This window comes from Pseudoxanthomonas sp. PXM03, from assembly GCF_014852005.1.
Lineage (GTDB): Bacteria > Pseudomonadota > Gammaproteobacteria > Xanthomonadales > Xanthomonadaceae > Pseudoxanthomonas_A.
In genome coordinates this window covers 1,074,054-1,189,396 of sequence record NZ_JACVAU010000001.1, presented here as the reverse complement: position 1 = coordinate 1,189,396, position 115,343 = coordinate 1,074,054, and the positions used below count along the sequence as shown (strand labels likewise).

At 67.3% G+C, this 115,343-nt stretch carries 100 protein-coding genes, 1 tRNA gene and 2 pseudogenes (2 of these 103 cut by a window edge); 62 read left to right on the top strand and 41 right to left on the bottom strand.

Going from position 1 to position 115,343, the window contains the following annotated elements:
• Nucleotides 1-432, bottom strand: partial view of an FKBP-type peptidyl-prolyl cis-trans isomerase N-terminal domain-containing protein gene (locus IB223_RS05435; RefSeq protein ID WP_142123851.1) — the 5' portion only. The gene continues 270 nt to the left of window position 1, outside the view; 432 of the gene's 702 nt are visible here — the first part of the coding sequence; it begins with the start codon at nt 430-432; its stop codon lies beyond the left edge, outside the window.
• A 162-nt stretch (nt 433-594) separates the two neighbouring features.
• Here IB223_RS05435 and IB223_RS05430 point away from each other — a divergent pair, with 162 nt between their 5' ends.
• From IB223_RS05430 to nth, 3 genes are read left to right on the top strand one after another with little or no spacing between them, the layout of a single operon-like run.
• Entirely contained in the window at nt 595-1,377 is a 783-nt protein-coding gene (locus IB223_RS05430; RefSeq protein ID WP_192200619.1) for an enoyl-CoA hydratase-related protein, read from the top strand.
• 16 nt (nt 1,378-1,393) lie between these two features.
• Nucleotides 1,394-1,777 carry a hypothetical protein gene (locus IB223_RS05425; protein ID WP_192200618.1) on the top strand — a complete coding sequence of 128 codons (384 nt, stop codon included), beginning with the start codon at nt 1,394-1,396 and terminating at the stop codon, nt 1,775-1,777.
• Nucleotides 1,774-2,442: an endonuclease III gene (gene nth / locus IB223_RS05420; protein ID WP_192200617.1), complete on the top strand. Its 669-nt coding sequence runs from the start codon at nt 1,774-1,776 to the stop codon at nt 2,440-2,442. The genes IB223_RS05425 and nth overlap by 4 nt, the downstream gene beginning before the upstream one ends.
• 178 nt (nt 2,443-2,620) lie before the next feature.
• Here the strand turns inward: nth and IB223_RS05415 are convergent, their stop codons facing one another.
• Nucleotides 2,621-3,919, bottom strand: coding sequence for a porin (locus IB223_RS05415; protein ID WP_192200616.1), 1,299 nt, complete (start codon nt 3,917-3,919; stop codon nt 2,621-2,623).
• 454 nt (nt 3,920-4,373) lie between these two features.
• Here IB223_RS05415 and pstS (IB223_RS05410) point away from each other — a divergent pair, with 454 nt between their 5' ends.
• From pstS (IB223_RS05410) to rnt, 10 genes are all read left to right on the top strand, one after another.
• A complete protein-coding gene (pstS, locus tag IB223_RS05410; protein ID WP_192200615.1) occupies nt 4,374-5,387 on the top strand; it encodes a phosphate ABC transporter substrate-binding protein PstS in 1,014 nt (337 codons plus the stop codon).
• A gap of 212 nt (nt 5,388-5,599) precedes the next feature.
• Entirely contained in the window at nt 5,600-6,694 is a 1,095-nt protein-coding gene (gene pstS / locus IB223_RS05405; protein ID WP_192200614.1) for a phosphate ABC transporter substrate-binding protein PstS, read from the top strand.
• Nucleotides 6,695-6,805: 111 nt separating this feature from the next.
• A complete protein-coding gene (pstC, locus tag IB223_RS05400; protein WP_192200613.1) occupies nt 6,806-7,777 on the top strand; it encodes a phosphate ABC transporter permease subunit PstC in 972 nt (323 codons plus the stop codon).
• Nucleotides 7,777-8,628 carry a phosphate ABC transporter permease PstA gene (gene pstA, locus IB223_RS05395; protein ID WP_192200612.1) on the top strand — a complete coding sequence of 284 codons (852 nt, stop codon included), beginning with the start codon at nt 7,777-7,779 and terminating at the stop codon, nt 8,626-8,628. The genes pstC and pstA overlap by 1 nt, the downstream gene beginning before the upstream one ends.
• Nucleotides 8,621-9,439, top strand: coding sequence for a phosphate ABC transporter ATP-binding protein PstB (pstB, locus tag IB223_RS05390; protein ID WP_192200611.1), 819 nt, complete (start codon nt 8,621-8,623; stop codon nt 9,437-9,439). The genes pstA and pstB overlap by 8 nt, the downstream gene beginning before the upstream one ends.
• Nucleotides 9,440-9,447: 8 nt before the next feature.
• Nucleotides 9,448-10,158 carry a phosphate signaling complex protein PhoU gene (gene phoU, locus IB223_RS05385; protein ID WP_192200610.1) on the top strand — a complete coding sequence of 237 codons (711 nt, stop codon included), beginning with the start codon at nt 9,448-9,450 and terminating at the stop codon, nt 10,156-10,158.
• A gap of 148 nt (nt 10,159-10,306) precedes the next feature.
• The gene (locus tag IB223_RS05380) at nt 10,307-10,717 is read left to right on the top strand and encodes an EF-hand domain-containing protein (RefSeq protein ID WP_192200609.1); all 411 of its coding nucleotides are present in this window, start codon (nt 10,307-10,309) and stop codon (nt 10,715-10,717) included.
• A 60-nt stretch (nt 10,718-10,777) separates the two neighbouring features.
• Complete coding sequence (locus IB223_RS05375) at nt 10,778-11,629, top strand: DUF692 domain-containing protein (RefSeq protein ID WP_192200608.1); 852 nt, start codon at nt 10,778-10,780, stop codon at nt 11,627-11,629.
• Nucleotides 11,622-12,371, top strand: a complete 750-nt coding sequence (locus tag IB223_RS05370; protein WP_192200607.1) for a putative DNA-binding domain-containing protein — start codon at nt 11,622-11,624, stop codon at nt 12,369-12,371. The genes IB223_RS05375 and IB223_RS05370 overlap by 8 nt, the downstream gene beginning before the upstream one ends.
• Before the next feature lie 211 nt (nt 12,372-12,582).
• Nucleotides 12,583-13,212: a ribonuclease T gene (rnt, locus tag IB223_RS05365; protein ID WP_225590812.1), complete on the top strand. Its 630-nt coding sequence runs from the start codon at nt 12,583-12,585 to the stop codon at nt 13,210-13,212.
• Between the two features lie 10 nt (nt 13,213-13,222).
• Here rnt and rhtA read toward each other — a convergent pair whose 3' ends face one another.
• A complete protein-coding gene (rhtA, locus tag IB223_RS05360) occupies nt 13,223-14,110 on the bottom strand; it encodes a threonine/homoserine exporter RhtA (RefSeq protein ID WP_192200606.1) in 888 nt (295 codons plus the stop codon).
• A gap of 115 nt (nt 14,111-14,225) precedes the next feature.
• Here rhtA and IB223_RS05355 point away from each other — a divergent pair, with 115 nt between their 5' ends.
• Nucleotides 14,226-14,765 (top strand): XRE family transcriptional regulator, encoded by a 540-nt coding sequence (locus IB223_RS05355; RefSeq protein WP_225590811.1) that lies wholly within the window; start codon nt 14,226-14,228, stop codon nt 14,763-14,765.
• 12 nt (nt 14,766-14,777) lie between these two features.
• Here IB223_RS05355 and IB223_RS05350 read toward each other — a convergent pair whose 3' ends face one another.
• The 4 genes from IB223_RS05350 to rnr form a co-directional block, all read right to left on the bottom strand.
• Complete coding sequence (locus IB223_RS05350) at nt 14,778-15,968, bottom strand: P1 family peptidase (RefSeq protein ID WP_192200604.1); 1,191 nt, start codon at nt 15,966-15,968, stop codon at nt 14,778-14,780.
• A 10-nt stretch (nt 15,969-15,978) separates the two neighbouring features.
• Nucleotides 15,979-16,722, bottom strand: coding sequence for a 23S rRNA (guanosine(2251)-2'-O)-methyltransferase RlmB (rlmB, locus tag IB223_RS05345; protein ID WP_192200603.1), 744 nt, complete (start codon nt 16,720-16,722; stop codon nt 15,979-15,981).
• A gap of 51 nt (nt 16,723-16,773) precedes the next feature.
• The gene (locus tag IB223_RS05340; RefSeq protein WP_192200602.1) at nt 16,774-17,247 is read right to left on the bottom strand and encodes a GFA family protein; all 474 of its coding nucleotides are present in this window, start codon (nt 17,245-17,247) and stop codon (nt 16,774-16,776) included.
• A 233-nt stretch (nt 17,248-17,480) separates the two neighbouring features.
• Entirely contained in the window at nt 17,481-19,829 is a 2,349-nt protein-coding gene (gene rnr / locus IB223_RS05335; protein ID WP_343227169.1) for a ribonuclease R, read from the bottom strand.
• 240 nt (nt 19,830-20,069) lie between these two features.
• On the opposite strand from rnr, the gene IB223_RS05330 reads away from it, so the two are divergent.
• The 4 genes from IB223_RS05330 (at nt 20,070) to IB223_RS05315 (ending at nt 25,248) form a co-directional block, all read left to right on the top strand.
• Nucleotides 20,070-20,154, top strand: a tRNA-Leu gene (locus tag IB223_RS05330).
• A gap of 153 nt (nt 20,155-20,307) precedes the next feature.
• Nucleotides 20,308-22,128, top strand: a complete 1,821-nt coding sequence (locus IB223_RS05325) for an SLC13 family permease (protein ID WP_192200600.1) — start codon at nt 20,308-20,310, stop codon at nt 22,126-22,128.
• Between the two features lie 58 nt (nt 22,129-22,186).
• Complete coding sequence (gene parC, locus IB223_RS05320) at nt 22,187-24,430, top strand: DNA topoisomerase IV subunit A (RefSeq protein WP_192200599.1); 2,244 nt, start codon at nt 22,187-22,189, stop codon at nt 24,428-24,430.
• A gap of 161 nt (nt 24,431-24,591) precedes the next feature.
• On the top strand, nt 24,592-25,248 hold the full coding sequence (locus IB223_RS05315; RefSeq protein ID WP_192200598.1) for a thiopurine S-methyltransferase: 657 nt from the start codon (nt 24,592-24,594) through the stop codon (nt 25,246-25,248).
• A 9-nt stretch (nt 25,249-25,257) separates the two neighbouring features.
• Here the strand turns inward: IB223_RS05315 and bfr are convergent, their stop codons facing one another.
• Entirely contained in the window at nt 25,258-25,743 is a 486-nt protein-coding gene (bfr, locus tag IB223_RS05310) for a bacterioferritin (RefSeq protein WP_192200597.1), read from the bottom strand.
• A 162-nt stretch (nt 25,744-25,905) separates the two neighbouring features.
• Here bfr and IB223_RS05305 point away from each other — a divergent pair, with 162 nt between their 5' ends.
• A complete protein-coding gene (locus tag IB223_RS05305) occupies nt 25,906-28,320 on the top strand; it encodes a penicillin acylase family protein (RefSeq protein WP_192200596.1) in 2,415 nt (804 codons plus the stop codon).
• On the opposite strand, the gene IB223_RS05300 is transcribed toward IB223_RS05305, so the two are convergent.
• The 7 genes and pseudogenes from IB223_RS05300 to map all read right to left on the bottom strand — a co-directional run bounded on the left by IB223_RS05300 (nt 28,308) and on the right by map (nt 36,430).
• Nucleotides 28,308-28,676 carry a nuclear transport factor 2 family protein gene (locus IB223_RS05300; protein WP_192200595.1) on the bottom strand — a complete coding sequence of 123 codons (369 nt, stop codon included), beginning with the start codon at nt 28,674-28,676 and terminating at the stop codon, nt 28,308-28,310. The genes IB223_RS05305 and IB223_RS05300 overlap by 13 nt on opposite strands.
• 2 nt (nt 28,677-28,678) lie before the next feature.
• The gene (gene asnB, locus IB223_RS05295) at nt 28,679-30,376 is read right to left on the bottom strand and encodes an asparagine synthase B (RefSeq protein ID WP_192200594.1); all 1,698 of its coding nucleotides are present in this window, start codon (nt 30,374-30,376) and stop codon (nt 28,679-28,681) included.
• A 259-nt stretch (nt 30,377-30,635) separates the two neighbouring features.
• Nucleotides 30,636-31,778: a succinyl-diaminopimelate desuccinylase gene (dapE, locus tag IB223_RS05290; RefSeq protein WP_192200593.1), complete on the bottom strand. Its 1,143-nt coding sequence runs from the start codon at nt 31,776-31,778 to the stop codon at nt 30,636-30,638.
• Complete coding sequence (locus IB223_RS05285; RefSeq protein ID WP_192200592.1) at nt 31,775-32,137, bottom strand: arsenate reductase; 363 nt, start codon at nt 32,135-32,137, stop codon at nt 31,775-31,777. The genes dapE and IB223_RS05285 overlap by 4 nt, the downstream gene beginning before the upstream one ends.
• A 3-nt stretch (nt 32,138-32,140) precedes the next feature.
• A pseudogene (gene dapD / locus IB223_RS05280) lies at nt 32,141-32,968 on the bottom strand (2,3,4,5-tetrahydropyridine-2,6-dicarboxylate N-succinyltransferase); the annotation flags it as partial.
• A gap of 46 nt (nt 32,969-33,014) precedes the next feature.
• Nucleotides 33,015-35,609 (bottom strand): [protein-PII] uridylyltransferase, encoded by a 2,595-nt coding sequence (gene glnD / locus IB223_RS05275; RefSeq protein WP_343227168.1) that lies wholly within the window; start codon nt 35,607-35,609, stop codon nt 33,015-33,017.
• A gap of 44 nt (nt 35,610-35,653) precedes the next feature.
• A complete protein-coding gene (gene map / locus IB223_RS05270; RefSeq protein WP_192200590.1) occupies nt 35,654-36,430 on the bottom strand; it encodes a type I methionyl aminopeptidase in 777 nt (258 codons plus the stop codon).
• Between the two features lie 321 nt (nt 36,431-36,751).
• On the opposite strand from map, the gene rpsB reads away from it, so the two are divergent.
• From rpsB to IB223_RS05255, 3 genes are all read left to right on the top strand, one after another.
• Nucleotides 36,752-37,555 carry a 30S ribosomal protein S2 gene (gene rpsB, locus IB223_RS05265; RefSeq protein WP_192200589.1) on the top strand — a complete coding sequence of 268 codons (804 nt, stop codon included), beginning with the start codon at nt 36,752-36,754 and terminating at the stop codon, nt 37,553-37,555.
• 195 nt (nt 37,556-37,750) lie between these two features.
• Entirely contained in the window at nt 37,751-38,629 is an 879-nt protein-coding gene (gene tsf, locus IB223_RS05260; protein WP_192200588.1) for a translation elongation factor Ts, read from the top strand.
• Between the two features lie 219 nt (nt 38,630-38,848).
• Entirely contained in the window at nt 38,849-40,342 is a 1,494-nt protein-coding gene (locus IB223_RS05255) for a GGDEF domain-containing protein (protein ID WP_192200587.1), read from the top strand.
• 12 nt (nt 40,343-40,354) lie between these two features.
• On the opposite strand, the gene IB223_RS05250 is transcribed toward IB223_RS05255, so the two are convergent.
• Complete coding sequence (locus tag IB223_RS05250; RefSeq protein WP_192200586.1) at nt 40,355-41,050, bottom strand: AIM24 family protein; 696 nt, start codon at nt 41,048-41,050, stop codon at nt 40,355-40,357.
• A 65-nt stretch (nt 41,051-41,115) separates the two neighbouring features.
• On the opposite strand from IB223_RS05250, the gene IB223_RS05245 reads away from it, so the two are divergent.
• The 17 genes and pseudogenes from IB223_RS05245 (at nt 41,116) to IB223_RS05165 (ending at nt 60,507) form a co-directional block, all read left to right on the top strand.
• A complete protein-coding gene (locus tag IB223_RS05245) occupies nt 41,116-41,472 on the top strand; it encodes a cupin domain-containing protein (protein ID WP_192200585.1) in 357 nt (118 codons plus the stop codon).
• 52 nt (nt 41,473-41,524) lie between these two features.
• The gene (gene pyrH / locus IB223_RS05240) at nt 41,525-42,250 is read left to right on the top strand and encodes a UMP kinase (RefSeq protein WP_192200584.1); all 726 of its coding nucleotides are present in this window, start codon (nt 41,525-41,527) and stop codon (nt 42,248-42,250) included.
• Nucleotides 42,251-42,478: 228 nt separating this feature from the next.
• Nucleotides 42,479-43,408 (top strand): cation diffusion facilitator family transporter, encoded by a 930-nt coding sequence (locus IB223_RS05235; protein ID WP_192200583.1) that lies wholly within the window; start codon nt 42,479-42,481, stop codon nt 43,406-43,408.
• Nucleotides 43,409-43,485: 77 nt separating this feature from the next.
• Nucleotides 43,486-44,043 (top strand): ribosome recycling factor, encoded by a 558-nt coding sequence (gene frr, locus IB223_RS05230; protein ID WP_142123811.1) that lies wholly within the window; start codon nt 43,486-43,488, stop codon nt 44,041-44,043.
• 8 nt (nt 44,044-44,051) lie between these two features.
• Entirely contained in the window at nt 44,052-44,810 is a 759-nt protein-coding gene (gene uppS / locus IB223_RS05225; RefSeq protein WP_192200582.1) for a polyprenyl diphosphate synthase, read from the top strand.
• Complete coding sequence (locus IB223_RS05220) at nt 44,807-45,667, top strand: phosphatidate cytidylyltransferase (RefSeq protein WP_192200581.1); 861 nt, start codon at nt 44,807-44,809, stop codon at nt 45,665-45,667. The genes uppS and IB223_RS05220 overlap by 4 nt, the downstream gene beginning before the upstream one ends.
• A gap of 2 nt (nt 45,668-45,669) precedes the next feature.
• Nucleotides 45,670-46,857, top strand: a complete 1,188-nt coding sequence (dxr, locus tag IB223_RS05215; protein WP_192200580.1) for a 1-deoxy-D-xylulose-5-phosphate reductoisomerase — start codon at nt 45,670-45,672, stop codon at nt 46,855-46,857.
• Between the two features lie 13 nt (nt 46,858-46,870).
• The gene (gene rseP, locus IB223_RS05210; protein ID WP_192200579.1) at nt 46,871-48,235 is read left to right on the top strand and encodes an RIP metalloprotease RseP; all 1,365 of its coding nucleotides are present in this window, start codon (nt 46,871-46,873) and stop codon (nt 48,233-48,235) included.
• Between the two features lie 122 nt (nt 48,236-48,357).
• On the top strand, nt 48,358-50,838 hold the full coding sequence (gene bamA / locus IB223_RS05205) for an outer membrane protein assembly factor BamA (protein ID WP_192200578.1): 2,481 nt from the start codon (nt 48,358-48,360) through the stop codon (nt 50,836-50,838).
• A gap of 112 nt (nt 50,839-50,950) precedes the next feature.
• Complete coding sequence (gene lpxD, locus IB223_RS05200) at nt 50,951-51,970, top strand: UDP-3-O-(3-hydroxymyristoyl)glucosamine N-acyltransferase (protein ID WP_192200577.1); 1,020 nt, start codon at nt 50,951-50,953, stop codon at nt 51,968-51,970.
• Nucleotides 51,970-52,425, top strand: coding sequence for a 3-hydroxyacyl-ACP dehydratase FabZ (gene fabZ / locus IB223_RS05195; RefSeq protein WP_142123804.1), 456 nt, complete (start codon nt 51,970-51,972; stop codon nt 52,423-52,425). The genes lpxD and fabZ overlap by 1 nt, the downstream gene beginning before the upstream one ends.
• Before the next feature lies 1 nt (nt 52,426).
• Nucleotides 52,427-53,215, top strand: coding sequence for an acyl-ACP--UDP-N-acetylglucosamine O-acyltransferase (gene lpxA / locus IB223_RS05190; protein WP_192200576.1), 789 nt, complete (start codon nt 52,427-52,429; stop codon nt 53,213-53,215).
• Nucleotides 53,216-53,232: 17 nt separating this feature from the next.
• Nucleotides 53,233-54,396 (top strand): annotated as a pseudogene (gene lpxB, locus IB223_RS05185) (lipid-A-disaccharide synthase); the annotation flags it as partial.
• A gap of 135 nt (nt 54,397-54,531) precedes the next feature.
• Nucleotides 54,532-55,137, top strand: a complete 606-nt coding sequence (gene rnhB / locus IB223_RS05180; RefSeq protein WP_192200574.1) for a ribonuclease HII — start codon at nt 54,532-54,534, stop codon at nt 55,135-55,137.
• Nucleotides 55,138-55,280: 143 nt separating this feature from the next.
• Nucleotides 55,281-55,691 (top strand): hypothetical protein, encoded by a 411-nt coding sequence (locus IB223_RS05175; RefSeq protein ID WP_192200573.1) that lies wholly within the window; start codon nt 55,281-55,283, stop codon nt 55,689-55,691.
• Nucleotides 55,692-55,875: 184 nt separating this feature from the next.
• Nucleotides 55,876-59,451 (top strand): DNA polymerase III subunit alpha, encoded by a 3,576-nt coding sequence (gene dnaE / locus IB223_RS05170; protein WP_192200572.1) that lies wholly within the window; start codon nt 55,876-55,878, stop codon nt 59,449-59,451.
• 96 nt (nt 59,452-59,547) lie between these two features.
• Entirely contained in the window at nt 59,548-60,507 is a 960-nt protein-coding gene (locus IB223_RS05165; protein WP_192200571.1) for an acetyl-CoA carboxylase carboxyltransferase subunit alpha, read from the top strand.
• Nucleotides 60,508-60,574: 67 nt separating this feature from the next.
• On the opposite strand, the gene IB223_RS05160 is transcribed toward IB223_RS05165, so the two are convergent.
• Nucleotides 60,575-63,397 (bottom strand): di-heme oxidoredictase family protein, encoded by a 2,823-nt coding sequence (locus IB223_RS05160; protein WP_192200570.1) that lies wholly within the window; start codon nt 63,395-63,397, stop codon nt 60,575-60,577.
• Nucleotides 63,398-63,660: 263 nt separating this feature from the next.
• On the opposite strand from IB223_RS05160, the gene IB223_RS05155 reads away from it, so the two are divergent.
• Nucleotides 63,661-64,410 (top strand): tetratricopeptide repeat protein, encoded by a 750-nt coding sequence (locus tag IB223_RS05155; protein WP_192200569.1) that lies wholly within the window; start codon nt 63,661-63,663, stop codon nt 64,408-64,410.
• 115 nt (nt 64,411-64,525) lie between these two features.
• Entirely contained in the window at nt 64,526-64,714 is a 189-nt protein-coding gene (locus tag IB223_RS05150) for a hypothetical protein (protein WP_142123795.1), read from the top strand.
• A 15-nt stretch (nt 64,715-64,729) separates the two neighbouring features.
• Here the strand turns inward: IB223_RS05150 and IB223_RS05145 are convergent, their stop codons facing one another.
• Entirely contained in the window at nt 64,730-65,674 is a 945-nt protein-coding gene (locus IB223_RS05145; RefSeq protein ID WP_192200568.1) for a GAF domain-containing protein, read from the bottom strand.
• A 129-nt stretch (nt 65,675-65,803) separates the two neighbouring features.
• Here IB223_RS05145 and tilS point away from each other — a divergent pair, with 129 nt between their 5' ends.
• The 3 genes from tilS to IB223_RS05130 are packed head-to-tail and all read left to right on the top strand — an operon-like array spanning nt 65,804 to nt 68,278.
• Complete coding sequence (gene tilS, locus IB223_RS05140) at nt 65,804-67,102, top strand: tRNA lysidine(34) synthetase TilS (RefSeq protein ID WP_192200567.1); 1,299 nt, start codon at nt 65,804-65,806, stop codon at nt 67,100-67,102.
• A 47-nt stretch (nt 67,103-67,149) separates the two neighbouring features.
• Nucleotides 67,150-67,410 carry an exodeoxyribonuclease VII small subunit gene (locus IB223_RS05135; RefSeq protein WP_192200566.1) on the top strand — a complete coding sequence of 87 codons (261 nt, stop codon included), beginning with the start codon at nt 67,150-67,152 and terminating at the stop codon, nt 67,408-67,410.
• On the top strand, nt 67,400-68,278 hold the full coding sequence (locus tag IB223_RS05130) for a farnesyl diphosphate synthase (RefSeq protein ID WP_192200565.1): 879 nt from the start codon (nt 67,400-67,402) through the stop codon (nt 68,276-68,278). Before IB223_RS05135 ends, IB223_RS05130 begins: the two co-directional genes overlap by 11 nt.
• A gap of 73 nt (nt 68,279-68,351) precedes the next feature.
• Here the strand turns inward: IB223_RS05130 and IB223_RS05125 are convergent, their stop codons facing one another.
• On the bottom strand, nt 68,352-68,732 hold the full coding sequence (locus tag IB223_RS05125) for a DUF4870 domain-containing protein (RefSeq protein WP_192200564.1): 381 nt from the start codon (nt 68,730-68,732) through the stop codon (nt 68,352-68,354).
• Nucleotides 68,733-68,851: 119 nt separating this feature from the next.
• Nucleotides 68,852-70,225, bottom strand: a complete 1,374-nt coding sequence (gene pmbA, locus IB223_RS05120) for a metalloprotease PmbA (protein ID WP_192200563.1) — start codon at nt 70,223-70,225, stop codon at nt 68,852-68,854.
• 98 nt (nt 70,226-70,323) lie between these two features.
• On the opposite strand from pmbA, the gene yjgA reads away from it, so the two are divergent.
• Entirely contained in the window at nt 70,324-70,881 is a 558-nt protein-coding gene (gene yjgA, locus IB223_RS05115) for a ribosome biogenesis factor YjgA (RefSeq protein WP_192200562.1), read from the top strand.
• A 139-nt stretch (nt 70,882-71,020) separates the two neighbouring features.
• Here yjgA and tldD read toward each other — a convergent pair whose 3' ends face one another.
• From tldD to IB223_RS05095, 4 genes are all read right to left on the bottom strand, one after another.
• Complete coding sequence (gene tldD / locus IB223_RS05110; RefSeq protein ID WP_192200561.1) at nt 71,021-72,469, bottom strand: metalloprotease TldD; 1,449 nt, start codon at nt 72,467-72,469, stop codon at nt 71,021-71,023.
• Between the two features lie 60 nt (nt 72,470-72,529).
• Nucleotides 72,530-76,363 (bottom strand): YhdP family protein, encoded by a 3,834-nt coding sequence (locus tag IB223_RS05105; RefSeq protein ID WP_192200560.1) that lies wholly within the window; start codon nt 76,361-76,363, stop codon nt 72,530-72,532.
• A gap of 108 nt (nt 76,364-76,471) precedes the next feature.
• Entirely contained in the window at nt 76,472-77,959 is a 1,488-nt protein-coding gene (gene rng / locus IB223_RS05100) for a ribonuclease G (protein ID WP_192200559.1), read from the bottom strand.
• A 12-nt stretch (nt 77,960-77,971) separates the two neighbouring features.
• Nucleotides 77,972-78,568: a Maf family protein gene (locus tag IB223_RS05095; protein WP_192200558.1), complete on the bottom strand. Its 597-nt coding sequence runs from the start codon at nt 78,566-78,568 to the stop codon at nt 77,972-77,974.
• A 161-nt stretch (nt 78,569-78,729) separates the two neighbouring features.
• On the opposite strand from IB223_RS05095, the gene IB223_RS05090 reads away from it, so the two are divergent.
• Entirely contained in the window at nt 78,730-79,473 is a 744-nt protein-coding gene (locus IB223_RS05090; RefSeq protein ID WP_192200557.1) for an SIMPL domain-containing protein, read from the top strand.
• Between the two features lie 205 nt (nt 79,474-79,678).
• Nucleotides 79,679-80,347 (top strand): energy transducer TonB, encoded by a 669-nt coding sequence (locus tag IB223_RS05085; protein WP_192200556.1) that lies wholly within the window; start codon nt 79,679-79,681, stop codon nt 80,345-80,347.
• 197 nt (nt 80,348-80,544) lie between these two features.
• Here the strand turns inward: IB223_RS05085 and rlmH are convergent, their stop codons facing one another.
• Nucleotides 80,545-81,015, bottom strand: a complete 471-nt coding sequence (gene rlmH / locus IB223_RS05080) for a 23S rRNA (pseudouridine(1915)-N(3))-methyltransferase RlmH (RefSeq protein ID WP_192200555.1) — start codon at nt 81,013-81,015, stop codon at nt 80,545-80,547.
• A 120-nt stretch (nt 81,016-81,135) separates the two neighbouring features.
• Between rlmH and IB223_RS05075 the strand changes: the two genes are divergently transcribed.
• A complete protein-coding gene (locus IB223_RS05075) occupies nt 81,136-82,671 on the top strand; it encodes an alkaline phosphatase PhoX (RefSeq protein ID WP_192200554.1) in 1,536 nt (511 codons plus the stop codon).
• 65 nt (nt 82,672-82,736) lie between these two features.
• Here IB223_RS05075 and rsfS read toward each other — a convergent pair whose 3' ends face one another.
• The 5 genes from rsfS to leuS form a co-directional block, all read right to left on the bottom strand.
• Entirely contained in the window at nt 82,737-83,153 is a 417-nt protein-coding gene (rsfS, locus tag IB223_RS05070; RefSeq protein WP_093490425.1) for a ribosome silencing factor, read from the bottom strand.
• Nucleotides 83,154-83,184: 31 nt separating this feature from the next.
• Nucleotides 83,185-83,901 carry a nicotinate-nucleotide adenylyltransferase gene (gene nadD / locus IB223_RS05065; protein WP_192200553.1) on the bottom strand — a complete coding sequence of 239 codons (717 nt, stop codon included), beginning with the start codon at nt 83,899-83,901 and terminating at the stop codon, nt 83,185-83,187.
• 41 nt (nt 83,902-83,942) lie between these two features.
• Nucleotides 83,943-84,977 carry a DNA polymerase III subunit delta gene (gene holA, locus IB223_RS05060; RefSeq protein ID WP_192200552.1) on the bottom strand — a complete coding sequence of 345 codons (1,035 nt, stop codon included), beginning with the start codon at nt 84,975-84,977 and terminating at the stop codon, nt 83,943-83,945.
• Nucleotides 84,977-85,522: an LPS assembly lipoprotein LptE gene (lptE, locus tag IB223_RS05055; protein ID WP_192200551.1), complete on the bottom strand. Its 546-nt coding sequence runs from the start codon at nt 85,520-85,522 to the stop codon at nt 84,977-84,979. The genes holA and lptE overlap by 1 nt, the downstream gene beginning before the upstream one ends.
• 112 nt (nt 85,523-85,634) lie before the next feature.
• A complete protein-coding gene (gene leuS / locus IB223_RS05050) occupies nt 85,635-88,268 on the bottom strand; it encodes a leucine--tRNA ligase (RefSeq protein ID WP_192200550.1) in 2,634 nt (877 codons plus the stop codon).
• A 106-nt stretch (nt 88,269-88,374) separates the two neighbouring features.
• On the opposite strand from leuS, the gene IB223_RS05045 reads away from it, so the two are divergent.
• Nucleotides 88,375-89,694, top strand: a complete 1,320-nt coding sequence (locus IB223_RS05045; RefSeq protein ID WP_192200549.1) for an amidohydrolase family protein — start codon at nt 88,375-88,377, stop codon at nt 89,692-89,694.
• A 76-nt stretch (nt 89,695-89,770) separates the two neighbouring features.
• Here the strand turns inward: IB223_RS05045 and IB223_RS05040 are convergent, their stop codons facing one another.
• The 4 genes from IB223_RS05040 to IB223_RS05025 form a co-directional block, all read right to left on the bottom strand.
• The gene (locus IB223_RS05040; protein ID WP_192200548.1) at nt 89,771-90,370 is read right to left on the bottom strand and encodes a DUF998 domain-containing protein; all 600 of its coding nucleotides are present in this window, start codon (nt 90,368-90,370) and stop codon (nt 89,771-89,773) included.
• 80 nt (nt 90,371-90,450) lie between these two features.
• Nucleotides 90,451-91,041 carry a DUF4410 domain-containing protein gene (locus IB223_RS05035; RefSeq protein ID WP_192200547.1) on the bottom strand — a complete coding sequence of 197 codons (591 nt, stop codon included), beginning with the start codon at nt 91,039-91,041 and terminating at the stop codon, nt 90,451-90,453.
• A gap of 73 nt (nt 91,042-91,114) precedes the next feature.
• Nucleotides 91,115-91,333: a helix-turn-helix transcriptional regulator gene (locus IB223_RS05030; protein WP_142123772.1), complete on the bottom strand. Its 219-nt coding sequence runs from the start codon at nt 91,331-91,333 to the stop codon at nt 91,115-91,117.
• Nucleotides 91,334-91,385: 52 nt separating this feature from the next.
• Nucleotides 91,386-92,027 carry a hypothetical protein gene (locus tag IB223_RS05025; RefSeq protein WP_192200546.1) on the bottom strand — a complete coding sequence of 214 codons (642 nt, stop codon included), beginning with the start codon at nt 92,025-92,027 and terminating at the stop codon, nt 91,386-91,388.
• 141 nt (nt 92,028-92,168) lie between these two features.
• Here IB223_RS05025 and trxA point away from each other — a divergent pair, with 141 nt between their 5' ends.
• The 7 genes from trxA to IB223_RS04990 all read left to right on the top strand — a co-directional run bounded on the left by trxA (nt 92,169) and on the right by IB223_RS04990 (nt 99,661).
• Nucleotides 92,169-93,023, top strand: a complete 855-nt coding sequence (gene trxA, locus IB223_RS05020) for a thioredoxin (RefSeq protein WP_192200545.1) — start codon at nt 92,169-92,171, stop codon at nt 93,021-93,023.
• Nucleotides 93,024-93,068: 45 nt separating this feature from the next.
• Nucleotides 93,069-93,533 (top strand): DUF4442 domain-containing protein, encoded by a 465-nt coding sequence (locus IB223_RS05015; protein WP_192200544.1) that lies wholly within the window; start codon nt 93,069-93,071, stop codon nt 93,531-93,533.
• Between the two features lie 72 nt (nt 93,534-93,605).
• Nucleotides 93,606-94,277, top strand: coding sequence for a DUF502 domain-containing protein (locus IB223_RS05010; protein WP_192200543.1), 672 nt, complete (start codon nt 93,606-93,608; stop codon nt 94,275-94,277).
• 3 nt (nt 94,278-94,280) lie between these two features.
• Nucleotides 94,281-95,057 (top strand): queuosine precursor transporter, encoded by a 777-nt coding sequence (locus tag IB223_RS05005; protein WP_192200542.1) that lies wholly within the window; start codon nt 94,281-94,283, stop codon nt 95,055-95,057.
• Nucleotides 95,058-95,122: 65 nt separating this feature from the next.
• The gene (locus IB223_RS05000; protein WP_192201257.1) at nt 95,123-96,157 is read left to right on the top strand and encodes a serine hydrolase domain-containing protein; all 1,035 of its coding nucleotides are present in this window, start codon (nt 95,123-95,125) and stop codon (nt 96,155-96,157) included.
• A gap of 139 nt (nt 96,158-96,296) precedes the next feature.
• Entirely contained in the window at nt 96,297-97,955 is a 1,659-nt protein-coding gene (locus tag IB223_RS04995; RefSeq protein ID WP_192200541.1) for a FecR domain-containing protein, read from the top strand.
• Nucleotides 97,952-99,661: a CHASE2 domain-containing protein gene (locus tag IB223_RS04990; protein ID WP_192200540.1), complete on the top strand. Its 1,710-nt coding sequence runs from the start codon at nt 97,952-97,954 to the stop codon at nt 99,659-99,661. The genes IB223_RS04995 and IB223_RS04990 overlap by 4 nt, the downstream gene beginning before the upstream one ends.
• 39 nt (nt 99,662-99,700) lie before the next feature.
• Here IB223_RS04990 and IB223_RS04985 read toward each other — a convergent pair whose 3' ends face one another.
• Nucleotides 99,701-101,074 (bottom strand): MBL fold metallo-hydrolase, encoded by a 1,374-nt coding sequence (locus IB223_RS04985; RefSeq protein WP_192200539.1) that lies wholly within the window; start codon nt 101,072-101,074, stop codon nt 99,701-99,703.
• Between the two features lie 185 nt (nt 101,075-101,259).
• Between IB223_RS04985 and IB223_RS04980 the strand changes: the two genes are divergently transcribed.
• From IB223_RS04980 to IB223_RS04970, 3 genes are all read left to right on the top strand, one after another.
• Entirely contained in the window at nt 101,260-103,341 is a 2,082-nt protein-coding gene (locus tag IB223_RS04980) for a M13-type metalloendopeptidase (protein WP_192201256.1), read from the top strand.
• Nucleotides 103,342-103,526: 185 nt separating this feature from the next.
• The gene (locus IB223_RS04975) at nt 103,527-104,783 is read left to right on the top strand and encodes an aminopeptidase (protein ID WP_192200538.1); all 1,257 of its coding nucleotides are present in this window, start codon (nt 103,527-103,529) and stop codon (nt 104,781-104,783) included.
• 169 nt (nt 104,784-104,952) lie between these two features.
• Nucleotides 104,953-106,971, top strand: coding sequence for a M13 family metallopeptidase (locus tag IB223_RS04970; protein WP_192200537.1), 2,019 nt, complete (start codon nt 104,953-104,955; stop codon nt 106,969-106,971).
• A gap of 69 nt (nt 106,972-107,040) precedes the next feature.
• Here IB223_RS04970 and IB223_RS04965 read toward each other — a convergent pair whose 3' ends face one another.
• Together IB223_RS04965 and IB223_RS04960 are read right to left on the bottom strand one after the other, a co-directional pair.
• Nucleotides 107,041-107,685: a rhomboid family intramembrane serine protease gene (locus tag IB223_RS04965; protein WP_192200536.1), complete on the bottom strand. Its 645-nt coding sequence runs from the start codon at nt 107,683-107,685 to the stop codon at nt 107,041-107,043.
• A 44-nt stretch (nt 107,686-107,729) separates the two neighbouring features.
• Nucleotides 107,730-108,068, bottom strand: a complete 339-nt coding sequence (locus tag IB223_RS04960) for an MGMT family protein (protein ID WP_192200535.1) — start codon at nt 108,066-108,068, stop codon at nt 107,730-107,732.
• A 41-nt stretch (nt 108,069-108,109) separates the two neighbouring features.
• Here IB223_RS04960 and IB223_RS04955 point away from each other — a divergent pair, with 41 nt between their 5' ends.
• A complete protein-coding gene (locus tag IB223_RS04955) occupies nt 108,110-108,520 on the top strand; it encodes a hypothetical protein (RefSeq protein WP_192200534.1) in 411 nt (136 codons plus the stop codon).
• Nucleotides 108,521-108,595: 75 nt separating this feature from the next.
• Here the strand turns inward: IB223_RS04955 and IB223_RS04950 are convergent, their stop codons facing one another.
• Nucleotides 108,596-109,717, bottom strand: coding sequence for an inorganic phosphate transporter (locus tag IB223_RS04950; protein ID WP_192200533.1), 1,122 nt, complete (start codon nt 109,715-109,717; stop codon nt 108,596-108,598).
• A gap of 12 nt (nt 109,718-109,729) precedes the next feature.
• On the bottom strand, nt 109,730-110,356 hold the full coding sequence (locus tag IB223_RS04945) for a DUF47 family protein (RefSeq protein ID WP_056878267.1): 627 nt from the start codon (nt 110,354-110,356) through the stop codon (nt 109,730-109,732).
• A 281-nt stretch (nt 110,357-110,637) separates the two neighbouring features.
• Between IB223_RS04945 and IB223_RS04940 the strand changes: the two genes are divergently transcribed.
• Nucleotides 110,638-111,975, top strand: a complete 1,338-nt coding sequence (locus IB223_RS04940; protein ID WP_192200532.1) for a hemolysin family protein — start codon at nt 110,638-110,640, stop codon at nt 111,973-111,975.
• Nucleotides 111,953-112,600: an exopolysaccharide biosynthesis protein gene (locus tag IB223_RS04935; RefSeq protein WP_225590809.1), complete on the top strand. Its 648-nt coding sequence runs from the start codon at nt 111,953-111,955 to the stop codon at nt 112,598-112,600. Before IB223_RS04940 ends, IB223_RS04935 begins: the two co-directional genes overlap by 23 nt.
• Nucleotides 112,601-112,755: 155 nt before the next feature.
• Here IB223_RS04935 and IB223_RS04930 read toward each other — a convergent pair whose 3' ends face one another.
• Entirely contained in the window at nt 112,756-114,876 is a 2,121-nt protein-coding gene (locus IB223_RS04930) for a GGDEF domain-containing phosphodiesterase (protein ID WP_192200531.1), read from the bottom strand.
• Nucleotides 114,873-115,343, bottom strand: the 3' portion of a protein-coding gene (locus tag IB223_RS04925) for a phosphate/phosphite/phosphonate ABC transporter substrate-binding protein (RefSeq protein ID WP_192201254.1). 411 nt of this gene lie beyond the right edge of the window; only the last 471 of its 882 coding nucleotides appear in the window; its start codon lies off the right edge, out of view; its stop codon occupies nt 114,873-114,875. The genes IB223_RS04930 and IB223_RS04925 overlap by 4 nt, the downstream gene beginning before the upstream one ends.

The window sequence follows — 115,343 nt, the reverse complement described above, 5'->3', positions numbered from 1 at the left end:
CGGCTTGGCACCGTTGCCGTTCTCCAGCACCTTGTAGGGGACACCGCTGGCCAGCGACTTCACGCCCGGCTGGCCCTTGAACGTACCGATGAACTGGTCGCTCTTGGTCTTGTTCTCGGCCGCCACCTTGTCGTATTCGGCCTTGGCCTGCTGCGCGCGTGTCTGCTCGCGCTTCTGGAAGGCTTCCAGGGCGGGCTTGAGCTGCTCGGACGTCAGCGCCGGCTTCTGCTTGGCGTAGGCGTCCTGCAGGCCCTTCACCACCGAATTGATGTCCAGCTGTTCGCCACGTGCGGTCAGCTCGGCCAGATTGTTGCCATAGTCGTAACCGAAGTAGTAGCTCAACTTGCCCTTCTCGGACGAGACGTCCTGGGCCAGGGCGCTACCGGCCATGGCGAATGCCGCAACTGCGACCACTAACGAACGCACCTTCATCAACACACTCTCCGGATTGGGCGGCGGCATACCGCCTGGAAATGGACGCGCTAGGATAGCCGCCGGGGCGCTTAACCGCCACTGACGACAGGCTGGTCTGACCGGGCCTTCATGGCAGAGTTCCCGCTTCACTCAAATTTTACAATTCACCGCAGAAAACCCATGCCCGACAGTCTCGTCCTCGTTACCGATGCGGAAGGTGTCCGCCGCATCACCGTGAACCGTCCCGACAAGCTGAATGCCCTCAATGCCGCCACGCTCGATGCGCTGCAGGCGGCGTTCGACGCAGCAGCTGCCGATGCGGCCGTCAGAGTCGTCGTGCTGACCGGCGCCGGCCCCAAGGCGTTCGTCGCCGGCGCCGACATCGCCGAAATGGCAGACCTGCGCGCCACGGAGGGTCGCGATTTCTCCCTGCGCGGCCAGAAACTGATGCGCAGCATCGAGACGCTGCCCAAGCCGGTCATCGCGATGGTGAACGGCTTCGCCCTGGGCGGCGGGCTGGAACTGGCCATGGCCTGCCATCTCCGCATTGCGGCGGATACGGCCAAGGTAGGCCAACCCGAGATCAACCTCGGACTGATCCCGGGCTTCGGTGGAAGCCAGCGGTTGCTGCGCCTGGCCGGGCGTTCGGCCACGCTGGAACTCTGCCTGCTCGGTGCCCCGGTTACGGCCGAGCGTGCACTGCAGCTGGGCATCGTCACCCGCGTGGTGCCGGTGGCGGAGCTGGAGGCCGAGACGGCGAAGGTCGCGGCGCAACTGGCCGCGTCCGCGCCGCTTGCACTGCGCGCAACGCTCGATGCCGTGAATGTCGGCGGCGAGTGCGGCATCGAAGAAGGGCTGCAGTACGAAACCGCGCAGTTCGGCCTGATGTTCGCCACCGATGACATGCGCGAAGGCACGCGTGCCTTCATCGAACGCCGCAAGCCGGCCTTCACCGGGCGCTGAGCGGCGGGGCATCGCGATGACTCCCTGTCCCTGCCCTGCGTGCGACCTCGCGCGGTCGCTGCATGCCCTGCTCATGGCAGACGATGTCGATGGCGCGATCGAGGCGGGCCTCATGACGTTCACTGCCTGCGGATGCATGGGTGACGATGCAGGAACGATCGCGCCCGTGATGCAGGCGCAGGTGCGGCTGCGTACCGCGTGGGACGCCCGCCGCCGCTACCGGTTGCGGCAGGTGCGCCTGGCCCGGCGCGCGCAGGAACGCGAAGCCCGACGCCTGGCGGCCGTCCCTGCCAGCACGGACACCGCGTCCTCCGTCCCGGAGCGCCCTGCGTTGCCTGCCAGCGCTGCGGCAATCCTGGCACGTGCCAAGGCCAAGGCAGCCGACAGGTCGAAGCGATGACGCGTGCGCCCCGGCGCAGTCCCACGCTCACGCGCGCGGAAGTCGTGGAGCTCTTCTCGCGCTTGCGCGAGCTCAACCCGACGCCGACCACCGAGCTGGAATACAGCACGCCGTTCGAATTGCTGGTCGCAGTGACATTGTCCGCGCAGGCGACCGACGTGGGCGTCAACAAGGCGACGCGGCGCCTGTTCCCCGTGGCCAACACGCCCGCGACCTTGCTGGCGCTGGGCGAGGACGGGCTGAAGAAGTACATCTCGACCATCGGCCTGTTCAACGCGAAGGCGAAGAACATCATCGCCACCTGCCGCATCCTGCTCGACGAACACGGCGGCGAAGTGCCACGTTCGCGCGAGGCACTCGAAGCCTTGCCCGGCGTGGGCCGCAAGACCGCCAACGTGGTGCTGAATACGGCATTCGGCGAGCCCACCATGGCGGTGGACACGCACATCTTCCGCGTCGCCAACCGGACCGGGCTTGCACCGGGCAAGGACGTGCGGGCGGTGGAGGACAGGCTGGTGAAGGTGGTGCCGGCGGAGTTCATGCAGGACGCGCATCACTGGCTGATCCTGCATGGCCGCTACGTCTGCAAGGCGCGCAAACCGGATTGCCCGCAATGCGTGATCCGCGACCTCTGCCGGTTCAAGGACAAGACGCTGCCCGGGTGAGCGACGACAGGCATGTCCGCCGCGGGCCTCGATGGCAACTTCTGTGGGAGCGACGCAAGTCGCGATGGACTCGCCGGTAAAACCTCATCGCGACTTGCGTCGCTCCCACAGTGACCCTCCACATAAAAAAAGCCCCGGGACATGCCCGGGGCCTTTCATTTCCATTCCGGCGTGACGCTTACCAGCTGAACTGCGTGCGCAGCGCGTACTGGGCGGTCTCGTCGCCGGTGACTTCGTTGTCGCCCTGCGTGTAGTTGAACATGAAGCGCAGGTTCGGGTTGACGTAGTAGTTCATGCCGAGGATCCAGCTGGTGACCTCGCGGTTCAGCGTTTCGTTCTCTGCATAGTCATAGCGCGCGGTCAGTTCCCACAGGCCCTTGTCGACGTACTTCGGCGATGCGAACACACCCGTCGCCGCCTTGTAGCCCTTGTGGCCGCCGTTGAGCATGAAGCTGCCCTGCACGTAGTAGCTGGTCACGTCCTGGTCGCGGCCGAGCGGCTGGCCGAAGGTGGCATCGGCGTACTCGGCCTGGAAGAACGCGGGACCAAACGAGCCGGCGGCTTCCAGTGCGTAGGCGGTCACCTGGTTGCGGCTCGCACCGGTGGTGGTGGCGATGGCCTGCGACGGGCCACGGCGGCCGGCGTAGTTGAACGTGGCGGCCAGGTTGTCCGAGCCGTTGTTGGCGTTCTCGTAGCTGTACCACGCACCGAAGTGCAGGGTGTTGTTGTCGTTGTTGATCGGCGCGAACGTCACGCGGCCGGCCGAGCCGACGCCTTCGTTGCGTGCACCCGCAGCGCCGCGCAGATTGAACACGCTGACGCCGGCGGTGTAGTTCTCGCCCGCACGCAGGTAGCCCACGCCCTGCTGGAACTGACGGTTGCCGAACAGACCGGTGGCCGAGGCAAACGGACGCTCCATCATCAGCAGTTCGTTGGAGCTGGTCAGTTCTTCCATCGCGCGGTACGGCTTGAAGTGACCGATGGTGAACTTTCCCCCCAGCGCGGACTTGGCGATATAGGCATCACGCAGGCCGTCCAGGTTGGTGCCGGCGCCGAAGTCCTGCTCCAGCTTGTATTCCCAGCCATAGGCCTTGCCGCCCAGGGTCAGGCGCGCGCGACGGAACTCGGTGGTCCCCGTGGTGCTGGCGAGATCGCGATCGAAGGCATAGGTATCGAAGTGGATACGGCCACCCACGGTGGCTTCGAACTTGCCGTCGGCCGAGGTGACCTTGATGCCGCCCTTGGTGTCGATCTTCGGCGAGCCGGTGTTGAGCTTGTCCAGCTGCGCCGCCGTGTCCAGGTTCACGTCCGACTGCGCGTCGGTGCGTTCTTCCAGTTCCAGCAGTTTGGTCTGCATGGCTTCCAGCTGCGCCTTCAGTTCGGCGATCTGCTGGTCACGGTTGTCGGCAGCGGCGGCCGAAAAGCTGGTGCTGCCCATGGCAACGGCAAGCGCGGCAGCCAGGATGGAATAACGCATGGGTGACTCTCCGAGTGGAAGTAGGAGTAAGGACGCTGGCTTCGTGGACGCCGTGCTTCACTTCCGAGTTCACCTTCGGAAATCATTAAGCGCCCGTCAAAGATGCGCTAAAGGATGGGAGTGAAATCTTGCAGTCACATGTGAGTTTCATGACCGTCGTGTGACAGCGAGACTGCGACCACGTCCGCCAGCGGCTCCGCGGTGGTCGGCCGCATATATAGAAAGGAAGTGGATGGCAGGATGGATCGCGTCCGGTGGCCGATCCCCTCCCCCCCACCACTCCGCTCGCCCACAGTCACAGGGGAGGTTGCGTGTGGCGACCACGCATCGGCCGCCCGGATTCCGTCACGCGACTGTCGCAATCACGACACGGGGCTGTCACACAAACGTCGTGGAATGGCCACCCAACGGGCACGCCTGTGCCTTTCACCCTGCCTTCTCCCAGGAGACTTCCGTGTTGAACTCGATCAAATCCCGCGTGGCGCTGCTGGCGCTGGCGTCTGCTTTCTCCGCGCAGGCGTTCGCTGCCGACGTGACCGGCGCCGGTGCATCGTTCGTGTATCCGGTGATGACCAAGTGGTCTGCCGACTACGCCAAGGCTTCCAACAACCGCGTGAATTACCAGTCCATCGGTTCGGGTGGCGGCATCGCGCAGATCAAGGCCGGCACGGTGGATTTCGGTTCTTCCGATGCCCCGCTGAAGCCCGAAGAGCTGGCCAAGTACGGCCTGGCCCAGTTCCCGTCGGTGATCGGCGGCGTGGTGCCGGTATTGAACGTGGCCGGCCTGAAGCCGGGCCAGCTGAAGCTGGATGGCCCCACGCTGGCCAACATCTTCCTGGGCACCATCAAGACATGGAACGATCCCGCCATCGCCGCACTGAACCCTGGCCTGACGCTGCCGGCGCAGCGCATCACGGTGGTCCGTCGTTCGGACGGTTCGGGCACCACCTTCAACTTCGTCAACTACCTGTCCAAGGTCAGCCCGGAGTGGAAGACCAAGGTGGGTGAAGGCACCTCCGTGCAGTGGCCGACCGGCGTGGGCGGCAAAGGCAACGAAGGCGTCGCGGCCTACGTGAAGCAGATCAAGGGCGGCATCGGCTACGTCGAACTGTCGTACGCGCTGCAGAACAAGATGGCCTACGCCAGCCTGAAGAACGCCTCCGGCAACTACGTGCAGCCCAGCGAGGAATCCTTCGCCGCCGCCGCCGCCAGCGCCGAGTGGGGCAAGTCGAAGGACTTCTACCTGGTCATGACCAATGCCCCGGGCGCGAACTCCTGGCCGATCACCGCCACCAACTTCATCCTGATGTACAAGGCGCCGAAGAAGGGCAACAAGGACGCCCGCGACTTCTTCCGCTGGGTCTACGCCAACGGCGACGCCCAGGCCAAGTCGCTGGACTACGTGCCGCTGCCGCCGGCCCTGGTGCAGCAGATCGAGACGTACTGGAAGGCCAACCTGAAGTACTGATCGCACCCGCCGGCACGGTCTCTCCGCGTGCCGGCCCGATGCGGCGTTCCTCCCGCGCCTGCATCACCCGGGCGGGCCTTCGGGCCCGCCTTTTTTGTGACGCACGAACAGACACGTCCTGTCGCATGACAGTGCGAGACCGCCATGTCATCACGCTGTAACAAAAACATCATTTCATAGCGTGGATCACAAACGACACGTCCGGAGATCCCATGCACGTCCGTAACGCTCGCCTGGCCACGCTGGCCCTGGCAACCGCCTTGTTCGTCGCCGGTTGCGGCGGCAAGACCGACGCACCCGCCGCGACGGCAGGCAATGAGGCCACCCCGGCAGCGACCGAAGGCGCGCAGAAGATCTCCGCCGAGATCACCGGGGCCGGCGCCTCGTTCATCTACCCGCTGATGGCCCGCTGGTCGACCGACTACAACAAGGCCACCGGCGCCAAGATCAATTACCAGTCCATCGGTTCGGGCGGCGGCATCGCGCAGATCAAGGCCGCGACCGTCGATTTCGGTTCGTCGGACAAGCCGCTGTCGTCCGAAGAACTGGCGCAGGCCGGCCTGGGCCAGTTTCCGTCGGTCATCGGCGGCGTGGTGCCCGTCATCAACGTGGAAGGCCTGCAGCCCGGGCAGCTGAAGCTCAGCGGCACCGTGCTGGCCGACATCTTCCTGCACAAGATCACCACCTGGAACGACCCGGCGATCGTTGCGCTGAATCCGGGCGTGACGCTGCCGGCCGGCAAGATCAATACCGTGCACCGCTCGGATGGTTCGGGCACCACCTTCAACTTCGTCAACTACCTGTCCAAGGTCAGCGGTGAGTGGAAGACGAAGGTCGGCGAAGGTACCAGCGTCAGCTGGCCCGGCGGCGTCGGCGGCAAGGGCAACGAAGGCGTGGCGGCGTACGTGCGCCAGCTGAAGGGCTCCATCGGCTACGTCGAACTGGCGTATGCCGAGCAGAACAACATGTCGTACGCGTCGCTGCAGAATGCGGCCGGCCAGTTCGTGCAGCCCACGGCGGAGAGCTTCGCCGCGGCGGCGGCCAGCGCCGACTGGGCGAATGCCAAGGACTTCAACCTGGTCATCACGAATGCGCCCGGCGAACAGGCGTGGCCGATCACGGCGACCAACTTCATCCTGGTCTACAAGCAGCCGAAGGATGCCGCGAAGGCCAGGCACACCCTGGACTTCTTCAAGTGGGCCTACGAGCAGGGCCAGGCGCAGGCGAACGAACTGGACTACGTGCCGCTGCCGCCCGAGCTGGTGGGACAGATCGAGAAGTACTGGGCTGCCGAAATCAAGCTCTGAAGGGAACGCACCGGGCCGCCCCATGAGCGGCCCGGTGTCATCACGCGGTAACCGCGACAACGTGCACTTGAACACTTCGCACCAGCCCCTCCCCCCTATCTCCCGGGTTGCATGAACGCCACCGCTCTCCCCGCTTCCCTGTCGGATGTGCGTACCACGCGCGACGCGCGTGCCGACAAGCTGTTCCGCTGGACCATGACCGGCGCCGGCATGTTCGTCCTGATCTCGCTGATCGCCGCCGCATTGTCGATGCTGTGGGGCGGTCGCGAAGCCCTCCAGACCTTCGGCCTGGGCTTCTTCACCAGCACCGAATGGAATGTCGGCACGCGCGAATTCGGTGCCTTGGTGCCGGTGTTCGGCACGCTGGTCAGCGCCGGCGTTGCCATGCTGATCGCGGTGCCGGTGAGTTTCGGCATCGCGGTGTTCCTGACCGAAGTGGCGCCTGCATGGATGCGCGGACCGGTCGGGATGGCGATCGAGCTGCTGGCCGGCATTCCTTCGATCATCTACGGCATGTGGGGCCTGTTCGTGCTCGCACCGCAGCTGAGCGAACACGTCTACCCGTGGATCAACGACAACCTGGGGCAGCTGCCGCTGATCGGCGCGGTGCTGTCCGGTCCGCCGCTCGGCATCGGCATGCTGACCGCCGGGCTGGTGCTGGCCATCATGGTGATCCCGTTCGTGTCGTCGGTCATGCGCGAGGTCTTCCTGACCGTGCCGGGCCGGCTGAAGGAATCCGCCTACGCGCTGGGTTCCACCAAGTGGGAAGTAGTGTGGGACGTGGTGCTGCCGTACACGCGCTCGGCGGTGATCGGCGGCGTGTTCCTCGGGCTGGGCCGGGCACTCGGCGAAACCATGGCGGTGACGTTCGTGATCGGCAACGCCTACACGATCAGCGCCGCGCTGCTGGAACCGGGCACGTCCATTGCCTCCACCATCGCCAACGAATTCGCCGAAGCCACCGACCCGCTGCACAAGGGCTCGCTGCTGCTGCTGGGCTTCACTCTGTTCCTGCTGACCTTCATCGTGCTGGCCATCGCCCGCCTGATGCTGCGCCAGCTGGCCAAGCGGGAGGGCAACTGATGTCCGCGTCCCTGTACACCTTCCGCAAGGTCAAGAACGGCGTCGCGCTGACGCTGTCCATCGCGGCCGCAATCTTCGGCCTCATGTGGCTGGTCTGGATCCTCTGGACCACGATCACCAAGGGCATGAGCAGCCTCAATCTGGACCTGTTCACACAGATGACCCCGCCGCCGAACGAACCCGGCGGCCTGGCGAACGCGTTGTTTGGCAGCGTGGTGATGAGCCTGCTGGCCATCCTGCTGGGCACGCCCATCGGCGTGGCGGCCGGCACCTACTTGGCCGAGTACGCCAACAAGCACTGGCTGGGCGAAACGGTCCGCTTCGTCAACGACATCCTGCTGTCGGCACCCTCCATCGTGCTGGGTCTCTTCATCTACACCGTGATGGTGGCCCAGATGGGCCACTACTCGGCGTGGGCCGGTGCGGTCGCTCTGGCATTCATCGCCCTCCCCGTCATCGTGCGCACCACCGACGAGATGCTGCGGCTGGTGCCGCAGCAGATGCGCGAAGCGGCGCTGTCGCTGGGCGTGCCGCAGTGGAAGGTGACCACACAGGTGCTGATGCGTTCTGCATTGCCGGGCATCGTCACCGGCGTGCTGCTGGCATTGGCCCGCATCAGCGGCGAAACCGCACCGCTGCTGTTCACCGCCTTCAACAACCAGTTCTGGAGCACCGACCTCAACCAGTCGATGGCCAACCTGCCCATGGTGATCTTCCAGTACGCCATGAGCCCCTACGACTCGTGGAACTCGCTGGCCTGGGCCGGTGCGTTCCTGGTGACTGCCCTGGTCCTCCTGCTCAGCCTGGCTGCGCGAACCATCCTTCTTCGAAACAAGGTGACCCATGAATGACGCGGCCCGCATTTCGGTCGTTGCCACCCAGCGCCACGACGAGCACAGCGCGCAGGCCAAGGTGAAGCTGGCCGCCAAGGATCTGGACTTCTACTACGGCGACTACCACGCCCTGAAGAACATCAACCTGGAAATCCCCGAGAAGCGCGTGACGGCGTTGATCGGCCCATCCGGTTGCGGCAAGTCCACGCTGCTGCGCGTGTTCAACCGCATCTATTCGCTCTATCCCAAGCTGCGCGCCACCGGCGTGGTGTCGCTGGACGGGGAGAACATCCTGGACGCCAAGTATCCGATGAACCGCCTGCGCAGCAAGGTGGGCATGGTGTTCCAGAAGCCCGTTCCGTTCCCGATGACGATCTACGAGAACGTCGCCTACGGCATCCGCCACCATGAGCGCCTGGGCAAGGCCGAGATGGACGTGCGCGTCGAACAGGCGCTGCGCCAGGCCGCCCTATGGGAAGAAGCCAAGGACAAGCTGAAGCAGAGCGCGCTGGGCCTGTCCGGCGGCCAGCAGCAGCGCCTGTGCATCGCGCGCGCCGTGGCGCTGCGTCCGGACGTGATCCTGCTCGATGAGCCGACCTCGGCGCTGGATCCCATCTCGACCAGCAAGATCGAACAGCTGATCGAGGAACTGAAGCACCAGTACACCATCGCCATCGTGACGCACAACATGCAGCAGGCCGCGCGCGTGTCCGACTACACGGCCTTCATGTACCTGGGCGAGCTGGTGGAGCACGACGTCACGTCGACGATCTTCTCCAACCCCGGCAAGCAGCAGACGGAAGACTACATCACCGGCCGTTTCGGCTGAGGACGCCCATGAACACCCAACCGAACGACCATATCGTGAAGAGCTACGACGAAGAACAGCGCCGCATCGTGGCCGAGATCGTGCGCATGGGCGAGACTGCCGTCGCCCAGCTGGAGGCCGCGCTGGACGTGGTCGAACGCCGCGACGACAAGGCCGCCCAGCGCATCATCGCCAACGACGAAGCCATCGACGCCATCGAGCACCAGGTCAGCCACGACGTGATGCACCTCGCCCTGCGCGGGCCGATGGCGCGCGACCTGCGCGAGATCCTCGCCGGCCTGCGCATCCCGGCCGACATCGAGCGCATCGGCGACTACGCGGCCAACGTGGCCAAGCGCTCGATCGCCCTCAACGTGTCGCCACCGATGCCGCAGATCACCGGCCTGCGCGCGCTCGGCAAGCTGGCGGCCCGCCAGGTGCGCGACGTGCTCGTCGCCTACCAGAATGGCGATGCCGAACAGGCCGTCCAGGTCCGCGCGCGCGACGCCGAACTGGACGCGCACTACACCGCGCTGTTCCGCGAGTTGCTGACCTATATGATGGAAGACCCGCGCAACATCACCCCGTGCACGCACCTGCTGTTCATGGCCAAGAACCTGGAGCGGATCGGCGACCACGCCACCAACATCGCCGAGAACGTCTGGTTCCTGGTGCATGGCGAGCAGCCGCTGCCCCCGCGCGACAAGCGCGACGAGACCAGCACCACCGGCGTCATCTGAGGCTTTCGCCGCACCGCAGCACCCGGAACGCCCTGCCATTGCGGGGCGTTTCCGTTCCAGCCCCCGCCCACACGAACCGCTAACGTCCCGCGGCTACAATCCCGCCACGTTGATGCGGATACCCCGCACATTCCCGGGAGAGACCACGATGTCCAAGAACACCACCAAGCCCGCCGCCGTCGCCATTGCCCTGGCGGGCGGCATCCTGCTGGCCGGTTCGAGCTTCGCGATGGAACCGCTGGCGCAGGGTTACCTGCTGGCCGCACCCGAGGCCGCCAAGGCGGGCGAAGGCAAGTGCGGTGAGGGCAAATGCGGCGAAGGCAAGTGCGGCATGGCCAAGGCCGACACCGACAAGGACGGCAAGGTCTCGCAGGCCGAATTCGCCGCCGCGCATCCCGACAAGGCCGGAAAGTTCGCCGACATCGACACCAACAAGGACGGCTTCATCGACGCGGCCGAGCACAAGGCGCACGCGGGTGCCAAGGGCGCCGAGGGCAAGTGCGGTGAAGGCAAGTGTGGCGAAGGCAAGTGCGGTGCCGACAAGAAGACCGAAGGCTGATCCGTCCGCACTGAACGACGGTCCCGTCTTCTCCGGAAGGCGGGACGTCGCCGTGTCGCAATGAACCGCGCCCCGCCCGTCCCTTCCGCCGGCCTCGGCCTGCGTCGCGCACTGCTGGACGAACTGCTGGCAGCGCCGGCGGACGCGTTCGACTTCCTCGAATGCGCGCCGGACAACTGGATCGGCGTGGGCGGCCGCTACGGTGAAGCGCTGCAGACATTGTCCTCGCGCCATGCACTGACCTGCCACGGCCTCTCGCTGTCGCTCGGCGGCGTTGCGCCACTGGACGATACCTTCCTCGCCCGCACGCGCCGCTTCCTCGACCAGCACGGCGTGGCGCTGTACAGCGAACACCTGAGCTACTGCACCGACGACGGCCACCTGTACGACCTGATGCCGATTCCCTTCACCGAGGAAGCGGTGCAGCATGTCGCGGCACACATCCGCCAGGCACAGGACGCCCTCGGCCGGCGCATCGCGGTGGAGAATGTCTCCTACTACGCCGCGCCCTACCAGGCGATGGACGAAGCCGACTTCATCATCGCGGTGCTGTCCGAAGCGGACTGCGATCTGCTGCTGGACGTCAACAACATCTACGTCAATGCGATCAACCATGGCTACGACGCGCGCAGTTTCCTGGCGCGCATGCCGTCGGCGCGGATCGCCTCGTACCACATCGCCGGCCACTACGACGAAGCCGACGACCTCAAGGTGGACACGCATGGCGCGCCGGTAAAGGACGATGTGTGGTCGCTGCTGTCACTGGCCTATGCGACGCACGGCGTGCGCCCCACCCTGCTGGAGCGCGATTTCAATTTCCCGCCATTTGCCGAACTCGCTGCGGAACTTCAGCGCATCCATCAGCTGCAATCGGCACACGCGACCTCCGACGGACAGGCGCTGCATGGCTGACGCGCTGCACGACCAGCAGTTCGCCCTGTCGCGCCACCTGCGCGATCCCTCGGCGCATCCGCCACCCCCGGGCATCGAGGCACGCCGGCTGGCGGTCTATCGCGACCTGTTCTTCAACAACATCGAAAGCCTGCTGGCCGGGAACTTCCCGGTGATCCGCAAGACCCTGGGTGACGACGCCTGGCGCACGCTGGTACGGCAGTTCTATGCCGAACACCGCAGCAGGACACCCCTGTTTCCGGAAGTGGCGCGCGAGTTCATCCGTTACCTGGAATCACGTGCCGGGCGCAACGACTCACTGCCCGCGTGGCTGCGCGAACTGGCGCATTACGAATGGGTCGAACTGGCGCTGCAGATCGCCGATGACATCGTGCCACCCCACATACCGGACGGCGACCTTGTCACGGGAGAGCCGGTGGTATCGCCTTTCGCATGGGCGCTCGCCTATCAATGGCCCGTGCACCGCATCGGACCGGATTACCTGCCCGACACAGCGCCCTCCGAACCGACCTTGCTGCTCGTCCGACGTGATGCCGGCCACCAGGTGAGATTCGCGGCCATCTCGCCGTTGGTGTACCGGCTCATGGAACTGCTGGGCGAAGGCGGTCGCAGCGGTGGCGATGCGCTGCGGCAACTCGCGATCGAAGCGGGCGTGGATGACCTGCCCGCCTTCGTCGACCAGGGGGGCGCCATGCTTTCCCGTATGCGTGAAGAAGGCACGCTGCTGGGTACGCGTCCCTGACTTTTGTTGGAGCGACGTGAGTCGCGACCGCAGACCCGGGGCGCACGCGTGCCCGTCCGACAGGCGGCTGTCGCATGACCGCTACCCGAAGATCCGGGAGAACCGGAACGCCGATCGCGTGCGGTCGCGACTCACGTCGCTCCAACAACTGCGAGCTCGCGGCTGGGTTTCCAGCAGAAGAAGCGCCACGCCGTCTGCTACCCTTTCCCACATGGAAAACGCCACCGAACCCACCCGCATCACCCCGATGGCCCAGCGCTTCCGCGGTTACCTGCCGGTGGTGGTGGACGTGGAAACCGGCGGCTTCGACTGGAACCGCCACGCACTGCTGGAAATGGCTGCGGTGCCGCTGGACCTGGACGAAAACGGATTGCTGGTCTGCGGCGAGACCGCCAGCGTGCACCTGCATCCGGCGCCCGGCACCGAAATCGATCCGAAGTCGCTGGAAGTCACCGGCATCGACCTCGACCACCCGTTCCGTTTCGCCAAACAGGAAAAGGATGCGCTGGACCATGTCTTCGCACCCGTGCGTGCGGCGGTAAAGAAGCACGGGTGCCAACGCGCGATCCTGGTAGGCCACAACGCCCACTTCGACCTGAACTTCCTCAACGCGGCAGTCACGCGCGTGGCGCACAAGCGCAACCCGTTCCATCCCTTCAGCGTGTTCGATACGGTGACGCTCGCCGGCGTGGCCTACGGCCAGACCGTGCTGGCGCGCGCGGTGCAGGCGGCGGGCTTCGACTGGAATGCGGAGGACGCGCACTCCGCCGTCTACGATGCCGAGCAGACAGCGCGGCTGTTCTGCAAGATCGCCAATGCGTGGCCGCGCCCGCTGGGCTGAGCGCGCTGCATCACCCCTGGCCGCTTCCGGCGGCCGCCACTGCCGGACGTGCCGTCATCGCGGCACCCGCCGACGCGACGATGATGGCGGCGATGGCCAGCCACTGCAGCATCGACAGGCGTTCGTGCAGGAACAGCAGGCCGCACAACGCGGCGATGGCCGGCTCCAGGCTCATCAGCATGCCGAAAGTGCGCGTGGGCATCTTCGTCAGCGCAACCATCTCCAGGCTGTAGGGAATCGCGGTGGACAGCAGTGCCACCGCCAACGCCACGGGCAGCAACGCGGGCGCCAGCAATGCTGCCCCGGCGTGCGCGACACCGAACGGCACCGCCACCGCCGCGGCGATGCAGCTGCCTATCGCGACCGTTTGCGGGCCGTGCGCGTTGCCGGCCTTCTGGCCGAACACGATGTACATCGCCCAGCACGCACCCGCGCCGAGCGCGTACGCCACCCCCACGAGGTCCACTGCCTGCGCGCCCTGCTCCGGCACCAGCAGCACCAGTCCGGCGACGGCCAACGCCACCCAGACGACGTCGCGCAGATGGCGGGAACCGAACAGCGCCACGGCGAGCGGGCCGGTGAATTCGAGCGCGACGGCGATGCCCAGCGGCACCGTTTCCAGGGCCTTGTAGAACAGCAGGTTCATCAGCCCCAGCGAGGCGCCGTAGAACAGCAGCAGCGGCCATTGCGCCCGCGTGATACGTGCCCGCCACGGGCGGAACACCATCACCAGGATCAATGTCGCCAGCGCCAGCCGCAACGCGGTGGCGCCAGTGGCACCCACCGCCGGGAACAGGCTCTTCGCCATCGACGCGCCGGCCTGGATGGACAGCATGGCGACGAGCAGCAGCGCGATCGGCTGCCAATGGACGGGCGCGGGGGAATTCGGGGACGACATGGCGACACTGCCTGCGGACGCCGGACGCGCCGCGCTTGAAGGATGAATGAATTGCGCACTATATTGCGCACATCGAAGCTTACCGGATGCGCAATATAGTGCGCAACCCCTGCCCATGAGCGTACTTGAACACGTTGCCGAGAACGTCCGCCGCCTGCGGACCGCAGCCGGCCTCAGCCAACAGGCGCTGGCGGATGCCTCGGACGTCAGCCGCCGCATGCTGGTCGGGATCGAATCCGGGGACGCCAACGTCAGCCTCAACACCCTCGACCGGATTGCCGAGGCCTTGGAGGTGACGTTCGCCGACCTGGTGAAGGCGCCGGGCAATCCGAGCCGGGACCGCATCGAAGCCCTGGTCTGGAGCGGGCGTACGCCGGGCTCGCAGGGCGTGCTGCTGGCCAGCGCACCGGCAACCCACGACGTGGAGCTGTGGGCCTGGACGTTGATGCCCGGGGACCGCTACACCTCGGCGGCCGACCCGAGCGGATGGCACGAAATGTTCTTCGTCATCGAAGGCACGCTGGTGGTGGAACTGCCCGACGGAGAACATGCGGTCGATGCGGGCGATTTCTTCGTGTTCCCCAGCGACCGCGACTACGCCTACCGCAACGACGGCGACACACCGCTGCGCTTCATCCGCAACGTGGCGCACTGACCTCGCACTGGACTACCGCGTGGGCGCAATGCCGTGGCGGCGCAGCACGTCACGCACGCGGTCCAGCGGAATCGCCTCGACCGTCTCGCCATTGCCACTGACGGTGGTGGCCATGAACAGCGAGTTGTAGATCGCCTCTTCCACCGCTTCCACGCTGGCCTGGAATACCGCGCTCATCTGCTCGTTCGCGAGTTCGGCGGTTTCCAGCAGGGGCGCATCGAAGGCGCGCCGCACCGACTCGGCGGTGGAGAACGCGAGGATGTAATCCCCGCTGCCATTGGACGCCGAACTGCCCGTCCGGCCCAGCCCCATCATTGCGCGCGAGGCGACGCGCCGCAGGTTGCGGTCGCCCAGCGGCGCATCGGTGGCGATGACGATGATGATCGATCCATCGCCACGGTCGTCCGCGAGGCCGCGGCGACCATCGGCCTGCACGGCGATGGCGTTCTGGAAGGCGTAACGATCCAGTTCACGTCCCACCGGCGCACCCGAGACCTGCAGCACGCCGCCGAAATTGCTCTGTACCAGCACGCCCACCGTCCAGCCGCCCAGTGATGCGGGCAGCTCGCGCGACGAGGTGCCGATACCCCCCTTCCAGCCGAACGCCACCGTCCCGGTGCCGGCGCCGATGCTGCCTTCCTGCACCGGACCATCGGTCGCCGTATCGAGTGCACGCCGCACCGCGTCCGCCGTGACCGGCCGCGCCCGGATGTCGTTGAGTCCACCATCATTGGTTTCGCCAACGACCACGTTGAGCGAGCGCACCTGCTGCATGTCGGGGCGCTCCAGCATCCACGCCGCCATCGCATCGGCGGCCTTCCACACGCACAGCGTGCAGGTCAGCAGGATCGGCGTTTCCAGTTCGCCCAGTTCGTTGACCTGCGTGCTGCCGATGAACTTGCCGAACCCGTTGCCGACATGCACCGCGGCCGGCACGCGCGAGCGATAGACGTTGCCCGCATGCGGCAGGATCGCGGTGACACCGGTCCGCACGGTGTCGCCTTCCTTCAGCGTCACCTGTCCGACGCGCACGCCGGCGACATCGGTGATGGCATTGTGCGTGCCGGTCGCGAAGATGCCGGGGGCGACACCGAGGTCGCGGGCCCGTACGCGCGGCGCTTCCTGCGCGATGGCGGTGAGCGAGGACAGCCCCAGCAGCAGCGCCGCCAGTCGAGGGAACGAAGGATGCGGCGTGCGGGACATGGGGACTCCTTTACTGGCGCTGGCGGACGGCCTCGAACAGGGTGACGCCGGCCGCGACCGACACGTTGAGGCTTTCGATGTCGCCGGGCATGGGAATCTTCACCAGCCCGTCGCAATGCTCGCGGGTCAGGCGACGCAGGCCATCGGCTTCGCCGCCCAGCGCCAGCGCCACGTTGCCGCGCAGGTCGGTGGCGTACAGCGAGGCATCCGCCTCGCCGGCCAGGCCATAGATCCACACGCCCATCTGCTGCAGGTCGCGCAGGCAGCGCGACAGGTTGGTGACCTGCACCACCGGAATTCGGTCGGCGGCGCCGGCCGAGGTCTTGCGCACGGTGGCGTTGACACCGACGGACTTGTCCTTGGGGATGATGACCGCGGTGACGCCTGCCGCCGCCGCACTGCGCAGGCAAGCGCCGAGGTTGTGCGGGTCCTGCACGCCGTCCAGCACGAGCAGCAGCGCCTTGCCTTCGGCGGCGTCCACCAGGCCCTGCAGTTCGTTCTCGTCCCAGGTCGGCGCCGCGGCATAGCGCGCGGCCACGCCCTGGTGGCGCAGCGCACCGGCCACGCCGTCCAGCGCCTGCCCGGTGACGCGACGCACGTCGATGCCCTTGCGACGTGCGTTCTCCTCGATCTCGGTCAGGCGCGCGTTCTTGCTGCCTCCCTCGATCAGGATCTCGCGCACGTTGTCGGCATCGTTCTCGACGGCCGAGGCGACCGCGTTGACGCCGACGATCCACTGGTTCTGCTTGCTCATGCGCTGTACGGCCGCCCTGGAAAGGCCGGCATTATCGCACCGACCGGTCGTTCAGCGCGGCGACCACGCGGCCGTGTCGTGGTCGGGATGCTGGAACGACACCACTCCTGCAAGGAAGGCCGCGGCGGCCTCGTCCTCTTCGGTTCGACGTTGCGGCAGTGCCGGCAGGGTATCCACGTACGGCAGCTTGCCTTCCACCCCGTACTGCACCCACGGCGGCAATCCCGAAGGGTCGTCGAATGCCCCCGCCGCCAGCGCCACGCCGTCGGGCGCCTCGTAAGTCAGCGGCGTGCCGCAGTCGGCACAGAAGCCGCGCCGGACGACGTTGGACGAGTGGAAGCGCTTCGGTTCGCCCCGCGTCCACTCCAGCACCGCGCCGCGCGTGGACACCAGCGGCGCGTAGTACGCGCCGAATGCTTTCTGGCACATGCGGCAATGACAGATGGAAGCATCCTTCAGCTCGCCGCTGACGCGGAAGCGGATCGCGCCGCATTGGCAGCCGCCGGTGTGGGTCGGGATGGGCATGGGCTGACGCTCCTGGCGTGGGATGCGCATGTCGTTGCAGGACCACGCTCATCCTGCAACGCCCGACGACAAGGACCACGTCATCCCCACAAGCGCCGGACGACGGTGCCGCCCTTGATCGTCATCCCGGCGAAAGCCGGGATCCATCCTGATTCTGCCGTTTCACGCAGGTCCTTGCGAAGAAAGCCAAGATCAAGCTGGATCCCAGCGTGCGCTGGGAAGACGGGCTTCAATCAGTACTTCTGCTTCCTGCGCTTGGCCGGCTGCCCACGCGGCTGTGGCGAGGGCAGCCCATTGTCCTTGCCCTTTTCGTCGACCAGACGGAAATCGATCTTGCGCTCCTCCAGGCTGGCCTTCAGTACGACGATGCGCACACGGTCACCCAAGCGGTAAGACAGGCCGCGGCGCTCGCCCGACAGCGTCTTGCGCAGCGGATCGAAGTGGTAATAGTCCTGCGGCAACTGGGTCACGTGGACCAGGCCGTTGACCTTGGACTGATCCAGCTCCACGAACAGGCCAAAGCTGGTGACGCCGCTGATCACGCCATCGAACTGGCCGCCGACGTGTTTCTCCATCCACGCCGCGCGATAACGCTCGTCGACCTCGCGCTCGGCCTCGTCGGCGCGACGCGCACGCTCCGAACACTGCAGCGACAGCGCCGCCATCTCGTGCGGGGAATACAGGAATTTCTCCGGCTTGCCCTTGGTCAATGCGTACTTGATCGCACGGTGCACCAGCAGGTCGGGGTACCGCCGGATCGGCGACGTGAAGTGGGCGTAGGCCTCCAGCGCCAGACCGAAATGGCCCGCATTGTCCGGCGAGTAGACCGCCAGGCTCTGGCTGCGCAGCACCACCGATTCCAGCAGGGTCACGTCGGGACGCTCGCGGATCTTCTTCAGCAGCTGGGTGAAATCCCGTGGCTGCACCTTGCTCCAGGCCGGCAGGCTCAACTTGAATTCCTTCAGGAACTCGAGCAGGTCGGCGTACTTGGATTCCGGCGGCCGGTCATGCACGCGGTACGGCGCGGGAATGCGCGCGCCCAGCAGGAACCTGGCGGCTTCCACGTTCGCCGCGATCATGCACTCCTCGATCAGCTTGTGCGCATCGTTCCGCTGCAGCATGCCGGCCTGGGTGACTTCACCGCGATTGTCGAGTTCGAAGCGGACTTCGGAGGTCTCGAACTCGATGGCTCCACGCTTTTCGCGCGCCTTGGCCAGCAGGCCGTACAGCTCGTGCAGGCGCTCGACCTGCGGCAGCAAGGCGCCGATGGACTGGCGTGCCTCGGCGTCGCCCTCCCCCACTGCCTTCCATACCTGGTCGTAGGTGAGGCGTGCGTGCGAGCGCATCACTGCCTCGTAGAACTTCGACTGGGTGACTTCGCCCTCGCTGTTGACCTGCATGTCGCAGACGAAACACATGCGGTCGACGTTCGGATTCAGCGAGCAGATGCCGTTGGACAATGTCTCCGGCAGCATGGGCACCACGAAACCCGGGAAGTACACCGAGGTCGCGCGCTTCTGCGCTTCATCATCCAGCGGAGTACCGGGGCGCACGTAGTGCGAGACATCGGCGATGGCCACCACCAGGCGGTAGCCGCTGCGGTTCTTCATGCGCAGCCCTTGGCGATTGCTCTCGCAATACACCGCATCGTCGAAGTCCTTCGCATCGGCGCCGTCGATGGTCACCAGCGGCATGTCGCGCAGGTCCACGCGGCCACCGATCATCGAGGACTCGATCACCAGCGGCACCGCAGTGGCTTCGTCCAGCACTTCCTGCGGAAACTCGTGCGGCAGGTTGTGGCCGTGGATCGCGGCCTCGACCACCAGCGAGGGCGTCAGGCTGTCGCCGAGCACGGCAATGACCTTGCCGATCGGGGGACGGCGCGTGTCCGGCGCCTGCGTCAGCTCGACGACGACCAGCTGGCCATCGCGCGCGCCGCCGGTAGCGTCGGGCGGGATCTGCACGTTGCGCTGGATGCGCTTGTCGTCCGGCGCCACGTAGGCGATGCCGACCTCGAAACCGAAGCGGCCGATCAGGCGGGTGACGCCGCGTTCCAGCACGCGCGCGATGCTGCCCTCGCGGCGGCCGCGGCGGTCGATGCCGGTGACGTTGGCCAGCGCGCGGTCGCCGTGCATGACCTTGCGCATCTCGTAAGGCGGCAGGAACAGGTCGTCGCCGCCCGCATCAGGACGCAGGAAACCGAAGCCGTCGGGATTGGCGATCACCGTGCCGGAGATGAGGTCGGTCTGCTGCACGGGCGCGAAACCGCCGCGCCTGTTCTGCACGAGTTGGCCATCGCGGACCATCGCGCCCAGCCGCTTGGACAGCGCATCGAAACGCTCGGGTGCGTCCAGGCCCAGCGGACCGGCGATTTCCTCCGCCGTCTGCGGACCTTCCGCTGCTTCGAGGAAGCCGAGGATGGCCTCGCGACTGGCAATGGGTTGTTCATAACGTTGCGCTTCGCGTTGCGCATGCGGATCGACGAAACGACCGCCCGTACGTGATCCGGAGCCCGGGTTGCGGCGGGCGGGCGGTGCGCCGGCATGCGTGCGGGACGGCGCTCGCGCGGGCACATCGGGCATCCAGGGCGGGAGGCTCTTCTTGGCCGGCTTGCCGGGCTTGCCAGACGGGGCCGGCTTGCCGGCGTTGCGGGAACCGGGCGTGCCGCCTGGCTTGCTTCCTTTCCCGGCGGGCGTCTTGCCGCCGCTGCGTGGTGTCTTGTTGGTCATGGGGGGATGGTACACCCCGCCTGAACAACGCCATGCGAAGGGGACCGTTGACAATCCCCCGCACTCCCCACAAAATGCGCGCCTCGCTTACCTGCCCAGGTGGCGGAATTGGTAGACGCACTAGTTTCAGGTACTAGCGGGTAAAACCGTGGAGGTTCGAGTCCTCTCCTGGGCACCACGCACAACGAAGACCCTCGCGAAAGCGGGGGTTTTTCGTTTCCGGCATGCGTGCGCACAAAGCGCCGCCCGCGACCTCCCGCCTCACGCGCCTTCACGGCGATCCGCAGTAGGCTGGTGACCACGCACGACGATGCACCGCACGGAGACGCGCATGGAGTTCCAACAGATCCTGTTCCTCGCCATCCTGGCGATCACCCTGGGTCTGTTCATAAGCGAGAAACTGCGTGTCGACCTGGTCGCGCTGCTGGCGCTGCTCGCACTCACGCTGACCGGCATCCTCGGCCCGAAGGAAGCGCTGTCGGGCTTCGCGAGCGAACCGGCGATCATCGTCGCCGCCGTATTCGTGCTGTCGGCCGGCTTGTCCGCCACCGGTATCACCGAACGCATCGGTGCCGGCATCGGCAGGGCGGCCGGCGGCAGCGAATGGCGCACGATCGCCGTGGTGATGCCCGCCACTGCCGCGCTGGCGGCGTTCTCGCACCACGTGATGGTCACCGCGATGATGCTGCCCATCCTGATGCGGATCGCCCGCGAGCAGAAACTGGCCGCATCGCGCCTGCTGATGCCGATGTCGCTGGCGGCATCGCTCGGCACCACGCTGACCTTGTTCAGCGCGCCCGCCTTCCTGCTGTCCAACGACCTGATCAAGCGCGCGGGCCTGCCGGGGCTGGACATCTTCGCCATCACGCCCATCGGTGCCGCCCTGGTGGTGCTGGGGACCGCCTACATGCTGCTGGGACGCTGGCTGGTGCCCAAGCGCGAGGGTGAAACACCGCAGGGCGACTATCTGAAGCTGGACCGCTACTACACCGAACTGCTGGTGGAAGAAGCTTCGCCGTGGGTGGGCAAGACGCGCGGCGAATTCGCCGAAGCGTTCGACAAGCGGCTCCAGGTGGTGGACTGGCTGCGCCAGGGCATGCGTCGCCGCAACCAGCGGATGGACGGCAAGCTCGATGCCGGGGACGTGCTGCTGGTGCGGGCCTCGCCGGACGAGATCGCCTCCATCCGCAATGAACCCGGGCTGGCCCTGCATGCAGTGGCCAAGTACGGCGAAAAACCAAACGAACAGCCGAAGACCGAAGCCCTGGGCGAAGAGCAGCTGGTGCAGGCCGTGGTCGCGCCGCATTCCGAGTTCGTCGGCCGCAGCGTCGCCGACATCGATTTCCTGCGGAACCTGGGCGTGGTGGTGGTCGGCCTGTGGCGCCGCGAAGGCTGGCTGCATGGCGAGCTCTCGGAAATGGTGCTGCAGGAGGGCGACCTGCTCGTGCTGTGGGGCCAGCAGCAGAACCTCGAACCGCTGGCGGCCCATCACGGCTTCCTGATGCTGATGCCGTTCGGTGGCAGGGAGAAGCCGCGTCGTCGTGCGCCCATCGCCCTGCTGATCATGGCGGCGGCGGTGGCGGCCGCGGCCACCGAGGTGCTCGCGCCGCACATCGCCTTCCTTGCCGGCGCGGTCGCCATGGTGATCACGCGCTGCGTGGACATCGAGCGCGCCTACCAGGAAATCGACGTGCGTATCTTCGTGATGATCGGCGGCGTCATCCCGCTGGGCATCGCCATGGAGAAGACCGGCACTGCGGCGCTGGTGGCGGACCTGCTGCTCAACCACACCGCACACTGGTCGCCGCTGGTGCTGCTGCTGGTGATGTTCGGTACCGCCGCGCTGCTGACGCAGATCCTGTCCGACGCCGCGACGACGGTACTGCTCGCCCCCATCGCGCTGGCGCTGGCGGGAGGGCTGGAGCTGAACCCGGTGCCCTTCGTCGTATGCACGGCGATGGGAGCGGTGGCCTCATTCCTCACCCCGATCGGCCACCACGGCAACCTGCTGATCCTCAACCCCGGCCGCTACACCTTCGGCGATTTCCTGCGCGTCGGCGTTCCGCTCACGCTGGGCATCGCCTTCACCACGGCGTGGCTGGCGCGCTGGCTGTGGCTGGACGGTCCGCTGCTGCCGGGTAGCATCGGGTGAGACGGGGTGGCGGGTAGAATGGCGGGGTCGACCACGACCCGCAGACTGCTAGCCCGCAATGACCGAAACGATCCGCCCCACCTTCCACGGCTTCGAGCAGATCCCGCTGCGCGAGTACGCCGAGCGCGCCTACCTCGATTACTCCATGTACGTGGTGCTGGACCGCGCCCTGCCTTTCATCGGCGACGGTCTGAAGCCCGTGCAGCGGCGCATCGTCTATGCGATGAGCGAGCTGGGCCTGAATGCCGGCGCCAAGCCGAAGAAGTCCGCGCGTACCGTCGGCGACGTCATCGGCAAATACCACCCGCACGGCGACAGCGCGTGCTACGAGGCGCTGGTGTTGATGGCGCAGCCGTTCTCCTACCGCTATCCGCTGATCGAAGGCCAGGGCAACTTCGGCTCGCCCGACGATCCCAAGTCGTTCGCGGCCATGCGCTATACGGAATCCAAGCTCACGCCGATCGCCGAAGTGCTGCTGGGCGAGCTGGGCCAGGGCACGGCGGACTGGACGCCCAATTTCGACGGCACGCTGGAGGAACCCACCTGGTTGCCGGCGCGCCTGCCGCACCTGCTGCTCAACGGCACCACCGGCATCGCGGTCGGCATGGCCACCGACGTGCCGCCGCACAATCTCAACGAGATCGTCAGCGCCTGTATCCGGCTGATCGACGACCCGGATGCCACGGTCGCCGACCTGTGCGAGCACGTGCGGGGCCCCGACTACCCCACCAGGGCCGAGATCATCACCGCGCCATCGGACCTGCGCGCGATGTACGAGAACGGTACCGGCAGCGTCCGCGCGCGCGCCGTCTGGCGCAAGGACAACGCCAACATCGTCATCGATGCCCTGCCCTACCAGGTCTCGCCGTCGAAGGTGATCGAACAGATCGCCGCCCAGATGCGCGCGAAAAAGCTGCCCTGGCTGGAAGACATCCGCGACGAATCCGACCACGCCAACCCCGTGCGCGTGGTGCTGATCCCGCGCTCCAACCGCGTGGATGCCGAACAGCTGATGGGCCACCTGTTCGCCACGACCGACCTGGAGAAGAGTTACCGGGTCAACCTCAACATCATCGGACTGGATGGCCGGCCGCAGGTCAAGAACCTGAAGATGCTGCTGACGGAGTGGCTGGCCTTCCGCAGCGACACCGTCACCCGCCGCCTGAAGCACCGGCTGGAAAAAGTCGAACGCCGCCTGCACCTGCTGGAAGGCCTGCTGGTGGCGTTCCTCAACCTGGATGAAGTCATCCGCATCATCCGCACCGAGGACGAGCCCAGGGCCGCACTGATCGCACGCTTCGCACTGAGCGAGGAGCAGGCGGACTACATCCTCGACACCAGGCTGAAGCAACTCGCCCGCCTTGAGGAAATGAAGATCCGGGGTGAACAGGACGAACTCGCCAGCGAGCGCGAGAAGCTGATCGCTACGCTGGACTCCAAGAGCAAGCTGAAAAAGCTGATCAAGGACGAGCTCACCGCCGATGCGAAGAAGTTCGGCGACGCGCGCATGTCGCCGCTGGTGCAACGCGATGCCGCACAGGCGCTGGATGAAACCGAACTGGTTGCCAGCGAGCCGATGACGGTCGTGATGTCGGCGAAGGGCTGGATCCGTGCGGCCAAGGGCCACGACATGGATGCGGCCACGCTTTCCTACCGCGACGGCGACAGCCTGCTCGCAGCGGTGCGTTCGCGCAGTACGCAGCAGGTGGCGTTCCTCGATTCGGAAGGCCGCAGCTATTCCACTGCCGTGCACACGCTGCCATCGGCGCGCGGCAATGGCGAACCCCTCACGGGCCGGTTCTCTCCTGTCGCGGGCGCATCGTTCCAGGCGCTGGCCAGCGGCGACAACGACACGCGCTTCGTGCTGGCCTCGTCGCATGGCTACGGCTTCGTGACCCGCTTCGAGAACCTCACCGGTCGCCAGAAGGCCGGCAAGGCCATGCTCAACCTGACCGCCGGCGCCCATGTACTGCAACCGTCGGTGGTGCCGAATGCGGAAACCGACCGCATCGTCGCGGTGACCAGCGCCGGCCACCTGCTGGCGTTCCCCGTCAGCGAACTGCCGGAACTCGACAAGGGCAAGGGCAACAAGATCATCGAAATCCCGAAGGCCAAGCTGGGCACCGAGCATGTCGTCGCCATCGCCGCCGTGTCGCCCGGCGGCACGCTGCAGGTGAAAAGCGGCCAGCGCACGATGAGCCTGTCGTTCAAAGACCTGGATGCCTACGTCGGTGCGCGCGCGACGCGGGGTGGGTTGTTGCCGAGAGGTTGGCAGAAGGTCGATGGACTGGATGTCCAATAGTCCACCACATGGATGCGCTGCGGCGCGTTCGTGAAATCCCGACTGCTGTAGAAGGGGCTTCAGCCCCGACCGCTTTACACGCGGAGAAGCCTCGGGGCTGAAGCCCCTCCTGCAACAGCCGGGCGAGTTTCAATCCAACGGTTTCGACAAGGGCCGCACGAATGGATGCCGATTTCTGGTTGCAGCGATGGCAGGAAGGCCAGATCGGTTTCCACCGCAGTGACGTGATGCCGCTGCTGGAAAAACATTGGCCATCGCTGCAGGTGCGTGCGGATGCCCGTGTCCTGGTGCCACTGTGCGGCAAATCGCTGGACATGCACTGGCTGGCCGCGCAGGGATACCGCGTGCTGGGCGTGGAACTGTCGCCCCTGGCCGTGGCGCAGTTCTTCCAGGAGGCGGGCGTGGAGCCGGTCAGGACGGTCAGCCAGTACGGCGATCACTTCACTGCCGGCCCCATCGAGATCATCCTGGGGGATGCGTTCGGACTGGAGCCAGCACTGCTTGCCGATGTGGAGGCGGTCTATGACCGTGCGGCGCTGATCGCGCTCCCGCCCGCCCTGCGCCGCCGCTACCTCGACACGCTGTATGCCTCGTTGCCGTCCGGCTGCCGGGGACTGCTGATCACGCTGGAGTACCCGCAGCAGCAGAAGGACGGTCCGCCATTCTCGGTCGGGCAGGCGGAAGTCGAGGCGCTGTTCGCTTCACCGTGGCAGCACGTGCTGCTCGAGCGGCGCGACATCCTGGACCAGGAGCCGCGCTTCCAGGCGGAAGGCCTGACCGCGCTCACCACCGCCGTCTATCGGCTTCGCCGGACCTGAGTCTCCGCCTCAGCCCGAAACGCTGCCACCGTCCAGCTTCGACGTGAGGTACAGCTCGATGCCCAGGCGCTTGATCAGGCCCAGTTGCTGTTCCAGCCAGTGCGCGTGGTCTTCCTCGGTGTCCTTGAGCTGGGCCAGCAGGATCTCGCGGCTGACATAGTCGCCATGCTGTTCGCACAGACCGACACCCTTCGCCAGATTCGCGCGTACGGCGTACTCGACCTCCAGGTCGCGCTGCAGCATCTCCTCGACCGTTCTGCCCGCGACGAACGACTCCGGGCGCATGTCCGGATCGCCCTCCAGGAACAGGATGCGGCGCAGCAGCGCATCGGCGTGCTGGGTTTCTTCCTGCATCTCGTGGTCGATGCGGTTGAACAGCGCCTTCAGCCCCATGTCCTCGTAGCGACGGGAATGGATGAAGTACTGGTCGCGGGCAGCGAGTTCGCCGCGCAGCAGGAACTTGAGATAGTCGACGACGTCGGGATGGCCTTTCATGGCAGGTGGCTCCGGTAGCGAGGCGCACAGGATGCCCGATCAGGCACCATGATGACCGAATCGGAATCACTCTCGTTCGTCGTTGCGCTGCGGCAGTGGCGGTCATGGCTTCCGTGGAATAATCGACCGCGACCCTCACGCCCCTACCGCAAGGATCCCGTAATGCTGAAGTGGACCCGGCGCATCGCGCTGCTGCTGTTGGCCCTCGTCGTCGTGGCATTGCTTGTGGTGTGGTGGTTGATGCGGGGCAGCCTGGCCCGGCTGGAAGGCGAGTCCGGCCTGGCCGGACTGTCGGCACCGGTCTCGATCCAGCGTGATGCGCTGGGCGTGGTGACCATCGACGCCGCCAGCGAGGCCGACGCTACCCGCGCACTGGGATACGTGCACGCCCAGGAGCGCTACTTCGAGATGGACCTGATGCGGCGCAGTTCCGCCGGCGAACTGTCGGAACTGTTCGGCCCCATTGCGGTGAACATGGACAAGGAGCGCCGCACCCACCGCATCCGCGCACGGGTATCCGCGCATCTGGGCGAATTCGCGGGCGACCGCATGCCGCAGCTCGAAGCCTATGCCGCTGGCGTCAACGCCGGACTTGGCGACCTGCGCGCGCGCCCCTGGCCCTACCTGTTGCTGCGGCAATCGCCGCGCGCCTGGGAGGTGACCGACTCGGCGCTGGCCGGATACGCGATGTACTTCGACCTGCAGGATTCCGGGAACCTGCGCGAGCTCGGCCTGTGGAAGATCCGCCAGCACGTGCCGCCGGCCTTGTTCGACCTGCTGACCCACGATGGCACCGAGTGGGACGCGCCGCTCTACGGGCAGGCACGAGGCAATGCCGCGCTTCCACCGGCGACGGGCGTCGACCTGCGCACGCTGCCGATGCCGAAGACCGACTCGCACCGGCGCCTGGCCGACAAGGGCACGCCCGGCAGCAACAACTGGGCGGTGGCCGGCGCACTGACCGCCGACGGCCGCGCCATCGTTGCCGACGACATGCATCTGGGCCTGCGTGCGCCGAACATCTGGTTCCGCGTCCGCCTGCGTTATCCGAACCCGCGCGCGCCCGGCGGGAGGGTCGATGTATCCGGCTTCAGCCTGCCCGGCCTGCCCGCCATCATCGTCGGCAGCAACGGGCATGTGGCATGGGGCTTCACCAACAGCTATGCGGACACGGCGGACTGGTATCCGGTGAAGCCGTGCAGCAAAGGTGATGATCCGGCCACCTGCGATGCGACCGAACACCATGCCGAAACCATCCGCGTGGCCGGTGCCGATGCCGTCACGCTGGACGTTGTCGACACGCGCTACGGGCCCATCGTGCATCCCGCGACGCCCGGCAAGCCCGCGCTGGCCCTGCGTTGGGTCGCACACCAGCCCGGCGCGCTGAACTTCGGCCTGGCGGATTTCGCCACCGCCGGTGATCTTCCCTCCGTGCTGTCGGTCGCACAGCGCACCGCCACGCCGGCACAGAATCTCGTCATCGCCGACCACAAGGGGCGCGTCGCCTGGCGCATCCTGGGACCGCTGGCGTCGCGCGCGGGTGCATGCACGCACTCGCTGGAGTTCACGCGCGGCAGCGCGGATGCTTCAGCAGCCACCCCCGCACCACCGAGCCGATGCTCGCCGTGGCTCATCTCCAGCCAGCTCACGCCGGTACTGACCTCGCCGCCCAACCACCGTTTGTGGACCGCGAACGCGCGCGTCCTGGAGGGAGACGCGCTGGCGCGGGTCGGCGATGGCGGCTATGCGCTGGGCGCGCGCGCCAGGCAGATCCGCGACGGCCTGTTGGCGAAGGAACGCTTCACAGAGAAGGATCTGCTGGCCATCCAGCTCGACGATCGCGCCGTGTTCCTGCAGCGCTGGTGGCAACTGCTGCAGGATGAAGCCGGACGATCGCCCGCGGACTCCTCCGTGAAGGCACTCGCGGATGCGGGCAGGGCCTGGGAAGGCGTCGCCAGCGTCGACTCCGTCAGCTATCGCCTCGTGCGCGCCTGGCGCCTCGCCGTGCATGCGCGCATCGCCGATGGCCTGACCGCACCCGCACAGGCAGCCCTGGGCAACGACTTCATCATGCCCGACCTGCCGCAGTTGGAAGGCGTCGTCTGGCCATTGCTCGAACAGCGCCCCCCGCACCTGTTGTCGCGCCGCTACAGGACGTGGGATGCGCTTCTGGAAGACGCGGCGAAGGAAGTCCGCGACGACCTGGCCGATCAAGGGCCTCTGGCGCAGCGCCGCTGGGGCGAGCGCAATACCGCGAAGATCTGCCATCCGCTGGCGAACGCCCTGCCCGCCTTCCTCAAGCCCAGGCTCTGCATGCCGGGCGAACCACTCGCCGGTGACGGCGCCATGCCGCGTGTGCAGGGTCCGTCCTTCGGCGCCTCGGAACGCATGGTGGTGTCGCCCGGCCACGAGGCCGACGGCATCATCCACATGCCGGGCGGCCAGAGTGGCCACCCGATGTCGCCCTTCTGGGGCGCAGGCCATGACGACTGGGTACACGGACGGCCGACGCCATTCCTGCCGGGCGATGCCGCCCACACACTGACGCTGCGTCCCGCCAACGCTCAGCCCAGGTAGTGATCCGGTACCGCCAGCCCCTGCTGGCGGAAGAAGCTGAGCTGGTCGAAGTAGCCGCGCTGGAACACGATGCGGCCGTCGCGCACGCGGAAGAAGCCGCAGCCGCGCAGTCCGAGCGGATCGCGCCATTCCATCACGGCCCACTCGCCGTCCTCGAGGATCTGTTCCACCTCGCACACCATCGTCGCGCGCGCGAATTCGGTGCGGAACAGGTTCGCGATCGCCTCGCGTCCGAGCAGCGGGTCGGCCACCACCTGGTGATTCACCGCGTCTTCCGTATACAGCGCGGCCAGGCCATCCACGTCCGCCGCGTTGAAGCGGCGGACCCATTCGCGCACCACGTCGGCGGGTGACATCGTCAACCCGCCTGCAAGGCCGCCGCGTGCACGCCAGCCACGGCACGGCCGGACGGATCGGCCATCTTCGCGAAGCTGGCGTCCCACGCGATCGCCGCCGGCGACGAGCACGCGATCGACTTGCCGCCCGGCACGGTTTCCGCGCAGGCCTGGCCCGGATAGTGCTGTTCGAACAGCGTGCGATAGAAATAGGCCTCCTTGGTCTGCGGCGGATTGACCGGAAAGCGCTTGTCGGCCGCCGCCAGTTCGCGATCGCTGACCTGTGCCTCCGCATGCGCCTTCAGCCCGTCGATCCAGCCGTAGCCGACGCCGTCGCTGAACTGCTCCTTCTGCCGCCACAGGATCGACTCCGGCAGATAGCCCTCGAACGCCTCGCGCAATATGCCCTTCTCCATCCGCTTGGCGCCGGTGCTGCCCTTGTCGATCATCTTGTGCAGGGCATCCATCTTCATGGCCACGTCGAGGAACTCCACGTCGAGGAACGGCACGCGCGGTTCCACGCCCCAGGCCATCATCGACTTGTTCGCGCGCAGGCAGTCGTAGTTGTAGAGCGCGTCCAGCTTGCGTACCAGCTCCTCGTGGAATTCGCGCGCGTCCGGCGCCTTGTGGAAGTACAGGTAGCCGCCGAAGATCTCGTCGCTGCCCTCGCCCGACAGCACCATCTTCACGCCCATCGCCTTGATGCGACGCGCCAGCAGGTACATCGGTGTTGACGCACGGATGGTCGTGACGTCGTAGGTTTCGATGTGGCGGATCACCTCCGGAATCGCATCGAGACCTTCCTGGAACGTGTACGTGAAGCCGTGATGCACGGTGCCCAACGCCTTCGCCGCGACTTCCGCCGCCGCCAGGTCGGGCGACCCGTCCAGGCCGATGGCGAACGAGTGCAGCCGCGGCCACCAGGCTTCGGTCGTGTCGTTGTCCTCGATGCGATGCCGCGCATAACGCGCGGCGACAGCCGCGACCAGCGAGGAGTCCAGGCCACCGGACAGCAGCACGCCGTAGGGCACGTCGGTCATCAGCTGGCGATGCACGGCGCGCTCGAATGCTTCGCGCAGCTCCTGCCTGGCGACTTCCACATGCTCCACTGCGGCGTAATCACGCCACGGCTTTTCGTAGTACTTGACCAGCGTCCGCGTCGACGTCTCGTAGTAGTGGCCCGGCGGGAACTGGGCGACATCCGCGCAGATCGGCGACAGCGCCTTCATCTCCGATGCCACGCACAGCCGGCCCTCGCGATCGTGGCCCCAGTACAGCGGGCACACGCCGATGGGATCGCGCGCGATCAGCGCCCGGCCCGTCGCCTTGTCCCACAGCGCGAAGGCGAAGATGCCGTTGAGGCGGTTGAGGAACGACGCCGGTTCGTCCTCGCGGTACAGCGCATTGATGACCTCGCAGTCGGAACCGGTCTGGAAGGCGTAGTTCTGCTTCAGTTCCGCCTTCAACTCGCGATGGTTGTATATCTCGCCGTTGACCGCCAGCACCAGCGCCCCATCGGCCGAACGCAGCGGCTGCGAGCCGCCTGCCGGATCGACGATGGCCAGCCGCTCGTGCACCAGGATGGCGCCGTCGTCATGGTAGACACCGCTCCAGTCGGGCCCGCGATGGCGCTGCTTCTGCGAAAGTTCCAGCGCCTGTCGCCGGAGGGCCTGGATGTCGTCGCCGGGCTGCAGCCCGAAGATGCCGAAGATGGAACACATGGGAGGAAGCTCCTGGTGAGGTTCGATGATGGAAGCCGGAAACGAAAAAAAACCCGCATCTCGCGATGCGGGTTTCTGGTATCCGGCAGGTCTTTCGTTGCCTAGTCGCAGAGCCGCATCGCCCGCGTCCCGTTGTTCGGGCGCAGGTTATTGCGGTTGTTGTTGATGGCGGTGCGGCAGGGCATGGCGCGACCGTAACCGGTCCCGCCGCCGCTTGGCAACTGTTTCATCCGAAAGCGAACGGCGGCGCGCACATGCCTCAGGGCGCGCGCGCCGACAGCATCAGCCGTTCGACCAGGGCCTGGTACAGGCCCGGCAGCGCCTCCAGGTCCGTGATGCGCACATGCTCGTCGACCTTGTGGATGCTGGCGTTGACCGGCCCGACCTCGATGCACTCCGCACCCAGCGGCGCGATGAAGCGCGCATCGGACGTGCCGCCCGCCGTGCTTTCCTCCGGCGGCGCACCAGCGAACTCGCCCAGCACCGCGCGCGCCGTGGCGCGCAGGTGGCCTTCGGGCGTGTAGAACGGCTCGCCACCGCGATGCCACTGCACGCGGTAGTCGAGGCCGTGCCGCTGGAAGATGGCTTCGATCTCCTGCTCCAGCTTCTCCGCCGTCCAGCTGGGATTGAAGCGCAGGTTGAACACCACCTGCAGTTCGCCCGGAATGACATTGCTGGCACCGGTACCGGAATGGATGTTGGAAATCTGCAGGCTGGTCGGCGGAAAAGTCTCGTAGCCTTCGTCCCACTGCCGCGCCGCCAGTTCATCCAGCGCCGGCAACGCCTTGTGGATCGGATTGAGCGCCTTGTGCGGATACGCCACGTGTCCCTGCACGCCGCGCACGGTCAGTGTCGCGGTCAGCGTGCCGCGCCGCCCCACGCGCAACAAGTCGCCCAGCCCATCCTTCGACGACGGTTCGCCGGTGATGCACCAGTCGATCTTCTGGCCTCGTTCGCGAAACAGCGCGGCGACCTTCTTCACCCCATCGTGCGCGTCGCCTTCCTCGTCAGAGGTGACCAGCAGCGCCACCGTGCCGGGATGGTCCGGATGCGCGTCGACGAACCGCTCCAGCGCGATCGTGCACGCGGCCACGCTGCATTTCATGTCGGCGGTACCACGGCCATACAGCACGCCATCGCGGATGGTGGGCACGAAGGGATCGCTGGTCCACGCGTCCAGCGGCCCGGGAGGCACGACATCGGTGTGCCCGAGCAGCACCAGCACCGGCGAGCCGGCGCCATGCGTGGCCCAGAGATTGTCGGTGTCGCCGAAGCGCAGGTGTTCGCAGTGGAAACCGGCCTGGCCCAACCGCGTCGCCAGCACCTGCTGGCAACCTGCGTCATCCGGCGTCACCGAATGGCGGCGGATCAGTTCGCTGGAGAGTTCGACGACATCGCTCACGCACCGGCTCCGAAGATCTTCTTGAACCCATTGTCGCTGAAGCCCTGTGAAAACCCGTCTTCACCCGTGATCACCACCGGGCGGCGGATCAGCTGCGGATACTCCTTCAGCAGCAACTTCCACTCCGCATCGGAGCCAGGTGCCTTGCGGTTGTCCGGCAACTGGCGCCAGGTCGTCGAGGACTTGTTGATCAGCGCATCCCAGCCGCCCGCCTTGTCCGCCCAGCCCTTCAGCGTCTCGGGCGACTGCCGGCTGTCGCGGTAGTCGACGAACGTGTACGCGACGCCGAAGCGGTCCAGCCACTTCATCGCCTTCCTGCAGGTGTCGCAGTTCTTCAAACCGTAGAGCGTCGTCGCCATCGCTCAGTCCGCCAACCCGCGCAGCAGTTCGTTGACGCTGGTCTTGCTGCGGGTCTTCTCGTCGACCTGCTTGACGATCACCGCGCAGTACAGCGAGTGCGAGCCGTCGGCAGCCGGCAGCGATCCGGACACCACCACGCTGCCCGGCGGCACGTAACCGTAGGTGATTTCCTTCGTCGCGCGGTTGTAGATGCGGGTGGACTGGCCGATGAACACGCCCATGCCGATCACGCTGTGGTGGCCGATCACCACGCCCTCGACGACTTCCGAGCGCGCACCGATGAAGCAATGGTCCTCGATGATGGTCGGGCTGGCCTGCAACGGCTCCAGCACGCCGCCGATGCCGGCGCCACCGGACAGGTGGCAGTGCTTGCCGATCTGCGCGCAGGAACCGACGGTCGCCCAGGTGTCGACCATCGTGCCTTCGCCCACGTACGCCCCGATGTTGACGAAACTCGGCATCAGCACCACGTCCTTGCCGAAGTATGTGCCGCGGCGCGCGATGGCGCCCGGCACCACGCGCACGCCGAGCTTGCGGAAATCGTTCTCGTCGAACGCACCGAAGCGCGCCTCGACCTTGTCCCAGAACGGCGCGGGATAGGCTTCGACCAGTTCCATCTCGTTGACGCGGAAATACAGCAGCACGGCCTTCTTCAGCCACTCGTTGACCTTCCAGCCACCCTTGCCGTCGGGCTCGGCCACGCGCAGTTTTCCGCTCTCCAGGCCCTCGATCGCCAGCTCGACGGCGGTGCGGGTGGAACCCTCGATCTCGGCCGGCGTCAGCTCGGCCCGGCGCTCGAACGCGCTCTCGATGGTGGACTTCAGTTCTTCGTTCTTGCTGGCTTTGCGGGTCATCAAAGGTCCTGCTGGGTTCTGCTCAGGTGGGAGTATCAAGACCGGCGCGCAGCGCATCGCGCAGCGCGTCCTGCTGGGAAGCGTCGGTGAGCGGCTGGTCGTGTTCGTCGGTGATCTGGAACACGTCTTCCGCGCGCTCGCCGAACGTGGCGATGCGCGCGTCGTGCACGCGCAGGCCCTGCCGGCGCAGCACCTGGGCCACGTCCGACAGCAGTCCCGGGCGGTCAGGCGCGACCAGGCCGAGGATGGTCCTGCGCCCGTCCGGCGTGGTGCCGAACTCGATGCGCGGTGCGAAGCGGAAATGCTTGAGCTGGCGCGGCACGGCGCGCCGGGACGTACGCACGCTGTCCAGCGGCCGCGCGAGCGCGTCGCCCAGGCCGCGCGCCACCTCGACGGGATCGCGCGGCGCATAGGCATCGGCCGGCAGGACTTCGAACGTATCGAAGACGGTGCCCTGGGGCCCCACCAGCACGCGCGCCTGGTGAATCGCGAAGCCCATGCGGTCGAGCGTGGCGAGGATCGCGGCAAACAGGCCGTCGCGGTCGGGCGAATGCACGAACACTTCCATCGCGTCCGCGTCATCGGCGATGCGGCGTGCGCGCACCCGCGTCTCGCCAGGCATCGCGCCACGGATGGCCTGTGCCTGCCAGGCCAATTGTTCCGGACGGAAGCGCAGGAAACTCTCTTCAGGCATGGTCGCGAACAAGGCATCCGCCTGGGCGGCCGCCATGCCCTGCACTTCCAGCAGCGCACGCACGCTTCCGCGCGCTTCGTCGAGACGCTCGTCCACGGCGACCGGATTCTCCAGCCCTTCCCGCAACACGCGCCGCGCAGCGAAGTACAGATCGGCGAGCAGCCGGTCCTTCCATGCATTCCAGAGCTTGGGGCTGGTGCCAGCGATGTCCGCGCAGGTCAGCAGGTAGAGATAGTCCAGCCGCTCGCGGTCTCCGACCAGCGTGGCGAAGGCGTGGATGACGTCCGGGTCGGAAATATCCTGCTTCTGCGCCGTCACCGACATGCGCAGGTGCTGTTCCACCAGCCACGCGACCAGCGCGGTGTCCGCCTCGCTGAGCCCGTGCGCCACGCAGAACTCGCGTGCATCCACGGCGCCCAGTTCCGAGTGATCGCCACCGCGCCCCTTGGCGATGTCATGGAACAGGCCGGCGAGCAGGAGCAGTTCGGGCTTGCGCAGGCGTGGCCAGACTTCGTGCGCGATGGAGAAGCGATCGTCGGCGCGGCCGGCGGCGAATGCGGCGATGTTCCGCAGCACCATCAAGGTGTGCTGGTCCACCGTGTAGACATGGAACAGGTCGAACTGCATGCGCCCCGACACGCGGGCGAACGCAGGGATCCACTGCCCCAGCACGCCCAGGCGCGCCATGCGGGTCAGCGTTTCCACCGCGCGCGGGCCGCGCAGCAGCGCCATGAAGGCATCACGCTGCAGCCGGTCGGCCGCCGGGTACGCCGGCAGCCTGGGCAGCGACTCCGCCAGCGCACGCGCCGTGCGCGAATGCAGACCACGGATCTGCGGGTGCGCCGCCCATGTCGCGAACAACGCGAACACCTGAGCGACATCGTCCCCGGGCCAGGCGACCTCGCGCGCGGCCAGATACCCCCGGCGCAGCGCAAAGCGCTCGTCCAGCGGTTCGGGCAATGCCTCGCCATCGAACTGTTCCTCGAAGCGCTGCAGCAGACGGTCGCTGATCCGGCGCACGATGGCGGCACTGCGGTAGAAGCCCTGCATCATCTTCTCGACGCCCAGGCTTCCCGCGTCATCGGCAAAACCAAGACGCTGCGCCAGCGTCTTCTGGTAATCGAAGCGAAGGCGCTCCTCGGGGCGCCCTGCCACGCGATGCAGGCCATAACGCAGGCGACCCAGCGCACGCCGCTCGCGCGCGAGCGCGAGGGCTTCGTCCTGGCCCAGGTGGCCCAGGCCTACCAGCGGCTCGAGGTCGCGCACGCCGAACGTGCGCAGCGCCATCCAGCCCAGCGTGTGCAGGTCGCGCAACCCGCCCGGGCCTTCCTTGATGTTGGGTTCGAGATTGTCGGACGTGTCGCCGAAGCGTGCGTGGCGGATGCGCAGCTCCTCGCGCTTGGCGACGAAGAAATCACGCGGCGGCCAGACCCTGGCCGGACCGATGGCGTCGATCAGCAGGCCTTCGTCCACGGGTTCGCCAACGATCAGCCGCTCCTCGATCAGCGCGGTCAGCACGCTCTGGTCGGCGGCGGCTGCGGCCGTGCATTCGCTCGCCGAGCGCACGCTGTGGCTGATCGGCAGGCCGGCATCCCAGAGCATCGCGAAGAAGCGCGCCACGGCATCGTGGTGGGCCTGCTGCACATCGGATGCGGCCAGCACCAGCACGTCGACGTCGGATTGGGGAAACAGTTCGCCGCGCCCGTATCCGCCCACCGCGAACAGCGCCATCGGCGCATCCTCGGGGATGCAGCGCAGCCAGGCGTCCTTCAGCAGGTGGTCGACCGCCCGCGCGCGCAGCGCGAGGATGCGGTCCATGCCGTCGTCCTGGTCGAAGCGCTTGTCCAGCCGCGCATCGGTGTGGCCGAGCGAGGCGCGCGCCGCCGCCGACCAGGCCGCGTCATCGGCGACGTCCGGGCCGATGTCCGGAAGCCGCGTCGCGTGTCCGTTCGCGGCTGTCGTGGTGCTCACAGGTCGTTGTCGTCGCCCGGCACGCGGGTCAGGATCTCGACGCCGTCCTCGGTCACCGCCACCGTGTGCTCCCACTGCGCGGACAGCTTGCGGTCCTTGGTGACCACGGTCCAGCCGTCGGGCAGCACGCGGGTGTGGCGCGCGCCCTCATTGATCATCGGCTCGATGGTGAAGGTCATGCCGGGCTTCAGCACCACGCCCTCGCCGGGGCGGCCGTAGTGCAGCACCTGCGGCTCGTCGTGGTAGACCTTGCCGATGCCGTGGCCGCAGTACTCGCGCACCACGCTGAAGCGCTCGGCTTCAGCGTACTGCTGGATCGCGTGGCCCACGTCACCCAGGGTGGCGCCCGGCTTCACTGCGCGGATGCCACGGAACATGGCTTCGCGGGTGGTGTCCACCAGCCGCTTCGCCATCACCGACGGGGTGCCGACGATGTACATGCGGCTGGTGTCGCCGTGCCAGCCGTCCTTGATGACGGTGACGTCGATGTTGAGGATGTCGCCATCCTTGAGCACCTTCGCTTCGCTCGGGATGCCATGGCAGATGACGTTGTTGACCGAGGTGCAGACCGTCGCCGGGAAGCCCTTGTAGCCCACGTTGGCCGGGATGGCTTTCTGCACGTTGACGATGTGATCGTGGCAGATGCGGTCCAGTTCGGCGGTGGTCACGCCCGGCTTCACGTGCGGGGCGACCACTTGCAGCACTTCGGCGGCCAGGCGGCCGGCGATGCGCATCTGGGCGAGGTCTTCGGGAGTCTTGAGCTGGATGGCCATTGGCCGATTATCCCCCATTTGACGCCCGGGCTGAACGGCCGGGGCCCACTTCCCAGGGTGACAGGACGGGGCCGGTTTGCGGCGAGAGGGGTAAGACCGCTATACTCCCGCGGCTTCGCGCCCGGGTTCGCCCGGCCGGACCGCCCACGTCGGGCGACACCGACGAATCCACACCTGCTGCCCCAACCCGTGCCGGGGTGCCCTTCGCTGAAGGGTTCGGACACGGAAGCCGCAGGGAGGCCCAACCCCGGAACCCCGCCCTCACCGGCGCCGTCCTCCATTGAACCGGACGGTGGGTTCCCCTTCGATGGAGTCACTGCAATGCCCCAAGTCACCATGCGCCAGATGCTGGAAGCCGGCGTCCATTTCGGCCACCAGACCCGCTACTGGAACCCCAAGATGGCGCCGTACATCTTCGGCGCCCGCGGCAAGATCCACATCATCAACCTCGAGAAGACCGTTCCGCTGTTCAACGACGCGATGAACTTCATCTCGGGCGTCGCGCAGAAGCGCGGCACCATCCTCTTCCTGGGCACCAAGCGCAGCGCGCGTGAGGCCGTGAAGGAAGAAGCCGAGCGTTGCGGCATGCCGTTCATGACCCAGCGCTGGCTGGGCGGCACGCTGACCAACTTCGCCACCGTGAAGAAGTCGGTCGCCCGCCTGAAGGAACTGGAAGCCGCCGAAACCGACGGCACGTTCGAGAAGCTGGTCAAGCACGAAGTGCTGGGCCTGCGCCGCGAGCGCGAGAAGCTGCTGGCCTCGCTGGGCGGCATCAAGGAAATGAACCGCCTGCCGGACGCGCTGTTCGTCATCGACATCGGCCATGAAGACATCGCCATCAAGGAAGCCAAGAAGCTCGGCATCCCGGTGATCGCGGTGGTCGACTCCAACTACGACCCGGCCCTGGTCGACTACGCCATCCCCGGCAACGACGACGCCATCCGCGCCGTGCAGCTGTACGCCCGCGCCGCCGCCGACGCCGTGCTGGAAGGCAAGGCCGCCCAGCCGAACGCCGCCAGCGTGCGCGAGGAAGAGTTCGCCGACGGTGGCGACGACAAGGGTGCCCGTCGCGCCCCGGCCAAGAAGGCCGCCAGCAAGAAATCCGACGAAGCCGCCGCCGAGTAATCCGGCTGCAATGCCGCCGCGCCATGCTGCGCGGCGGCCCATGTTCCGCCTTCTCCCATCGGGAGAAGGTGCCCGAAGGGCGGATGAGGGTACGGAGCACGTCGACGCTGCATGCATCGCGACTCCGCCGCACCCTCACCCCAACCCCTCTTCCGACGGGAGAGGGGCTTTGCCAATCCAAATAGAGGTAATCCCGTGGAAATCACCGCTTCCCTGGTCAAGGAACTGCGCGAGCGCACTGGCGCCGGCATGATGGAGTGCAAGAAGGCGCTCACCGAGAACAACGCCGACATCGACGCCGCGGCCGAGTGGCTGCGCAAGTCGGGCCTGGCCAAGGCCGACAAGAAGGCCGACCGCGTCACCGCCGAAGGCCGCGTGGCCGTGGCCCAGGACGGCGGCAAGGCCGTGCTGGTCGAGATCAACTCCGAGACCGACTTCGTCGCCAAGGATGCCAACTTCATCGCCTTCACCGACGCCATCGCGCAGGCCGCGCTGACCTCGGGTGCCGCCGATGTGGAAGCGCTGAAGAGCGCCAAGCTGGCCTCGGGCGAGACCGTCGAGGAAGCCCGCGCCGCCGCCATCGCCAAGCTGGGCGAGAACATGCAGATCCGTCGCCTGGTGTCGATCGACAGCGCCAACAACGTCGCGGCCTACGTGCACGGCGGCAAGATCGGCGTGCTGGTCGAGGTCAAGGGTGGCGATGCCGAACTGGCCCGCGGCCTGGCGATGCACATCGCCGCGATGAACCCGCCGCACAACAAGGCCGCCGACGTGCCGGCCGAGTTCGTGGCGAAGGAAAAGGAAATCGAACTGGCCAAGATGTCGGACAAGGACAAGGCCAAGCCGGCCGACATCCTGGAGAAGATCATCTCGGGCAAGATCAACAAGATCGTCAACGAAGTGACCCTGTACGGCCAGCCGTACGTGCTGGACAGCGACAAGTCGGTCGAGCAGGTCGTGAAGGCCGCCGGCGCCGACGTGGTCGGCTTCCAGCGCCTGGTGGTCGGCGAAGGCATCGAGAAGGTGGTGGAAGACTACGCCGCCGAAGTCATGAAGCAGGCCGGCCTGGCGTAAGCCTTTCCGCTCCGCTTCGACGGAAAAGCCGCGGGGAACCGCGGCTTTTTTGTTGCCCGCGTAGCGGGCGGGAGCGGATGCCGTCGCGCACGCCGTGACCGTTGGTCGACTACGCCTCAAGTTTGCACGTTCCGTGCCGAAACTGGTTTCAAACGTGACACTTCGTCGCGCATTGCTGGCATCCTGCCGGCAATTCCCACTTGCGTGGCCCGCACCCGGATGCGTCCCGAACTCGAAGCCCAGCTGCTGAATTGCCGCAATCTGCCCAGCCCGCCCGGCGTTGCATTGCGGATCATCGAGCTCGCGCAGGATCCGGACGTGGTGATGGCGACGGCCGCCGATGCGATCGGGCTGGATGCGGCATTGAGCGCGCGCATGCTGCGCATCGCCAACTCCCCGCTCTACGCCAGTCGCCGCAGGGTGGAAAACCTTTCGCAGGCGCTCACGGTGCTGGGCCTGAATGCCACCCTGACGCTGGCACTGGGGTTCTCCCTGTCACGCTGCGGCAGCGGCACCCATCCTGCCGCGCAGGAGCGCGTCTGGCGTCGCAGCGTCATCGCCGCGCTGGCCAGCCGGGTGCTGGGCCAGCGTGCCGGCATCAGCAAGGTGGAAGAGCTGATGCTGGCCGGGCTGCTGCAGGACATCGGCGTGCTGGCCCTGCTGGAAGTCCTGGGCGATGACTATGCGCGGCTGGTCGAACGCGCCGTGGGCAATGCCGAACTGCTGGCCGCCGAGCGCGACTGGCTGGGGTGCGACCACGCCACGGTGGGCGGGTGGTTGGCGCGGCAGTGGAACCTGCCGGCGCTGTTGAGGGAAGCGATCATCGAGAGCGAGATGCCCGCGTCGGACACCCCGTTCAATGCGTGCGTGGCCGTGTCCGGCCACATTGCCGACATCTGGCTGGCGGGAATGGACCAAGCGCGGACGGAGGATGCGCATCGCCATGCGGCGATGCAGGCCGCCACGCGGCTCGGGATCGACTACCCGGGGTTCCTCGCCCTGACCGAGGAGATGCTCGTGGCGCTGCCCGAGGTCTACGCATTGTTCGACGTACCCCCCGCCCCACCGGCCCGCATCCAGGCTTTGCTGGACCAGGCACGCGAGCTGCTGGTCGTGCGCAACCTGCGCGAAATCCAGGACGCGGCGCGCGCCCGCAAGGAAGCCAACGAGCACGAAGACCGTGCGCGCCGGCTGGCGGAGGAGGTGCGGCGCGACCCGCTGACCGGGGCCTACAACCGCAGCCAGCTGGAAGAAGTGCTCGAGAAGGAGTTCGATGCCGCCACGCGGCACGGCTGGCCGCTGTCGATCGCCTTCATCGACCTGGACGACTTCAAACAGGTCAATGACCGCTGGGGGCACTTGGTCGGCGATGAAGTGCTGCGCAATTTCGCCAAGGCGCTGATGCGGCAGGTGCGCGGCAGCGACATCGTCGCCCGCTATGGCGGCGAGGAATTCCTGGTGGTTTTGCCGGGCATCGGCGAAGAGGCCGCCGCCCAGGTCGTGCGACGCATCCTGTCGGAGGTGGCCGGCGTGGCGATGGCCGATGTCGACGGCCAGCCACTGCACATCACCTTCTCGGCCGGGCTGGCCACGCAGGGTGCACTGGAACAGTTCCGCCACGTCGATGACCTGCTTCGCGCGGCGGATGAAGCGCTGTATGGCGCCAAGCGCGAAGGCCGCAACCGGGTATCGGTCGGCGCCATCGGCCCCTGACAGGCCCCGTGGCTACTGCCTCGGTTGCAGCGCCACTTCTTCGTAAGGCTGTACCACCACCCAGCCGTCGCCCGCGAAACGCAACTGGATGCTCTCGCCCGAGCCGCGGCCCAGCAGGGTGCCGAGCGAAATATCGGTGATGATCTCCGGCGTCAATCCGCCCGACCATGCCACCGTGGCATTCGGGTCGGTGAACACGGGCCCGGTCTGCGCGTTCACCGGCAGCGTGAGGGGTTCGTAGTGCGACGTGATGGCGACGATGCCGTGTCCGCTCAGGCGTACGTTGAACAGCCCTCCCGACAGCATCCCGGCGACCTTGCGCATCATCGTGATCCGGCTCTCGATGCTGGCCTCCACCGCAAGCACATCGTTGCCGTTGACGAAGATCGATTCCCCCGCGAGACGCAGCAGCGTGATCCGCTTGCCGGCATCGGCCAGGTAGACACGCCCCTGCCCTTCGATCTTCATCAGTTGCATGCCTTCGCCACTGACGGCCTTCTTCAGCAGGTTCCCCAAACCCTGTTCCAGCATGCCCTGACGGGTGAACTTCACGCTGCCCTTGCGCGCGACCATCGCGCCGGCCTTGGCCCAGACCAGACCGTTCAACCGGACTTCCAGCAGATGCGGGCTTTCCAGTTCGAATGCGTCGGCCGTCGCATCCTTTTCCTTCGATGATGCGAGGAATTCCTGCAGGGTGCGCACGCTCATGTCCGTTCCTTGATGGATGGCGGGAAGGAGCGCCATCATATCCGCCCCGGCCGCAGGTCCCACCCATGTCCCGCATCGTTCCCGTGCCACACACGCTGGAGGCGGCTGCGCGAGCGCCCATTGCCGCCGAGCGACTGATCCGTGGGCGCCCCCTGCAGGCGGTCGAGAACGCCTACTCCACCCGGGATGACCGTTTCCATTGCGGCGTATGGGAAGGCGATGTGGGCGCATGGCGGGTGCACTACACCGAGCACGAGTTCTGCCACCTGCTCAGCGGGCGCGTCCGCCTGCGCAGCGATGATGGCGAGGACATCGTGCTGGAAGCGGGCCAGAGTTTCGTCGTGCCCGCAGGGTTCACCGGCACGTGGGAGGTGCTGGAAACCGCGCGCAAACTGTATTCGATCTACGAACCCGGCGACTGAAGCGACGCGCTCGGCTAGAATTGCCGCGGTTTCCCCACGCCGAGAACTCACCATGCCCGCCCCCCTGGTCTATCGCCGCATCCTGCTCAAACTGTCCGGCGAGGCACTGATGGGGGCCGAGGATTACGGCATCGACCCGGCCGTGATCGGCCGCATCGCGCGCGAGATCATCGAAGCCCGCGACGCGGGAGCCGAGGTGGGCCTGGTAATCGGCGGCGGCAACATCTTCCGCGGCGCGGGACTGGCCGCAGGCGGCATGGACCGCGTCACCGGCGACCAGATGGGCATGCTGGCCACGGTCATCAACGCGCTGGCCATGCAGGACGCGCTGGAAAAGCTGGGCGCCAAGTGCCGCGTCATGAGCGCGATCAAGATCAACGACGTGTGCGAGGACTACATCCGCCGCCGCGCCATCCGCCACCTGGAGAAAGGTCGCATCGCGATCTTCGCGGCAGGCACCGGCAACCCGTTCTTCACCACCGATTCCGGCGCCGCCCTGCGCGCCATCGAGATCGGTGCGGACCTGCTGCTGAAGGCCACCAAGGTGGACGGGGTCTACGACAAGGATCCCAGCAAGCACGCCGACGCCAAGCGCTTCGACCAGCTGACCTACGACGATGTCATCGCGCGCAACCTGCAGGTGATGGATACCGCCGCGTTCGCCCTGTGCCGCGACAGCGACGTGCCGCTGCGCATCTACGACCTGTCCGTGCCCGGCAACCTGATGCGGATCCTGCGCGGCGAACATGTCGGCACCCTGGTGAAAGGGCGCGGCTGAGCTCCCTGTGGGCGGGGGGCTTCGGCCCCTACACGGCGGACAGAACGCCGCGAGGCTCGAATGCGAATGTGGCAGCGCTTTCCACCGCCATCCGGTCTGCACGGCGCGCAATCGCGTGCGCCGGAACGCGGGCAGGGTGCGGTTGGGGCTGAAGACCTTTCCGCAGGGCGTGTCCCTTCGCTTGCTGTAATAGTGTCCGGCCAGCCCCGGCCGGCACCCTAGTCCACCATGGGACACGGACACCACCACGGTCACGGGCCACACGCCCACCCGCACGCGTCGGCGACGCGCACTTTCGCCTGGGTCACGCTGATCAACCTGGCGTACACCGCGCTCGAAGCCGGTTACGGCTTCCATACCAATTCGCTGGCGCTGCTGTCCGATGCCCTGCACAACCTCGGCGACGTGCTGGGACTGGCGCTGGCGTGGAGTGCCGCCGCCCTGGCGAGGCGCGCACCGCGTGGCCGGCACACCTACGGCTGGCGTCGCGCCACCCTGCTCTCCCCGCTCGCCAACGCGGTGCTGCTGGTGGTCTTCTCCGGTGCGCTGGGCTGGGAGGCCTTCCGGCGCTTCAGCGCGCCGCCGGAGATCCCGGCCACACCCGTCATCGTGGTGGCGGCGCTGGGCATCCTGGTCAACCTGGGCGCCGCGTGGCTGGTGAAGGACGGGCACGCCCACGACTTGAACAAGCGTGGCGCCTTCCTGCACCTGATGGCGGATGCCGCGGTGTCGCTGGCCGCCGTGCTTGCCGGCGTGGGCATGGCCACGCTGGGGTGGGCATGGCTGGACCCGGCCACGGCGCTGCTGATCGCGGTGGTGGTCGCCGTGGGCTCGTGGGGCTTGCTGCGCGACAGTTTCGATGCCGCGATGGACGCCGTGCCGCCGAGCATCGACCCGGTCGAAGTCGGCGCGTTCCTGAAGGCCCGGCCCGGCGTGTCGGCCGTGCACCACCTGCACATCTGGTCGCTGGGCGCGGGCGAGATCGCATTGACCGCCCACCTGGTACGGGCGCGCGAAGACGACCACGATGCCTTCATCGACGCCACCGTGCATGCGCTGGACCACACCTTCGGCATCAACCACGCCACCCTGCAGATCGAACGCGGCGCGGTATGCGGCCATGACCTGCACGATGCGGCGCCGCATCATTCCCACTGAACGGCGTGCGGACGGTCGGCAACGGCACCGAATCGCCCTATAATCGGTCGTTTACAGGCTTTGCAACGGAAAGGGCGATGCTCAACGACATCAAGAAAGACGCGCAGGCGCGCATGACCAAGAGCATCGAGGCGCTCCGCCACACGCTGGTGAAGGTCCGCACCGGACGCGCTTCCACTGCCTTGGTCGAGCACCTGAAGGTCAACTACTACGGATCGGACATGCCGCTGAGCCAGGTCGCCACCGTGACCGTCTCCGACTCCCGCTCGCTCACGATCACGCCGTGGGAAAAGCAGATGGTCAGCGCGGTCGAGAAGGCCATCCTGGCATCCGACCTGGGCCTGACCCCGAATACCGCCGGCACCACCATCCGCCTGAACCTGCCGGCGCTGACCGAAGAACGCCGCAAGGAGCTCTCCAAGGTCGTCCATGGCGAAGGCGAGGACGCGAAGGTGGCGATCCGCAACATCCGCCGCGATGCCAACCAGCAGGTCAAGGACCTGTTGAAGGACAAGCAGATCACCGAAGACGAAGAGCGCCGGACCGAAGACGAGATCCAGAAGCTCACCGACAAGTCCATCAAGGACGTCGACGACGTGGTCAAGGCCAAGGAACAGGAACTGATGGCGGTCTGAGGACTGCCATGTCCCCTGCCGTCCCCGCGTCCGTGCCCCGCCATCTGGCCGTCATCATGGACGGCAATGGCCGGTGGGCCGAGCGTCGCCGCCGCCCGCGCGTGATCGGCCATCGCGCCGGCGCGCGCGCGGTCAATACCTGCATCGATTTCTGCCTGGAGCGCGGCATCGGCGCGCTGACCCTGTTCGCGTTCTCCAGCGAGAACTGGGGTCGCCCCGAGGAAGAAGTCGGCGCGCTGATGAAGCTGTTCCTCAACGCGCTGGACCGCGAAGTCGACGAACTGCACCGCCGCGAGGTGCGCGTGCGCTTCATCGGCGACCGCGCACGATTCTCCGCCGACATCCGCGCACGCATGGACGCGGCCGAGGCGCTGACCCGCGGCAACACGCGCCTGCACCTCGTCATCGCGGCCAGCTATGGCGGGCGCCAGGACATCGCGCACGCGGCGCGTGCACTGGCCGCCGACGTCGCCGCCGGACGCCTGCGCCCCGAGGACATCGACGAAGCAACGCTCGGCGCCCACGTCGCGCTGGCCGACCTGCCGCCGCCCGACCTCTTCATCCGCACCGGTGGCGACCATCGAATCAGCAATTTCCTGCTGTGGCAGTTGGCCTATACCGAACTCTGGTTCACCGACGTACTGTGGCCCGACCTGGACGCGACGCTGCTGCAGCGCGCCCTGGACGACTTCGCGCAGCGCGAGCGCCGCTTCGGCCTGACCAGCGCGCAGATCGCCAGCGGCACCCACGAGGACACAACCGCATGAGCACGCCCAGCGCCACCCGCACCCGCGTCATCGCAGCGCTGGTGATGGCGCCCTTCGCCATCGGCGCGATCCTGCTGCTGCCCACGTCGTGGCTGGTGATGCTGGCGGCGCTGGTGTTCCTGGTCGGGCTGTGGGAGTGGTTCAAGCTCGCCGAGATCGACGACACCCTGCAGCGCACCGTGCTGCTGACCGCCAACCTGCTGCTGATGGTGCTGCTGGTGTGGGCATCGCGCGGATCGACCGATCTGGTCCCCTTGCGCCTGATGGCCCTCGTGGGCGCGGTGTGGTGGCTGATGGCGCTGCTGTGGCTGCGCTTCTTCCATTTCGCGTCCGATCACGAGACCTGGGCGCGCGTGTTCAAGCTGGCCGCCGGCACGCTGGCCGTGGTGCCCGCCTGGTGCTCGCTGGGCCTGATCCACTCCTCTGAGCCGAACGGACACATCTGGTTGTTCGTCGCGCTGGCCATCGTCTGGGCGGCCGACAGCGGCGCATATTTCGCAGGGCGCCACTTCGGCGGCCGCTGGTTCCGCGGCAGGAAGCTCGCTCCGCGCATCAGCCCCAACAAGACGCTGGAAGGGCTGCTCGGTGGCCTGGCTGCGGGCATGCTGGTGGCGGGCGTCGGTGCACTCATCGCCGGTGTAGACGTGGCGCAGGTGCCCGGCGTGCTGCTGGTGGCGGTGTTCACCGTGCTGTTCTCGGTGGCCGGCGACCTGTTCGAAAGCCTGCTCAAGCGGCATGTCGGCGCCAAGGATTCGGGCGACGTGATCCCCGGCCATGGCGGCGTGCTGGATCGCATCGACGGCGTGCTGGCGGCACTGCCCATCTTCGTGCTGGGCAAGGAAGTCTTCGGATTCTGAGCATGGCCGCGCACGCACAACGCAACGTGGCGGTTCTCGGCGCGACCGGCTCCATCGGAGCATCGACGCTGGATGTCGTCGCGCGCCACCCCGAGCGTTATCGCGCCAGCGTGCTTGCCGCCGGCAGCAGCGTGGATGCGTTGCTTGCGCTGTGCGCCCTGCACCGCCCGGACCATGCCGTCGTCGCCGACGAAAGCCAGTTCGCACGCCTGCGTGACGGCCTGTCCGACGCCGGGCTGCCGACGCGTGCACATGCCGGTGCCGCCGAACTGGATGCGCTGGTGTCCGACCCGGGCTGCGACATTGTCGTCGCCGCCATCGTGGGTGCCGCCGGCCTGTCGTCGACGCTGGCGGCGGCCCGCGCCGGGAAGCGCCTGCTGCTGGCCAACAAGGAGTCGCTCGTCCTCGCCGGTGAGCTGATGACCGCCGCCGCGGATGCCGCTGGCGCCGAGATCATCCCGATCGACAGCGAGCACAACGCGATCTTCCAGTGTCTGCGTTCACGACAGGCTCAGGGCGAGGTCAGCCGCATCGTGCTGACCGCGTCGGGTGGCCCGTTCCGCGGCTGGAGCCGGGCGGCGCTCGGGCAGGTCACGCGCGAACAGGCCGTCGCCCATCCCAAATGGTCGATGGGCCCGAAGATTTCGGTCGACTCGGCGACCCTGATGAACAAGGGGCTGGAACTGATCGAGGCCCATCACCTGTTCGGCGTGGAGCGCGAACGGCTGGACGTGCTGGTGCATCCGCAGAGCCTGGTGCACTCCCTCGTGGAATTCGTCGATGGCTCCACGCTGGCGCAGTTGGGGCTGCCCGACATGCGTACGTCGCTGGCCGTGGGACTGGGCTGGCCGGACAGGATCGCATCGGGCGTGCCCGGCCTGGATCTGTTGCGGCATCCACGGCTGGACTTCGAGGCGCCCGACCTGGATGCCTTTCCCTGCCTGCGGCTGGCCTGGCACGCAATGACGGCCGGCGGCACGGCGCCAGCGGTCCTGAACGCTGCGAACGAAGTCGCAGTTTCAGCCTTTCTTCAGGGCCGGATCGGTTTCCTATCCATTCCTGCGCTGGTCGAGGATGCCCTCGCCGCGTTGCCCGCAACGCCGGCCGATTCGCTGGATGCGCTGCTGGAAGCGGATGCGCAGGCACGCCGAGTTACCGAACGCAACCTCGCAGGCCATCTCTTCCCATGAGCGCCGACATCCGATGAGTGACGTGCTGGGCTCAATCTGGTGGATGATCGTGGCCCTGGGCGTGCTGGTCACGTTCCACGAATTCGGCCACTACTGGGTGGCGCGCCGCTGCGGCGTGAAGGTGCTGCGTTTCTCGGTGGGCTTCGGCAAGCCGCTGTGGTCGCGCCGCGACCGCCACGGCACCGAGTTCGCCATCGCGGCCATCCCGCTGGGCGGCTACGTCAAGATGCTGGACGAGGCCGAGGGCGACGTCCCCGCCGCGCAACAGGACCAGGCTTTCAACCGCAAGTCGGTCTGGCAGCGCATCGCCGTGGTCGCCGCCGGCCCGCTGGCGAACGTCCTGCTCTGCGTCGTCCTGCTGTGGGCCATGTTCGTGCTGGGCAAGCAGGACTACTCGGCCACGCTGGGCAGCGTCAGCGGCATTGCCGCCGATGCGGGCTTCATGCGCGGCGACAGGATCGTCCGGATCGGCGACCGCGTGATCGATACCTGGACCGACGCCTCCATCGTGCTCACCAAGGCCGCCATCGATGGTGATGACGTTCCGGTCGAGGTGGAAACCGCCTCCGGCAGCCAGTTGACCCGCACGCTGCCGCTGTCCCGCCTGCCGGCCGGGTTCGACCAGGAGAACGCCATCGGCCTGAGCGGGCTGGTCTGGCGGCACTGGATGACGCCGGCGGTCATCGGCAAGGTCACTCCAGGCTCGGCCGCCGATGGCGTGCTGCAAGTCGGCGACGTGGTGACGGCCGTGGATGGCCAGCCGGTACACGGCTTCAACGACATCGCCACCGAGGTCGATGCACTGGGCAAGCGCGGAGGCGCGGCCATGATCGAAGTCGACCGTGCCGGCGAGCGCTTGGCCTTCGAACTGGCGCCGCGCCGGACCCGGCATCCCGACGCAGGCCAGGGCGACTACTGGGCCCTGGGCCTGGCGCCTCCCGCGAAGGTGCAGATGCCCGGCTACGACGCCACGCTCCACTACGGCCCGGTCGCCGCCATCCCGGCCGCCCTGCGCGAAACCGGCAAGCTGACCTCGGACTCGCTGGGCATGATCCGCCGGATGCTCACCGGGGACGCCTCGCTGAAGAACGTTTCGGGCCCGATCACCATTGCCCAGGTCGCCAATGTCTCCGCCAAACGCGGGCCGGATTGGTTCCTCTGGTTCCTGGCGGCCATGTCGCTGAGCCTGGCCATCATCAACCTGCTGCCGATCCCCGTCTTGGACGGCGGCCACCTGCTGTATTACCTTATTGAATTGGTCAAGGGCAGCCCCTTGAGCGAGCGCCACATGGTGGCCGGACAATATATGGGCCTGGCCGCACTGGCGGGCCTGATGGGATTGGCGTTCTACAACGACATCCTGCGTCTGGTGACCTGATGCCCCTGAACTTTCCCGGGCAGGCCCGCTCCAAGGCGGCCTGTCCCTTCCTGGCGACACCCCGGACCGCGGCCCTGCGATCCACCCCTGCTCTGCAGGAACCACCCCAACCGGATGTAATGATGACGCGACTGCCTTCCCGCCGCCTGATTGCCCTCGCCCTGGCTTCGGCCATCGCCATGCCGGCACTGGCCCAGACGACGGAACCCGCCGCCGCACCCGCAATGGCCGAGCCGCTGGGCAGCGCTTCGTTCACCGCCACGGACATCCGCATCGATGGCCTGCAGCGCATCTCCACCGGTACCGTCCTCACCTACCTGCCGATCGAACGGGGCGACCAGGTCACCTCGGCCGGCGTGTCCGAGTCGATCCGCGCGCTGTACAAGACCGGCTTCTTCGAGGACGTGAAGCTCGACCGCCAGGGCGACATCCTGGTGGTGACCGCCACCGAGCGCCCGGCGATCAACAAGTTGACCCTCACCGGCAACAAGGACATCAAGACCGAAGACCTGCTGACGGGCCTGAAGGACATCGGGCTGGCCGAGGGCGAGACCTTCGACCGCCTGAGCCTGGACCGCGTCACCCAGGAACTGGTGCGCCAGTACAACAACCGCGGCAAGTACAACGTCGAGATCACCCCCACGGTCAGCCCGCTCGACCGCAACCGCGTGGACGTGACCATTGCCGTCAAGGAAGGCAAGGCGGCCAAGATCAAGCACGTCAACGTGATCGGCGCCGAGAAGTTCCCCACCGAGGACCTGCTGGAGAACTGGGAGTCCAAGGAAAGCACCTGGCTGTCCTGGTACCGCCGCGACGACCAGTACTCGAAGGAGAAGCTGTCGGGCGACATGGAGCGCCTGAACTCCTGGTACCTGGACCGCGGCTACGTGGACTTCAGCATCGACTCCACCCAGGTGTCGATCAGTCCCGACAAGCGCGACATGTTCATCTCCGCCGGCATCACCGAAGGCGAGCAATACAAGATTTCCGACGTGAAGGTCACCGGCGACACGGTGCTGCCGAAGGAGGAAATCGAGAAGCTGGTGATCGTGAAGCCGGAGCAGACCTTCTCGCGCATCCTGCTCGAGATGACGTCCGACACCATCACCTCGACACTGGGCAACATCGGTTATGCGTTCGCGCAGGTGAATCCGATCCCCACCATCGATCGCGAGAACCGTACCGTCGCGATCAACCTGCAGGTGGTGCCCGGCCCGCGCGTCAACGTGCGCCGCATCACCTTCAAGGGCAACACGCGCACGGCCGATGAAGTGCTGCGTCGCGAGATGCGCCAGTTCGAAGGCAGCTGGTTCTCCCAGGTCGCCGTGGACCGCTCGCGCGTGCGCCTGCGCCGCCTGGGCTACTTCGAGACGGTGGACGCGGAAACCACGCCCGTGCCGGGCACGACCGACCAGGTCGACGTGGTGTTCAACGTGAAGGAAACGACCTCGGGCAGCTTCGTGTTCGGCCTGGGCTATTCGCAGCTGTCCGGCCTGACCACCTCGATCCAGTTGTCGCAGAACAACTTCCTCGGCGGCGGCAACCGCGTGTCGGTGGAAGCGCAGCGCAGCGACTACCTGCAGCGCTATTCGTTCTCCTACACCAACCCGTTCTTCACCGACGAAGGCATGTCGCTGGGCTACAACCTGTGGTGGCGCGAGTTCGATTACTCGGACTTCAACACCGCCCAGTACTCCACCACCAGCGCTGCCGCGCAAGGCGTCCTGGGCCTGCCGATCTCCGAAAACGACACCGTCTCGCTGCTGTTCGGCGTCGACAGCAACGAGATCCTGACCTTCGGCGGCTCCACGCCGCAGGCGATCATCGACTACATCGATGCCGTCGGCCAGCGCACCTTCCATGCCTGGCGTGCCGAGATTGGCTGGGCGCGCGATACGCGCAACGACTACTTCATGCCCACGGGCGGCACCTACCAGCGCATTTCGGCCGAAGTCGCGCTCCCGGGCTCCACCGTCGAGTACTACAAGCTCAACTACGAGTTCTCGAAGTACTGGTCGCTCAGCCCCGCCTTCGTGCTGAACACCCGCGCCGAGATCGGTTACGGCGACAGTTACGGCTCAGACATCTACCGCTACATCTGCCGCGCCAACGGCTCCGACCCCCAGATCCCGGGCCAGGGGACCACCACCCCGCCCGCTGCGGATGGCACGTGCGCCGATGGCGGCACGCTGGACAGGACACTGGTCGCGACCGGTCTGCCGTTCTTCGAGAACTTCTACGCGGGTGGCACGCGGTCCGTGCGTGGCTTCCGCGACAACACGCTGGGCCCGCGCTCGGAGGTCATTTCCGGCTACCGCGGCCAGCCGCTGGGTGGTTCGCTGAAGACCACCGGCTCGGTCGAACTGATCTTCCCGAAGCTGTTCGACTCCAACGCCGCGCGCGTTGCGGCGTTCTTCGACTTCGGCAACGTGTTCGACGGCGTGGACAACTTCGATGCCGGCGAGCTGCGCGCATCCACCGGTATCTCGCTGCTGTGGCGTGCGCCGGTCGGCCCGATCTCTATCAGCTACGCCTTCCCGATCAAGAAGGAAGACGGCGACGAGCTGGAACGCCTGCAGTTCACCTTCGGCGGCGCGTTCTGATCCCAGCGTCCATGCGGGCGATTCGACGGGGGGCGCAAGCCCCCCGTCTGCTGTCCACCATACGCCACCGTGAAAGCGGTTCGCGGGCCGCAGGGGCTAAACTACGCGCCCTATGACCTCCCCATCCTTTTCCGCTAGCGAGCTGGCCGAGCGCTTCGGGCTCGAACTGCGCGGCGATACGGACCTCCGCATCCACGGCGTCGCCACGCTGGCGCGGGCCGACGCCGGACAGCTCGCCTTCCTCGCCAATACCCGCTATCGCGCCCAGCTGGCGGACAGCCGGGCCAGCCTGGTCGTACTGCGGGCGGACGATGCCGATGCCGCAACCGGTGCCGTCCTGATCGCCAGGGACCCCTACGCCGCCTTTGCCCGGATGGCCGCGCTGTTCGAGAGCAAGCCGGACCGTGCACCGGGGGTGCACACCAGCGCCGTGATCGATCCGACCGCACGCATCGCACCGGGCGCCCATGTGGGTCCGTTCGTCACGGTGGGCGCACGCAGCGTCATCGGCGAGGGCGCCGTGATCGGCCCAGGCTGCGTGATCGGCGATGACTGCCTCGTGGGCGACGGCTGCGAGCTGATCGCCCGCGTCACCCTGGTCACGCGCGTGCGCCTGGGCCAGCGCGTGCTGATCCATCCCGGCGCCGTGATCGGCGCCGATGGTTTCGGCCTGGCGATGGACAGCGGCCACTGGATCAAGGTGCCACAGCTGGGCGGCGTGGTGATCGGCGACGACTGCGAGATCGGCGCCAACACCACCATCGACCGCGGCGCGCTCGACGACACGGTGCTGGAAGAAGACGTCCGCCTCGACAACCAGATCCAGATCGGCCACAACGTCCGCATCGGCGCGCATACCGCGATGGCCGGTTGCAGTGCCGCCGCCGGTAGTGCGCGCATCGGCCGCTACTGCCTGATCGGCGGAGCCGCCGGCGTGCTCGGCCACCTGGAGATCTGCGACCGCGTGGTCGTCACCGCGATGTCGCTGGTGACCAGCTCGATCACCGAACCCGGCGAGTACTCCAGCGGCACACCGCTCACCGACAACCGTACCTGGCGCAAGAACGCCGCCCGCTTCAAGCAACTGGACGCCTTGGCACGACGCGTGCTGGCGGCCGACAAGGAAACCTGATGACCCTGGACCTGCAACTGCCCGTCGACGCGGCCACCATCCGCCAACTACTGCCGCACCGCTACCCGTTCCTGTTGGTGGACCGGGTGGTGGAGTTCGAGAAGGACAAGCGCGTCCTGGCCTACAAGAACATCACCCAGAACGAACCCTTCTTCACCGGCCATTTCCCGGACCGTCCGATCATGCCGGGTGTACTGATCATCGAGGCGCTGGCGCAGGCCGGTGGCCTGCTGACCCAGCTGTCGCACCAGGGCGATACGGCCGGGCGGATGTTCTACATGGTGAAAGTGGAGAACGCGCGCTTCACCCGCATGGTGGTGCCGGGCGACCGCCTGGACTTGGACGTCACCCTGAAGCGACTGATCCGCAACATGGCCTTCTACACCGGCGTGGCCTCGGTGAACGGCGAACAGGTCGCCTGCGCCGACGTGCTGTGCGCCGAGGACACCCGCTGAGATGAGTGCCCCCACCGCCATCCATCCCAGCGCGATCGTCGATCCCGGCGCGCAGCTGGGCGAAGGCGTGCGCGTCGGCCCGTTTGCCTACATCGGCCCGGAAGTGGAGATCGGCGCTGGCACGGTGATCGGCCCCCACTGCACGGTCACCGGCCCCACGCGCATCGGCCGCGACAACCACTTCGCCGGGCATGCCGCCATCGGCGGTGATCCGCAGGACAAGAAATTCAAGGGCGAGCGCGTCGAGCTTGTCATTGGCGACCGCAACCAGGTGCGCGAGTTCGTCACGCTCAACCGTGGCACCGTCACCGGTACCGGCATCACCCGCATCGGCAGCGACAACATGCTGCTGGCCTACACGCACGTCGCGCACGACTGCATCGTGGGCAACCACTGCGTGTTCTCCAACAACGCCACGCTGGCCGGGCACGTGACCGTGGAAGACTGGGTCATCCTCAGCGGGTTCGCGGGCGTACACCAGTTCTGCCGGATCGGTGCCCACGCCTTCATCGGCATGGGCGTGCTGCTGAGCGGCGACGTGCCGCCGTTCACCATGGTGGCGGGCGAAGCATCCGGCCGGCCGCGCGGCATCAACAGCGAAGGCCTGAAGCGGCGCGGTTTCGACGCTGAGCGCATCGCCGCCATCAAGCGCGCGTACCGCACGCTGTACGTAGCCGGCCTGCCGCTGGCAGACGCCAGGCAGCAACTGGCCGAGCAGGCGCAGACCAGCGATGACGTGAAGGCGCTGCTGCATTTCATCGACAGCGGCGAACGGCCGTTGCAACGGTGATGCAGGCAACACCCGCAGCGCGGCCGCTGCGCATCGCGCTGTGTGCGGGCGAGGCGTCCGGCGATGGTCTGGGTGCGGGGCTCGTCGAAGCACTGAAGCAGCGCTTCCCGCATGCCGAATTCGCAGGCATCGGCGGCGATGCGATGCGTGCCGCAGGATGCGACACCTGGTTCGATGCGAACGAGCTGGCGGTCATGGGGCTGGCCGAGGTGCTGCGCCACCTGCCGCGGCTGCTGCGCCTGCGCAAGGCGTTCCGCCAGCGCGTGCTGGACTGGACGCCCGATGTGTTCGTCGGCATCGACGCACCCGACTTCAACCTCGGTGTCGAGCGCTGGCTCAAGGCGCATGGCGTGCGCACCGTGCACTACGTGAGCCCGTCGGTATGGGCATGGCGCGAGAAGCGGGTCGAGAAGATCGGCCACAGCGCGGACCGCGTACTGTGCCTGTTCCCGATGGAACCACCGATCTACGCGCGCCATGACGTGGACGCGCGTTTCGTCGGCCATCCGATGGCGGACGACATTCCGCTGCAGCCGGATCGGTCTGCGGCGCGCGCGGCGCTGGGCCTGTCGACCGAAGCACCCGTGCTGGCTGTACTGCCTGGCAGCCGCCTGGGCGAGATCGGACGGCTTGCACCGGCCTTCTTCGAGGCGGCACGCCGGGTGGCCGCGCAGATCCCCGGCTTGCAGATCGTCGTGCCTGCGGCCAATGCGGCCTGCCGCCAGGCGCTGGAAGCACAGTTCACCGTGCACGGCGCAGATGCCGCCTGGCGCCTGCTCGACGGCCGCGCGCGCGAGGCGATGATCGCCAGCGATGTCGTCCTGCTCGCCTCCGGCACGGCGACCCTGGAGGCCATGCTGTGCAAGCGGCCGATGGTCGTCGGCTATCGCATCGCGCCGTTGACCTACCGCATCGTCAAGGGCCTCGGAATGCTGAAGGTGGAGCGGTATGCACTGCCCAACGTGCTGGCGGGAGAAGACATCGCGCCGGAACTGATGCAGGACGACTGCACACCCGAGCAATTGTCCCAGGCCGTGCTGCACTGGTTCCGCGAGCCGGAGGCCATCGCTTCGCTGCAGCCAACCTATCTGCGACTGCACGAGCAGTTGCGCCAGGATGCGTCGGCGCGCGCTGCCGATGCAGTGGCAGAACTGGTCCCCACTCCTGTAGGAGCGACGTAAGTCGCGACCGCACGCCATGAATTTCGCTTCTTCCTCGCCTGCTCCGGAAGTTTGCATCCACCTCGGAGCTGAGCGGCGCGTGCGCATCCTTTCTGCGGTCGCGACTCACGTCGCTCCTACAGGGGGCATCGCGCGATGACCGCGACCTCGCTGTTCCCGACGCCCGACGTCCGCCTGGTCGCCGGCGTCGATGAAGCCGGTCGCGGACCACTGGCGGGCCCGGTCGCCGTCGCCGCGGTGATTCTGGACGCGTCGCGCCCCATCGCCGGACTGAACGATTCCAAGCAACTCAGCGAAGCGAAACGCGAAGCGCTGTTTCCCCTGATCCAGGAGCGCGCGCTGGCGTGGCACGTGACCTTCGTCGAGCCCGCCGAGATCGATCATCTCAACATCCTGCAGGCCACCCTGGAAGGCATGCGCCGTGCCATCGCCGCGCTCCGGCCGCTGCCGGAACTGGTCCGCATCGACGGCAACCGCGCCCCGAAAGGCCTCGACTGCATGGCCGAGACGCTGGTCGGCGGCGACGCGATCGAACCCGCCATCATGGCGGCGTCCATCCTGGCGAAGGTGTCGCGTGATCGCCTGATGGTGCGGTTGCACGCGGACTTCCCGCAGTACGGCTTTGCCGTGCACAAGGGTTATCCGACGCCCGCGCACCTGCGCGCGCTGGCGGAACACGGGCCGTGTCCCCACCACCGGCACAGCTTCGCTCCGGTGCGGGCCGTTCTCGCGCCACGGTAGTCGCGGGTGCGCCCGGCGGCGCATGACCGACGACACCCTGTCCATGGTCACGATGGCTTCCTGCAGACGCGCGTACAGCTGCGGGCAGGCAGCATGGTCACGCGGTCCCGCCCCCTGCCGGGACCGGCCCCACGAGGCTTGTCATGACCCTGTCCACCACCTCCCTCCCCTCCCCGCTTTCCACTGCGCGCGACATCGACGACGAACGCTTGCAGCTGCTGCGCTGCATGCTGGCCGACCGCGACTGGACGCATGACCCCGGCCTGCGCACCCGCCTGCAGCAGGCCATGGCCACGCTGAGCTCACCCACCGCGATCACGATGGATGAGGCCACTTGGCCCCTGATCGCCGACGAGACCGCGGGTTACCTTGATTTCCGCCGGCTGCGCAATCTCGAGGCCCAGCTGCGCGGCTGCCCACGGGATGCCCTGCATTTCACCCGTGCCGACTGGGAAGTCCTGCGCGTGGCCGAAGCCGCCCTGGAGCACCAGCTGCGCCACGTGCGCGACAGCAGCTATGCGCCGGAACCAGTACCGCTGTTCCGCATCCACTGACCTCTCTTCGCCCGCACCTCCGCACGCGGGCCGCCCCATCCCGATCCCCGGGTTTTCCCCTGAGCCGTCCCCGTGGACGGCTTCTTTTTTGCCTTGGCATGGGCTTTCCGTCGACCCGGGAAAGTCAAGCCTTGCCCCTCCCCACCGCCGCCGGTACGCTGCCCCGACAGCCTTCCGAGCCGGCATGTCTTCCCGTTTCGTCCACCTGCACCTGCACACCGAGTTTTCGCTCGCGGATTCGATCATCCGCGTGCCCGAGAAACCGGACCACGCCGATCCGAAGAAAGCCAAGCAGCCCAACCTGCTGAGCCGCGCGGTCGAGCTGGGCATGCCCGCGCTGGCGGTCACCGACCGCAACAACCTGTTCGCACTGGTCAAGTTCTACAAGGCCGCCGAAGGCGTCGGCATCAAGCCCATCGCGGGCGCCGACGTGATGGTGGCCGATGGCAGCGATGCGCCGTGGCCGGTGACGCTGCTGTGCCGCGACCGCGACGGCTATCTCTCGCTGTCGCGCCTGCTCTCGCGCGCATGGATGGAAGGCCACCGCACCGACGGCGTCGCCATCCATCCGGATTGGCTGCGCGCCGACCATGAAGGCCTGTTCGCCATCATGGGCCGGCAGAGCATGGCCGGCCGCTTGGCCCATGGCGGCCGCCATGACCTGGCCGAGCAGCACCTGGCCGACTGGCAACGCAGCTTCGGCGACGACCTGCACCTGGAACTGACCCGCACGCAGCGCGACGGCGAAGAAGCCTTCAATGCGTTCGCCCTGCATGCCGCCGGTGCACGCGGCCTGCCGGTGGTCGCGAGCAATGATGTGCGCTTCCTGTCGCCGGACGGGTTCGAGGCGCACGAGGCGCGGGTATGCATTTCCTCCGGCCGCGTGCTGGACGACCCCAAGCGCCCGCGCGACTACAGCGCCGAGCAGTACATGAAGTCGGGCGAGCAGATGGCCGCGCTGTTCGCCGACGTGCCGGACGCCATCGACAACACGCTGGCGCTGGCGCAGCGCTGCAACATCGAGATGCGCCTGGGAACCTACTTCCTCCCGGCCTATCCGGTGCCCGACGACGAGACGCTGGACAGCTGGATCCGCAGCCAGTCGCACGCCGGACTGAAGGCACGCTTGGAGAAGAGTCCGCTGGCGCCCGGCCACACGCGCGAGGACTACGAAAAGCGGCTGGATTTCGAGCTCGACACCATCTGCAAGATGGGGTTCCCCGGTTACTTCCTGATCGTGGCCGACTTCATCCAGTGGGGAAAGAACAACGGCATCCCGATCGGCCCGGGCCGCGGCTCCGGCGCAGGTTCGCTGGTGGCGTGGGCACTGCAGATCACCGATCTTGACCCGTTGCCTTACGGCCTGCTGTTCGAGCGTTTCCTCAACCCGGAACGCGTGTCGATGCCCGACTTCGACATCGACTTCTGCATGGACCGGCGCGACGAGGTGATCGACTACGTCGCGCGCAAGTATGGCCGCGACCGCGTCAGCCAGATCATTACCTACGGCACGATGGCGGCCAAGGCCGTGGTGCGCGATGCCGGCCGCGTACTCGGCTTTCCGTATGGCCTGGTCGACGGCGTGGCCAAGCTGATCCCCAATATCCTGGGCGTGTCGCTGAAGGACGCGATGGGGGAAGGCAGCAGCGAGATGGCCTCGCAGGAACTGATCGACCGCTACCGCGATGAAGACGACGTCCGCGATCTGATTGACCTGGCGCGCCAGCTTGAAGACCTCACCCGCAACGCCGGCAAGCACGCCGGCGGCGTGGTGATCGCGCCTTCGCCGCTGTCGGACTTCTGCCCGCTGTTCGCCGAACACGACGAGGACGGCCGCGGCAAGAATCCGGTCACCCAGTTCGACAAGGACGACGTGGAAGCGGTCGGTCTGGTGAAGTTCGACTTCCTGGGCCTGCGCACGCTGACGATCATCGATTGGGCGGTGAAGGCGATCAACCAGCGCCATGCGCGTGCGGGCCTGCCGCCGGTGGACATCACCACCATCCCGCTGGACGATGCCAGCGTGTATCGCGATGTGTTCGCCAATGGCAACACCGGCTCGGTGTTCCAGTTCGAATCCTCGGGCATGCGGCGCGCGCTGAAGGAAGCCAAGCCCGACCGCTTCGAAGACCTGATCGCGCTGAATGCGCTGTACCGCCCCGGCCCGATGGACATGATCCCGTCGTTCGTCGAGCGCAAGCATGGGCGCGAGGAGTTCGAATATCCCGATCCGCGCACCCGGACCATGCTGGAAGAGACCTACGGCATCATGGTCTACCAGGAGCAGGTCATGCAGATGGCGCAGATCGTCGGCGGCTACTCGCTGGGCGGCGCCGACCTGTTGCGCCGTGCGATGGGCAAGAAGGTGCCGGCCGAAATGGCCAAGCACCGCGAGATCTTCCGCGAGGGTGCCGCGAAGGGCGGCGTGGACGAACGCAAGGCCGACGAAATCTTCGACCTGATGGAGAAGTTCGCCGGCTACGGCTTCAACAAGTCGCACGCCGCCGCGTACTCGCTGGTCGCCTACCAGACGGCATGGCTCAAGAAGCACTATCCCGCCGAATTCATGGCGGCCACGCTGTCGTCCGACATGGACAAGACCGACAAGGTGGTCGGCTTCCTCGACGAGGCGCGCGGACTCGGCCTGACCATGCTGCCGCCGGACGTCAACCATTCCGATTTCATGTTCGTCGCCACCGACGCCCGCACGGTCCGCTACGGCCTGGGCGCGGTGAAGGGTGTCGGCCAGGGCGTGTGCGAGAGCATCGTGGAAGCGCGCCGCGGAGACGGGACCGGCTCCAGGCAGGGTCCGTTCACCGACCTGCTCGATTTCTGCAAGCGCGTCGATTCGTCCAAGTTGAACAAGCGTGCTCTGGAAGCGCTGATCAATGCCGGCGCGCTGGACGCGCTGGGCCGCAACCGTGCGTCGCTGGCGCTGCAGTTGCCGGAAGTCCTGAAGGCCATCGACCAGATCAGCAAGAACCGCAGTGCCGGGATCGTCGACATGTTCGGTTCCAGCAGTGGCGGCGACGACATCCACGTCGATCTGCCCGAAACCGACGAATGGCCGCTGACCCAGCTGCTGCACGGTGAGCGCGAGACGCTGGGACACTATCTCAGCGGCCACCCGATGGATCCTTACCGCGAGGACCTGCGATCGCTGGTCGGCAACGACCTGGGCAATCTGGACGCGATCTGGGCCAACCAGTCGCCCGGCGAGAAAAAAGGCTGGCGGCCCGAAGTGTCCTGCGTGATCGCGGGCCAGGTGGTCGGAGTGCGACGCAAGGGGGACAGCCAGGTCTTCGTGCAGGTGGAGGACGGGTGCGGCCGCATCGAATGCAGCGCGTTCTCCGACGCGCTGGCCGAATTCGGTCCGTTGTTGACGCGCGATCGCGTGCTGGTCATCAAGGGCGGCCTGCGCGAGGACGAGTTCAGCGGCGGCTACAGCCTGCGCATCCGCCAAGTATGGGACTACACCCAGCTCTGCCAGCAGCACGCGCAACGCCTGCAGCTTCGCCTGGACCTGCGCGTGCCCGGTCTGTGGCAGCGCGTCGATGCCCTGCTTTCGCGGCACCGGCCCGGCGGTACGCCGTTGCGGCTCGACCTGTTGATGGCGGCGGGCACGTCCGCCATCGCCGGCATGTTGGACCTCAATGGGCAGAAGGCCGTACGCGTGGACACTGAGCTGCTGGATGCGTTGCGCGCCCTGCCCGGCGTACGCACGGCCAAGCCCGCGTTCCATCGGCCCTGGACCCACTGACACAGCGCGTGCGCCGCATCACGGCCCTACACCCCCGTACGTGACCGTCCGGACGCTTCGGCTACACTTTCCCCCTTTCCGGCCCCTGGCCCCCAGATGAATCCGAACTACCTCGATTTCGAACAGCCCATCGCCGATCTGGAAGCCAAGATCCAGGACCTGCGTACCGCCAGCACCGGCCCGGCGGTGAATGTCGATGCCGAGGTGCACGCGCTGCAGGACAAGCTGCGCATCCGCACCGCGCAGATCTTCCGCGACCTCTCGCCGTGGCAGGTCTCGCAACTGGCCCGCCACCCGGCGCGCCCGTACACGCTGGACTACATCAAAGTGTTCTGCGACGAGTTCCAGGAACTCGCCGGCGATCGCGCGTTCGCCGACGACGCCGCCATCGTGGGCGGCCTGGGTCGCATCGACGGCCGCAGCGTGATGATCATCGGCCACCAGAAGGGCCGCGACACCAAGAGCAAGATCGCCCGCAACTTCGGCATGCCGCGCCCCGAGGGCTACCGCAAGGCGCTGCGGCTGATGAAGATGGCCGAGCGCTTCAAGCTGCCATTGCTGACCTTCATCGACACCCCGGGCGCCTATCCGGGCGTGGGCGCGGAAGAGCGCGGCCAGTCGGAGGCCATCGCGCGCAACCTGATGGAAATGGCCGAACTGAAGGTCCCGATCATCTGCACGGTGATCGGCGAAGGCGGCAGCGGCGGCGCGCTCGCCATCGGCGTCGGCGATCGCACGCTGATGCTCGAGTACGGCACCTATTCGGTGATCTCGCCGGAAGGCTGCGCGTCGATCCTGTGGAAGGACGCCGCCAAGGCCAAGGATGCCGCCGAACAGCTGGGCCTGACCGCCAAGCGCCTGCACGGGCTGGGCCTGGTCGACAAGGTCGTGCGCGAGCCCATCGGCGGTGCGCACCGCAATCCCCGCCAGATGGCCGTGCGCCTGAAGGCCGTGCTGCTCAACGAACTGGATGCGCTGGAGCAGTTGCCGGTCGAACAACTGCTGCAGAAGCGTTACGAGCGCCTGCGCGGCTACGGCGCGTACGAAGCCGCCTGAGCGGTCCGCCCTTCGCTCCACTGAAGCGCCGGTAGACCCGGCGCTTTTTCATTGCGGTCGCTCGCGTTCAGAGCGACCTGAGGAAATCCACCAGCGCGCGACGGTCCTCGGCACTCATCGCCTCGAAACGCTGCTTCGCCGCCGTGCCCTGCCCGCCGTGCCAGAGCACCGCCTCCTCGAGCGTGGCGGCGCGACCGTCATGCAGGTAGCGAACGTTCGGATCGATTGCCGTTGCCAAGCCCAGACCCCATAACGGCGCGGTGCGCCATTCGCGCGCGGTGGCGCGGCCTTCGACATAGGTATCGGCCAGGTCGGGCCCCATGTCGTGCAGCAGCAGGTCGGTGTACGGCCGGATGGTCTGGTAGCGCAGTTCGACGAACCGGTGATGGCCCGTGCGCAATTCCGGCGCGTGGCAGGTACTGCAACGGGCGGCTTCGAACAGCTGCGCTCCGCGCTTGACGCGCAGTTGCCGGGCGCGCGCCTGCGCATCCTGCTCCAGCGGGTTGTCGAAGTCCCGTTTCGGCGGCACGCCCAGCAGGCTCAGGTAGAGCGTGGTCTGGTGGATGTCGGCCGCGGTCAGCTTCGCGCTGCCGCTGTTGATCTGCGCGCAGGCCGTGCCCTGGCTGCCGCGTGCACATTCCAGCGACGACATCAGCGGCGACGTGACGCCCATGTCGGTGTTGAACGCCAGCGAGGTCTGCTGTTCCAGCGTGGCGGCGGCGGCCTTCCAGCCGAAGCGCCCCACGCGACTGACACCGGCGTCGCGTGGATCGGCCACGATCTGCAGCCGGCCGGCCACGCCGTCCGGATCGCCCTGTTGCGTCAGCGCCAGGCGTTCGAGCTGTTGCTCGGGCACGGCTTCCAGCAGGCCCAGCCCTGTCAGCGAGGGTGCCACGCGTACCGACATGGCGCTGGGCAATGCCAGCGGCTGGCCGGCACGGTCGCGCAGGGCGTAGTTCGGCCGGCGCAGCACGTAGCCGGTGCCATCGGCATAGCGACCCGGCAGTTCCGTGTAACCGGTGAGCACCAGCTCGGCTTCACGCCCGTCCACGTTGGCCCCGGCCTCGCGATAGGTGCCCTGCTGCAGGCGCAGGCCGAAGCGCGCATCCGGTGCCTGCGTGCCTGCGCCAGCCACGCCGACGAACACGCCCAGCCGGTCGAGCGGTGCGCCAACAACCGGCGAACTGCGCCCGTTGCCCGCATGACAGTCCACGCAGCGCGTCTGCGAGAACCGGGGCGCGGTCTTGCCCGCATGCGCGGCGAACACCGTGTTGCTTTCTTCCGAATGGCGACCGCTCGCGAACGAGGTATGGATCAGCCGGCGCCCTTCCGCCCATGGCTGCATGTTGTAGCCGGCGATGTTGTGCGAGGCCTGCTGCAGCATGCGGAACGGCTCGCTGGACGTGTCTTCGTGCAGCGTCATCCACGGCCCTGCACTGAGCGCTTCCGCCGGCATGGCCAGCGAGTCCAGCGGCCGTTGCACGCCATAGCCGGGGCCTCGGAACCAGGACACGATGCCATGCGAGCCTGCGCGGTAGACCAGCGCTTCGGCGTAGTAGTTGAAGCGACCGATGGCATCCGGATTGCCGGCCAGGAAGATGCCCAGCTCGAACTCCACCAGGTCGCCCTTGCGCAGCGGACGGTGGGCCTCGTTGGCGGCGGTACGGATTTCCTTCACCAGCACGAAGGCATTGCCGGGCGCGCCGGCCGGAGGCGTGTAGTTGCTGCCGGGATCCTGTCCGAACTGCGCGTAGCCGGCGATCGGCGTCTGCGCGAGCACGCCGCCGGGCAGCAGCTTCATGCCACCGTTGTCCGCATACAGCGCCACCGACGTGGGCTCGAGCGGATCCTCGCTGCGCCGCCCGATGTAGCCATGGCGGAAATTGGTGCCGTACCAGTAGTGCTGCGGCTTGACGACGATGGTCAGGATGCGCTGTTCGCCGGACGTGCCGGGCACCGCATCGTCATGGATCAGGATCTCGTGCGTGCGCCGTTCGAAGTACTGGGGCGGGAAGACCTGGTAGCTGTCGTCGACGATGGGCTCGCGCGCGTGGCGGTCGCGCACGCGGCCGCCCACATGGGTGACCAGCGTGCCGTCGTCCTGGGTGTACTGGATGGGAGCCGCATCGTCGGGCCACAGCAACGGCTGGTAGCTGGCGGAAGGCGGCACCTGTGGCGGCGGCGGAATCAACGGATGCGATCCGTTCTGGCGCACCGGCTGCGGTTCGCCAACGGCCAGGTGGAACTGCTGCGCGGGCACCGCAGCGCACGCGATCTGCTCGATGGAGGCACCGGCAGTTGTCGAAGCGCCCACGATGCCGATGCACTTGCCGCTGTTGACGTTGACGATCCGGTAGCGGTCGCTGGTGTCGACACGCTGCAGGCGGAAGCGTTGCGCGCCGCTGCCGTTGTCGTCCCATTGCTGCACGATGACGTGGTCGGCGCCCGAGCCCGCAGGAATGTCGGCCGACTTCTGCGTGTGCAGGTTGCGCAGGCGGTACTGCCCGGCCGTGGTCTCGGCGATATCGAAAAACTGCCGGTGCAGCGTGCCCTCGCAGGTGGACTGCACCAGTGGCGTGCCATTGGCGGTGCTGCCGTCGCGCACTTCGATGCACAGCCCGCTCAGCACGCTGGCGATGCGGTAGCGACCCGGTGGCACCGGATCGGCGTCGATGTTCTGTGGCGCAACGGCCTGGGCTTCTGCGGCGGCGGTGACCGTCATCGCCTGGCTTGGAACCGACGCCGGCGCCAGGCGGCCCCTGCTCCAGAAAGGGGCATCGCGCGGGTCGTCGGTCGACGCGGAGCATGCCGCGAGCGACAGCGAAGCCAACAGGACGGAAGACGCCAGCACGCGACGATGCAGGGCGACTGCAGGACAGGGGCGATGCATCGGGATACCGACTCCTTGGGGACGCGTGGGGTACGTCGGCGGCGCCACGGCGTCTCTCCCCGAGACGCGGCGGCACGCCATCCAATGGCAGGACGCGGCATGGTCGCAGAGGCATCTCCATGCCGCTGTGACCGATGCCGCACAACCCGCCGGCCCGCACGCGGGTGGCCGCGGTCGTTTCAACCGTTTCCCCGGCACCGGCTGGCGCCGGCCACGTGGATGACGGATGCTTGACGCTCCGCCGACGGCGCCGCGCTACCCGCATGAGTCCACTCCTCCTGCTCTCCTTCGCCCTCCAGATCGCCTGCTGCGTGCATGTGGTACGCACCGGAAGACCGCTCTACTGGGTCTTCATCCTGCTGGTGTTCTCCTTCATCGCGGTGATCGTGTACTTCATCGCCGAGATCCTGCCGGATCTGCGGCACAGCCCCTCGGCGCGGCGCACGGTGCGCAACGTGCGGAACCGGATCGATCCCGAACGCGACCGCCGCGACGCAGCCAGGCTGCTGAAGGCCGCGGATACCCCGGAGAACCGTCGCCGACTGGCGGAAGAAAGCCTGCGCGGCGGCGATTACACGCACGCCGCCGAACTGTACGAGCAGGCACTCAAAGGCCTGTATGCCACCGATCCGGACCTGATGCTGGGGCTGGCGAAGGCGCAGTTCGGCATGGGCGACGCGCAGAAGGCACGCGATACGCTGGATGCACTGATCACCGCCAATCCGGGTTTCCGGTCCGCCGACGGCCACCTGCTGTACGCGCGTGCCGTGGAGGACACCGCCGATGCGGCCGCCGCCATCCACGAATACGAAGCCGTGGTACAGGGCTACCCCGGCGAGGAGGCCCGCGCCCGCTTCGGCCTGCTGCTGAAACGGCATGGAGAACAGGCGCGCGCACGCGTGGTGTTCCAGGAGATCCTCGATCGGTCCGACGCAGCGCCACGCTACTACCGCCGCGAGCAACAGGACTGGATCGCCGTGGCAAAGCGCGAACTCGCGACGCTCCAGGACTAGCCCGGTCCGCACGATGCGACGGACGGTTGATCGCGATCAATGCCGGGGGGCGGTGGACACGCGATGATGCAGGCAGCGATCGGCACTGCGCCGATCCACGCGCAGGAGGGTGGCCATGGACCTGCTTTCGTTGCCCTGGTGGCTGCTGCCCACCGTACTCTTCGTGCTGCCCGTGCTGGTGGCGCTGGCGGTGAACCGCTGGCGTTTCCACCGCACCGGCGTCAGCCAGCATCTCGTGCTGGGTCTGTTCGTGGGTGCCTGCTGGATCGCCGCGCTCATCGTCATCCTGCAGCAACTCCGATGAGCATCCGGCATCCGCTCATGCCGCCTCCCGACGATCCGCAAGCGCGTCCTTGCGCAGGCTGAGGTCTTCCTCCGCGCGCAGGTAGACGTGCAACAACGCCTCGTCGACCGCGGAAGCGATGGCCGTGCCCACCAGCAACTCCATTCCGTGTCGCTGCCGCGCAGCGTGTGCGGCCGCACGCAGCGCATCGATCCGTGCCTCCATGCCGGCTCCCTTCAGCAGCACGACGAACTCGGCGCTGTCGGTGACGCGACTGACGTGATCGCCGAGATCATGGCGCACGCAAGCGTCGAAGATGGACGCGAGTTCCTGCAGGGTCCGCTCCAGCATGCGCTCGCCCAGCCGGCGAGCCTCCTCCGCCATGCCCTGTGCCTCCACGATCACCACGCACCACGGCTCACCCGGCGCCACGGACGCCTCGCCATGACCCTGCAGCGCCACCACCGCCCGGGTTTCGTGATGCACGCGATGGGCATCCAGCAGCGCGACGGTGATCCGTGCGAGCGCCCGCAACGAAGCCTTCTGCTGGTTGCTCAGGCGGCGCGGGTGGGTATCCACCACGCATACCGTGCCCAATGCCTCACCCGTGCCGGCCACCAGCGGCATGCCGGCATAGAACCTCGCCTTGACATCGCCCGTGACGATGGGGAAATCGGCGAAGCGCTGGTCTTCGCTCAAGTCGGATATCTCGAGCAGTTCATCCGGTTGCCGGATGGCGTGGTCGCACACCGCAGTGTCGCGGGTGGTTTCATGGTCATCCAGGCCGATGCGCGCCTTGAACCACTGGCGGTCGCGGTCGATCAGCGACACGACGGCGATGGGCGTGCCGCAGATCGCGGCAGCCAGCCCCACCAGATCGTCATAGGCCGTGCCGGGCAGAGTATCCACGGCATGGTAGCGATCCAGCGCATGTTGGCGCCGACGTTCTGTGTCGCGGGTGTCGGTGGAAGATGGGTTCACGGCGGGTCCTCGTGTGGATGCGTGGACATGGTCGACGCGCACCGGTTCAGATCCCGTCAACGGCAGCGGAAATCGCAACCTCCATCACATTGTGCTGCAGGCCGCGCCCATCGTCGCTAGCATGCGTGCATGGATGCCGCGCCATCGCCCCTGCCCCTGTTGCCCGCACGCGCCGAGAGCCGCGTATGGGTTGCGTTGAGTGGCGGACTGGATTCGACGGCATTGCTGCACCGGCTGGCCCGCGACGCATCGCATCGTCGCCACGGGCTTGCGGCGATCCACGTGCACCATGGCCTGCAGCTCGACGCCGATGCATGGGCGGCGCATTGTTCGGCGCTGTGCGCCGCGCTGGACGTACCGCTGCAGGTACGGCACGTACAGGTGGACACCACGCGCGGCGAGGGAACCGAAGCCGCCGCACGGCGCGCGCGTCAGCAGGTGTTCGCCTCTGTCATGGATGCCGGCGACATCCTCGCCACGGCGCATCACCGTCAGGACCAGGCGGAAACCTTCCTGTTGCGCGCACTGCGTGCCTCCGGTCCCGATGGACTGGCGTCCATGCGGCCGTGGCGGGCGTTTGGTCCGGGTTGGCAATGGCGTCCGCTGCTGGAAACGCCGCGCGAGGCGCTGCTGGCGTACGCCGACAGGTTCGCGCTGGAATGGATCGAGGATCCCAGCAACGCGCACACCGACTTCGACCGCAACTTCCTGCGCCACGAGATCCTTCCCCTGTTGCGGCAGCGCTGGCCGCACGCGGACGCGGCCTTCGCACGCAGCGCGGTGCTCAGCGCTGAAACCCTCGAACTGCTGGAGCCACTGGACGGGCAGCTCCTGGCGGCCGCCGCCACGGCGGATCCCGCCGCCTTGAACGTCGCGCCGCTGCGCGCAGCCGGCCCCGCGCAGCGCGCACGCGCACTCCGGCGCTGGATCGACGCACTCCGCCTGCCGCCACTCCCGGCCGAAGGCGTGGCGCGGATCGAGGCACACCTGCTGGAGGCACGGGCGGATGCGCAGGCGGAGTTCGCTTGGCAGGACGCGATCGTGCGGCGCTGGCGTGGCCTGCTTCACGCCGAACGGCAGCGCCTCGCCTTGCCGGTGCACTGGCAGACTCCGTGGGATGGCATGGCGCCCATCCTGTTGCCCGATGGGGGCACGCTGTCGCTGGAGGGCGGGCGCCACGGCTTCGGAACGCCGCTGCGGCTGACGGCGCGCCAGGGCGGCGAACGCATCGCGCTGCCGGGCCGCTCGCATCGGCATGCGCTGAAGGACGTGTTGCAGTCGCTCGGCATTCCCCCCTGGGAACGCCGGCAGCTTCCGCTCGCCTGGCAGGGCGACCGCCTGTGGGCGGCAGGCGACGTGGCGCTGTCGGCCGAATGCGATGCCTGGCTGCGCGCGCAAGGCGCCCGCCTCGTCTGGCGCCGCGGCTGAATCACCATCGCGTTGACCTGATCGCAACCGATCCCCACACTTGCGGCATGGCAAAGAAAACCTCCCCGGACGCCTCCCCTGTCGCCCACTTCGAACAATCGCTGGACGAGCTCGAGCAACTGGTCGAGAAGATGGAACACGGCGACCTGAGCCTGGAAGCATCGCTTGCGGCCTACGAACGCGGCGTGGGCCTGTACCGGCAATGCCAGGCGGCGCTCGAGCAAGCCGAACTGCGCGTGCGGCTGTTGAGCGATCCGGAGCAGCCGGAGGACGGCGAAGCGTTCGCCCCCGCGCCCGATGGCCGCTGATCCCCGCTTCGCCGCCTGGGCGGCGGGCCTGGAAAACCATCTCGACCGCGTGCTGCCAGCGGGCGATGCGGCGCCGCATCGCCTGCACGCCGCCATGCGCCATGCCGTGCTCGGGGGTGGCAAGCGCATGCGGGCCTTGCTCGTCTACGCCAGCGGTACGCTGCTGCAGGCGGATGAAGCCACGCTGCATGCGCCCGCCGCCGCAGTCGAACTGATCCACGCCTATTCACTGGTGCATGACGACCTGCCTGCGATGGACGACGACGACCTGCGTCGCGGCAAACCCACCGTGCACATCGCATTCGACGAAGCCACCGCCATCCTCGCCGGCGATGCACTGCAGACGCTGGCGTTCGAGCACCTGGCGTGCGCCGATGCACCCGCCCTGCTGCGCGTGGACTGGCTGGCCACGCTCTCGCGTGCTTCCGGCGCCGCCGGCATGTGCGGTGGACAGGCGCTGGACATCGACGCCACCGGTACGCAGCAGACGCCGGACGCGCTCCAGCGCATGCACGCACTGAAGACCGGCGCGCTGATCCGCGCTTCAGTGCGGATGGGCGCGCAGGCCGGCGCCGCCGACACGGACACGCTCGCGCGACTGGATGATTTCGCCACCGCGCTGGGCCTGGCATTCCAGGTGCGCGACGACATCCTCGACATCGAAGCCAGTTCCGAACAACTGGGCAAGACCGCCGGCAAGGATGTGGCCCAGGCCAAGTCGACCTATCCCGCACTGCTGGGCATGGACGGTGCGAAGGCCAAGCTGGAGGAACTGGCTGCCGCGATGCGCGATGCGCTGGTGGGCCATGACGCGCGTGCCGATGCGCTGCGCACACTCGGCGAACTGGCGGTCCGTCGCGCGCATTGACCTGCCGGGCCTGCCGGCGCGAAAAGAAAAAGCCCGGCATTGCCGGGCTTTTTCATGCGACTTAGAGCGCGCTTTACTTGATCAGGCGCAGCGCGAACGGGTAGCGATACGCTTCGCCGTTGTTGGCCTTCACGCCACCGATGATCGACAGCACCAGCGCGGCGATGCCGATCAGCGGCATCAGCAGCAGGCCGATCAGGACGAATGCCAGGATCCACGAGATCACGAACGCGATGAACACCGTGATCTGGAAGTTCAGCGCTTCCTTGGACTGGTCGGTGACGAAGCCCTTGGAGGCGTCATCCTTGCTGATCAGCCAGATGATCAGCGCGCCGATCGGGCCAGTGACGATGCCCAGCAGGTGGGACAGCAGCGCCATGGTGCGCTGGTCCTGCGGTGCGTCGCCCGCAGTCGGCGGCGGAGGCGGTGCGGTGACGTTGTCGAATTCGCTCATCTAGTGGATCCCCGAAATGGTGAGGTGGGCGGTCGAGCGCTGCGATCCCCCGCAGCACTCCGCGTGCCAAGCATAACGGGTAACGGCGTCACCGTCGGCCACGTCGTGGCCGACTGGCGTCATTCGCCCGCCACGGTCATCCGGCCGACCAGGATCGACCCGACGCCGACATGGGACCGGCGATCCACATCGCGACCCACGGCCTCGATGCCGGCGAAGATGGCCTTGAGGTTGCCGGCGATAGTGATGCCATCGACAGGGTACGCGAGCGCACCGTCCTCGACCCAGAAGCCTGCCGCGCCGCGCGAATAATCGCCCGTCACCCCGTTCACGCCCTGCCCCATCAGTTCGGTGACGAGCAGGCCGGTACGCATGCCGGCGAGCAGGTCGTCGAAACCGCCCGCGTTCGCCTTCACCTGCAGGTTGTGCACGCCACCGGCATTGCCGGTGGTCTGCAGGCCGAGCTTGCGCGCCGAATAGCTGCCCAGCACGTAACGCTCGAGCACGCCATCGCGGATCAGGTGCGAACGCTTGGTCGCCACGCCCTCCGCATCGAAGGCCGAAGAGCGCAGGCCATGCGGCAGCAAGGGAAGCTCCTCGATGGCGAACCAGTCGGGAAAGATCCGCTGGCCCACATGGTCGAGCAGGAAGCTCGCACGCCGGTACAGCGCGCCGCCGGAGACGGCGCCCAGCAGGTGGCCGATCAGCGAACGCGCCACCTCGGCCGAGAACAGCACGGGGTATTCGCCGGTCGCCAGCGAGCGCGGCTGCAGGCGTGCCACGGTCCGCGCAGCGGCCTTGCGGCCGATGGCCGAAGGATCCTCGAGTTCCAAGTGCGACAGCGCCGTGCTGTACCAGCCATCCCGTTGCATCCCATCGCCCTGCCCCGCGATCAGCGCGCAGCCGATGGTGTGCTGCGTATCGCGCTCGCGGCCGATGAAGCCGTGCGAATTCGCGTAGACGGACAGGCTTTCGCCGCTTCCGATGGATGCGCCGTCGGAGTTCTCGATGCGCGCGTCCGCCTCGCGCCCGGCCGCCTCGCAGGCCAACGCCAGATCCACGGCACGGTCCATGTCGAGCGCCCAGGGATGCCAGACGTCGAGATCGGGGAACCCGCCATCCGCCTGTGGACGCGCCATCAGCGCGGCATCGGCAAGGCCGGCCGCTTCGTCGTCCTCGGTGTAGCGGGCGATGGCGCAGGCCTGTGCGACCGTGGCTTCCAGGCTCTCCTCGCGCAGGTCGGCCGTGCTGGCACTGCCCTTGCGCTGACCGAAGTAGACCGTCACGCCGATGCCGCGGTCACGGGTGGACTCCACGGTTTCCACATCGCCCAGGCGGACGCTGACGTTGAGCCCGGTTTCTTCGCTGCAGCTCACCTCTGCCTGGGTGGCGCCCTGTGCCCTGGCGCGTTCGAGAAGACGCTGCGACAACACCTCCAGGCGCTCCAGGCGGGCCAGGCTGTCGTCGGGGGAAGTCAGGGCGGTGGCGTTCAATGCTTTATCCTTGTGTCCTGTGATCCGCGCCCGGGCGCCGGATCGGTATTGGATCAGGCTTCCGCGCGATGCGGCGGAAGCGTCAGAGAGGTTCCACGATGCGCGGACGCGACCCCGAAACCGGCGAATTCCTTGGCCCCAGCCGCACCCAGCAACGGGGCGAGGCGCTGGAGATCCGCAGCCTTGCCGAGAAACTGGTGGCGCTGCCGACCGCGCAACTGGCGCGCCTGCCGATTCCCGAAGATCTCATGCCGCACATCGTCGAGACGCAGCGCATCACGTCGCATATCGCCCACAAGCGCCAGTTGCAGTTCCTGGCCAAGCAGATGCGGCGCGAAGACGACGAGGTGCTGGAAGCCATCCGCGATGCGATGGACGAGGGTGGCGAAGCCGCGCGCCGCGAAACCGCCCTGCTCCATCACGCCGAGCAGTGGCGCGACCGCCTGCTGGCCGATGGCGATGCGGCGCTGGCCGACCTGCTGGAGGCATTCCCGCAGGCCGACCGCCAGAAGCTGCGCCAACTGGCGCGCAACGCCAGCGAAGAACGCGCGAAGAACAAGCCTCCGCGAGCGTTCCGCGAATTGTTCCGCGAAGTGCGCGAGCTGCTGGCCGACGCGAGCGCTGCGCAAGACGGCGACGAAGACGACGCGCTCTAGCCCCTCTCCCCTCGAGAGAGGGGTTGGGGTGAGGGTATGGCAAAGTCCATGCTGCGCACACGTCATGGACGTCGCCGAACCCTCATCCACCCTGCGGGCACCTTCTCCCGGGGGGAGAAGGAGGAAAGCATGGGACGCTTCATGCCTTCGTCCCACCCACCGTCAATCCTTCGATCAACAATGACGGCTGGCCGACGCCTACCGGTACGCTCTGGCCGTCCTTGCCGCAGATGCCGACACCCTGGTCCAGCGCCAGGTCATGGCCGACCATCTTCACCTTCTGCATGGTTTCCGGACCGTTGCCGATCAGGGTGGCGCCCTTCACCGGGGCGGTGATGCGGCCATCTTCGATCAGGTAGGCCTCGGTGGCGGAGAACACGTACTTGCCGCTGGTGATGTCGACCTGGCCGCCGCCGAAGTTGACCGCGTACAGGCCCTTCTTCACCGAGCGGATCATGTCCTCCGGGTCGTGCTGGCCGGCCAGCATGTAGGTATTGGTCATGCGCGGCATCGGCAGGTGCGCGAACGATTCCCGACGGCCGTTGCCGGTGGGCGCCACGCCCATCAGGCGCGCGTTGAGCGCGTCCTGCATGTAGCCCACCAGCACGCCGTCCTCGATCAGCGTGGTGCAGTTCGTCGGCGTGCCTTCGTCATCGATATTGAGCGAGCCGCGACGGCCCGGCAGCGTGCCGTCATCGACGATGGTGACGCCCTTGGCCGCCACCTGCTGTCCGATCCGGCCGGCGTACACGCTGGTGCCCTTGCGGTTGAAGTCGCCCTCCAGCCCATGGCCGACCGCCTCGTGCAGCAGCACGCCCGGCCAGCCGCTGCCCAGCACCACCGGCATCACGCCGGCGGGCGCGTCGATGGCATCCAGGTTGACCAGCGCCTGGCGCAATGCCTCGCGTGCGAGGTCTTCCGGCTTGCCGTCGGCGAACAGTTCGGCATAGCCGTAACGTCCGCCCATGCCGGCGTAGCCGGATTCGCGGCGTCCGTTCTGTTCGACGATCACCTGCACGTTCAAGCGCACCAGTGGACGCACGTCGGACGCCAGCACGCCGTCGCTGCGCGCGATCAGCACGGTGTCGATGCCGCCGGACAGGCTGACGGTGACCTGCTGCACGCGCGGATCGGCGGCGCGCAGGAAACGGTCCACCGCACGCAATGCCTGGACCTTGGCATCGTTGCCCATCGCATCGATGGGATCGTCGCTGGCATACAGCGCGTGGCCGCCACTGCGCACCAGCGTGCGCGGGTAATGCGCGGCCCCGTCGCGCGCGATGGCGCGCGCGGACTTCGCCGCATCCAGCAGGGCCGGTGCGTTGATGTCGTCGGAGTAGGCGAAGCCGGTCTTCTCGCCGGAAATCGCGCGCACGCCCACACCCTGTTCGATCGAGTGGGCGCCGTCCTTGACGATCCCGTCCTCGACCGTCCAGCTCTCGCGACGCGCATGCTGGAAGTACAGGTCGCCGAAATCGATGCCCGGCCCAAGCAAGGTACCGAAGGCGCGATCCAGGCCGGACGGGTCCAGGCCAGCGGGCAGAAGGAGACGGGTTTCGGCAAGCGTGATCGGCAGGGTCATGGTCATGGTCATCACAATGGGGACGAAAAGCGCTGCCGGCAAGGACGCCCTCGCCGACCGGCGGATTCAGGGGGCGCCGGCGCTGTCGGTGCGATCGTCGCTTCGGACGCGCGACTGCTCGCGCCCCACCACTTCGACCTTGGGCGATTTCCACGGACCGGTGACGCGGTAGGTCTTGGCGCCCATTTCCGCCAGCGGCTTCTTCAGCACGGCGTTGGCCACCGCACCCACGGCGGCGCCGATGGGCCCACCCGCCACCGCGCCCACGGCGGTGAGTACGTTGGCGGATTTCGGCTTCACGTCCACGGTCTGGTCGAACCGCTCGGCCCGCAGGTCGGTGTCGCCGCGGATCAGGATCTCGGCGGCGGGGCCGTCGATCAGCAGGTTGTCGCTGCGCGCCATCCCGCCGGTGAGGCGGATGTCACCGTCAATACGGTTGAACGCAAAGCCCTTGGCGAAGAAATCGCTGAAGTCGAGCATCAGGCGGCGACGTACTTCCGCCACGCTCAACAGGCCCAGCACGCGGCCCGCACCGGGCTCGACCTCGAGCAGGTGCCCGTCCCGCGCGGCAAGCTTCACGCTGCCCTCCAGCGCGGCCAACTGGAAGCCCGCCGGACTGCCCGACCAGCCGGCCTCGGCGGTGATCTGCCCATGGCCACCCCGCACACGGTCGCCCAGGCCCAGGTCGTCCAGCAGTTCGCCGAAGTTCTCGCTCTTCACGTCCGCCGCGAAGCGCGTCCGTGCCGCAGCACCGGTACCCGTCCACTGGCCGCGCACATCGATCTGCTGCCCCGGTGAGCGCAACTGCAGCGCGTCGACATGCATGCCGTCCGCCTGCTGGCGCGTGCGCAGCTTGGCGGCACCCAGGCGTGCATCGCCGAAGCGCAGATCGTCGATATCCAGCGACAGCGGAGGAATGGCGGCAGGGTCGACGTCGTCCGCGGCGCCGCGCACGGCCGGATCGGTGCGCGGTGCGCCGCCCGCACTCGCCTTGCGCCAATGGACGCGCGCGAGCTTGCCGGCAATCGGCGCGCCCTTGGCATCAGGCACCAGCAGCGCACCGGACAAGGCCTCGCCATCCAGCGAGACCGCGAGCGCCTGTTGCGCGGGGGCGAGCTGCAGGCGGGTATTGGGAAAGGAGGCGCCGATCATGAGCAACTGATCCGCGGTCACGTCGACATGGCGCAGTGGCAGGCTGTCGCTTCCGCCGCTGCCGCCGCGCGCCACTGCCACCCACTCCATCGCATCCAGCGTACCGGTATGTCCGGTGGCCACCAGCCCGGACGGCGGTGGCGCATCCTTCACCTCGTTGCTGCCCAGCACCACGCGCACACCGGTCTGGCCATTGCTGGCGCGCGCGCGCAGCGCGAGCACCTTGCCGAAGGCCACGTCGATCTGTCCGCTGCCCATCGGCAACGGCGCACGCACGGTTGTCGCCAGGGGCGTGGTGGCGGATTTGCGCAGCGGCGCCGGCAGGCTCATCGCGGTACCCACCAAGTCCGATGTCAGGTTGAGTTGTGTCGGCGCTGCCGTCTTGCCCACCGCCACGCGCGGGATGTTCACGCCCACCGTCCATTGCGAGCGTCCGTCCATGTAGGGCTTCAGCCACGCCATCTCGGGGGCGCGGTCCAGCAGGCGGTCGGCTTCGACCATCGCGGACAGGTCGGCTTCGAACGCCTGCATGCGATCACGCGTGCCACTGCCTGCGCGCAGGCCAAGTACCCCGGCCTGCCCGTCATGCATGACCTGCAGCGGACCCGAGGCGAACCCGCCATCGTCATAGCGCGCCTTGCCCCGTACGTCGTCGAACACGAGGTCCCAGCGTTTCTCGGCCAGCTGCGCACCTTTCAGGTCCACCGTGCCGGCCAGCTTCTTGCGCGCCTGCTCACGCGCATGCAGCGGTTGCAGCAGATCGAACGTCGCCGCCACCGGGCCCTTGGCCTGCAGATGGTCGAGCGTGTCACCGTAGGTCTTGTGCAGCGGACTCTGCCGCAGCAGCGCGAGCAGCTCGCCCGCATCGGTCTCGGTGCGCGCGATGATCTTCAGGTCGGCATCGCGGAAATCGGCGATGCCGGCCTGGAACGCCGGAATCGTCACGCCCGCCAACGCTCCTCGTCCCTGCAACTGGAACCCGTTGCCGATGAAGGCGATCTCGGCATCGACCTGGTCCAGCTGCGGCCACTCGGACTGGAACTTGAACTGGCCATCGGCGATGCGGGCGACCGCTTCGAACCTGCCGTTCTGGTGGAGGAACGGCCAGTCGTCGAGGTCGCCAGTGACGATCGCGCGGCCTTCCCGCACGGTGCCGCCCACCAGCGCGGCATTGAGCCAGTCCACTGCGGCCTTGGGCATCTTGTGGTGGATCCAGAATCCCTTGGCCACCGGCACCGGCGCATCGGCCAGGTCCGCCGCGATGTCGATCCACGGTCGCGTGCCATCGCCCTGGAACCACATGCCGCCACGCACGTCGGCAGCGTAATCGGTCCCCTGCACGTGCAACGCCGAAGTCCCCACGCGCCAGCCCGCGCCTTCACGCCACCCCACCACGTCGCCTTCCAGGCGCACGTCGTGCACCACTTCGAACCCGCTCGGCCAGTCGAAGCGCATCGTCGCTTGCGGAAGCAGCCGCAGGCGGAACCCCGCAGCGTCGCCATCGAAATCCCCCGCCAATCCGCGGATGCCGGGGGCATCGCCAACCGCACGGAACCCGATGTCGCGCAACTGTCCTTCCACGCGCATCGGACCATTCCTGCGTCCGGCCAGTGCTAGCCGCGCGAGGCGCGCGCCGGGCCGCGCCTGGAACAGCCAACGGCGCACGCCGGGATCGACCCTGTCGCTGAGCCCGAGCACCGCCAACAGCGGTGCCGCATCCACCTGGTCCGCCAGCAAGGCGTAACGCTCGCCGCCAGCGAGTACCAGGCCATCCAGCGTCTGCACGGCGGGCGCCGTGCCCACCCGCAGGCGCGGAGCATCGAGTCGCCAGCCACCGGCCACCAGGCGCCAACGCATGCGTCCTTCCATCTGCTCGAAATCGATGCGCGTGGGTGCCGCCGATGTCGGCAGCGGCGCGCCGCGCAGGCCCACCTGGCGCAGGTTGGCGTCTGCCGTCACCATCACCACGCGATGCCGGCGCAGTTCCGTCCAGGCCCGCACGCGACCGTTGCCGCGCTCGGCCACCACGCCGGCGTAGCGCAGCAACGGCGACCAGGCGCCGATATCTTCCGCAGCCACATCGAGATAGGCACGCCCATCGCCGGCCTTGCGATCGAAGTCGACCGCCACGTTCAGTGGCGCTGCGTCCTTGCGTATCCATGCCCGCGTGCCGGCGCGCACGCGATCGCCCTGGACGCGCAGGCGCAGGTCGATTTCGGGCAGGCGGATATCCCATCCCAGCGACGGCGCGATGATCGCAAGTCGTCCGTCGATGACCTGCAGTTCACCCAGGCCTTCAAGGCTCTTCAGCGGGTCCTCGGTGGATTGCTGCTGCCCGGGCAGGCCCCGTACCGACCAGCGTCCGTCGTCCTCCCGCTGCAGCGTCAGCGCCAGGCCGCGCAGGCGCAACTCGGTGAAGGAACGCCCTGGCAGCAGTCCGCCATACATCGACACCAGCACTTCTGCCTGGCCGATACGCACGCCGGCATCGCCTTCACCCAGGCGCAGCCCATCGAGCTGCAACAGCGGTCCGCGGCGCGTCCATTGGGTCTTCACCGCATCGAAGGCGACGGGCCGGCCGGCGCGCTCGCTCAGCCATGCCGCGACCCGATCGGGATGCCGCTCCGCCAGCGGCAGCACCTGGCTGGCGATGCCGAGCACCACGGCCATGCACACCAGCACCACCGCGATGCCATAGACGGCACCGCGGCGAGCCAGGCGCAGGCGGCGGCGCAGCGGAGTGGGCATCAGCTCGCTGCGCTCGCCGCGGTTTGCGATCCGGAATGCGGAATTGGTGAAGGCACGAGTCGCGCTTCGCTTGTGCGAATCGCCCACCACGCATCACGAATCACGGCTTCACAGCAACACGACATCGAACTGCTCCTGCAGGTACTGCTCGTCCGCCTGGAAACGGATCGACTTGCCGAGGAATTCCTCCAGTTCCGCCACCGCGGACGATTCCTCGTCGGTGATGCGGGCAACGACCTTCGGCGAGGCGATCACCAGCAGGCGCGCGGCCTCGAACTGGCGCACCGCGCGGGTGATCTCGCGGAAGATCTCGTAGGTGACGGTTTCGGCCGTCTTGATGGCGCCACGTCCGCTGCATTCCGGGCAGGGCTCGGACAACTGGCGCGCCAGGCTTTCCACGGTGCGCTTGCGCGTCATCTCCACCAGGCCCAGCGGCGAGAATTCGTACACCGTGGTCCTGGCGTGGTCCTTGGCCAACGACTTCTCGAGCGTACGCAACACCTGGCGGCGATGCTCGGGATCATCCATGTCGATGAAATCGATGATGATGATGCCGCCCAGGTTTCGCAGCCGCAGTTGGCGCGCGACGGCCTGCGCGGCTTCGAGATTCGTGCGATAGACCGTTTCTTCCAGGTTGCGCTGGCCGAGGAACGAGCCGGTGTTGACGTCGACCGTGGTCATCGCCTCGGTCTGGTCGATCACCAGGTAGCCGCCGGACTTCAGCGGCACCTGCTTGTCCAGCGCGCGGCCGATTTCATCTTCGACGCCGTACAGGTCGAAGATCGGGCGCTCGCCGGTGTACAGCTCGATGCGCTCCGCGAGCACCGGCATGTACTTGGCGACGAACGCCTGCAGGCGCTCGTAGGTTTCGCGCGAATCCACCTTCACCTTCTCCACGTCCTTGCGGATCAGGTCGCGCACGGCGCGCAGCGGCAGGCTCAGGTCTTCGTACAGGATGCTGCACGGCGGCAGCTCGCGACCGCGCTTCTCGACGATGTTCCAGACACGCGACAGGTAGGCCAGGTCCTCGGCCAGGGCTTCCGCCGGCTGGCCTTCGGCATTGGTGCGGATGATGTAGCCGTGTCCGCCATGCTGGGCGGCGAGATCGGTCACCACCTGCTTCAATCGATGGCGCTCGGCATCGTCCTCGATGCGCGCGGAGACACCGATCACCTTGGACTGGGGCAGCAGCACCAGGTAGCGCGACGGAATGCTGATCTGCGTGGTGAGCCGCGCGCCCTTGCTGCCGATGGGATCCTTCACCACCTGAACCACGATGTCCTGCCCGTCGCGCAGCAGATCCATGATCGGCGCCGGCGGCGGTGCGGGCAGCGGGGCCTCCTCGCCATCCACCACCGCGCCGGGCGAGGAGCGCACGATGTCGTTGGCATGCAGGAACGCCGCACGGTCCAGGCCGACCTCGACGAAGGCCGCCTGCATGCCGGGCATCACCCGCTGCACCTTGCCCTTGTAGATGTTGCCGACCACGCCCCGGCGCCAGCCGCGCTCGATGTGCAGTTCCTGCAGCATGCCGTTTTCGATCACCGCGACGCGCGTTTCGCGCGGGGTGACGTTGACCAGGATTTCTTCCGACATGCTTTCCTTCCCTCAGGCTGACGCGGTGGCGACAGGCGCCGATGGATGGATGTCGAACTCGCGCAGCAGTCTCGCGGTTTCGTGGAGAGGCAGGCCCATCACCGCCGAGTAGCTGCCGGCCAGGCGGGTGACGAACTGCTCGGCGCGCCCCTGGATCCCGTAGGCACCCGCCTTGCCCATGGCTTCGCCGCTGGCCACGTAGGCCGCGATGTCATCTTCGTCCAGCTCGGCGAAACTCACGTCGGTGACGACGAACGCCTGTGCTTCGCGCGCGGCGCTGACCACCGAGACCGCAGACACGGCCTGGTGCGTGCGGCCCGACAACCGGCGCAGCATGGCGGCGGCATCGGCGGCATCCACGGGCTTGCCGAAGACCTCGTCGCCCAGGATCACCTCGGTGTCGGCGCCCAGCACCACGGCACCGGGCGAGCCCATCACCTTCAACAGGCCGGCACCCGCCTTCTCGCGGGCGACCCGGCGCACGTACTCCGTGGCAGGTTCGCCGGGCTGGCGGTGTTCGGGGATGTCGAGGTCGATGCGGCCGAACGAGAGCCCCAGGCGGGTCAGCAGTTCGGCGCGGCGGGGGGATTGGGAAGCCAGGTAGAGCATCCGGGAAGAATAACCTGCGGCGCCTGACTGAATGACCGCTGATGATGGCCGGGACGGCGTAACCCTGCGCCGCATCACGGCCCGTTCATGTCATCGTGAACACCCTTGCGCGTCGACGACGACCGGGTGCCCGCAAGCCCGAACCACGAAAAGGAGATCCCATGCGTCTGCCCCTGCTTCGCCCGCTGCTGCTCGCCATCACCCTGTCTCTGGGAACCACTGCCGCCATGACCACTTCCGCCCAGACTGCGCCGGCCTATGCCATCCCGGCCGACGGCACGCTGCTCAACGTCTCCGCGCAGGCCGAGGCCTCCCGCGTTCCCGACATCGCCACCATCTCCGCCGGCGTGGTCACCCAGGCCGTCGACGGCAACACCGCCATGCGCCAGAACAGCGAGCAGATGGCCAAGGTCGTGGCCGCGATCAAGGCCGCCGGGATCGCCGACAAGGACGTGCAGACCAGCGGCATCAGCCTCAATCCGCAATACCGCTACGCCGAGAACGAAGCACCGAAGATCACCGGCTACCAGGCCAACAACACCGTCAGCATCAAGGTCCGCGATATCGCCAAGCTGGGCAAGGTGCTGGACGCCCTGGCCGGCGTGGGTGCGAACCAGATCAACGGCCCCAGCTTCGAGATCGACAATCCGGAACCGGTCTACGACGAGGCGCGCCTGGCCGCGCTGAAGAAGGCCCAGGCCCGTGCGGAGACCTATGCCAAGTCGCTGGGCCTGAAGGTGCGCCGTATCGTCAGCATCTCCGAAGGCAATGGCGGCTTCCGCCCCATGCCGATGATGGCGATGGCGAAGATGGAGGCCCGCGACGCCAGCGGTGCGCCGCCGGTTTCGCCAGGCGAGACCACCGTCTCGATCAACCTGGACGTGGTGTTCGAACTGGGCAAGTAAGCACCGCCAGCTCCCGACGACGGCGCCCTGCGGGGCGCCGTTTTCGTTGGATGGGCGGATGGCCGGACTACGCCGAAGGTCGAACCCCCACCCCCTTGCGGACGCCATCCGCCGGAGTACAGTCTGGACATGCGGCGCCGGGACGTTGCAACCCCACTCCTCGCGGCCGAGCGTTGTTCCGTTCACAGCCCTCAGGAGGTGGATCATGGTTCGCGCACTACCCCACGGTTCCGACACCCGCATCGAGCTCGGCCGCATCGCGGCCATCGCCGCCGCCATCGCGGTCCATGCCGCCGCCCTGCTCATGCTGCTGATGCCGATGGCGGCGCCGCCCATCGCAGCACCTGTGAAGCCGAAGATCGTCATCGAGTGGTACAAAAAGGAACAGGTCGAGCCCAAACCGGTTGAAGCAGAGATCGTCAAGCGGGTCACGCCCAAGCCTGTCGAGCCACGTCCGGTGGTGAAGCCTGTCGAGGACAAGCAGATTGTCGATGCTCCCATCGTCGTGGACCAGGACAGCGAGCGCGCCATCGATACCTCCGTCGCCGCAATCGACAGCGGCGATATCGGCGTCCCGTCGCACGGCACCGGTCCATTGCCCTCCGCCACGCTTGAATACGTCCGCGCGACGTCGCCTCGCTATCCGATCAGCGAGCTGAAGAGTGGCGTGGAAGGCACGGTGGTCCTGCGCGTGCTGGTGGATGTGGACGGCACGCCCCTCGACGTGAGCATCGAGAACAGCAGCGGCAACCGCAATCTGGACAGGTCCGCCCTCCAGCACGTGCTGAAGACCTGGCGCTTCAAGCCCGCCATGCAGAACGGGCAGGCGGTGCAGGCTTACGGCCTGGTGCCGATCGCCTTCAGCCTGCAATGATGCGGAGGACATGAACGAAGAAGCCCGCCGAAAAGGCGGGCTTCTGTCTTCTGTAGGAGCGACGTGAGTCGCGACCGCGCGTCGTGCATGCACGGAAATCGAAATCCGCCACGGAAAGCGAACCGAGGTAGTGACAGATCGAGATCGGACGGTCTGCGGTCGCGACTCACGTCGCTCCTGCAGAAAGCGCCCATCGCTCAGGCGCGGTGGTAGGGATGGTTCGCCAGCATCGCCGCCGCGCGGTAGACCTGCTCCGCTACCAGCAATCGCACCAGCATGTGCGGCAACGTCAGCGGGCTGAGCGACCACTTCTCGTGTGCAGCAGCCACGACATCGGGTGCATGGCCTTCAGGCCCTCCGATCAGCAGTGCGATATCGCGGCCCAGCGTACGCCAGTGTTCCAGCCGCTGGGCGAGTTGTTCCGACGAGTACGGCTTGCCGGTCACTTCCAGCGCGACCACATGGGCATTCTTCGGCAAGGCCGCGAGCACGCGCTTGCCCTCGTCCTCGATCGCACGCTGCGGATCGCGGCCTTTGCCACGCAGGCCCGGCTCGATTTCGACCAGTTCGAACGGCAGCCAGTGCGACAGGCGCTTCTGGTACTCGGCGAAGCCTTGCGCGACCCACGCGGGCGCACGCTCGCCGGTGGCGATGAGACGGCATTTCATGTCGCCATGATAGCGGCGTCACACGTTCATCGGCCCGCTTGCAAGGGTCATGCCTTTGTCATGTGGCGGTTATGTGCGCTGCCTAGCGTCGCGGACTCCCCAGCCCGCAGGAGTCGCATGATGACGATGTTCGATCCCTCCCGTCGCCAGGTCCTGAAAGGCAGTGCCGCCGCCATCGCCATGGGTGCCATCGGCAGCCTCGGCGCGTTGCATGCGCGACAGGCCCATGCCGCCACGGCCGCGACACAACTCTCACCGGTCCCGAGCCGCTATGGCCCGCTCGCGCCGGTCGCGGATGACGCCACCGGCCTGCCGTTGCTGCAACTGCCGCGCGGCTTCCGCTACCGCTCCTTCGGCTGGAGCGGCGACCGCATGGATGACGGCCAGCCCTGCCCCGACCGCCACGACGGCATGGCCGTCGTCGGCGTGCGCCATCCACGCCGCGGCCGGGGTGGCAGGGGCCACGGACATGGCCTGGAGTACGTGCTGATCCGCAATCACGAGCGCGGCGCCGGCACGCCGATCCGGGCACCCGGTATGTACGACACCGGCACGGTCAGCGGCGCGGAGCGCGCGGGCGGCGGCACCACGACCCTGGGCTGGCGCCATGGCGAATGGACGCGCATGGAGCCGAGCCTGGGCGGTACGCTGGTGAACTGCGCGGGCGGCCTGACGCCGTGGGGTACGTGGCTGAGCTGCGAAGAGATCAAGACCGACGCCACCTCCAGCACCGGCCGCAAGCATGGCTACGTGTTCGAAGTCGATCCCGAGAACGAACGCACGACCGGCCGCCCGCTGGTGGGCCTGGGTCGCTTCAGCCACGAAGCGGTGGCCGTGGACCCGCGCACCGGCATCGTCTACCTGACCGAGGACGACCGGAACAAATCGGGCTTGTACCGCTTCGTCCCGAACGACCGCCGCGGCCGCAACGGCTCGCTGGAGAACGGTGGCCGGCTGCAGGCGGCGCGCGTGCGTGGCCGTCGCAACGTCGACCTCAGCGTGGCGGCGATCGGCGACGAATACGCACTGGAGTGGGTGGATGTTCCCGACCCGGACCTGGACACGATCGTGGCGCCGGCCGGGTTCCCCGACATTTCCGCCGGGGAGACGCTGAGCGGACCGTTCGCGCAGGCATGGAGCGAAGGCGCGCTGCGCATGAGCCGTGGCGAAGGCATCTGGTACAGCTACGGCAAGATGTTCATCGTCGACACCAGCACGGGCGTGGACGCGCAGGGCCGCAAGGGTCGTGGCAACGGGTCGGTGTGGGTCCTCGACCTGTTCACGCAGCGCCTGAAGGCGCTGTTCGTCAGCGGCCACCAGCTGGCCGCCCACAACCCCGACAACATTACGGTCAGTGGCCGCGGCGGCGTCGTGCTGTGCGAAGACGGCGGCGAGAGTCCCGACGAATACGGCCCCGGCGCGCGTCTGATCGGCCTGACCCGTGCCGGTGAGTCGTTCTACCTGTGCAAGAACAACGTGCAGCTGACATCCACGCAGATCGCCAATGCGGGAAAGTCGGTACCCGAAGGCGACTACCGCGAAAGCGAATTCTGCGGCGCGTGCTGGGACCCTTTCTCGCGCACGCTGTTCGTCAATCTGCAGACGCCGGGCATCACCGTCGCGATCACCGGCCCGTGGGAGCGCGGGCCGCTCTGACGGAGATCAGCGGAACGAAGAACGGCGCTCTGGGGCGCCGTTCCTTCGATGCATGACGATCGGCCTCAGAGCCGCGATTCGTCAGCCGTTTCGATGTCTTCCGGCGGCTGGTCGCCCACGGTCCACAGACGCTCGAGCGCGTAGAACTCGCGCACGCGCGGCAGCATGACGTGGACGATCACATCACCCAGGTCGACGAGGACCCATTCGGCCTCGCGCTCGCCTTCCACACCCAGCGGCATCACGTCGAGCTTCTTGGCGAACTTCACCACTTCGTCGGCAATCGATTTCACGTGGCGGGTCGACGTGCCCGAGGCGATCACGAGGTAGTCGGCGACGCTGGACTTGCCGCGCACGTCGATCTCGACGACATCCTTGGCTTTCAGCTCCTGCACGGCGGCATGCACCGTGGCGAGCAGGTCCGGCAGGGCCGGCGGCGGACTGGGCAGACGGGTCTTGATGACGTGGGCTTGGCTGGACAAAGGCTTGGTGGCTCTGGGAATACGGCGGCGATTATAGCGAACCCGTGCCGGCCGCCCGTGACGCGTAAAGCCTTTCGTCGGCAATGGCGTCCGCGACCGCCGCCGGAACGAGATGCCGCCAGGCCACGCCCGCGGCGATGCGACGGCGGATCTCGGTCGCCGATTCGGGCTGAAGCGGGTGACCGAGCCGGTATACACGCCCCGCGGGCACCCGCCACAGTCCTTCGGGACACGATATCCACCGGTCGGCGAGGGCATCCGACAGCAACGGGGGAAGGCCCGCGCCCAACGGACTGCCGGGACGGTCGGCGACGATGAAATGCGCCAGATCGAAGAGCGCCGTCCACTCCCGCCAGGTCGGCAGGCCCAGCAGGCTGTCCGCGCCGATCAGCAGGGCGACCGGGACCGCGTCGCCCTGCTCGGCCCGGAGTTCGCGCAGCGTATCGATGGTGTAGGAGCGGCCGTCCGGCTTCCGCGCCGCACGGAGCAGTTCGCGCCGGTCCACGCGCAGGCCGGCTTCATCCGCCACCGCCAGGTCGAGCAGATGCGCGCGCTGGCATGCGCTCGCGCCCGGCGGGGCACGATGGGGGGGGTCGGCCGCCGGCATCAGGTTGACCGGCACGCGGAATTCATCGCGCGCAGCGCGCGCAATGGCCAGGTGCCCGTTGTGGACGGGGTCGAACGTGCCGCCGTAGTAGAGCTGCAGCCGTGATGCGTGATGCGTGAGGATGGATTCGTGGTTCGGCATCGGCATCGGCTTCCGCGAATCAAGAATCGCCGATCGCCACGTCACGCCACCAGCAGGCGCACGGCCTTCGCCTCGGCGATCGCCAGCAGCAGGCGCTCCAGGCCCACCCAGGCATCGCCATCGCCCCGCCCTTTCGCGGTGCGGTCGATCTTCGACGCTTCGGCGACGAAACGGTCCCAGCGTGCTGGCGTCGCATGCCGTTGCAGCGCACGCTTGAACGGCGCCTGCTTGGCTTCCCAGATGCCCTGCGATTTCATTTCGGCAGCGAGGTTGCCGCCACTGGCCTGCACGCGCGCCAGCGCTGCGGTACGCAGCAGTTCCTTGACGACCATCGGCATCAGGCCGGCGACCATATCGCCTTCTGCGCGTAGGCCGGCGAGGATGCGCGAAACCTGCGCGCCCTGCCCGGCCAGCACCGCGTCGGTCAGGCGGAAAACGTCGTAGCGGGCAGCGTTCGCGACCAGCGATTCCATCCGCCCGACATCCAGCACCTCGCCTTCGCTGAGCAGGGCGAGCTTGTCGATTTCCTGCGCGGCCGCCAGCAGGTTGCCCTCGACGCGATCGGCCAGCAGTTGCACGGCATCGCGGTCTGCCCGCACGCCCTTGCTGCGCAGGCGGCTTTCGATCCAGCCTGGAAGCTCGTGCGGTTTGATGGCCCATGCCACCGCGACCACGCCGACGCGTGCGATGGCATCGCTCCACTTGCCCTGGTAGGCCTTGCCCCATTCGCCGGCGGTGATCAGCAGCACCACGTCCGGCGGCGGGTTGGCGCAGAACGCGCTGATGATCTCGGCGCCCTCCTTGCCCGGTTTGCCGCCCGGCAGCCGGACCTCGACCAGGCGGCGCGCACTGAACAGGCTGGGCGCATTGAAGCTCGCCTCCAGCCGGTCCCAGTCGAAATCACGCCCGTCGGCATCGAAGACTTCGCGCTCGCCGATGCCCTGCGCGCGCGCCTGTGCACGCACCGCATCCGCAGCTTCCAGCACGCGCAACGTTTCGGGGCCCGCGATCAGGTAGACCGGATGCAGCGTCTCGGACGCGCCGCGCGCGGCCAGCTGTTCCGGCTTGAGTTCCATCAGGGCGCCACGTTCACCGGACCGGAGCGCACCACGCCGTCGATGCGGCGCAGGATGGAGGCCGCCATGTCGCGACGCAGCTCGTCAGCGAGCACTTCGCGCTCTGTCGCGGTACCGGTCGCATCCTGCGGTGGCGACACGTAATCCCGCGACAGCTCCACGACCTGCTGCGGCACCAGGTCGGTCCCGTCCGCGCGCTTGAACGCGAAGACCACCGCGTAGCGCAGACTGAATTCCTGCGCGCGACCAAACTGGTCCACGGCGATAGGCAGGTCGCCCCAGCGCTCGGAAAGGATGCGCAGCGTGGCCACCTGCTCTTCGGGCATCGCGGCACTGTCTTCGCCGATGGGCGCGGCCAGTGTCGCACCCGCGCCCTGCAGGCCACGCGACAGGCTGGTGACCAGCGCGCTGTAGGACGTGGACGCGCCCATGACCCTGACAGGCCCCAGGTCGGACGGCAGCGCGATCTTGTTGCGCAGGTGGAAACCGCAACCGGCCAGGAAGACCAGGGCGACGAGGAGCAGAGGCAGGCGGAATCGGGTCATGAGCGAAGTCTGGACGAGGCCGTCATGGGCGGCAATAGCGTAGCCGGACCGCAGGTGAACACCGGGGCAAGACGTCCGCCGCCGATATCCATCCGCAGCACGGCTTCGCCGGTCAACCCGCCACGATGTTGACGATCTTGCCCGGCACCACGATCACCTTCCGGATCGCCAGGCCTTCAAGGAACTTCGCGGTGTTCGGCTCCGCCCTGGCCAGCGACTCGACCAGGTCGCGCGGCGCATCGGCAGCCACGTCGATCGTGCCGCGCAGCTTGCCGTTGACCTGGATCGCCAGGGTGACCGAATCGCGCACCAGCGCATCCTGGTCGACCTGCGGGAATGCCACGTCCTCGATCAGCGTCTCATCGTGGCCCAGCGCCTGCCACAGTGCGTGGCTGGCATGCGGTGTGATCGGGTTGAGCAGCAGCACCGCAGCTTCCAGTGCTTCCTGGCGCACCGCACGCCCCTGCGCACTGGCATCGTCGAACTTGCCCAGCGTATTGGACAGCTCCATCACCGCAGCGATGGCCGTGTTGAAGCTGTGGCGCTTGCCGTAGTCGTTGCCGACCTTGTCGATGGTCTCGTGGGTCTTGCGGCGTAAGGCCTTCTGGTCGGCGGTGAGCGCTGCCACCTCCACCGCGGGTGCGGCTCCGTCGGCCACATGCTTCTGCACCTGCGTCCACAGGCGGCGCAGGAAGCGCGCCATGCCTTCCACGCCGGCTTCGTTCCACTCCAGCGACTGCTCCGGCGGCGCGGCGAACATCGAGAACAGGCGCACGGTGTCGGCGCCGAACTTGTCCACCATCGACTGCGGGTCGACGCCGTTGTTCTTCGACTTCGACATCTTCTCGACCGGGCCGATCTTCACCGGCTGGCCATCCGCCTTCAGCGTGGCGCCGACGACACGGGCCTTGTCGTCGCGCTGGATCTCGACATCGACCGGATTGATCCAGTCCTTCGACCCGTCCGCGTTGTCGCGATAGAACGTCTCGGCGATCACCATGCCCTGTGTGAGCAGGTTGGTGGCCGGCTCGTCGCTGTCCACCAGTCGCGCGTCGCGCAGCAGCTTGTGGTAGAAGCGGAAGTACATCAGGTGCAGGATCGCGTGCTCGATGCCGCCGATGTACTGGTCCACCGGCAGCCAGTAGTTGCCGCGCTTGTCGACCATGTCCTTCGCACCAGGCGAGGTGTAGCGCGCGTAGTACCAGCTCGATTCCATGAAGGTGTCGAAGGTGTCGGTCTCGCGCTCGGCGGCGGCGCCACACTGCGGGCACTTGGTCTTGCGCCACTCGGGATCGGCCTTGATCGGCGACTTCACGCCATCCAGGGTAACGTTCTCCGGCAGCACGACCGGCAGATCGGAATCCGGCACCGGCACGGCGCCGCAGGATTCGCAGTAGATGACCGGAATCGGGCAGCCCCAGTAGCGCTGGCGGCTGACGCCCCAATCGCGCAGGCGGTAGTTCACGCGGCGCTGGCCCTGGCCCTTGCGCTCGAAGCGTTCGGCCAGCGCCTCGAAGGCGCCACGGTAATCCAGGCCGTCGAACTCGCCGGAATTGACCAGTTCCAGATCGTCGCGCGTCTTGTCGCCGTACCAGTCACGCCAGGTGGTCGGGTCGTAGGTCTTTTCGTCGTCGGTCTTCGGTGCCTTCAGTGCGATGACCTGCTGGATCGGCAGCGCGTACTTGGTGGCGAACTCGAAGTCGCGCGGGTCGTGGCCCGGCACCGCCATCACCGCTCCCGTGCCGTAACCCATCAGCACGAAGTTGGCGACCCACACCGGGACCTTGTCGCCGGTGACCGGATGGACGGCCCTCAGCCCGGTGTCCATGCCGCGCTTTTCCTGCGTCTCCAGCTCGGCTTCGGACACGCCGCCGTGCTTCAGTTCTTCCAGGAACGCGGCCAGCGCCGGATTGGACGCGGCCGCCTTCAGCGCCAGGGGATGCTCGCCGGCGATCGACACGAAGGTCACGCCCATCAGCGTGTCCGGGCGGGTGGTGAATACCGTCAACGGCTCCTGGCCTTCGACGACGAACTGGATTTCCAGGCCCTCGGAACGACCGATCCAGTTGCGCTGCATGGTCTTGACCGCATCCGGCCAGCCCGGCAACTCGTCCAGGCCGTCCAGCAGCTCCTGTGCGTAATCGGTGATGCGCAGGAACCATTGCGGGATCTCGCGCTTCTCCACCACCGCGCCGCTGCGCCAACCGCGGCCGTCGATGACCTGCTCATTGGCCAGCACGGTCTGGTCGACCGGGTCCCAGTTCACCACCGAGTTCTTGCGGTAGGCCAGGCCCTTGCGCAGCAGGCGCGTGAACATGCGCTGCTCGTGCACGTAGTACTCGGGGCGGCAGGTGGCGAACTCGCGCGACCAGTCGATCGCGTAACCCAGCGACTTCAGCTGGGTGCGCATGTGCTCGATGTTGGCGTAGGTCCACTTGGCAGGCGCGGTCTTGTTCTTGATCGCGGCGTTCTCCGCCGGCAGGCCGAACGCGTCCCAGCCCATCGGCTGCAGCACGTTGTGGCCGGTCATCCGCTTGTAGCGACTGATCACATCGCCGATGGTGTAGTTGCGCACGTGGCCCATGTGCAGCGCACCGGATGGGTACGGCAGCATCGACAGGCAGTAGTACTTCGGCTTGTCCGACTGCTCGTCGACCTCGAAGGCGCGCCGGGCCTCCCAGAAGGCCTGGGCCTGGGACTCGACGGTTTTCGGATCGTAGGAAGCGGGTTCGGCAACAGTGGACATGGCGGTGTGCGGCTACGGCGACGGCAAAGCGGCCAAGGGTACCGCAGCGCACCATGACCCGCCACGCCAACGGTTAGCATGGGCGCGTCGAAACCGGGGATCCAAGATGACCAAGCGCCTGTTTGCCCTAGCCCTGGCAGCCGCCAGCCTGCCCGTTGCGGCCGCCGAACCGGCCCCGCCCGCCACGCTGGCCCTGCATTGCGGCCAGTTGTTCGATGCCCGCAGCGGCAAGGTGCTGGGCGAACACACGGTGCTGGTCCGCGACGGCAGGATCGCCGAAGTCATTCCCGGCCGCGCCAAGCTGGCCGACGCCGAATCGATCGTCCTGACCGACCACACCTGCACGCCCGGCTGGACCGACCTGCATGTCCATCTCGGCAGCGAATCCAGCCCGCAGAGCTACTCCGAAGGGTTCCGGCTGGACCCGGTGGACTACGCCTTCCGCTCCGTGGGCTTCGCCGAAAAGACCCTGATGGCCGGCTTCACCAGCGTGCGCGACCTGGGCGGCGATGTGGCGCCGCACCTGCGCGACGCCATCAGCCAAGGCCTGGTGAAGGGTCCGCGCATCTTCGCCGCCGGCAAGTCCATCGCCACCACCGGCGGCCATGCCGACCCCACCAACGGCTACAACGACCGCCTTTCGCACCTGCTCGGCCCGCCCGGCCCGACCGAAGGCGTGATCAATTCGCCCGACGAGGCGCGCCAGGCGGTGCGCCAGCGCTATAAGGACGGCAGCGATGTCATCAAGATCACCGCGACCGGCGGGGTGCTGAGTTACGCCAAGTCGGGCGATGCGCCGCAGTTCGTGGTGGACGAGATCAAGGCCATCGTGGATACCGCGCGGGATTACGGCTTCCGCGTGGCGGCGCACGCGCATGGCAAGGAAGGCATGAAGCGCGCCATCCTCGGCGGCGTCACCAGCATCGAGCACGGCACTTACATGGACGACGAGATCATGCGGCTGATGAAGCAGCACGGAACCTGGTACGTGCCGACGATCTACGCGGGCCGCTTCGTGGCCGACAAGGCGAAGATCGATGGCTACTTCCCGCCCGTGGTCCGGCCGAAAGCGCAGCGCATCGGCGCGCTGATCCAGCAGACCGCCAGCAATGCGTACCGCAACGGGGTGAAGATCGCCTTCGGCACCGACATGGGGGTAGGCCCGCACGGCGACAACGCGCGCGAATTCCTCTACATGGTGGAGGCCGGCATTCCCGCCAACGTCGCCCTGCAGGCCGCCACGATCCGCGCGGCGGAAGTGCTGGGCGTGGACGACCAGGGCGTGATCGAGACCGGCAAGCGCGCCGACATCGTGGCCGTCCCGGGCGATCCGGTGGCCGATATCAATGCGGTGCTGAAGGTCGACTTCGTGATGAAGGACGGCAAGGTATATCGCCGGCCGCGCCTCGACGCCCCCGCCCGATGACGCGATGACGAACGCGCCGCAGCGCGCCGGCGTGCGGAATGGCCGGTACTAGGCCATGCTCGCGCGGCGGAGGTATTCACCTTCCGGCGCGCGACGCAACGCACAGCCAGCCGAGCCACGCGGCATAGCCGAGTCGCTGCGCCACGCCCGCCGGCATCCATTCGACCGCCAGCAGCGCGCTGAACACCACGATCACGGCCGCCGCAACGCTCGCCACCACCGCCGGGCGCCACCCGCCCCGCCCCCGCATGCCGAGGGCGAACAGCGCTGCACCCGGCACGAATGCCACCCACCACAACAGCCATGCGGTCGCGTGCAGGCTGCTCGCGTCGTTGTGCAGGTCTTCCGGGTCCAGCGGCAGGACGCCCAGCCCGGCGAAACCCAGCGCGGACAACAGCAGTAACTGCGCACCAACGCGGGCGGGCCATCCTGCGTCGGCCGGCAACCGGTGCCTCAGGTCCAGCGCAGTGCCTGCGGCCAGTATCCCCGTCAGCATGAAGCCCAGCAGGTTGAAGCCCAGCGCATGCGGAACGCCCTTCGCTCCCAGCACCGCCACCGGATGCCCGATCTGCGAGTAGCCCGACAGCGCCAAGCCGAAGCCCAGCACGGTGCAGGTGAAGACGATCGCGGCGGCCACGCCGGTCAGGGGCAACAGGCGGGACGAGGGGATCGGCATGGCGTTCGCGACAGGAGGAGACGAGGTGTGCAGACGAACCGAGCCTGCACGCCGGGGACGCGCATCTTAGCGCCGGGGCCCTACTCCTTTTCCCAGCCGGTGCGGCCGCCCTGCGCGGCAGCCTGGTTTTCCTTGAAGTAATCCAGTGCCAGCGAGGCACTGCGGACCAGCATGCTGTTGTCGGCGGCGCCGAACGTCCAGGCACCCGCCATCCCCTTCGCATGCTGGTAGAACTCGGGCTCGGCGATCAATGCGCCAGTCGCCTGGTCGGTGAGCTTCACCTTCACCAGGATGCGCGAACTGCCCGCGAAGGCGCCCGCCCAGAACCGCGCACCCCCGCTGATGAAGCGGATCTTCTCGATGCGCGGCTCGATCACCAGCGTCCGCACGGGTGCATGCGTGGCAGGCGCCGCGTTGCGCTCTGCAACCCACACGCCCACGCGCTCGTCGAGGTTGCGCTGGAACGACGCCAGCGCCTCCTGGTTGGCCTTGTGCCCGGCATAGTCGGAGGCGAGCGTGGCGGGCTTGAGGTCGTAGCGGTCGAACTGTCCGAGTGCCTCGACCGGCGGCGGGTTCACCTCGGCTGACGCCTGGATTTCGTCCTTCGCCAGCGCCTGGCCGACGAAAGCCCATCCCAGCAACATGCCCACTACGACGCGACGCACATCCATCACAGCCTCCGGACCGATCATCGACGCGGCCGATGCCGCGGCGGCGACCTTAGCAGAGCGCCGCCGTGGGGCCCTATGCCAAAGGTTGCCAATGGAAAACGTCCTCCACGCCCACTCCGAAGGCCCGTGCGATGCGGAAGGCCAGCTCCAGCGAGGGTGCGTAGCGCCCGGCTTCCAGTGCAATGATGGTCTGCCGCGTCACCCCGCAGGCATCGGCCAGGCCCTGCTGGGTCATCTCGCCGCGCTCGAAGCGAAGCCGCCGGATATCGTTGGCGATCGGCGTGCCGGTCATCGGCGGTCGCCCCCATGCGGCGGCGAAACCCGTGCTGACTCTTCACCACCGTTCACGCCTGCGTCCCCCGCCTGTCCTTCCAGTACATCAGCGCGGTGGCCGCGTACTCGCAGAGCCACCCCCACATCAGCGCGAACACCAGCAGGTTGGCGATCATGAAGTGGGTCGCCCACGCCAGCCGGTCCGCCGGCGAGAACGCCAGCATCACCGCCAGGCCAATCAGACAGAACGTCAGCGCACTGCGTCCCCAGCCGGCGGCCTGCTTCTCGATCTCGCGGTCGCGTTCGTCCTCCTGCACCCGCCCCTTCCAGCGTGCGCCCAGCACGCCGGTCAGCACGCTCCAGGCCACCAGCAGCAATACCAGGTTGCGCCCGACCGCGCGCGCATCCGGGTTGTCCCAGGCCGGGCCGGCGACGAACACCTGTGACTTGGCGAGGAAATAGCCGGTCGCCACCAGCATGAACGCCGTGCCCACCCAGGCCTTCCACTCTCCCGGCGACAGGCCGCGCTCGGCCTCGCCCATGGGCATGCGCGAAACCGCATACATCGACACCCAGGCCACGGTCACCAGTAGCGCGGTGCCCCATTTGCCCAGGTCGACGCCCAGCAGGATTCCCGGGCCAGCCAGCAGGGCCCAGAACGCCAGCAGGGCCCCGACAAGCAGCAACAGCCAACCAACGCGTCGCACATCCATTGACGTAACTCCTGCCGGACAAAATGTAAGTCATACTTTACATTCCGGAGGGACAATGTCAAATCCTTTTTACATCACCTTGTATCCTGCCCGCCGCGGCACCATGTGAACGCGACTTCCCCACCCGCCACGAGCGACCCGATGAGCGAGCTGCCCCACGTTTTCGATGCCACCACCGAGACCTTCGAGGCCGACGTCCTGCGCAAGTCGCTGGAAGTGCCGGTGCTGGTGGATTTCTGGGCCACGTGGTGCGGGCCGTGCAAGACCCTGGGACCGATCCTCGAGAAGCTGGCGGGCGAGTACAACGGCGCCTTCCTGCTGGCCAAGGTGGATGTGGACAAGGAGCAGCAGATCGCGGCCGCCTTCCAGATCCGCTCGGTGCCCACCGTGTTCCTGGTCAAGGACGGACAGCTGGTGGACGGATTTCCCGGCGCCCTGCCGGAAGGCCAGCTGCGCGAGTTCCTGGCCTCGCACGGCGTCCTGCCGGCGGAGGCGGCCGACGCCCCGGTCGTGGACGCCCCGCTCGACCCCCAGGCGCAGGTCGCCGCGTTGCGCGAGGCCGTCGCGGCCGATCCGGACAAGGACGAACTGAAGCTCGATCTGGTCCTTGCCCTGCTGAAGACCGGCGAGGCCACCGAGGCCGAGCGCCTGCTCGACGCCCTGCCCGCCAACCTTGCCACCGATGATCGCGCGATCAGGGCGCGCGCACGCCTTGGCTTCGCCGCCGCGCTGAAGGACGCACCGTCCGTCGATGCGTTGCGCGCTGCGGTGACCGCGAACGCCGACGACCTGCGCGCACGCCACCTGTTGGGCGTGCGCGCCCTGGTGGAAGGCGACTCCGAGGCCGCGTTGGAACAGTTCCTGGAAATGCTCAAGCGCGACCGCGCGTACGAGGAGGGATTGGCGCGGAAGAGCCTGATCGATGCGTTCCGCGTGATCGAAGACGAGGTCCTGGTCAGCCAGTACCGCCGCAAGATGTCCTCCCTGCTGTTCTGATTCCCGAATTGCCCCGTACCTGTCCCTTTTGCACGCGCAGTACCCATGAAGCCCACTACCCTGCGACACATCTTCAATGTCTGGCCGCCGTTCCTGTTCAGTGGCGTCCACGTCACCGAGATGGCCCAGGACTGGAGCTTCGCGCGCGTCGAATTGCGCATGCGCCCCTGGAACCGCAACTACGTGGGCACGCATTTCGGCGGCAGCCTGTTCGCCATGACCGATCCGTTCTGGATGATCCTGGCCAAGGAACGCCTGGGCCGGGACTACTACGTCTGGGACAAGGCGGCCGAGATCGAGTTCGTGAAGCCCGGCAAGGGCACGCTGCATGCGGAATTCCGCTTGGACGAACGCGTGCTTGAGGAGATCCGCGCCGAGGCCGCCAACGGCCAGAAGCACCTGCGCTGGATGCCCGCGGATGTGTTCAACGCCCGGAACGAAGTCGTCGCGCGCGTGCGCAAGCAGATCTACGTGCGGCTGAAGCCCGAGGCGCGGCAGACCGGCGGCTGATCCACCCGCCGCCGTACAGCGTCCCGGCGATGGCGCTACGGCAAGGCCTGCGCGCCGGCCTACAATAGCCCCATGCCCCCCGATCATCCCCCGCACCGCGCTTCGGTGCAGAAGCTCTTCATCACCGGCCTGCTCACCCTGTTGCCCATCTGGCTGACATGGGTGGTCATCAAGTTCGTGTTCGTGCTGCTGTCGGACATCAGCAAGCCATGGGTCGAGCCGATGTCGCACCAGATCGCGGCGAACTTCCCCCAGTCGCTGGGCTGGTTCAACGGCCTGTGGGTACAGAACACGATTGCCATGATCGCCACGCTGTTCGTGATCCTGGCCGTGGGCGCATTGACGCGCCGCGTGGTCGGGCAGCGGCTGCTGCGCTGGTTCGAGGCCCTGATCGCGCGCGTGCCGCTGGCGAACGTCATCTACACCAGCGCGCGCAAGCTGCTGGACATGCTGGAGACCAAGCCGGGCAGCACGCAGCGCGTGGTACTGATCGATTTTCCGCACCGGGACATGAAATCGGTCGGCCTGGTGACGCGGGTGATCCGCGAGGAAGGCAGCGGCCGCGAGCTGGCGGCGGTCTACGTGCCCACCACGCCCAACCCGACCTCGGGCTATCTCGAGATCGTGCCGGTCGAGCTGCTGACACCCACGGACTGGACCGTGGACCAGGCGATGAGCTTCATCATCTCCGGTGGTGCGGTGGCGCCGGAAACCATGCCGTTCACCCGCGCCGGGGACCGCTGAACCATGCATGCGCCGCGCACCCTGGATGATCGCGCGGTCCGTCTTTTCATCGTGCTGGCGGCGGTGTTCTGCGCCAACGCGGTGCTGGCCGAGTTCATCGGGGTCAAGATCTTCGCGCTGGAGGACACGCTGGGGATCGCGCCGCTGGAGTGGAACCTGTTCGGCCAGACCGGATCGCTCAGCTTCACGGCCGGTACGCTGTTGTGGCCGTTCGTATTCATCCTTACCGACACCATCAACGAGTTCTTCGGCAAACGCGGCGTGCGCTTCATCTCGTGGCTGGCGGTGGCCCTGATCGTGTACGGCTTCTGCTTCGCCTTCGCCGCCATCGCACTGGCGCCGGCGGGCTGGTGGGTCGAGGCCGCGCAGTCGCAGGGCGTGCCGGATTACCAGAAGGCCTTCGCCGCCATCTTCGGCCAGGGCATGTGGACCATCGCCGGCTCGGTGGTCGCGTTCCTGGCGGGGCAACTGATCGATGTATCGGTGTTCCATCGCATCCGCAACGCCACCGGCGAGCGCTGGGTATGGCTGCGCGCGACCGGCTCGACCGCGATCTCGCAGCTGGTGGACAGCTTCGTGGTGATCTACATCGCCTTCGTGCTGGGCCCGCAGAAGTGGCCGACTTCCCTGTTCCTCGCCGTGAGCACGGTGAACTACGCCTACAAGATGCTCGCCGCGATCGCGCTGATCCCGCTGCTGTACGTCATGCGCTACGGCATCCGTCGTTACCTGGGGCACGAACGCGAACGACAGCTGCGCCTGGAAGCCGCCACGGACTGACGCCCGCCACATGCGCTAGGCTTGCACCGTTTCATCGAGGCGAGGCGGCGATGAAGGCAACCTGGATGCTCGGAGTGCTGTTGATGACCGCAGGCAATGCCGGCGCCGCGACGCGCGAAGCCACGATCGACACGTGGATGCGGGACTACACCGGCACGGTGCCCGGTGCATCGGTCCTCGTGCTTCACGAAGGCGAAGCGGTGTTCCAGCGCAGCTATGGGCTGGCCGATCTCGAGGCCGGTGTCGCCGCGACGCCACAGACCAACTTCCGGCTGGCGTCGATCAGCAAGCAGTTCACGGCCGCTTGCATCCTGTTGTTGGCGGAAGAAGGCGCGCTGACCCTGGATGACCCCGTGCGCCGCTGGCTGCCAGCGTTGCCCGCAGCGACCGATGCGGTGACGCTCCGCCACCTGCTCAGTCATGCCTCCGGCCTGATCGACTACGAAGACCTGCTGCCCGAGGGCCAGGCCACCCAGGTGCATGACGCGGATGTGCTGCGGCTGCTCGAACGGGAGGAGCGCCTCTACTTCACGCCTGGCAGCAACTATCGCTACAGCAACAGCGGCTACGCCCTGCTCGCGCTGGTGGTGGAACGCGCCTCGCGACAGCCGTTCGCCACCTTCCTGCGTGCGCGCATCTTCGTGCCACTGGGCATGGACGCAACGGTTGCCCGCGAAGACGACGGCCCGGGCGTGGCACATCGCGCATACGGCTACAGCCTCGTGAATGGCACATGGCAGCGTACCGACCAGAGCACGACCAGTGCGGTGCTGGGCGATGGCGGCATCTATTCGTCCATCACCGACCTCGCACGCTGGGACGCCGCCTTGTATGACGACCGCCTGCTGGGTGCCGCATCGCGCAGGCGGGCGTTCCAGCCCGCCAACGCCACCCCCGAGCCCGATGTGGCGTATTACGGATTCGGCTGGCGCCTGCAAGGGGGAATGCAGTGGCACTCCGGCGAGAGCATCGGCTTCCGCAACGTGCTGGTCCGCTTCCCCATGCAGCGCCTGACCGTGGTCGTGCTGACCAATCGCGACGCCCCGGAACCGTATCGCCTGGCGCGTCGCATCGCGGGATTGTGGGGCGCCTCGCCCTGATCCACAGGCCAGCGAGCCGACCTGGCGGACGAGGCTAATGTGACGTGAAAACCCGTCAAAACCGGCCAGTCGGTCAACGGTAAGCGCCTATAATTGTGACCGATTCAACATTTCGCAGCAGCAGAAGCGGGAGTGGGCGATGCACAAGTGGGCGATCCGAGGGAAAGGATGGCTGGGTTGCGGGCTGGCGATCCTGTTGCTGGCTTCGTGGTCGGCACAGGCACAGGACTGGGCCTACCGCGTACGCCCCGGCGACACGCTCTGGGACGTGACGGGTGCATACCTCAAGCCCACCATTCCCTGGCAGCGGCTGCAGGAACACAACGGCATCACCAACCCGTACGCACTCGCGCCTGGCTCGACCCTCCGCATTCCGCTGCAATGGCTGGACAGCCAGCCCGCCCGCGCCAAGGTCGTGGCCGTGCAGGGCAGCGCCGTCACCCGGAGCACGGCGGCAGGAACCGATGCCCCCGTCACCGCCGGCATGTCGCTGGCCAGTGGCGCCGTGCTCAAGACCTCGCCGGATGCATCGCTCAGCCTGCAGTTCGCCGACGGTTCGCGCCTGTTGCTGCTGGGCGGCAGTGAACTGCTGCTGGACCGCCTCACGCGTTTCGGCCGCTCCGGCATGGCCGACACACGCCTGCGCCTGCAGCGCGGGCGCATCGGCAACGAAGTCCGTCGCCTGCGCGGACCCGCGGCCAACTTCATCGTCGACACGCCCAGTGCGTCCTCCGCGGTGAGGGGTACCCGGTTCCGCGTCGAGGCCGCTGACGGCCGCACGCACACCGAAGTTCTCGAAGGCCGCGTCGCCGTGAGTGCGCGCAGCCAGCGCGGCGCGCTGGTCCGTCCAGGGTTCGGCGCGGTAGTGGCCGCAGGTCAGGCGGCCGTCACGCCCGTCAAGCTGCTGCCCGCACCCAAGCTCGCGCAGGCGCCGATGCTGTCCCAGAACACGCGCCCCGAGCTGGCCTGGCCGGCCGTGCCCGGCGCAACGCGGTATCGCGTGCAGGTGAGCGAAAGCGCCACCTTCGACAGCCTGCGGGTGGACGCGGAAAGCGACGCACCGGCCTTCACCCTGCCCGCGCTTGGCACCGGGCGCTACTTCGTCCGCGTGCGCTCGATCGGCGCAAACGGCCTGGAGGGCCGCGATGCCGTCGTGCAGGTCCGGATCGACGGCCAGCCCGTGCCGCCGTATTCCATCGCCCCGGCGGCGGCCAGCGTGGTCCGCACACCGGAGGTCACACTGAACTGGACCGGCGCACCCGAGGCGGTCGCCTACGAGTACGAAGTCGCCGGCACCGCCGGATACGCGCAGCCCGTCGCGCGTGCCCGCGTGGACGACGCCACCTCCGCCCGGCTTCCCGATGCCCTCCCGCCGGGTGAATACACCTGGCGCATCCGCAGCGTGGATCGCCAGGGGAAGGCCGGCCCCTTCGGTGACAGCCTTGCCTTCACCCTGCGCCCCCTGGTCGAAGTAACGGCCATCGATGGCGGCGAAGCCGAAGCCGGCAACACGCGCCAGGTGACCTTCCGCTGGCCCGTCGGCCAGCCCGGCCAGCGCTACCGCTTCCAGATGTCGCGCAACCCGGACTTCAGCGAGACACAGGTGGACATGCTGGTCGACCAGCCCGAAATCACGCTGCCGCGGCTGCGTGGTGGCACCTGGTACCTGCGTGCCCAGACGATCGATGTCGACGGATTCGAGGGGCCGGTCCCGGCGCCGCAGGTGATCGACGTGCCCTGCCGGCTGTGCCGCATTGGCGCTGGAGCAGGGGCATTGCTCATACTGCTCGCCCTGTGAGTACCGCCGCGCCCGCGCCCAAATGGAAATCCCGCCTGCTGACGGCGGTGGGCGCGGCTGCGCTGGCGATCCTGGTCACGCTGTCCGGCGTGACCATGGCCCCGGACGCCGCCGTCTATGACGGGCTGGTGCTGGGCGCGGCCCCGGATGCCGACCCCCGCATCGTGGTGGTCGACATCGACCAGAAGAGCTTGGCCGAGCTGGGCCGCTGGCCCTGGTCACGCCGCACGCATGCGCAACTGGTCGACAGACTTCGGCTGGCCGGCGCGAAGGGCATCGCGTTCAATATCCTGCTGTCGGAGCCGGCCCTCTTCGATCCGGAAGGCGACGCGCTGCTGGCTCGCGCGATCAGCCGCAGTGGCCGCGTGGTACTGCCGGTATTCGCCGAACCCGTCCAGCTCAACGGTGCCACCGTCGAACTGATGCCGATCCCCGAGTTCGCCGCCTCGGCGGCTTCGCTGGGCCACGCCGAGATGGTGCTCGATGAGGATGGCGTGGCGCGCAGCGTCTACCTGCGTGCCGGCCTGGGTTCACCGCATTGGCCCTCACTGGCGCTGGCATTGCTCCAGTTGGAGCAGCCGCCCGGCGCCAACACGGAGCTGCCGGGGCGCCGGCTGGTGACCACCGGCCTGGCGCCTGCATCGCCCTACGAGTGGGTGCGCGACCACGAGGTACGCGTGCCGTTCGCTGCGCCGCCCAACGCCTTCCGCCATGTGTCCTATACGGACGTCCTCAACCAGCGCATACCGGCCTCTCTCCTGCGCGGCAACTGGATCGTGGTGGGCGTGAGCGGAACCGGCATGGGGCCGATCGCCCGCGCGCCCGGCCAGCCGGTGGCCGCCAGCATGAGTGGCGCGGACTACCAGGCCAACCTGTTGAACATGCTGTTGAATGACGCCGCCATCACGCCGCTGGGGGAAGGTTGGCAGGCGGGCTTGTCCGCGGCGCTCGCGGCACTGCCCTTGCTGCTGTCCCTGCTGCCGGGGCTGCGCCGCGTCTGGCTGCCCACCGTCCTGACCATGGCAGGCACCGTGGTGGTTTCGGTACTGCTGCTGCGCTACGGGCACATCTGGTTTTCTCCCGTGCCGGCATTGCTGGTGCTCGCGCTTGGCGCATCGCTGTGGATCTACCGCCTGCTTCGCAGGACGCACAAACAGGCGCAGTCGGATGCGTTGACGGGACTTGCCAACCGCACCCGCTTCGATCACGCGCTGGACCAGGAGTTGCGGGTGGCACGTCGCAGCGGCCAGCCGCTGTCGCTGCTGGTGATGGATATCGACCACTTCAAGCAATTGAACGACACCCAGGGACACGCGGCTGGCGATGCCGCATTGAAGGCCCTGGGCCGCATCCTGCGCAGCCGTGCGCGGCGACCGCGCGACCTGGTTGCTCGCCTGGGTGGCGACGAGTTCGCGCTGCTGCTGCCGGAAACGTCGGCACAGGCGGCGGCAACCATCGCCACCACCATCCACGTGGATCTGGCCAATCAGAGTCGGAAACCCCACGGCACCAGCACGGGCACACCGCCGCCGTTCACCGCCAGCATCGGCATCCACACCCACATGAGTGGCGACGACGCCGGGCCGGAAGACGTGTTCGATCGTGCAGACGCCGCGCTCTACCGGGCCAAGCAGGCCGGCCGCAACCGCAGCGTCAGCCACACCGGCGAGGCCGAACCGGTGGGAACGTCCGCCACGCGGGTCTGATGTCCGGTATAGGTGCCCGCACGGACCGCGCCCCGGCCCTCAAACGTCCATCACCATTCCCGGCCTTGCGAGTTCCACCGGTGCGCCGTGGCGCTCGCCGATCTCGCCCGCGAGCGCTTCGCGTGCCTTGTCTTCGCCATGCACCAGCACCAGCGGCGGCGATGGCTGGAAGTTGTCGTACCACGCCAGCAGGCCGCGCTGATCGGTATGCGCGGACAGGCCACCGACCGTGTGGCGCTGAGCATTGACGCGATAGTCGCGGCCGTGGATGCGGACCCACGATGCGCCATCCACCAGCCGCCGGCCCAGCGTGCCTTGCGCCTGGTAGCCGACGAACACGATGTGGGCGTTGCGGCGCCCCAGGTTGTAGCGCAGGTGGTGCTGGATGCGCCCGCCATTGGCCATGCCGGAACCGGCGATGATGATGGCGCCGTTCTCGATCTGGTTGATGGCCATCGACTGCTGCGTGGTTTCCGACACATGCAGGTTGGGCAGGCGGAACGGATTGGGCGACTGCGACCACACCCGTCGCGCGTCCTCGTCGAACAGTCCATGGTGGCGCGCATAGACATTCACCACCTTGGCCGCCATCGGGCTGTCCAGGAAGATGCGCCAGCGCGACAGCTTCCATGCCTCCCAGTGCCGCGCGAACCAGTACAGCAGTTCCTGCGTGCGCCCCACCGCGAAAGCAGGTATCAGCACGTTGCCGCGATCGCGCCACGCATGGTCGAAGATCTCGCCGAGTTCGCGGATCGTCTCCGGGCGGTCGCGGTGGTTGCGGTCACCGTAGGTCGATTCCATCAGCAGCAGGTCGGCCTGCGTGACCACCGCGGGGTCGCGCAGGATCGGCGTGCCCTTCGGTCCCAGGTCGCCGGAGAACACCAGCTTGCGGCCTTCGGCCCACAGCTCGACGATGGCCGAGCCCAGGATGTGGCCCGCATCGCGCAGGGTGACGTCCACGCCCGGCAGGATGGTCGTGCGTTCGTCGTAGGGCAACGGCTGCACCTGGCGCAGGGTCGCGTGCACGTCCTGCGCGGAGAACAGGGGCTCTGCTTCCGGCTCGCCATGGCGGCGGTCGCGATTGGCGCGCTCGGCCTCGCACTCGGACAGCGACGCCGTGTCCAGCAGCATGATCGGCAGCAGTTCCGCGCTGGCACCCTGGGTGTGGATGGGGCCGCGGAATCCGCGCTTGACCAGCAGTGGCAGCCGGCCGATGTGGTCGATATGGGCGTGGCTCAGCACCACCGCGTCGAGCGTGGCCGGGTCGAACGGGAACGGCTCGGCATTGCGCGCCTCGGCCTCGCGACTCCCCTGGATCAGGCCGCAGTCCAGCAGGATGCGCTTGCCTGCCGCCTCGACCAGGTGCATGGAGCCGGTGACTTCGCCGGCGGCGCCGTGGAAATGGACCTGCATGCAAATGCCCTCCTCGAAGCTGCGCCCAGTATGTGCCCTGCAGGGCGGGGAGGCATGACCTTCGACACACCTGCCCTCCCCGGGACAGGCGTAGAGTCGCGGCACGCCCCCACCCAGGGGGTTCCTTTTTTCCATTGCCCTGCCCGGGGCCGGAGTAGAACGTGATTGCCCGCAAACCCCAGATCCTGATGCTGTCGCTCGCCGTGGCCACCGTGCTGGCCGCCTGCGCCAAGAAGGAAGATGCCGCGCCCGCCGCCGATACCGCCGCCAAGGCGCCGGCCGCGCTGGAACTGAAGCTGGACGAGAGCAGCCTGCCGGGCGTGAACCGTTTCCAGATCGGCGACCTGGATACCACCAAGAACGCCTGCACCGACTTCGCCGGCTACGCGAACGGCACCTGGCTGGCCGCCAATGCGATTCCCAGCGACCGCACCAGTTGGGGCGCGTTCGAGATGCTGGCCGAACGCTCCACCGCCATCCAGAAGCAACTGGCCGAGCAGGCCGCCGCGCACCCGGGTGCGACCGGCGTGGAGAAGATCGTCGGCGACCTGTGGGCGACCGGCATGGATGAGGCCAAGGTCAACGCCCAGGGCATCGAGCCGATCAAACCCATGCTGACGGCCATCGACGGCCTGCAAGACAAGGACGCCATCGTGGCGTACCTCAACGCGTCCGCCGCGAAGGGCCAGGCCTTCCTGTTCGGCTTCGGCGCCGAAGCCGACTTCAACAAGCCCGACACCAACATCGCCTACGCGTTCCAGGGCGGCCTGGGGCTGCCGGACAAGAATTTCTACTTCGACGCCGACAAGAAGACCATCCGCGACGAATACGTGAAGCACATCGCCAAGGTCCTGGAGCTGTCCGGGGTGGCCGCGGCTGATGCGCAGAAGCAGGCCGCCGACATCATGGCCTTCGAGACGCGCCTGGCGAAGGTATCCAAATCCAACGAGGAAATGTCGCGCGACGTGTCGCTGTACTACAACCCGGTGACGCTGGCCGATGCGGACAAGCTGACGCCGAACTTCTCGTGGACGAAGTTCTTCGCTTCGCAGGGTGTGGCGCCGCAGGAGAAGTTCTCGCTGGCCGTGCCCGCCTTCCACCAGGAAGTCAGCACCATGCTGGGTGAAACCGACCCCGCCGCGTGGCGCGCCTACCTGCGCTTCCACACCATCGATGGTGCATCGCCGTACCTGAGCGATGCTTTCGCCAACGAGAATTTCAATTTCTACGCCAAGACGCTGCGTGGCCAGAAGGAGATCGAGCCGCGCTGGAAGCGCGTGCTGGGCACCATCGAGAACCAGAGCGGCGAGGCGCTGGGCCAGATGTACGTGAAAGTCGCCTTCTCGCCGGAGTCGAAGGCGAAGATGGAGACGCTGGTGGCCAACCTGGGCACCGCGCTGAAAGCCCGCATCCAGAACCTGGAATGGATGAGCGACGAGACCAAGGCCAAGGCGATGGAAAAGCAGGCCGCGTTCACCACGAAGATCGGTTACCCCGACAAGTGGCGCGACTGGACCGGCCTATCGACCGGCCGCGACAGCTACATCGGCAACGTGATCTCGGCCATGGAATTCAACTACAAGTGGAACCTGGGCAAGATCGGCAAGCCGGTGGACCGTACCGAATGGGGCATGCCGCCGCAGATGGTCAACGCTTACTACAACCCGCTGCAAAACGAGATCGTGTTCCCGGCCGCCATCCTGCAGCCGCCGTTCTTCGACCCCAACGCGTCGGATGAAATGAACTACGGCGGCATCGGCGCGGTGATCGGCCACGAGATGACCCACGGCTACGACGACCAGGGCAGCCGCTTCGGACCGAGCGGCAAGTTCGAGAACTGGTGGACCCCGGCCGACGCCAAGGGCTTCTCGTCCCGCACCGACAAGCTGATCGCGCAGTTCAATGACTACCGCACCAGCGACGGCCAGAAGATCAACGGCAAGCACACGCTGGGCGAGAACATCGCCGATCTCGGTGGCCTGGCCACGGCCTACGACGCGATGAAGGCGGCAGCCGGCGACACGCCTGACCCGAAGACCGACGGCCTGACGCGCGACCAACGCTTCTTCCTCAACTGGGCCACCGTGTGGCGCCGCAACTTCACGCCGGAGGAACTCAAGAACCGCATCGCCACCGACGAACACGCCCCGGCGCAGTTCCGCGCGATCGGTGCACCGTCGAACCTGCCGGCGTTCGCGGCGGCGTTCTCCTGCAAGGCGGGTGACGCGATGGTGCGCAGCGGCGACCAGCATGTCGTGATCTGGTAAGTCCCGCGTCAACATGCGATGCGCGAAAGGCCCGGCGACGTCCGGGCCTTTCCTTTTGCGCATCCCCGGTTACGGTCCGCCCGGCGGTCGGCCGGTCGAGGGTGTTCCGGGCGTCACCCCTGTGCTGGCCACGCATCGAGGGGGCGTTGCAAGGCTGTGCTTCCATCCATCGAAGGAGGACTGCCATGACCCGTCTCACCGTGTCGATACTGGGCGCCGCGATCGCCTGCGTCGTGCTGGCCGCGTGCCAGAAACAGGAAACACCGCCTCCTGCGGACGCGCAGGCCACGGCTGAATCCGCCGCCGCCGAGCCCGCCGAACCCGCCGCGCCGCCCGTTGACCTGGAGCAGCTTGCCCAGCGCCTGGTTGCCAGCGCAGCGGTGAAGGAGGGCGATGCCGTCATCATCGTCGGCAGGACCCACGATGCCGAACTGCTGGAAGACATCGCGCTGCAGGTGCGCCGCGCGGGTGCATTCCCGATGATCGAATACACCAGCGACCGGCTCGCCAAGCGGATGTTCTTCGATGTACCGGCGCAGTTCGACACCCAGGCGCCGGCGCTGGACCTGGCGCTGTCCAAGGTCTTCGACGTGGTCATCTCGTTGAGCAACGGCACCTCGGAAAACCTGTTCGAGGGCGCTGACCCGCAGCGCGTGGCGGCGCGCGGCAAGGCTGGGGAAGCCATCGGCCAGGCGTTCATGAAGGAGAACGTGCGCCAGGTGGAGATCGGCAATGGCCTGTATCCCACGCCATGGCGCGCGCAACGGCTGGGCATGTCCGAAACCGAACTGGCCAGGACGTTCTGGGAGGGCGTCAACGTGGATCATGCCGCGCTGCAGACCCGGGGACAGGCGGTGAAAGGCGCGCTGGCCGCCGGCAACGAACTGCATGTCAGCCACCCCAACGGCACCGATTATCGGATGCGGATCCAGGGACGCCCGGTGCTGGTCAGCGACGGCGTCATTTCACCGGAGGACATCCGCAGCGGCGGTCCCGCACTGCAGGTCTTCCTGCCTGCCGGCGAGGTCTACACCACGCCCGTCGCGGGCACCGGCGAAGGCCGCATCGTCGCCACCCGCGATTACTTCCGCGGGCAGGCCATCGATGACCTTGCCGTGACCGTCGCCGGGGGCAAGATCACCGCACTCACCGGGACAGGGCCCGGCTTCGCAGCGCTGAAGGCCGAATTCGATGCCGTGAGCGATGCCCGCAAGAACGAAGTCTCGTTCTTCGACATGGGCATCAATCCGAACGTCAAACTGCCTTCTGGCAGCCAAGTGGGCAACTGGGTGCCGGCCGGCACGGTGACCCTGGGCCTGGGCAACAACCTGTGGGCAGGCGGCGACAATGCCCTCGCCTACGGCATGAACTTCTTCCTGCCTGGCAGTACGGTGACGCTGGACGGCAAGGTCATCGTGGACAAGGGGCAATTGGCGTTGTGACGTCCTGGGTGGGCGAGCGCACCGACGCCCGCCCACCACGGCATGTGCGCTCTGTGACACAGCGCATGAATGCGTCGCCAAGACCGTCGGCAGATGTGGGGAACCGTGACAGGGCAGATGGGGCGCGCTTGCTAGAATCGCCCGACCCCTGAACCCCTGGATTCTCCTGATGCCCAGCCCGCGCCCCGCTCTCGGCCGCCCCACCCTGATCGCCTTCGCCCTCGTCATCGCGCTGGGCGCCCCCCATGCCGAAGCGCAGCGCAAGAAGCGCGCGACCACCCCCGCCGTGAGCGCGCAGTGCACCGACTTCTACACCGCCACCAATGCGGACTGGCTGAAGAACAACAGCCTTCCCGCCGGTGCCGGCAGCGTCAGCGTGCTGGGCGCCTTCCGCGAGCGCACCCTGGAGCAGCAGCGTGCACTGCTGGATGGGGCCATGAAGGCACCGCAGGGCAACGTGCAGAAACTGCTCGGCGACTTCTGGGCCAGCGGCCTGGACGAAGCCGCCGTGGAAGCGGACGGTTCCAGGCCGATCGCGCCGCTGCTTGACCGCATCAATGCCATCAAGAAGCCCAAGGATGTGGCGCCGGCCATCGCCGCGCTGCACCAGGTCGGCGTGCCGGTGACCTTCAACTTCAGCCCGGACGTGGACCTGCAGGCGCTGGACCGCCACATCGGCTACTTCATGCAGGGCGGCCTGGGCCTGCCCGACCCCGCCTACTACACCCGCACCGACGCCGACACGCGCGAACTGCTGGGCCGCTACCGCGCCTACGTGAAGCAGGTGCTGGCCCTGACCGGCACGCCGGCCAACAAGCTGGATGCCGAGTCCGCGCTGGTCATCGACCTGGAAACCAAACTGGCACAGGTGTCCAAGCCGCTGGTGGACCTGCGCAGTCCGTTCGCCAACTACGCGCCGGTGCCGACCAAGGATCTGGGCAAGCAGTACCGCAACCTGCAACTGGATGCCTTCCTCAAGGTGCAGGGCGTCACCGACGACACGGTGTCCATGGCCGACCCCGCGCTGTTCAAGCGCCTCGATGGCCTCGTCGGCAGCCTGAAACCGGACCAGTGGAAGGCCTACCTGCGCTGGCGCGTGGGTGATGCCATGGCACCCTACCTGGCAAAACCCTTCCGCGATGCCGAGTTCGAATTCCGCGGCCGCGTGCTGCGTGGCGAAGCCGCCCCAGCACCGCGCTGGCGCCAGGTGCTGGATGCCGTCAACCTCGCCGCCGGCCCGATGCTGGGCAAGGAGTACGCCGAGCGCTACGTGCCCAGCGAGCACAAGCGCCGGGCAGAGCAGATCGCCGGACAGGTGCGCGACGCGCTGGGACGCGGCATCGAACGCAACACCTGGCTGAGCGAGGCCGCAAAGGCCGAAGCCAAGGCCAAGCTCGACAAGCTGAAGATCGAAGTCGGCACGCCCAAACGCGACCTGGACTACAGCGTGCAGCCGATGGGCCGTGGCAGTTTCGGCGGCAACATGCTGATCGCGTCCACCTGGCGCCACCGCGAGGAAATGAAGCGCATCGGCAAGGGCAACGCCGACCGTCGCTGGGACGTGCTGCCGCAGCAGCCCGCGCTGGCCTACGACCTGGCCCAGAACCGCTTGATCGTGACGGCCGCCGTGCTGCAGGAAGAGATCTTCGACGCGAAGCAACCGGCTGCCGTGCAGTACGGTGCGTTCGGCGCACTGGTCGGCCACGAGCTGAGCCGTGGTTTCGATGGCAAGGGCCGCATGGTCGATGCCAAGGGCCAATTGCGCGACTGGTGGAGCGCAGCCGATGTGGCCGCGTGGAATGCACTGGGCAGCAAGGTGGCAACGCAGTATGGCGCTTACGCATACCCGGGGCTGAAGAACGTCAAGGTCAATGGCACGCTGACCCAGGACGAGAACCTGGCCGACCTGGCCGGTGTGGAACTGGCGTGGGACGCGTTCACCACCGCCGAACCGCAGGCCAATGCCGCCACCAGGCAATCGTTCTACAAGGCATGGGCCACGCTGTGGGCGCAGAACCTGTCCGAAACCGAAGCCGCCCAACGCGCCGCCGTGGACGTGCATGCACCGGGCCAGTGGCGCGCCAACGGTCCGCTCATCCAGCAGCCGGCCTTCGCCCAGGCCTTCACCTGCAAGGCGGGCCAGCCGATGCAGGCGAAGGAAGCGGACCAGGTCCGGATCTGGCGCTGAGCCGGAAACGGCACCCTGACGAAAACGGCGCGGATATCCGCGCCGTTTTTTTTGTTGCTGCCGCCCGCCTTATTTCACGACGCGCATCCGCGGCGGACCCCGGCGGCGTCCACCGAACGGTGGCTGCCCGCGCCAGTAGCGGATCATCAGCCACCCGAACAGCATGCCGCCGAGATGCGCGAAATGCGCCACGCCGGGCTGCAGGCCGGTGAAGCCGAGCACCAGGGCGAGGACCGCGTAGAAGATCACCAGCGTGCGTGCCTTGATCTCCATCGGCAACGGAAACACGATCATCCTCTGATTGGGGAACAACATGCCGTAACCCAGCAGCAGACCGAACACGCCACCGGATGCACCGACCGTGGCGTATGGCAGCGTGCCGGCGGACACCATCCACCATCCTACGATCAGCTGCAGCAGGCCTGCGCCCACGATGCACACCAGGAAGTAGGTCAGGAACCGCTTGGGGCCCCATGTCTGTTCCAGCGACGAACCGAACATGTACAGCGCCAGCATGTTGAACAGCAGGTGCGTCAGGCCGCTGGTGTCGTGAAGGAAGCCGTACGTCAGCAACTGCCATGGCATGAAGCCGTGGCCCACCGGCCACAACGCGAACCATGCCTGGAACGCATTGCCCAGCATGAGCTGCAGGAGGTAGACGCCGACATTGGCAATCAGCAGGTTTCGGGTGACGGGAAGCAAACGGGGAAACATGGGAAACCTCGTAACGATCAGCTCACATCATAAGGGGCAGCGTGTCACCGCGCGCCTGGTCCCCACAGGGCGGCATCGAGGTCATCTTCCCTGCGCGGGCGTTTCACGCGCCCGTTCTCCACCTTCACACCTTCCGCGCGCAGGCGCTGGCTCTGTTCGCGGAACGCCTTCGAGCCATCAGGGAACGCGATGCGCCCATCCGACCGCAGCACGCGGTGCCACGGCAGCGTGGCATCGTCGTTCTGGCTGAGGATGCGCGCGGTGAGCCGTGCACGGCCAGGCAATCCCGCACGGTGCGCCACTTCTCCATAGCCTGCCACCTGTCCGCGCGGAATGGCGCGGATGACGGCCAGAATGCGATCTTCGGGAGACTTGGCGCTCATGGCGGATTAGCATAGCGGCATCGGCAACACGGGAGTACACCATGCAGAACTTCGAACAGGTGCGCGGCTACCTGCATTCCTCCGGCTACAAGGTGGCGATGCACGACGCCTACGTGGCCTGCGTGGAACTGTCGCTGGACAACGGCAAGCGCCACCAGTCCATCTTCCTTTCGGAACTGGGCAACGACGACGAGCGCGGCTACCTGCGCGTGAGCACGGTGATCGCACCGATGACCGGCATCGACGCCAAGCGCGCGCTCAAGTTCAACTGGCAGAGCAGCGTGGGCTACCTGGCCATCGGCGAGCTCGACGGCGTGCCCTACCTGCAGCTGTGCGAGAACCGTCCCTACGAAAGCCTCAACCCGGCGGAAGTGGACCGGCTGGTGCTGGAGATCGGCGGCCTGGGCGACAGCATGGAGCGTGCCCTGTCGGCAGAGGGCGACCTGCTCTGAGGGCTCACCTCATCGAATAAAGAGAAACGCCGGGCAGTGCCCGGCGTTTTTCGTTCCCGTGCATGCGCGGGAGCATCACGCCCAGCCGATCGCTTCCAGCAGGCGCAGCAGGCCGTAGGCGATACCGCCGGCCGCCGGGATGGTCAGCACCCACGCCCACAGGATGCGTTCAATCACGCTGAATTTCAGCGCACGCGGATTCTTGGCGAAGCCCACGCCCATGATGGCGGTCGAGATGCTGTGCGTGGTGGACACGGGCATGCCGAAGTGCGCGGCCACGGTCAGGATGGTGGCCGAGCTGGTTTCCGCTGCGAAGCCGTTGATGGGATGCAGCTTCACCATCTTGTGGCCCAGCGTCTTGATGATCTTCCAGCCACCGGACGCCGTGCCCAAGGCCATCACGATGGCGCAGGTGATCACGATCCACATCGCGATGTCCTGCTCGCCAGCCGCACCCGGGTGCAGGAACGCCAGCCAGCCCGGCAGGTCGTTCAGCGCACCACTGGCTTCTGCGCCGAACAGCGTCAGCGCGATGATGCCCATGGTCTTCTGCGCATCGTTGTGGCCGTGCGCGTAGCCCATGTAGGCCGCCGACAGGATCTGCGCCTTGCCGAAGAACCTGTTGACGAAGTGCGGGCGCGCCAGTCGCCCCAGCCAGCCACCGGCACGCGACAGCAACGCGATCAGGCCCCACAGCGCCACCATCACCAGGATGCCGAGCAGGAAGCCCGCCACCGGCGAAGTGACCATCGGCAGCACCACCTTCCACAGGATGCCCTTGTTCTTGGTCCAGTCGCCCACCGTCTCGGACCAGATCAGCGCCGCCCAGTCATTGTGTGCGGCGGCAAGCGCGGCACCGCACAGGCCACCGATCAGGGCATGCGACGACGACGACGGAAGGCCCTTCCACCACGTGATCAGGTTCCACACGATGCCGCCCAGCAGCGCGCACAGGATCACCTGCGAGGTCACCTGCACCACGTCGGTGTTCACCAGGCCAGAGGCGATCGTCTTGGCCACGGCGGTGCCCATCAACGCACCGATCAGGTTCATGCCGGCCGCCAGCATCACCGCCTGGCCCGGCGACAGCACCTTGGTGGCGACCACCGTGGCGATGGAGTTGGCGGTGTCGTGGAAGCCGTTGATGAACTCGAAGACGAGCGCGGCCAGGATCACCACCAGCACGAGGGTCAGCATGATGGTGCGCCCTTAGCTGTTCTTCAGCACGATCTGGTACGCCACCACGCCGGCCTCGCGGCAGCGGTCGATGGCCTTCTCCAGGATCTCGAAGAATTCCTTCAGCAGGAACATCTGCAGGTGGTCCAGGCGGCCGGAATAGATGTCGCGGTACAGTTCCAGCATCAGCCGGTCGGCTTCGTTCTCGATCGCGCGCAGCTTCTCGTTGAGCGAGGTCATGCGATCGATGTTCATCTTCTTGATCTCGTGGACCATCTCCACGACCACGCTGGCCGCCTGCTCCAGCATCGCCGCGCGCGGCGCGAAGTCGATGCCGTCCAGGTGCTGGATGGCCAGCGAGTAGCGGTCGGCGAACTTCTCGACCTGCTTCGGGATCTTGTACAACGCCGAGCCCAGTGCCTCGATGTCCTCGCGCTCGATCGGCGTGATGAAGCTGTCCACCAGCGCCTTGCCGATCTTGTCCGAGGCCGCGCGCTCGCGCAGGCGCGCCAGTTTGAAGGCATCGAGCGCCGGCTGGCGGTCGGTGGCCTTCATCATGGTGTGCAGGGCCTTGGTGCTGTCGTGGGCGGCTTGGGCGGCCTCGTCCAACAGCGTGTAGAACTGCTGGCCGGAGCCGAAGATCGTCTGGAGGGAGAACATCGGGCGGTCCCACCGTCACGGGATGGACGGCTTCAGGGGCGGAATTATGACCGTTCCGTGACGGTTGCGGACAGCCCGACCCGGCTGCTAACGCCGCCTGCGGGCCTCCGCACTAGCCGAATGTCTCGTTCAGCTTCACGCTTCCGCCCGTCGGTCGTTTGCTAAACTCGCCCCGCGCCTCCGGGTGCACCCTATGGATGACGACCCTGCCTCCCCCCACTGTCCTCCGCGACAGACCCCGCCCGCCTCGCCGGTCCTCCCCGCTGTGAACGGAGGCTCCCGTGCTTGAGCTGCTCATCGTATTCGCCCTGGTCCTGCTGAACGGCTTCTTCGCCATGTCCGAGATGTCGGTCATGACCTCGCGCAAGAGTCGCCTCAAGCAGATGGCACAGACCAGCCACCGTGCCCAGCGCGCGCTGGACCTGTCCGAAAAGCCCGAGAACTTCCTCTCCACGGTGCAGATCGGCATCACGCTGATCGGCGTATTGACGGGCCTGTTCGGTGGCGAAGCCATCGGCATGGCCATCGCCGACCGGCTGCAGGGCATGTTTCCGTCACTCGCGGCCAGTTTCACCCTTGTGGGTGAGCCACAGCCCTGGTCGGAGCTGATCGGCAAGACCCTTGCAGTCGCCTTGATCACGTTCCTCACGTTGATCTTCGGCGAACTGGTACCCAAGCGTCTTGCGATCACGGCGCCGGAAACGATTGCCGGGGTCGTCGCGGTGCCGATGGGTTGGCTGGCGAAAGCCGCCTTCCCCTTTGTCTGGCTGCTCTCCCACAGCACCCGCCTGGTTCTGCGCCTGCTGGGTCTGGGCAAGGACCAGGTGTCCACCATCAGCGAGGAAGAAATCCGCATGCTGGTGTCCGAAGGACACGAGGCCGGCGTAATCGACGTTGACGAACGCAACATGATGAATCGCGTACTGCGCCTCGGCGACCGCACTGCCGACAGCCTGATGACGCCGCGTAAGAAGATCACCTGGCTGGATGCGTCAGCATCGTACGAGGAGAACCTGCAGACGATGCACGAGTCCGCGTTCTCACGTTTCCCCGTGTATCGCAGCAACGATCAGGACGTCATCGGCGTGCTGGAAGTGAAGTCGCTGCTGGATCGTTTCGGCATCGACAAGCCCGATCTCTTCATCAAGCTGCGCGAGCCGTTGTTCGTCTCCGAATCAACCCATGCGATGAAGTTGCTGGAGATCTTTCGCGAAGAGCAGCAATCGCTGGCGCTGGTCGTGGACGAATACGGCGAGATCCAGGGCCTGGTCACCCAGAGCGACCTGATGGGTGCCGTGGTCGGCCGCCTGCAGGCCAGCGAGAACACCGAGGATGCTCCCTTGGTGGTGGTGCGCGAGGATGGTTCGCTGCTGGTGGATGGCTCGCTGCCGAACGATGACCTGCGTGAGCTGCTCGGTGGCGTGGCGCTGCCGGACGACGACGAATACAACACCCTGGCCGGCATGATGATCGAACGCTTCGGCCGCATCCCGCATGTCGGCGAACGGCTGGACTGGGCGGGCTGGCGTTTCGAGGTCGTGGACCTGGACGGCGCCCGCATCGACAAGCTGCTACTGCAGAAGCTGCCGGAAACCGATGGCGAAGACCTGGCCGTCTGACATGAGCCCCGATGCGACACCCCACACGAGCACGGTGACGCTGCTCGACGGCTTCGCCACCGGCGATCCCGACGATGTGCTGCGCCTGGGCGACCTGCTGAAGGACTTCGGCCCGGCCGCCTTCGGCATGCTGCTGTTCCTCGGCGTGCTCCCCGCCTTCATCCCGGTCCCGGGCGTGGGCGGCGCCATCGGTGGCCCGATGGTGATCCTGGTGGGCGCGCAACTGCTGCTGGGCATGCGCAAGCTGTGGTTGCCGCAGTTCCTGGCCCGCCGTGGCCCGCATCGCAGCGCGATGATGCGTTTCCGCCAGCGCATGGCACCGTGGCTGCGCCGTCTGGAGAAGCTGGTGCGCCCGCGCATGGCCGCGTTCCTGGACAACCGCATCGCGCTCAGCTTCACCGGCCTGCTGCTGATCCTGCTGGGCCTGCTGCTCGCGCTGCCGATCCCGTTCACCAACTACGTGTTCGGCATCCTGCTGCTGCTGTTCGCCCTGGCACTGCTGGAACGCGATGGTGCGCTGTTGCTGGTGGCGTGGGTGGCAGGCGGCATCGCCATCGTGGTCTTCGGCTTCCTGTCCGGCAACCTCGTCGAATCGCTGACACAGCTGTTCGCGCGCTGGTTCTGACGCTTCCTGCTTTTGTAGGAGCGACGTGAGTCGCGACCGGAGCAATCAAACTGCCTTAGAAAAAAGAGCGCGCCGGGAAGGTCGGGCGATGCATCATCGCGTCATGTCATGGCGCACGGTCGCGACTCACGTCGCTCCTGCAACAGCGCCCTCTTTCAAGCCACGAGCTGCGCGAATTCGGCTGCGGTGACGGGATACCCCAGCCAGTAGCCCTGCGCCAGGTCGCAGCCGCGCTCGCGCAGCAGGTTGAACTGGCCTTCCTTCTCCACGCCCTCCGCTACCACGGTGATGCCGAGCGAATGCGCCATCGCGATGATGGCCGTGGTCAGCGCAAGGTCGTCGGGGTCACGCAGCATGTCGGCGATGAAGCTGCGGTCGATCTTCACGCCGTCCACCGGCACGCGGCGCAGGTGGCTCAGGCCGGAAAAACCGGTACCGAAATCGTCCAGCCAGACTTTCACGCCGGTGCGATGCAGCGTGGCCAGCAGCGCGCTGGCGTGTGCCTCGTCGCTGATGACGGCGGTCTCGGTGAGCTCGAGGTGCAACCGCGATGCCGCCAGTCCGGTATCGCGCAGGCACTCGGCCACGACGTCCGGCAGGTCGCCGCTGCGCAGTTGGCGCGGCGACACGTTGACCGAGACGAACAGCGGATCCAGCGCATCGCGATCGGTACCCCAGCGCGCGGCGGCCGCGCAGGCGGCCCTCAGGACGCGCGGACCGATGCTCTCGATCAGCCCACTCTGCTCGGCCACGTCGATGAAGACCGATGGCGCCACCATGCCCAGCTCCGGGTGCTGCCAGCGCAGCAGCGCCTCGGCGCCAACGATGCGGCTGTCGGCCATGCGGAACACCGGCTGGTACATCAGGCTCAGTTCGCCACGCTCCCACGCGCCGCGCAGTTCCTGCTCCATCCGCACGCGACGCTCCACGGCCTGGTCCATCGCGCGGCTGTAGAAACGGTAGCAGTTCTTGCCTGCCACCTTGGCCTGGTACATCGCGATGTCGCCGTTCTTCATCAGGGCGGTCGCACCGGATGCATCTTCCGGGAACAGGGTGATGCCGATGGACGTGCCCAGGAAAACCTGGCGGTCCTGCACCACGATGGGACGGCCCAGTTCGGCGACCAGTTTCTCCGCCAGACGCGTGGCGCTGCTGCGCACATCGCCGTCCTGGATCAGGATGACGAACTCGTCGCCGCCGAAGCGCGCCAGCAACGCGTCATCTCCGCCCATCAGGTCCACCGCATCGCGTATGCGGTGCGCGAACTGCTGCAGCACTTCGTCACCGGCCTCATGGCCCAGCGTGTCGTTGACGCGCTTGAAGTCGTCGATGTCGGCGAACAGCAATGCCAGCTGGCGGCCAGCGCCGCGCAGCATCATCAGGCGGTGGTCCAGGCTTTCGCGGAACGCCAGCCGGTTGGTCAGCCCGGTCAGCGAGTCGGTGTACGCCATGCGGCGCACGTCGCGGTCATGCCGCGCGATGCTGTCGCTCATGGTGCCGAATGCACGCACCAGTTCGCCGACTTCGTCCTGACGTTCGCTGGCCATGCGCTCGCCGTTGTAGTTGCCCACCTCGATGTCGTGCGCCGCACGCGCCAGTTGCCGGACCGGCCGGATCAGCGTGCGCTGCACGTACAGCATGATCGCCACGCAGGCGGCGACCAGCGCGGCCAGCAGCAAGGCGATCCAGCCGAGGTGGCGCGCGCCGAGTTCGTTGAGGCGCGCCCGCGCGGCCGCGATGGCCTTCTCCTCGTACGCCCGCACGGAGGCGACCGAGTAACCGACGCGCACCCCGCCGATGCGTTCGCTGCCGATCATGATGGGTTCGGACACGTCCACGATCTGTGCCGACCACTGCGTGTGCATGCTGCGGGCGTTGACGGCCTCATAGGCCAGCGGGTCGGTCATCGTCTGTCCGTAGACGGCGATGTCCGCTGTTCCGTCGTGGATGATCCTGCCCTGGTTGTCGTACACCAGCACGTAGCTCACGTCCGGTTCTTTCTGCGCCGAACGCACGATGCTGCCGATCGCGTCCAGGTCGAAGTAGTACAGCGGATTGGCCAGTGCATCCCCAAGCTGGTCCACCGTTGCCTCGCCATGCCGGCGCAGGCTGTCCTCGACCATGCCGTGCATGGCGTCGCGCCCGAGGTCGGCGACTTCCTGCTGCATCACCTTCTGGCGGTGCAGCAGCGTCGCGAGCAGGGCGATGACCACGACCAGCATGATCGCCATCGCGGCCAGGAAGCGCGCCTGCAGGCCGAAGCGCAGCGCCCTCACTCCACCTGCTCCCTGACGCGGGCGACGCCACGGCGCAGGTTGTCCAGCGCCTGCTGCGATGCCGGATCCACCGGCAGGAACCGGGTGGTGCGGAAAAAGACGTTGAGCGCGTCGCGGGCAGCGGGATCGTTCGCCGCCTCCAGCAGCACCTCGCGCAGGCGGGCTTCCACCGCGGGGTCGAGGTCGCCGCGCACCATCTCGAGTGCGCGCGGGAAATCCTGGGTTTCGTGGATCACGCGGAAGTCGCGCCGGAAGCCCGGCGGCATGCGCCGCACATCGTCCCAGTCTAGGTTGCTGACCACGCCCGCGTCGACCAGACGCTTGTGCACCCAGGCCGCGATATTGAGCTCTGAGCGCGCGAAGACATAACCCACCGAATCCGCAGAGGGGCGGTCCATAGGCGAGAGCAGGATCTCCATCCGCTGGCCTGCATCCAGCAGGGCCACGGAGGGTGCGAAATAGGCGCT

Bases quoted from the DNA above. Each gene is read 5' to 3' on its own strand.
- IB223_RS05430 (WP_192200619.1), top strand. From the start codon at position 595: ATGCCCGACAGTCTCGTCCTCGTTACCGATGCGGAAGGTGTCCGCCGC.
- IB223_RS05425 (WP_192200618.1), top strand. From the start codon at position 1,394: ATGACTCCCTGTCCCTGCCCTGCGTGCGACCTCGCGCGGTCGCTGCAT.
- nth (WP_192200617.1), top strand. From the start codon at position 1,774: ATGACGCGTGCGCCCCGGCGCAGTCCCACGCTCACGCGCGCGGAAGTC.
- IB223_RS05415 (WP_192200616.1), bottom strand. From the start codon at position 3,919: ATGCGTTATTCCATCCTGGCTGCCGCGCTTGCCGTTGCCATGGGCAGC.
- pstS (WP_192200614.1), top strand. From the start codon at position 5,600: ATGCACGTCCGTAACGCTCGCCTGGCCACGCTGGCCCTGGCAACCGCC.
- pstC (WP_192200613.1), top strand. From the start codon at position 6,806: ATGAACGCCACCGCTCTCCCCGCTTCCCTGTCGGATGTGCGTACCACG.
- pstA (WP_192200612.1), top strand. From the start codon at position 7,777: ATGTCCGCGTCCCTGTACACCTTCCGCAAGGTCAAGAACGGCGTCGCG.
- pstB (WP_192200611.1), top strand. From the start codon at position 8,621: ATGAATGACGCGGCCCGCATTTCGGTCGTTGCCACCCAGCGCCACGAC.
- phoU (WP_192200610.1), top strand. From the start codon at position 9,448: ATGAACACCCAACCGAACGACCATATCGTGAAGAGCTACGACGAAGAA.
- IB223_RS05380 (WP_192200609.1), top strand. From the start codon at position 10,307: ATGTCCAAGAACACCACCAAGCCCGCCGCCGTCGCCATTGCCCTGGCG.
- IB223_RS05375 (WP_192200608.1), top strand. From the start codon at position 10,778: ATGAACCGCGCCCCGCCCGTCCCTTCCGCCGGCCTCGGCCTGCGTCGC.
- IB223_RS05370 (WP_192200607.1), top strand. From the start codon at position 11,622: ATGGCTGACGCGCTGCACGACCAGCAGTTCGCCCTGTCGCGCCACCTG.
- rnt (WP_225590812.1), top strand. From the start codon at position 12,583: ATGGAAAACGCCACCGAACCCACCCGCATCACCCCGATGGCCCAGCGC.
- rhtA (WP_192200606.1), bottom strand. From the start codon at position 14,110: ATGTCGTCCCCGAATTCCCCCGCGCCCGTCCATTGGCAGCCGATCGCG.
- IB223_RS05355 (WP_225590811.1), top strand. From the start codon at position 14,226: ATGAGCGTACTTGAACACGTTGCCGAGAACGTCCGCCGCCTGCGGACC.
- IB223_RS05350 (WP_192200604.1), bottom strand. From the start codon at position 15,968: ATGTCCCGCACGCCGCATCCTTCGTTCCCTCGACTGGCGGCGCTGCTG.
- rlmB (WP_192200603.1), bottom strand. From the start codon at position 16,722: ATGAGCAAGCAGAACCAGTGGATCGTCGGCGTCAACGCGGTCGCCTCG.
- IB223_RS05340 (WP_192200602.1), bottom strand. From the start codon at position 17,247: ATGCCCATCCCGACCCACACCGGCGGCTGCCAATGCGGCGCGATCCGC.
- rnr (WP_343227169.1), bottom strand. From the start codon at position 19,829: ATGCCCGATGTGCCCGCGCGAGCGCCGTCCCGCACGCATGCCGGCGCA.
- IB223_RS05325 (WP_192200600.1), top strand. From the start codon at position 20,308: ATGGAGTTCCAACAGATCCTGTTCCTCGCCATCCTGGCGATCACCCTG.
- parC (WP_192200599.1), top strand. From the start codon at position 22,187: ATGACCGAAACGATCCGCCCCACCTTCCACGGCTTCGAGCAGATCCCG.
- IB223_RS05315 (WP_192200598.1), top strand. From the start codon at position 24,592: ATGGATGCCGATTTCTGGTTGCAGCGATGGCAGGAAGGCCAGATCGGT.
- bfr (WP_192200597.1), bottom strand. From the start codon at position 25,743: ATGAAAGGCCATCCCGACGTCGTCGACTATCTCAAGTTCCTGCTGCGC.
- IB223_RS05305 (WP_192200596.1), top strand. From the start codon at position 25,906: ATGCTGAAGTGGACCCGGCGCATCGCGCTGCTGCTGTTGGCCCTCGTC.
- IB223_RS05300 (WP_192200595.1), bottom strand. From the start codon at position 28,676: ATGTCACCCGCCGACGTGGTGCGCGAATGGGTCCGCCGCTTCAACGCG.
- asnB (WP_192200594.1), bottom strand. From the start codon at position 30,376: ATGTGTTCCATCTTCGGCATCTTCGGGCTGCAGCCCGGCGACGACATC.
- IB223_RS05285 (WP_192200592.1), bottom strand. From the start codon at position 32,137: ATGGCGACGACGCTCTACGGTTTGAAGAACTGCGACACCTGCAGGAAG.
- map (WP_192200590.1), bottom strand. From the start codon at position 36,430: ATGGCCATCCAGCTCAAGACTCCCGAAGACCTCGCCCAGATGCGCATC.
- rpsB (WP_192200589.1), top strand. From the start codon at position 36,752: ATGCCCCAAGTCACCATGCGCCAGATGCTGGAAGCCGGCGTCCATTTC.
- IB223_RS05255 (WP_192200587.1), top strand. From the start codon at position 38,849: ATGCGTCCCGAACTCGAAGCCCAGCTGCTGAATTGCCGCAATCTGCCC.
- IB223_RS05250 (WP_192200586.1), bottom strand. From the start codon at position 41,050: ATGAGCGTGCGCACCCTGCAGGAATTCCTCGCATCATCGAAGGAAAAG.
- IB223_RS05245 (WP_192200585.1), top strand. From the start codon at position 41,116: ATGTCCCGCATCGTTCCCGTGCCACACACGCTGGAGGCGGCTGCGCGA.
- pyrH (WP_192200584.1), top strand. From the start codon at position 41,525: ATGCCCGCCCCCCTGGTCTATCGCCGCATCCTGCTCAAACTGTCCGGC.
- IB223_RS05235 (WP_192200583.1), top strand. From the start codon at position 42,479: ATGGGACACGGACACCACCACGGTCACGGGCCACACGCCCACCCGCAC.
- frr (WP_142123811.1), top strand. From the start codon at position 43,486: ATGCTCAACGACATCAAGAAAGACGCGCAGGCGCGCATGACCAAGAGC.
- uppS (WP_192200582.1), top strand. From the start codon at position 44,052: ATGTCCCCTGCCGTCCCCGCGTCCGTGCCCCGCCATCTGGCCGTCATC.
- IB223_RS05220 (WP_192200581.1), top strand. From the start codon at position 44,807: ATGAGCACGCCCAGCGCCACCCGCACCCGCGTCATCGCAGCGCTGGTG.
- dxr (WP_192200580.1), top strand. From the start codon at position 45,670: ATGGCCGCGCACGCACAACGCAACGTGGCGGTTCTCGGCGCGACCGGC.
- rseP (WP_192200579.1), top strand. From the start codon at position 46,871: ATGAGTGACGTGCTGGGCTCAATCTGGTGGATGATCGTGGCCCTGGGC.
- bamA (WP_192200578.1), top strand. From the start codon at position 48,358: ATGACGCGACTGCCTTCCCGCCGCCTGATTGCCCTCGCCCTGGCTTCG.
- lpxD (WP_192200577.1), top strand. From the start codon at position 50,951: ATGACCTCCCCATCCTTTTCCGCTAGCGAGCTGGCCGAGCGCTTCGGG.
- fabZ (WP_142123804.1), top strand. From the start codon at position 51,970: ATGACCCTGGACCTGCAACTGCCCGTCGACGCGGCCACCATCCGCCAA.
- lpxA (WP_192200576.1), top strand. From the start codon at position 52,427: ATGAGTGCCCCCACCGCCATCCATCCCAGCGCGATCGTCGATCCCGGC.
- rnhB (WP_192200574.1), top strand. From the start codon at position 54,532: ATGACCGCGACCTCGCTGTTCCCGACGCCCGACGTCCGCCTGGTCGCC.
- IB223_RS05175 (WP_192200573.1), top strand. From the start codon at position 55,281: ATGACCCTGTCCACCACCTCCCTCCCCTCCCCGCTTTCCACTGCGCGC.
- dnaE (WP_192200572.1), top strand. From the start codon at position 55,876: ATGTCTTCCCGTTTCGTCCACCTGCACCTGCACACCGAGTTTTCGCTC.
- IB223_RS05165 (WP_192200571.1), top strand. From the start codon at position 59,548: ATGAATCCGAACTACCTCGATTTCGAACAGCCCATCGCCGATCTGGAA.
- IB223_RS05160 (WP_192200570.1), bottom strand. From the start codon at position 63,397: ATGCATCGCCCCTGTCCTGCAGTCGCCCTGCATCGTCGCGTGCTGGCG.
- IB223_RS05155 (WP_192200569.1), top strand. From the start codon at position 63,661: ATGAGTCCACTCCTCCTGCTCTCCTTCGCCCTCCAGATCGCCTGCTGC.
- IB223_RS05150 (WP_142123795.1), top strand. From the start codon at position 64,526: ATGGACCTGCTTTCGTTGCCCTGGTGGCTGCTGCCCACCGTACTCTTC.
- tilS (WP_192200567.1), top strand. From the start codon at position 65,804: ATGGATGCCGCGCCATCGCCCCTGCCCCTGTTGCCCGCACGCGCCGAG.
- IB223_RS05135 (WP_192200566.1), top strand. From the start codon at position 67,150: ATGGCAAAGAAAACCTCCCCGGACGCCTCCCCTGTCGCCCACTTCGAA.
- IB223_RS05130 (WP_192200565.1), top strand. From the start codon at position 67,400: ATGGCCGCTGATCCCCGCTTCGCCGCCTGGGCGGCGGGCCTGGAAAAC.
- IB223_RS05125 (WP_192200564.1), bottom strand. From the start codon at position 68,732: ATGAGCGAATTCGACAACGTCACCGCACCGCCTCCGCCGCCGACTGCG.
- yjgA (WP_192200562.1), top strand. From the start codon at position 70,324: ATGCGCGGACGCGACCCCGAAACCGGCGAATTCCTTGGCCCCAGCCGC.
- tldD (WP_192200561.1), bottom strand. From the start codon at position 72,469: ATGACCATGACCCTGCCGATCACGCTTGCCGAAACCCGTCTCCTTCTG.
- IB223_RS05105 (WP_192200560.1), bottom strand. From the start codon at position 76,363: ATGCCCACTCCGCTGCGCCGCCGCCTGCGCCTGGCTCGCCGCGGTGCC.
- rng (WP_192200559.1), bottom strand. From the start codon at position 77,959: ATGTCGGAAGAAATCCTGGTCAACGTCACCCCGCGCGAAACGCGCGTC.
- IB223_RS05095 (WP_192200558.1), bottom strand. From the start codon at position 78,568: ATGCTCTACCTGGCTTCCCAATCCCCCCGCCGCGCCGAACTGCTGACC.
- IB223_RS05090 (WP_192200557.1), top strand. From the start codon at position 78,730: ATGCGTCTGCCCCTGCTTCGCCCGCTGCTGCTCGCCATCACCCTGTCT.
- IB223_RS05085 (WP_192200556.1), top strand. From the start codon at position 79,679: ATGGTTCGCGCACTACCCCACGGTTCCGACACCCGCATCGAGCTCGGC.
- rlmH (WP_192200555.1), bottom strand. From the start codon at position 81,015: ATGAAATGCCGTCTCATCGCCACCGGCGAGCGTGCGCCCGCGTGGGTC.
- IB223_RS05075 (WP_192200554.1), top strand. From the start codon at position 81,136: ATGACGATGTTCGATCCCTCCCGTCGCCAGGTCCTGAAAGGCAGTGCC.
- nadD (WP_192200553.1), bottom strand. From the start codon at position 83,901: ATGCCGAACCACGAATCCATCCTCACGCATCACGCATCACGGCTGCAG.
- holA (WP_192200552.1), bottom strand. From the start codon at position 84,977: ATGGAACTCAAGCCGGAACAGCTGGCCGCGCGCGGCGCGTCCGAGACG.
- lptE (WP_192200551.1), bottom strand. From the start codon at position 85,522: ATGACCCGATTCCGCCTGCCTCTGCTCCTCGTCGCCCTGGTCTTCCTG.
- leuS (WP_192200550.1), bottom strand. From the start codon at position 88,268: ATGTCCACTGTTGCCGAACCCGCTTCCTACGATCCGAAAACCGTCGAG.
- IB223_RS05045 (WP_192200549.1), top strand. From the start codon at position 88,375: ATGACCAAGCGCCTGTTTGCCCTAGCCCTGGCAGCCGCCAGCCTGCCC.
- IB223_RS05040 (WP_192200548.1), bottom strand. From the start codon at position 90,370: ATGCCGATCCCCTCGTCCCGCCTGTTGCCCCTGACCGGCGTGGCCGCC.
- IB223_RS05035 (WP_192200547.1), bottom strand. From the start codon at position 91,041: ATGGATGTGCGTCGCGTCGTAGTGGGCATGTTGCTGGGATGGGCTTTC.
- IB223_RS05030 (WP_142123772.1), bottom strand. From the start codon at position 91,333: ATGACCGGCACGCCGATCGCCAACGATATCCGGCGGCTTCGCTTCGAG.
- IB223_RS05025 (WP_192200546.1), bottom strand. From the start codon at position 92,027: ATGGATGTGCGACGCGTTGGTTGGCTGTTGCTGCTTGTCGGGGCCCTG.
- trxA (WP_192200545.1), top strand. From the start codon at position 92,169: ATGAGCGAGCTGCCCCACGTTTTCGATGCCACCACCGAGACCTTCGAG.
- IB223_RS05015 (WP_192200544.1), top strand. From the start codon at position 93,069: ATGAAGCCCACTACCCTGCGACACATCTTCAATGTCTGGCCGCCGTTC.
- IB223_RS05010 (WP_192200543.1), top strand. From the start codon at position 93,606: ATGCCCCCCGATCATCCCCCGCACCGCGCTTCGGTGCAGAAGCTCTTC.
- IB223_RS05005 (WP_192200542.1), top strand. From the start codon at position 94,281: ATGCATGCGCCGCGCACCCTGGATGATCGCGCGGTCCGTCTTTTCATC.
- IB223_RS05000 (WP_192201257.1), top strand. From the start codon at position 95,123: ATGCTCGGAGTGCTGTTGATGACCGCAGGCAATGCCGGCGCCGCGACG.
- IB223_RS04995 (WP_192200541.1), top strand. From the start codon at position 96,297: ATGCACAAGTGGGCGATCCGAGGGAAAGGATGGCTGGGTTGCGGGCTG.
- IB223_RS04985 (WP_192200539.1), bottom strand. From the start codon at position 101,074: ATGCAGGTCCATTTCCACGGCGCCGCCGGCGAAGTCACCGGCTCCATG.
- IB223_RS04975 (WP_192200538.1), top strand. From the start codon at position 103,527: ATGACCCGTCTCACCGTGTCGATACTGGGCGCCGCGATCGCCTGCGTC.
- IB223_RS04970 (WP_192200537.1), top strand. From the start codon at position 104,953: ATGCCCAGCCCGCGCCCCGCTCTCGGCCGCCCCACCCTGATCGCCTTC.
- IB223_RS04965 (WP_192200536.1), bottom strand. From the start codon at position 107,685: ATGTTTCCCCGTTTGCTTCCCGTCACCCGAAACCTGCTGATTGCCAAT.
- IB223_RS04960 (WP_192200535.1), bottom strand. From the start codon at position 108,068: ATGAGCGCCAAGTCTCCCGAAGATCGCATTCTGGCCGTCATCCGCGCC.
- IB223_RS04955 (WP_192200534.1), top strand. From the start codon at position 108,110: ATGCAGAACTTCGAACAGGTGCGCGGCTACCTGCATTCCTCCGGCTAC.
- IB223_RS04950 (WP_192200533.1), bottom strand. From the start codon at position 109,717: ATGCTGACCCTCGTGCTGGTGGTGATCCTGGCCGCGCTCGTCTTCGAG.
- IB223_RS04945 (WP_056878267.1), bottom strand. From the start codon at position 110,356: ATGTTCTCCCTCCAGACGATCTTCGGCTCCGGCCAGCAGTTCTACACG.
- IB223_RS04935 (WP_225590809.1), top strand. From the start codon at position 111,953: ATGGCGAAGACCTGGCCGTCTGACATGAGCCCCGATGCGACACCCCAC.